The organism is Thermodesulfovibrio sp. 3462-1, from assembly GCF_040451425.1.
GTDB lineage: Bacteria > Nitrospirota > Thermodesulfovibrionia > Thermodesulfovibrionales > Thermodesulfovibrionaceae > Thermodesulfovibrio > Thermodesulfovibrio obliviosus.
Map to the genome: position 1 here is coordinate 1,547,259 of NZ_CP144374.1, position 110,698 is coordinate 1,657,956.

142 protein-coding genes, 1 tRNA gene and 1 riboswitch (2 of these 144 only partly in view) are annotated in these 110,698 nt (G+C 35.2%); of the genes, 45 read left to right on the plus strand and 98 right to left on the minus strand.

Going from position 1 to position 110,698, the window contains the following annotated elements; translation table 11 throughout:
• Both dtd and V4D31_RS08010 read left to right on the plus strand, forming a co-directional pair.
• Positions 1-201: the end of a D-aminoacyl-tRNA deacylase gene (gene dtd, locus V4D31_RS08005; RefSeq protein WP_353685917.1), read on the plus strand. 240 nt of this gene lie to the left of the window's left edge; the window shows 201 of its 441 coding nt (coding positions 241-441); its start codon lies off the left edge, out of view; it ends in the stop codon at positions 199-201.
• A 3-nt stretch (positions 202-204) separates the two neighbouring features.
• The gene (locus V4D31_RS08010) at positions 205-1,410 is read left to right on the plus strand and encodes a hypothetical protein (protein WP_353685918.1); all 1,206 of its coding nucleotides are present in this window, start codon (positions 205-207) and stop codon (positions 1,408-1,410) included.
• Here V4D31_RS08010 and V4D31_RS08015 read toward each other — a convergent pair.
• The 12 genes from V4D31_RS08015 to V4D31_RS08070 form a co-directional block, all read right to left on the minus strand.
• Positions 1,383-1,907, minus strand: coding sequence for a Fe-S-containing hydro-lyase (locus V4D31_RS08015; protein WP_353685919.1), 525 nt, complete (start codon positions 1,905-1,907; stop codon positions 1,383-1,385). The two genes, V4D31_RS08010 and V4D31_RS08015, sit on opposite strands and share 28 nt — an antisense overlap.
• On the minus strand, positions 1,904-2,746 hold the full coding sequence (locus V4D31_RS08020; RefSeq protein ID WP_353685920.1) for a fumarate hydratase: 843 nt from the start codon (positions 2,744-2,746) through the stop codon (positions 1,904-1,906). The genes V4D31_RS08015 and V4D31_RS08020 overlap by 4 nt, the downstream gene beginning before the upstream one ends.
• The gene (locus V4D31_RS08025; protein ID WP_353685921.1) at positions 2,743-3,750 is read right to left on the minus strand and encodes an alcohol dehydrogenase catalytic domain-containing protein; all 1,008 of its coding nucleotides are present in this window, start codon (positions 3,748-3,750) and stop codon (positions 2,743-2,745) included. Before V4D31_RS08025 ends, V4D31_RS08020 begins: the two co-directional genes overlap by 4 nt.
• Positions 3,747-4,580: a 16S rRNA (cytidine(1402)-2'-O)-methyltransferase gene (gene rsmI, locus V4D31_RS08030; protein WP_353685922.1), complete on the minus strand. Its 834-nt coding sequence runs from the start codon at positions 4,578-4,580 to the stop codon at positions 3,747-3,749. The genes V4D31_RS08025 and rsmI overlap by 4 nt, the downstream gene beginning before the upstream one ends.
• The gene (locus V4D31_RS08035) at positions 4,581-4,856 is read right to left on the minus strand and encodes a hypothetical protein (RefSeq protein ID WP_353685923.1); all 276 of its coding nucleotides are present in this window, start codon (positions 4,854-4,856) and stop codon (positions 4,581-4,583) included. It lies immediately after the preceding gene.
• A gap of 1 nt (position 4,857) precedes the next feature.
• Entirely contained in the window at positions 4,858-6,567 is a 1,710-nt protein-coding gene (locus tag V4D31_RS08040; protein WP_353685924.1) for an NAD+ synthase, read from the minus strand.
• Positions 6,564-7,118, minus strand: coding sequence for a type I restriction enzyme HsdR N-terminal domain-containing protein (locus V4D31_RS08045; RefSeq protein WP_353685925.1), 555 nt, complete (start codon positions 7,116-7,118; stop codon positions 6,564-6,566). The genes V4D31_RS08040 and V4D31_RS08045 overlap by 4 nt, the downstream gene beginning before the upstream one ends.
• A gap of 143 nt (positions 7,119-7,261) precedes the next feature.
• Positions 7,262-7,996, minus strand: coding sequence for a HesA/MoeB/ThiF family protein (locus V4D31_RS08050; RefSeq protein ID WP_353685926.1), 735 nt, complete (start codon positions 7,994-7,996; stop codon positions 7,262-7,264).
• Positions 7,984-8,970 carry a tryptophan--tRNA ligase gene (trpS, locus tag V4D31_RS08055; RefSeq protein ID WP_353685927.1) on the minus strand — a complete coding sequence of 329 codons (987 nt, stop codon included), beginning with the start codon at positions 8,968-8,970 and terminating at the stop codon, positions 7,984-7,986. Before trpS ends, V4D31_RS08050 begins: the two co-directional genes overlap by 13 nt.
• Positions 8,971-8,979: 9 nt before the next feature.
• The gene (locus V4D31_RS08060; RefSeq protein ID WP_353685928.1) at positions 8,980-9,636 is read right to left on the minus strand and encodes a site-2 protease family protein; all 657 of its coding nucleotides are present in this window, start codon (positions 9,634-9,636) and stop codon (positions 8,980-8,982) included.
• Entirely contained in the window at positions 9,636-11,462 is a 1,827-nt protein-coding gene (gene oadA, locus V4D31_RS08065) for a sodium-extruding oxaloacetate decarboxylase subunit alpha (protein WP_353685929.1), read from the minus strand. The genes V4D31_RS08060 and oadA overlap by 1 nt, the downstream gene beginning before the upstream one ends.
• A gap of 21 nt (positions 11,463-11,483) precedes the next feature.
• Positions 11,484-12,899, minus strand: a complete 1,416-nt coding sequence (locus tag V4D31_RS08070) for an acetyl-CoA carboxylase biotin carboxylase subunit (protein ID WP_353685930.1) — start codon at positions 12,897-12,899, stop codon at positions 11,484-11,486.
• A 79-nt stretch (positions 12,900-12,978) separates the two neighbouring features.
• On the opposite strand from V4D31_RS08070, the gene mqnE reads away from it, so the two are divergent.
• The 7 genes from mqnE to V4D31_RS08105 are packed head-to-tail and all read left to right on the plus strand — an operon-like array spanning position 12,979 to position 19,140.
• Entirely contained in the window at positions 12,979-14,052 is a 1,074-nt protein-coding gene (mqnE, locus tag V4D31_RS08075) for an aminofutalosine synthase MqnE (protein ID WP_353685931.1), read from the plus strand.
• Complete coding sequence (gene mqnC, locus V4D31_RS08080) at positions 14,046-15,098, plus strand: cyclic dehypoxanthinyl futalosine synthase (protein WP_353685932.1); 1,053 nt, start codon at positions 14,046-14,048, stop codon at positions 15,096-15,098. Before mqnE ends, mqnC begins: the two co-directional genes overlap by 7 nt.
• Positions 15,099-15,119: 21 nt before the next feature.
• Positions 15,120-16,061 (plus strand): FAD-dependent oxidoreductase, encoded by a 942-nt coding sequence (locus V4D31_RS08085; RefSeq protein WP_353685933.1) that lies wholly within the window; start codon positions 15,120-15,122, stop codon positions 16,059-16,061.
• Positions 16,062-16,065: 4 nt separating this feature from the next.
• The gene (locus tag V4D31_RS08090; RefSeq protein WP_353685934.1) at positions 16,066-16,482 is read left to right on the plus strand and encodes a HEAT repeat domain-containing protein; all 417 of its coding nucleotides are present in this window, start codon (positions 16,066-16,068) and stop codon (positions 16,480-16,482) included.
• Positions 16,479-16,889: an archease gene (locus tag V4D31_RS08095; protein WP_353685935.1), complete on the plus strand. Its 411-nt coding sequence runs from the start codon at positions 16,479-16,481 to the stop codon at positions 16,887-16,889. Before V4D31_RS08090 ends, V4D31_RS08095 begins: the two co-directional genes overlap by 4 nt.
• 20 nt (positions 16,890-16,909) lie before the next feature.
• The gene (locus V4D31_RS08100; RefSeq protein WP_353685936.1) at positions 16,910-18,358 is read left to right on the plus strand and encodes an RtcB family protein; all 1,449 of its coding nucleotides are present in this window, start codon (positions 16,910-16,912) and stop codon (positions 18,356-18,358) included.
• Positions 18,355-19,140 (plus strand): menaquinone biosynthesis protein, encoded by a 786-nt coding sequence (locus V4D31_RS08105; protein ID WP_353685937.1) that lies wholly within the window; start codon positions 18,355-18,357, stop codon positions 19,138-19,140. The genes V4D31_RS08100 and V4D31_RS08105 overlap by 4 nt, the downstream gene beginning before the upstream one ends.
• Here the strand turns inward: V4D31_RS08105 and V4D31_RS08110 are convergent.
• Positions 19,129-20,751, minus strand: a complete 1,623-nt coding sequence (locus V4D31_RS08110; protein ID WP_353685938.1) for an AAA family ATPase — start codon at positions 20,749-20,751, stop codon at positions 19,129-19,131. The two genes, V4D31_RS08105 and V4D31_RS08110, sit on opposite strands and share 12 nt — an antisense overlap.
• A complete protein-coding gene (locus V4D31_RS08115) occupies positions 20,711-22,318 on the minus strand; it encodes a phosphomannomutase (protein ID WP_353685939.1) in 1,608 nt (535 codons plus the stop codon). Before V4D31_RS08115 ends, V4D31_RS08110 begins: the two co-directional genes overlap by 41 nt.
• Positions 22,319-22,448: 130 nt before the next feature.
• Between V4D31_RS08115 and V4D31_RS08120 the strand changes: the two genes are divergently transcribed.
• Positions 22,449-22,586, plus strand: a complete 138-nt coding sequence (locus tag V4D31_RS08120) for a hypothetical protein (protein WP_353685940.1) — start codon at positions 22,449-22,451, stop codon at positions 22,584-22,586.
• 15 nt (positions 22,587-22,601) lie between these two features.
• Here the strand turns inward: V4D31_RS08120 and V4D31_RS08125 are convergent, their stop codons facing one another.
• From V4D31_RS08125 to V4D31_RS08420, 60 genes are all read right to left on the minus strand, one after another.
• Positions 22,602-23,336 (minus strand): hypothetical protein, encoded by a 735-nt coding sequence (locus V4D31_RS08125; protein ID WP_353685941.1) that lies wholly within the window; start codon positions 23,334-23,336, stop codon positions 22,602-22,604.
• 30 nt (positions 23,337-23,366) lie between these two features.
• A complete protein-coding gene (locus V4D31_RS08130) occupies positions 23,367-23,615 on the minus strand; it encodes a hypothetical protein (protein WP_353685942.1) in 249 nt (82 codons plus the stop codon).
• Between the two features lie 328 nt (positions 23,616-23,943).
• On the minus strand, positions 23,944-24,168 hold the full coding sequence (cas2, locus tag V4D31_RS08135) for a CRISPR-associated endonuclease Cas2 (protein WP_353685943.1): 225 nt from the start codon (positions 24,166-24,168) through the stop codon (positions 23,944-23,946).
• The gene (locus V4D31_RS08140; RefSeq protein WP_353685944.1) at positions 24,165-24,677 is read right to left on the minus strand and encodes a hypothetical protein; all 513 of its coding nucleotides are present in this window, start codon (positions 24,675-24,677) and stop codon (positions 24,165-24,167) included. The genes cas2 and V4D31_RS08140 overlap by 4 nt, the downstream gene beginning before the upstream one ends.
• 246 nt (positions 24,678-24,923) lie before the next feature.
• Positions 24,924-25,826, minus strand: a complete 903-nt coding sequence (gene cas6, locus V4D31_RS08145; protein ID WP_353685945.1) for a CRISPR system precrRNA processing endoribonuclease RAMP protein Cas6 — start codon at positions 25,824-25,826, stop codon at positions 24,924-24,926.
• Complete coding sequence (gene csm5 / locus V4D31_RS08150) at positions 25,810-26,910, minus strand: type III-A CRISPR-associated RAMP protein Csm5 (protein WP_353685946.1); 1,101 nt, start codon at positions 26,908-26,910, stop codon at positions 25,810-25,812. The genes cas6 and csm5 overlap by 17 nt, the downstream gene beginning before the upstream one ends.
• Entirely contained in the window at positions 26,900-27,826 is a 927-nt protein-coding gene (locus tag V4D31_RS08155; RefSeq protein ID WP_353685947.1) for an RAMP superfamily CRISPR-associated protein, read from the minus strand. The genes csm5 and V4D31_RS08155 overlap by 11 nt, the downstream gene beginning before the upstream one ends.
• A 2-nt stretch (positions 27,827-27,828) precedes the next feature.
• A complete protein-coding gene (csm3, locus tag V4D31_RS08160; protein WP_353685948.1) occupies positions 27,829-28,563 on the minus strand; it encodes a type III-A CRISPR-associated RAMP protein Csm3 in 735 nt (244 codons plus the stop codon).
• Between the two features lie 12 nt (positions 28,564-28,575).
• Positions 28,576-28,980 (minus strand): type III-A CRISPR-associated protein Csm2, encoded by a 405-nt coding sequence (gene csm2 / locus V4D31_RS08165; protein WP_353685949.1) that lies wholly within the window; start codon positions 28,978-28,980, stop codon positions 28,576-28,578.
• Positions 28,977-31,556: a type III-A CRISPR-associated protein Cas10/Csm1 gene (gene cas10 / locus V4D31_RS08170; RefSeq protein ID WP_353685950.1), complete on the minus strand. Its 2,580-nt coding sequence runs from the start codon at positions 31,554-31,556 to the stop codon at positions 28,977-28,979. Before cas10 ends, csm2 begins: the two co-directional genes overlap by 4 nt.
• 88 nt (positions 31,557-31,644) lie before the next feature.
• Positions 31,645-32,778, minus strand: a complete 1,134-nt coding sequence (csm6, locus tag V4D31_RS08175; RefSeq protein ID WP_353685951.1) for a CRISPR-associated ring nuclease Csm6 — start codon at positions 32,776-32,778, stop codon at positions 31,645-31,647.
• A gap of 113 nt (positions 32,779-32,891) precedes the next feature.
• Positions 32,892-33,704: a putative CRISPR-associated protein gene (locus V4D31_RS08180; RefSeq protein WP_353685952.1), complete on the minus strand. Its 813-nt coding sequence runs from the start codon at positions 33,702-33,704 to the stop codon at positions 32,892-32,894.
• A gap of 138 nt (positions 33,705-33,842) precedes the next feature.
• A complete protein-coding gene (locus tag V4D31_RS08185; protein ID WP_353685953.1) occupies positions 33,843-34,562 on the minus strand; it encodes an ABC transporter ATP-binding protein in 720 nt (239 codons plus the stop codon).
• The gene (locus V4D31_RS08190) at positions 34,559-35,812 is read right to left on the minus strand and encodes an ABC transporter permease (protein WP_353685954.1); all 1,254 of its coding nucleotides are present in this window, start codon (positions 35,810-35,812) and stop codon (positions 34,559-34,561) included. The genes V4D31_RS08185 and V4D31_RS08190 overlap by 4 nt, the downstream gene beginning before the upstream one ends.
• Entirely contained in the window at positions 35,809-36,813 is a 1,005-nt protein-coding gene (locus tag V4D31_RS08195; RefSeq protein WP_353685955.1) for an efflux RND transporter periplasmic adaptor subunit, read from the minus strand. The genes V4D31_RS08190 and V4D31_RS08195 overlap by 4 nt, the downstream gene beginning before the upstream one ends.
• Before the next feature lie 225 nt (positions 36,814-37,038).
• On the minus strand, positions 37,039-39,117 hold the full coding sequence (pheT, locus tag V4D31_RS08200; protein WP_353685956.1) for a phenylalanine--tRNA ligase subunit beta: 2,079 nt from the start codon (positions 39,115-39,117) through the stop codon (positions 37,039-37,041).
• Positions 39,117-40,121, minus strand: coding sequence for a phenylalanine--tRNA ligase subunit alpha (pheS, locus tag V4D31_RS08205; RefSeq protein WP_353685957.1), 1,005 nt, complete (start codon positions 40,119-40,121; stop codon positions 39,117-39,119). The genes pheT and pheS overlap by 1 nt, the downstream gene beginning before the upstream one ends.
• Positions 40,122-40,484, minus strand: a complete 363-nt coding sequence (rplT, locus tag V4D31_RS08210; RefSeq protein ID WP_353685958.1) for a 50S ribosomal protein L20 — start codon at positions 40,482-40,484, stop codon at positions 40,122-40,124.
• Between the two features lie 38 nt (positions 40,485-40,522).
• Positions 40,523-40,595 (minus strand) — tRNA-Asn (locus V4D31_RS08215).
• 53 nt (positions 40,596-40,648) lie between these two features.
• On the minus strand, positions 40,649-41,038 hold the full coding sequence (rplQ, locus tag V4D31_RS08220; RefSeq protein WP_353685959.1) for a 50S ribosomal protein L17: 390 nt from the start codon (positions 41,036-41,038) through the stop codon (positions 40,649-40,651).
• Positions 41,039-41,041: 3 nt separating this feature from the next.
• Positions 41,042-42,073 (minus strand): DNA-directed RNA polymerase subunit alpha, encoded by a 1,032-nt coding sequence (locus V4D31_RS08225; protein WP_353685960.1) that lies wholly within the window; start codon positions 42,071-42,073, stop codon positions 41,042-41,044.
• Positions 42,074-42,100: 27 nt separating this feature from the next.
• Entirely contained in the window at positions 42,101-42,727 is a 627-nt protein-coding gene (gene rpsD, locus V4D31_RS08230; protein WP_353685961.1) for a 30S ribosomal protein S4, read from the minus strand.
• Between the two features lie 2 nt (positions 42,728-42,729).
• The gene (gene rpsK, locus V4D31_RS08235) at positions 42,730-43,116 is read right to left on the minus strand and encodes a 30S ribosomal protein S11 (RefSeq protein ID WP_353685962.1); all 387 of its coding nucleotides are present in this window, start codon (positions 43,114-43,116) and stop codon (positions 42,730-42,732) included.
• A 33-nt stretch (positions 43,117-43,149) separates the two neighbouring features.
• Positions 43,150-43,515: a 30S ribosomal protein S13 gene (gene rpsM, locus V4D31_RS08240; protein WP_353685963.1), complete on the minus strand. Its 366-nt coding sequence runs from the start codon at positions 43,513-43,515 to the stop codon at positions 43,150-43,152.
• A gap of 14 nt (positions 43,516-43,529) precedes the next feature.
• Positions 43,530-43,643 carry a 50S ribosomal protein L36 gene (gene rpmJ, locus V4D31_RS08245; RefSeq protein WP_353684018.1) on the minus strand — a complete coding sequence of 38 codons (114 nt, stop codon included), beginning with the start codon at positions 43,641-43,643 and terminating at the stop codon, positions 43,530-43,532.
• Between the two features lie 10 nt (positions 43,644-43,653).
• Positions 43,654-43,872, minus strand: a complete 219-nt coding sequence (gene infA, locus V4D31_RS08250; protein ID WP_353684017.1) for a translation initiation factor IF-1 — start codon at positions 43,870-43,872, stop codon at positions 43,654-43,656.
• A 25-nt stretch (positions 43,873-43,897) separates the two neighbouring features.
• The gene (gene map / locus V4D31_RS08255) at positions 43,898-44,647 is read right to left on the minus strand and encodes a type I methionyl aminopeptidase (RefSeq protein WP_353685964.1); all 750 of its coding nucleotides are present in this window, start codon (positions 44,645-44,647) and stop codon (positions 43,898-43,900) included.
• 7 nt (positions 44,648-44,654) lie between these two features.
• Positions 44,655-45,962: a preprotein translocase subunit SecY gene (gene secY, locus V4D31_RS08260; protein ID WP_353685965.1), complete on the minus strand. Its 1,308-nt coding sequence runs from the start codon at positions 45,960-45,962 to the stop codon at positions 44,655-44,657.
• Entirely contained in the window at positions 45,962-46,408 is a 447-nt protein-coding gene (gene rplO / locus V4D31_RS08265) for a 50S ribosomal protein L15 (RefSeq protein ID WP_353685966.1), read from the minus strand. The genes secY and rplO overlap by 1 nt, the downstream gene beginning before the upstream one ends.
• Positions 46,405-46,938, minus strand: coding sequence for a 30S ribosomal protein S5 (gene rpsE / locus V4D31_RS08270; RefSeq protein ID WP_353685967.1), 534 nt, complete (start codon positions 46,936-46,938; stop codon positions 46,405-46,407). The genes rplO and rpsE overlap by 4 nt, the downstream gene beginning before the upstream one ends.
• 9 nt (positions 46,939-46,947) lie before the next feature.
• Positions 46,948-47,307 carry a 50S ribosomal protein L18 gene (gene rplR, locus V4D31_RS08275; RefSeq protein WP_353685968.1) on the minus strand — a complete coding sequence of 120 codons (360 nt, stop codon included), beginning with the start codon at positions 47,305-47,307 and terminating at the stop codon, positions 46,948-46,950.
• 12 nt (positions 47,308-47,319) lie between these two features.
• Positions 47,320-47,862: a 50S ribosomal protein L6 gene (gene rplF / locus V4D31_RS08280; RefSeq protein ID WP_353685969.1), complete on the minus strand. Its 543-nt coding sequence runs from the start codon at positions 47,860-47,862 to the stop codon at positions 47,320-47,322.
• 11 nt (positions 47,863-47,873) lie between these two features.
• Complete coding sequence (rpsH, locus tag V4D31_RS08285) at positions 47,874-48,269, minus strand: 30S ribosomal protein S8 (RefSeq protein ID WP_353685970.1); 396 nt, start codon at positions 48,267-48,269, stop codon at positions 47,874-47,876.
• A 12-nt stretch (positions 48,270-48,281) separates the two neighbouring features.
• Complete coding sequence (locus tag V4D31_RS08290; RefSeq protein WP_353685971.1) at positions 48,282-48,467, minus strand: type Z 30S ribosomal protein S14; 186 nt, start codon at positions 48,465-48,467, stop codon at positions 48,282-48,284.
• 9 nt (positions 48,468-48,476) lie between these two features.
• A complete protein-coding gene (rplE, locus tag V4D31_RS08295; protein WP_353685972.1) occupies positions 48,477-49,037 on the minus strand; it encodes a 50S ribosomal protein L5 in 561 nt (186 codons plus the stop codon).
• Positions 49,037-49,354, minus strand: a complete 318-nt coding sequence (gene rplX, locus V4D31_RS08300) for a 50S ribosomal protein L24 (protein ID WP_353685973.1) — start codon at positions 49,352-49,354, stop codon at positions 49,037-49,039. Before rplX ends, rplE begins: the two co-directional genes overlap by 1 nt.
• A gap of 13 nt (positions 49,355-49,367) precedes the next feature.
• Positions 49,368-49,736 (minus strand): 50S ribosomal protein L14, encoded by a 369-nt coding sequence (gene rplN, locus V4D31_RS08305; protein ID WP_353685974.1) that lies wholly within the window; start codon positions 49,734-49,736, stop codon positions 49,368-49,370.
• A complete protein-coding gene (rpsQ, locus tag V4D31_RS08310; protein ID WP_353685975.1) occupies positions 49,733-49,984 on the minus strand; it encodes a 30S ribosomal protein S17 in 252 nt (83 codons plus the stop codon). Before rpsQ ends, rplN begins: the two co-directional genes overlap by 4 nt.
• A 4-nt stretch (positions 49,985-49,988) precedes the next feature.
• Positions 49,989-50,189, minus strand: a complete 201-nt coding sequence (rpmC, locus tag V4D31_RS08315) for a 50S ribosomal protein L29 (protein WP_353685976.1) — start codon at positions 50,187-50,189, stop codon at positions 49,989-49,991.
• On the minus strand, positions 50,186-50,605 hold the full coding sequence (rplP, locus tag V4D31_RS08320; RefSeq protein WP_353685977.1) for a 50S ribosomal protein L16: 420 nt from the start codon (positions 50,603-50,605) through the stop codon (positions 50,186-50,188). The genes rpmC and rplP overlap by 4 nt, the downstream gene beginning before the upstream one ends.
• A 26-nt stretch (positions 50,606-50,631) precedes the next feature.
• Complete coding sequence (gene rpsC, locus V4D31_RS08325) at positions 50,632-51,276, minus strand: 30S ribosomal protein S3 (protein WP_353685978.1); 645 nt, start codon at positions 51,274-51,276, stop codon at positions 50,632-50,634.
• 15 nt (positions 51,277-51,291) lie between these two features.
• Positions 51,292-51,633 carry a 50S ribosomal protein L22 gene (gene rplV / locus V4D31_RS08330; protein ID WP_353685979.1) on the minus strand — a complete coding sequence of 114 codons (342 nt, stop codon included), beginning with the start codon at positions 51,631-51,633 and terminating at the stop codon, positions 51,292-51,294.
• Positions 51,634-51,635: 2 nt separating this feature from the next.
• Positions 51,636-51,923 carry a 30S ribosomal protein S19 gene (gene rpsS, locus V4D31_RS08335; RefSeq protein ID WP_353685980.1) on the minus strand — a complete coding sequence of 96 codons (288 nt, stop codon included), beginning with the start codon at positions 51,921-51,923 and terminating at the stop codon, positions 51,636-51,638.
• Positions 51,924-51,935: 12 nt separating this feature from the next.
• Complete coding sequence (gene rplB / locus V4D31_RS08340; RefSeq protein WP_353685981.1) at positions 51,936-52,754, minus strand: 50S ribosomal protein L2; 819 nt, start codon at positions 52,752-52,754, stop codon at positions 51,936-51,938.
• A complete protein-coding gene (rplW, locus tag V4D31_RS08345) occupies positions 52,755-53,042 on the minus strand; it encodes a 50S ribosomal protein L23 (protein WP_353685982.1) in 288 nt (95 codons plus the stop codon).
• Complete coding sequence (rplD, locus tag V4D31_RS08350) at positions 53,042-53,674, minus strand: 50S ribosomal protein L4 (protein ID WP_353685983.1); 633 nt, start codon at positions 53,672-53,674, stop codon at positions 53,042-53,044. Before rplD ends, rplW begins: the two co-directional genes overlap by 1 nt.
• The gene (rplC, locus tag V4D31_RS08355; RefSeq protein ID WP_353685984.1) at positions 53,671-54,288 is read right to left on the minus strand and encodes a 50S ribosomal protein L3; all 618 of its coding nucleotides are present in this window, start codon (positions 54,286-54,288) and stop codon (positions 53,671-53,673) included. The genes rplD and rplC overlap by 4 nt, the downstream gene beginning before the upstream one ends.
• Positions 54,285-54,590, minus strand: coding sequence for a 30S ribosomal protein S10 (rpsJ, locus tag V4D31_RS08360; RefSeq protein ID WP_353683997.1), 306 nt, complete (start codon positions 54,588-54,590; stop codon positions 54,285-54,287). Before rpsJ ends, rplC begins: the two co-directional genes overlap by 4 nt.
• A gap of 1 nt (position 54,591) precedes the next feature.
• Positions 54,592-55,791 (minus strand): elongation factor Tu, encoded by a 1,200-nt coding sequence (gene tuf / locus V4D31_RS08365; protein WP_353685803.1) that lies wholly within the window; start codon positions 55,789-55,791, stop codon positions 54,592-54,594.
• Between the two features lie 28 nt (positions 55,792-55,819).
• Positions 55,820-57,904, minus strand: a complete 2,085-nt coding sequence (gene fusA / locus V4D31_RS08370) for an elongation factor G (RefSeq protein ID WP_353685985.1) — start codon at positions 57,902-57,904, stop codon at positions 55,820-55,822.
• Between the two features lie 14 nt (positions 57,905-57,918).
• Positions 57,919-58,389 (minus strand): 30S ribosomal protein S7, encoded by a 471-nt coding sequence (rpsG, locus tag V4D31_RS08375; protein WP_353685986.1) that lies wholly within the window; start codon positions 58,387-58,389, stop codon positions 57,919-57,921.
• Positions 58,390-58,402: 13 nt separating this feature from the next.
• On the minus strand, positions 58,403-58,774 hold the full coding sequence (gene rpsL / locus V4D31_RS08380; RefSeq protein ID WP_353685987.1) for a 30S ribosomal protein S12: 372 nt from the start codon (positions 58,772-58,774) through the stop codon (positions 58,403-58,405).
• A gap of 171 nt (positions 58,775-58,945) precedes the next feature.
• Positions 58,946-59,290 (minus strand): peptide chain release factor-like protein, encoded by a 345-nt coding sequence (locus V4D31_RS08385; protein WP_353685988.1) that lies wholly within the window; start codon positions 59,288-59,290, stop codon positions 58,946-58,948.
• A gap of 1 nt (position 59,291) precedes the next feature.
• A complete protein-coding gene (locus V4D31_RS08390) occupies positions 59,292-59,966 on the minus strand; it encodes an HAD family hydrolase (protein ID WP_353685989.1) in 675 nt (224 codons plus the stop codon).
• Complete coding sequence (gene aat, locus V4D31_RS08395; protein ID WP_353685990.1) at positions 59,947-60,705, minus strand: leucyl/phenylalanyl-tRNA--protein transferase; 759 nt, start codon at positions 60,703-60,705, stop codon at positions 59,947-59,949. The genes V4D31_RS08390 and aat overlap by 20 nt, the downstream gene beginning before the upstream one ends.
• On the minus strand, positions 60,680-62,905 hold the full coding sequence (clpA, locus tag V4D31_RS08400) for an ATP-dependent Clp protease ATP-binding subunit ClpA (protein ID WP_353685991.1): 2,226 nt from the start codon (positions 62,903-62,905) through the stop codon (positions 60,680-60,682). Before clpA ends, aat begins: the two co-directional genes overlap by 26 nt.
• Positions 62,895-63,200, minus strand: a complete 306-nt coding sequence (gene clpS / locus V4D31_RS08405; protein ID WP_353685992.1) for an ATP-dependent Clp protease adapter ClpS — start codon at positions 63,198-63,200, stop codon at positions 62,895-62,897. Before clpS ends, clpA begins: the two co-directional genes overlap by 11 nt.
• 42 nt (positions 63,201-63,242) lie before the next feature.
• Positions 63,243-63,821, minus strand: coding sequence for a hypothetical protein (locus tag V4D31_RS08410; protein WP_353685993.1), 579 nt, complete (start codon positions 63,819-63,821; stop codon positions 63,243-63,245).
• A 19-nt stretch (positions 63,822-63,840) separates the two neighbouring features.
• Positions 63,841-65,019, minus strand: a complete 1,179-nt coding sequence (gene argJ, locus V4D31_RS08415) for a bifunctional glutamate N-acetyltransferase/amino-acid acetyltransferase ArgJ (protein WP_353685994.1) — start codon at positions 65,017-65,019, stop codon at positions 63,841-63,843.
• Positions 65,019-66,236 carry an aspartate kinase gene (locus V4D31_RS08420; protein WP_353685995.1) on the minus strand — a complete coding sequence of 406 codons (1,218 nt, stop codon included), beginning with the start codon at positions 66,234-66,236 and terminating at the stop codon, positions 65,019-65,021. The genes argJ and V4D31_RS08420 overlap by 1 nt, the downstream gene beginning before the upstream one ends.
• A gap of 128 nt (positions 66,237-66,364) precedes the next feature.
• Here V4D31_RS08420 and V4D31_RS08425 point away from each other — a divergent pair, with 128 nt between their 5' ends.
• Positions 66,365-66,487: a hypothetical protein gene (locus V4D31_RS08425; protein ID WP_353685996.1), complete on the plus strand. Its 123-nt coding sequence runs from the start codon at positions 66,365-66,367 to the stop codon at positions 66,485-66,487.
• A 41-nt stretch (positions 66,488-66,528) separates the two neighbouring features.
• On the opposite strand, the gene V4D31_RS08430 is transcribed toward V4D31_RS08425, so the two are convergent.
• Positions 66,529-66,897 (minus strand): response regulator, encoded by a 369-nt coding sequence (locus tag V4D31_RS08430; RefSeq protein ID WP_353685997.1) that lies wholly within the window; start codon positions 66,895-66,897, stop codon positions 66,529-66,531.
• 107 nt (positions 66,898-67,004) lie between these two features.
• Between V4D31_RS08430 and rplI the strand changes: the two genes are divergently transcribed.
• The 25 genes from rplI (at position 67,005) to V4D31_RS08555 (ending at position 83,729) form a co-directional block, all read left to right on the plus strand.
• A complete protein-coding gene (gene rplI, locus V4D31_RS08435) occupies positions 67,005-67,448 on the plus strand; it encodes a 50S ribosomal protein L9 (protein ID WP_353685998.1) in 444 nt (147 codons plus the stop codon).
• On the plus strand, positions 67,448-68,830 hold the full coding sequence (dnaB, locus tag V4D31_RS08440; RefSeq protein ID WP_353685999.1) for a replicative DNA helicase: 1,383 nt from the start codon (positions 67,448-67,450) through the stop codon (positions 68,828-68,830). The genes rplI and dnaB overlap by 1 nt, the downstream gene beginning before the upstream one ends.
• 1 nt (position 68,831) lies before the next feature.
• A complete protein-coding gene (amrB, locus tag V4D31_RS08445; protein ID WP_353686000.1) occupies positions 68,832-69,638 on the plus strand; it encodes an AmmeMemoRadiSam system protein B in 807 nt (268 codons plus the stop codon).
• Positions 69,628-70,230: a molybdenum cofactor guanylyltransferase gene (locus V4D31_RS08450; RefSeq protein WP_353686001.1), complete on the plus strand. Its 603-nt coding sequence runs from the start codon at positions 69,628-69,630 to the stop codon at positions 70,228-70,230. The genes amrB and V4D31_RS08450 overlap by 11 nt, the downstream gene beginning before the upstream one ends.
• Entirely contained in the window at positions 70,218-70,400 is a 183-nt protein-coding gene (locus V4D31_RS08455) for a twin-arginine translocase TatA/TatE family subunit (RefSeq protein WP_353683977.1), read from the plus strand. The genes V4D31_RS08450 and V4D31_RS08455 overlap by 13 nt, the downstream gene beginning before the upstream one ends.
• A gap of 2 nt (positions 70,401-70,402) precedes the next feature.
• Positions 70,403-71,497 (plus strand): alanine racemase, encoded by a 1,095-nt coding sequence (gene alr / locus V4D31_RS08460; RefSeq protein ID WP_353686002.1) that lies wholly within the window; start codon positions 70,403-70,405, stop codon positions 71,495-71,497.
• Positions 71,491-72,669, plus strand: a complete 1,179-nt coding sequence (locus V4D31_RS08465) for a pyridoxal phosphate-dependent aminotransferase (protein ID WP_353686003.1) — start codon at positions 71,491-71,493, stop codon at positions 72,667-72,669. The genes alr and V4D31_RS08465 overlap by 7 nt, the downstream gene beginning before the upstream one ends.
• A complete protein-coding gene (gene era, locus V4D31_RS08470; RefSeq protein ID WP_353686004.1) occupies positions 72,666-73,535 on the plus strand; it encodes a GTPase Era in 870 nt (289 codons plus the stop codon). Before V4D31_RS08465 ends, era begins: the two co-directional genes overlap by 4 nt.
• A 1-nt stretch (position 73,536) precedes the next feature.
• Complete coding sequence (locus tag V4D31_RS08475) at positions 73,537-73,989, plus strand: bifunctional nuclease family protein (RefSeq protein ID WP_353686005.1); 453 nt, start codon at positions 73,537-73,539, stop codon at positions 73,987-73,989.
• Positions 73,989-74,684 (plus strand): DNA repair protein RecO, encoded by a 696-nt coding sequence (recO, locus tag V4D31_RS08480; protein ID WP_353686006.1) that lies wholly within the window; start codon positions 73,989-73,991, stop codon positions 74,682-74,684. Before V4D31_RS08475 ends, recO begins: the two co-directional genes overlap by 1 nt.
• 6 nt (positions 74,685-74,690) lie before the next feature.
• Positions 74,691-75,188: a nucleotidyltransferase domain-containing protein gene (locus tag V4D31_RS08485; protein ID WP_353686007.1), complete on the plus strand. Its 498-nt coding sequence runs from the start codon at positions 74,691-74,693 to the stop codon at positions 75,186-75,188.
• On the plus strand, positions 75,178-75,309 hold the full coding sequence (locus V4D31_RS08490) for a hypothetical protein (RefSeq protein WP_353686008.1): 132 nt from the start codon (positions 75,178-75,180) through the stop codon (positions 75,307-75,309). Before V4D31_RS08485 ends, V4D31_RS08490 begins: the two co-directional genes overlap by 11 nt.
• Before the next feature lie 9 nt (positions 75,310-75,318).
• The gene (locus V4D31_RS08495; RefSeq protein WP_353686009.1) at positions 75,319-75,483 is read left to right on the plus strand and encodes a hypothetical protein; all 165 of its coding nucleotides are present in this window, start codon (positions 75,319-75,321) and stop codon (positions 75,481-75,483) included.
• On the plus strand, positions 75,484-76,077 hold the full coding sequence (locus tag V4D31_RS08500) for a MarC family protein (RefSeq protein ID WP_353686010.1): 594 nt from the start codon (positions 75,484-75,486) through the stop codon (positions 76,075-76,077).
• Entirely contained in the window at positions 76,074-76,574 is a 501-nt protein-coding gene (locus V4D31_RS08505) for a cob(I)yrinic acid a,c-diamide adenosyltransferase (protein WP_353686011.1), read from the plus strand. Before V4D31_RS08500 ends, V4D31_RS08505 begins: the two co-directional genes overlap by 4 nt.
• Entirely contained in the window at positions 76,574-77,212 is a 639-nt protein-coding gene (locus V4D31_RS08510) for a histidine phosphatase family protein (protein ID WP_353686012.1), read from the plus strand. Before V4D31_RS08505 ends, V4D31_RS08510 begins: the two co-directional genes overlap by 1 nt.
• On the plus strand, positions 77,199-78,200 hold the full coding sequence (lpxK, locus tag V4D31_RS08515) for a tetraacyldisaccharide 4'-kinase (protein ID WP_353686013.1): 1,002 nt from the start codon (positions 77,199-77,201) through the stop codon (positions 78,198-78,200). Before V4D31_RS08510 ends, lpxK begins: the two co-directional genes overlap by 14 nt.
• A gap of 264 nt (positions 78,201-78,464) precedes the next feature.
• Positions 78,465-79,085: a prepilin-type N-terminal cleavage/methylation domain-containing protein gene (locus V4D31_RS08520; protein WP_353686014.1), complete on the plus strand. Its 621-nt coding sequence runs from the start codon at positions 78,465-78,467 to the stop codon at positions 79,083-79,085.
• A gap of 67 nt (positions 79,086-79,152) precedes the next feature.
• Complete coding sequence (locus V4D31_RS08525) at positions 79,153-79,617, plus strand: hypothetical protein (RefSeq protein ID WP_353686015.1); 465 nt, start codon at positions 79,153-79,155, stop codon at positions 79,615-79,617.
• A 477-nt stretch (positions 79,618-80,094) separates the two neighbouring features.
• The gene (locus V4D31_RS08530; protein WP_353686016.1) at positions 80,095-80,298 is read left to right on the plus strand and encodes a hypothetical protein; all 204 of its coding nucleotides are present in this window, start codon (positions 80,095-80,097) and stop codon (positions 80,296-80,298) included.
• A gap of 360 nt (positions 80,299-80,658) precedes the next feature.
• The gene (locus V4D31_RS08535) at positions 80,659-80,844 is read left to right on the plus strand and encodes a hypothetical protein (RefSeq protein ID WP_353686017.1); all 186 of its coding nucleotides are present in this window, start codon (positions 80,659-80,661) and stop codon (positions 80,842-80,844) included.
• On the plus strand, positions 80,841-81,374 hold the full coding sequence (locus V4D31_RS08540) for a hypothetical protein (protein ID WP_353686018.1): 534 nt from the start codon (positions 80,841-80,843) through the stop codon (positions 81,372-81,374). Before V4D31_RS08535 ends, V4D31_RS08540 begins: the two co-directional genes overlap by 4 nt.
• Positions 81,375-81,533: 159 nt before the next feature.
• Complete coding sequence (locus V4D31_RS08545) at positions 81,534-82,313, plus strand: hypothetical protein (protein ID WP_353686019.1); 780 nt, start codon at positions 81,534-81,536, stop codon at positions 82,311-82,313.
• A gap of 72 nt (positions 82,314-82,385) precedes the next feature.
• Positions 82,386-83,138 (plus strand): complement resistance protein TraT, encoded by a 753-nt coding sequence (locus V4D31_RS08550; protein ID WP_353686020.1) that lies wholly within the window; start codon positions 82,386-82,388, stop codon positions 83,136-83,138.
• Positions 83,139-83,201: 63 nt separating this feature from the next.
• Positions 83,202-83,729: a hypothetical protein gene (locus tag V4D31_RS08555; RefSeq protein ID WP_353686021.1), complete on the plus strand. Its 528-nt coding sequence runs from the start codon at positions 83,202-83,204 to the stop codon at positions 83,727-83,729.
• A 120-nt stretch (positions 83,730-83,849) separates the two neighbouring features.
• Here V4D31_RS08555 and thiC read toward each other — a convergent pair whose 3' ends face one another.
• Genes thiC through thiS form a run of 4 tightly spaced genes read right to left on the minus strand, consistent with a single transcriptional unit; the run spans position 83,850 to position 86,710 of the window.
• On the minus strand, positions 83,850-85,133 hold the full coding sequence (thiC, locus tag V4D31_RS08560) for a phosphomethylpyrimidine synthase ThiC (RefSeq protein ID WP_353686022.1): 1,284 nt from the start codon (positions 85,131-85,133) through the stop codon (positions 83,850-83,852).
• Positions 85,130-85,741 carry a thiamine phosphate synthase gene (thiE, locus tag V4D31_RS08565; RefSeq protein WP_353686023.1) on the minus strand — a complete coding sequence of 204 codons (612 nt, stop codon included), beginning with the start codon at positions 85,739-85,741 and terminating at the stop codon, positions 85,130-85,132. The genes thiC and thiE overlap by 4 nt, the downstream gene beginning before the upstream one ends.
• On the minus strand, positions 85,738-86,511 hold the full coding sequence (locus V4D31_RS08570; RefSeq protein ID WP_353686024.1) for a thiazole synthase: 774 nt from the start codon (positions 86,509-86,511) through the stop codon (positions 85,738-85,740). Before V4D31_RS08570 ends, thiE begins: the two co-directional genes overlap by 4 nt.
• Before the next feature lies 1 nt (position 86,512).
• Positions 86,513-86,710: a sulfur carrier protein ThiS gene (gene thiS, locus V4D31_RS08575; RefSeq protein ID WP_353686025.1), complete on the minus strand. Its 198-nt coding sequence runs from the start codon at positions 86,708-86,710 to the stop codon at positions 86,513-86,515.
• A gap of 50 nt (positions 86,711-86,760) precedes the next feature.
• Positions 86,761-86,866, minus strand: a riboswitch (TPP riboswitch).
• 85 nt (positions 86,867-86,951) lie between these two features.
• Between thiS and V4D31_RS08580 the strand changes: the two genes are divergently transcribed.
• The 8 genes from V4D31_RS08580 to V4D31_RS08615 are packed head-to-tail and all read left to right on the plus strand — an operon-like array spanning position 86,952 to position 93,179.
• Positions 86,952-87,464, plus strand: a complete 513-nt coding sequence (locus V4D31_RS08580) for a transcriptional repressor (RefSeq protein WP_353686026.1) — start codon at positions 86,952-86,954, stop codon at positions 87,462-87,464.
• Positions 87,465-87,496: 32 nt separating this feature from the next.
• Positions 87,497-87,913, plus strand: coding sequence for a ferritin-like domain-containing protein (locus tag V4D31_RS08585; RefSeq protein WP_353686027.1), 417 nt, complete (start codon positions 87,497-87,499; stop codon positions 87,911-87,913).
• Positions 87,914-87,916: 3 nt separating this feature from the next.
• Positions 87,917-89,137 (plus strand): FprA family A-type flavoprotein, encoded by a 1,221-nt coding sequence (locus tag V4D31_RS08590; protein ID WP_353686028.1) that lies wholly within the window; start codon positions 87,917-87,919, stop codon positions 89,135-89,137.
• A gap of 2 nt (positions 89,138-89,139) precedes the next feature.
• The gene (locus tag V4D31_RS08595; protein ID WP_353686029.1) at positions 89,140-89,634 is read left to right on the plus strand and encodes a rubrerythrin family protein; all 495 of its coding nucleotides are present in this window, start codon (positions 89,140-89,142) and stop codon (positions 89,632-89,634) included.
• 42 nt (positions 89,635-89,676) lie between these two features.
• Entirely contained in the window at positions 89,677-90,252 is a 576-nt protein-coding gene (locus V4D31_RS08600) for a flavodoxin family protein (protein ID WP_353686030.1), read from the plus strand.
• Positions 90,245-91,168: a radical SAM/SPASM domain-containing protein gene (locus tag V4D31_RS08605; protein ID WP_353686031.1), complete on the plus strand. Its 924-nt coding sequence runs from the start codon at positions 90,245-90,247 to the stop codon at positions 91,166-91,168. The genes V4D31_RS08600 and V4D31_RS08605 overlap by 8 nt, the downstream gene beginning before the upstream one ends.
• Before the next feature lie 38 nt (positions 91,169-91,206).
• Entirely contained in the window at positions 91,207-91,938 is a 732-nt protein-coding gene (locus V4D31_RS08610) for an ABC transporter ATP-binding protein (protein ID WP_353687099.1), read from the plus strand.
• Positions 91,929-93,179 (plus strand): SufD family Fe-S cluster assembly protein, encoded by a 1,251-nt coding sequence (locus V4D31_RS08615; protein WP_353686032.1) that lies wholly within the window; start codon positions 91,929-91,931, stop codon positions 93,177-93,179. Before V4D31_RS08610 ends, V4D31_RS08615 begins: the two co-directional genes overlap by 10 nt.
• Here V4D31_RS08615 and V4D31_RS08620 read toward each other — a convergent pair.
• The 19 genes from V4D31_RS08620 to V4D31_RS08710 form a co-directional block, all read right to left on the minus strand.
• Positions 93,171-94,106 carry an ABC transporter ATP-binding protein gene (locus V4D31_RS08620; protein WP_353686033.1) on the minus strand — a complete coding sequence of 312 codons (936 nt, stop codon included), beginning with the start codon at positions 94,104-94,106 and terminating at the stop codon, positions 93,171-93,173. The two genes, V4D31_RS08615 and V4D31_RS08620, sit on opposite strands and share 9 nt — an antisense overlap.
• Before the next feature lie 30 nt (positions 94,107-94,136).
• A complete protein-coding gene (locus tag V4D31_RS08625; protein ID WP_353686034.1) occupies positions 94,137-94,415 on the minus strand; it encodes an HU family DNA-binding protein in 279 nt (92 codons plus the stop codon).
• A gap of 33 nt (positions 94,416-94,448) precedes the next feature.
• Positions 94,449-95,306, minus strand: coding sequence for a signal peptide peptidase SppA (gene sppA / locus V4D31_RS08630; protein ID WP_353686035.1), 858 nt, complete (start codon positions 95,304-95,306; stop codon positions 94,449-94,451).
• On the minus strand, positions 95,296-96,900 hold the full coding sequence (locus tag V4D31_RS08635) for a 30S ribosomal protein S1 (RefSeq protein ID WP_353686036.1): 1,605 nt from the start codon (positions 96,898-96,900) through the stop codon (positions 95,296-95,298). The genes sppA and V4D31_RS08635 overlap by 11 nt, the downstream gene beginning before the upstream one ends.
• Positions 96,901-96,912: 12 nt before the next feature.
• A complete protein-coding gene (gene ispH, locus V4D31_RS08640; RefSeq protein WP_353686037.1) occupies positions 96,913-97,758 on the minus strand; it encodes a 4-hydroxy-3-methylbut-2-enyl diphosphate reductase in 846 nt (281 codons plus the stop codon).
• A gap of 23 nt (positions 97,759-97,781) precedes the next feature.
• Positions 97,782-98,450: a (d)CMP kinase gene (gene cmk / locus V4D31_RS08645; protein WP_353686038.1), complete on the minus strand. Its 669-nt coding sequence runs from the start codon at positions 98,448-98,450 to the stop codon at positions 97,782-97,784.
• Positions 98,447-99,739, minus strand: coding sequence for a 3-phosphoshikimate 1-carboxyvinyltransferase (aroA, locus tag V4D31_RS08650; RefSeq protein WP_353686039.1), 1,293 nt, complete (start codon positions 99,737-99,739; stop codon positions 98,447-98,449). The genes cmk and aroA overlap by 4 nt, the downstream gene beginning before the upstream one ends.
• A gap of 440 nt (positions 99,740-100,179) precedes the next feature.
• Positions 100,180-100,470, minus strand: a complete 291-nt coding sequence (locus V4D31_RS08655; protein WP_353686040.1) for a hypothetical protein — start codon at positions 100,468-100,470, stop codon at positions 100,180-100,182.
• A gap of 6 nt (positions 100,471-100,476) precedes the next feature.
• Positions 100,477-101,610, minus strand: coding sequence for a hypothetical protein (locus tag V4D31_RS08660; RefSeq protein ID WP_353686041.1), 1,134 nt, complete (start codon positions 101,608-101,610; stop codon positions 100,477-100,479).
• A 246-nt stretch (positions 101,611-101,856) separates the two neighbouring features.
• Positions 101,857-102,702 (minus strand): hypothetical protein, encoded by an 846-nt coding sequence (locus V4D31_RS08665; protein ID WP_353686042.1) that lies wholly within the window; start codon positions 102,700-102,702, stop codon positions 101,857-101,859.
• Positions 102,703-102,706: 4 nt separating this feature from the next.
• Positions 102,707-102,928, minus strand: a complete 222-nt coding sequence (locus tag V4D31_RS08670) for a hypothetical protein (protein WP_353686043.1) — start codon at positions 102,926-102,928, stop codon at positions 102,707-102,709.
• Positions 102,903-103,469 (minus strand): winged helix-turn-helix domain-containing protein, encoded by a 567-nt coding sequence (locus V4D31_RS08675; protein ID WP_353686044.1) that lies wholly within the window; start codon positions 103,467-103,469, stop codon positions 102,903-102,905. The genes V4D31_RS08670 and V4D31_RS08675 overlap by 26 nt, the downstream gene beginning before the upstream one ends.
• Before the next feature lie 81 nt (positions 103,470-103,550).
• Positions 103,551-104,024 carry a hypothetical protein gene (locus V4D31_RS08680; RefSeq protein ID WP_353686045.1) on the minus strand — a complete coding sequence of 158 codons (474 nt, stop codon included), beginning with the start codon at positions 104,022-104,024 and terminating at the stop codon, positions 103,551-103,553.
• Positions 103,993-104,271, minus strand: coding sequence for a hypothetical protein (locus V4D31_RS08685; protein ID WP_353686046.1), 279 nt, complete (start codon positions 104,269-104,271; stop codon positions 103,993-103,995). Before V4D31_RS08685 ends, V4D31_RS08680 begins: the two co-directional genes overlap by 32 nt.
• A 40-nt stretch (positions 104,272-104,311) precedes the next feature.
• Positions 104,312-105,661: a helix-turn-helix domain-containing protein gene (locus V4D31_RS08690; RefSeq protein WP_353686047.1), complete on the minus strand. Its 1,350-nt coding sequence runs from the start codon at positions 105,659-105,661 to the stop codon at positions 104,312-104,314.
• A 93-nt stretch (positions 105,662-105,754) separates the two neighbouring features.
• Positions 105,755-107,263, minus strand: a complete 1,509-nt coding sequence (locus V4D31_RS08695; RefSeq protein WP_353686048.1) for a hypothetical protein — start codon at positions 107,261-107,263, stop codon at positions 105,755-105,757.
• 212 nt (positions 107,264-107,475) lie between these two features.
• Complete coding sequence (locus tag V4D31_RS08700) at positions 107,476-109,209, minus strand: hypothetical protein (protein ID WP_353686049.1); 1,734 nt, start codon at positions 109,207-109,209, stop codon at positions 107,476-107,478.
• A gap of 195 nt (positions 109,210-109,404) precedes the next feature.
• On the minus strand, positions 109,405-109,677 hold the full coding sequence (locus V4D31_RS08705; RefSeq protein WP_353686050.1) for a hypothetical protein: 273 nt from the start codon (positions 109,675-109,677) through the stop codon (positions 109,405-109,407).
• 130 nt (positions 109,678-109,807) lie between these two features.
• On the minus strand, positions 109,808-110,281 hold the full coding sequence (locus V4D31_RS08710) for a hypothetical protein (protein ID WP_353686051.1): 474 nt from the start codon (positions 110,279-110,281) through the stop codon (positions 109,808-109,810).
• Positions 110,282-110,648: 367 nt separating this feature from the next.
• On the opposite strand from V4D31_RS08710, the gene V4D31_RS08715 reads away from it, so the two are divergent.
• Positions 110,649-110,698 carry the start of a deoxyribodipyrimidine photo-lyase gene (locus tag V4D31_RS08715; protein ID WP_353686052.1) on the plus strand. It continues 1,318 nt past the right edge of the window, so only the first 50 of its 1,368 coding nucleotides appear in the window; the start codon lies at positions 110,649-110,651; its stop codon lies off the right edge, out of view.

Below are 110,698 nucleotides of genomic sequence, written 5' to 3' on the forward strand. Positions count from 1 at the left end.
CTTGCAGGTGATTGTAAAAAAGGGCTGAGACCTTCCTTTGACAGAGCAATGCCTCCTCTGCAGGCTCAGAAATTGTATAATCAATTTATTGACTTTTTGAAAAATACAGGAATCTCTGTAAAAACAGGAGTATTCAGAAGCTATATGCATGTATATCTGGTAAATGAAGGACCTGTCACATTTATATTAAATACGAGGTGAGCCATGTTTGAAAGATTAAGAGAAAATCAATATTTCAATGAAACTGTAAGTTTTTTAAAAGAAAAAAATCTTTATGAAAGCTCTTACCTCGTTGGTGGAAGTGTAAGAGATGTATTGCTTGAGCGTGAAATAAAAGATATTGATTTTGCAATACCCTCTGATACAATTGAGCTTGCACGGGAGTTTGCAAAAAAAATTAATGGAAGTTTTGTTTTACTTGATGAAGTTTTTTTAATTGGCAGAGTTGTAAAGGACAGTATAACAGTAGATTTTGCCCAATTAAGAGGTGGCTCAATTGAAGCAGATTTAGCAGAAAGAGACTTTACTGTAAATGCTATGGCAGTAACTCTTGATTGCAATAAATTGATTGATCCTTTTAATGGATTTCAGGACTTAAAAAACAAATTGATAAAAATGGTCAATGAAGAAAATTTAAAAGTAGACCCTCTGAGAGTGTTGAGAGCTTATAGATTCCATGCTACAATTGGTTTTGAAATAGAGGAAAATACCAGAGAAGCTTTAAAAAGAAATGCCCATTTAATGAAGATAACCGCACGAGAAAGAATAAAGGAAGAACTCTGGAAGACTTTTTCAACCTCTCATAGCTTTAAAACAATTAAATTAATGGCTGAAGACGAAATATTTAAAGCTATTTTTAAAACAAGTGAACCTCCTGACATTGAAGCATTAAAATTTGCTGAAGCTATTCTGTCTAATTCAAAAAGAGAGATCAAAAATTTAAGTTGTTTCAAATTTGCCTGCTTATTTGACTTTCACGCAATTGAATTAATAAAACAAATAAAACCTTCACGAAAAGAGCAAAAATTTGTTGAAGATTTAATTCAGGCTGGAGCAAAAATTAGAAAAATAGAGACATTGCTTGATAAAGTAAAATTTATAAGAGATTTTGAAAATATTCTTTATCCAGCTTTAATATTCGGAATGAGCAAGGATCCACTAAAAACAGCAAGAAAATGGTTTTATGATGAGATTGAAAATTTTTATAAAAAAGTTTATTTAAAAAACAAAAAAAAGCTTCCGCTTTTAAAAGGCGAAGATATACTTTCACTCGGATTTAAGCCATCTGCTGTTGTTGGAGAAATTCTCGAAAGAATAGAAATCCTTGTCCTGGCAGGTAAAATCTCAAATAAAGAGCAAGCAATTGAGGAAATAAAAAGGCGTTATCTTTTAAATATATCTGCTCCGTAACAGTCTATGGCAACAATCACAGGAAAATCTTTAAGTAAAAGTTTTTTCACTGATTCAGGACCAAGCTCAGGAAAAGCTATCTCCTGTGCTGAAACTATGTGTTTGCTTAGGAGTGCTCCAACTCCGCCTGTTGCAAGAAAATAAACAGCTTTGTATTTCTTTATAGCTTGCCTGACTTCTTCTGAACGTTGTCCCTTACCTATCATTCCTTTGAGTCCAAGGGAAAGAAGAAGGGGAGCATATGAATCCATCCTTGATGAAGTCGTTGGTCCTGCTGAACCTATAACCTTTCCTGGAGGCGCAGGTGTTGGTCCTACGTAGTATATTATCTGTCCTTTCAGGTCAAAGGGTAACGGTGCATCATTTTTTATTAATCCAACAATTTTTTTATGTGCCGCATCCCTTGCTGTATAGACATAGCCATTTATTAAAACAATATCTCCTGCTTTTAAATTTTCCACCACTTCATCTGTAAGCGGTGTTTCAATATTTATCATATTTCTGCCTCCTTGTGTCTTGCACAATGGCACTGAATATTTACTGCAACAGGAAGTGATGCAATATGACATGGGGCATACTCAATGTGAACAGCCAGTGCTGTAGTATTACCACCAATGCCCATAGGACCGATATTAAGAGAGTTTATTTCCTCCAACAATTCTCTCTCAAGCTGAGCATAGGCAGGATTCTTGTTAGGTTGTCCCAGCTTTCTTAAAAGAGCTTTCTTAGCGAGAATTGCTGATTTTTCAAAGTTTCCTCCAATGCCAACTCCAACTATTATTGGCGGACAGGGATTGCCTCCTGCATTTTTTACTGTTTCAATAACAAAATCTTTCACTCCCTGAAGTCCTTGAGCAGGTTTAAGCATCCGAAGAGCAGACATATTTTCACTACCTGCTCCTTTTGGTGCAAGTGTGATTTTTAGCTTGTCTCCAGGAGTTAATTCAAAATGAACAATGCAAGGGGTGTTGTCCTTTGTATTTTTTCTTTCAAAAACAGGATCATCCACTACCGAAGCCCTTAAATATCCATCTCTTACTGCAAGCCTTACACCTTCATTGAAAGCATCCATAGGATCACCATCTTCATAAATTACTTCAGTTCCCCATTCAACAAAAATAACAACAACGCCTGTGTCCTGACAAAGGGGGATTTTATCTTCAATAGCTATTTTTTGATTTTCTATAATCTGTCTGAGTATTTCTTTTGCTAATCCAGATTCAACCTGATAAGCCTCGTTCAATGCCTTTGAAACATCCTCAGGCAGACAGATCACTGTATCCATGTAAAGTTTTCTAACTGTTTCTATAATCTCTTCCTTGCTGATTTTCCTCATATCTCAATTAAATACTTAATACCCTCCCCTCTTGATAGTTTTTCAAATGCTTGAGAAATCTCAGAAAGAGAAAATTTTCCTGAGATAAGCTCTTTGAGCTTTAGCTTACCAGATTTAATTAAATTCACAGCATCTTTAACATCCTCTGGAGTATAATGAAACACACCTTTAAGTGTTATTTCGCCATAGTGAAGTCTGCCTGCATCATAGCATACCTCTGTGCCAGTCTTGAGTCCTCCAAAAAGCAAACTCATGCCACCTTTTCTCACATAATTTACTGATTTAACCCATATTTCCTTTTGTCCTGTGCATTCAATAACACTGTCAAAACCGAAACCATCAGTAAAATCAACTGGATTTTCTTGATAATTGTAAACTTTATCAGCACCAAGGCTTTCAGCCAGAGCAAGCTTATTCTTATTTCTTCCCATAACTACCACACTTATACCCATACTTTTTAAAACCTGAAGAAAAAGAAGACCAACCGGACCTGTTCCTATTATGAGAATTCGGTCTTCCTTTTTGGGATTAAGAGCCTTTACTCCGTGAACTATACAGGAAAGAGGTTCTAAAAAAGCAGCTTCTTCAAAATCTATATTTTCTGGCTTGTGAAACATGTTCTGCCTTACAACTCTTTCCTTTACAACAATATATTCAGCAAAAGCACCAAGCATCATTTCCTTTGTTAGAGTATCGCAGAGATTAAAAAGTCCTCTTTTACAATACACGCAATCTCCACATGGTGCTGTGTGAACAAGCATAACTGCATCTCCGGTTTTGAAGCCATTTACACCTTTACCAACATCCTCAATAACTCCGGAAAATTCATGGCCAAAAGGTCCTGGCATGGGAATGAGAGGATGTCCTCTTAAATAGGCTTTAAGATCAGTGCCACAGGTAAGTGCTGCTTTTATGCGGACAAGAACTTCTCCTTCATTTATTGTGGGAACAGGTTTTTCTACAACTTCAATTTTATTTGGGCATATGAGATAGGCTGATTTCATTGTATTTCATCCATTTTTAAGCTTTTTTCATAGAGTTCTTTTTTGCTCAATCCATAAAGCTCAGCTACTATTCTAACAGCTTCTTTTCTTCCTTTTCCTTTTTTCATAAGATCTTTTACTTCAATCAAAGCCTCTTCAAAGCTCTGAGTAGTCTCATGAGCACCTTCGATGATTATAACATATTCACCTGCTATCTTAGAATTTTCAAGTTTTTCAATTACTTCTGAAAGCCTACCTCTTAAAACCTCTTCAAACATCTTAGTAAGCTCTCTTGCAACACAGCAAACTCTGTCTCCGAAGACATCCAGCATGTCTTCAAGGGTTTGCAAAATCCTGTGCGGTGCTTCATAAAAAACAAGGGTTCTTTTTTCTATGCTCAGTTCAAGAAGTTTCTTTTTTCTCTGCGACTGTTTAACAGGAAGAAAGCCTATAAAAGTGAATTCTTCTGTAGGAAGTCCAGAAATACTCAATGCAGTTATCAAGGCTGTTACACCCGGGATTGGTATGAGTTCTATCCCTTCTTCAATAGCCCTTCCGATAACCACAGCACCAGGGTCTGATATTCCTGGAGTTCCAGCATCAGTAATAAGCGCAACTGAATGTCCTGAACGAATTTTTTCAATTATTTCTTCTGCACGCACTTTTTCTTTCTCTGACCAGTAACTTATAAGAGGTTTCTTTATTTCGTAATGGTTAAGAAGTTTTAGACTGTGCTCTGTATCTTCACAGGCAATATAGTCAACTTTTTTTAAAGTCTCAATTGCCCTTAAAGTTATGTCCTCAAGATTACCAATTGGCGTTGCTACTATATAAAGCCTTCCCTGAGACATTTATTCTTCCTTCAATAACTGTCTAAGGCGTTTGTCAGCTTTTATTATTTCATCTACATTCTCACCTGTGATATCCCAGCTGTATTCACCTTTTTTATCTCTGTGGAGTTTTATTTTAACAGGCTTTTTTGGCTTCGCATACTGAAGCGTTTTGTCTTTTTTAACCTGAACCTGCGGCTGACAAAAGGAATTATCTGGCAGAACAGTAAGCGCAAAAAATAAAAAGATTATAAAAATTACTCTCTTGAGAGACTTTAAATTATACAATTCAGGCATTCTATCCTCCAAACCTGTTTGTTATAGGAAAACGCCAGTCTTTACCAAGACAGACAGGGGATACCTTTATGCCCAAAGGTGCCTGTCGTCTTTTAAATTCTGCTCTTTTGACCATCTGTAGCACCTTTTTTACAGTGTCTCTGTCAAAATCTTTTTCAATTATTTCTTGCTGTCCCATACATTTTTCAATGTGAAGATATAAAATCCTGTCAAGCACTTCATAAGGTGGTAGTGTATCCTGATCAATCTGTCCTGGTTTAAGCTCTGCAGAAGGCGGCTTTTTAAATACTCTTTCAGGAATCCTTCCACGGGATGCCCATCTTGCAACTCTGTAAACCTGAGTTTTATAAACATCCTTAATTACTGCATATCCACCAGCCATGTCACCATACAGGGTTGCATAACCAACAGATAGTTCTGACTTATTTCCTGTTGTTATTACAAGCCATCCAAATTTGTTTGAAACTGCCATGAGAATGTTACCACGGATTCTGCTCTGGATGTTTTCTTCTGTAACATCCTGGGGAAGGTCCTTAAAGGTATCTGAAAGGGATTTAAGATATTCCTCAAAAAGTTCATCAATGGAAACTTCAATTAATTCAATTCCAAGATTTTTTACAAGCTCATATACATCTTGTCTGCTTTCCTTTGATGTGTATCTTGATGGCATAAAAACACCAATAACTCTATCTCTACCCAGTGCCTCTACTGCAATCAATGCAACAAAGGAAGAGTCAATTCCTCCACTTAATCCAAGACATACTTTTTTAAAGCCATTTTTGTTAACATAATCTCTCAATCCTGTGGTTAAAGCCTTGAAAATCTCCTCTTCTTCAGTCATTTCATATGCAGACTCTTTTCTGCTCAGAACGACTTTGCTTTTTGCTTTTCTTTTTAACGGAATTTTAATAATTTCTCTATCTCCAAAACAAATTTCCCATCTTATCTTTGGCTCACGCAGTCTTGTTCTTGTGACTTCCTCAATATCAAGATCTGCAATTATTAAATCTTCCTCAAAGGCTTTTCCCATAGCCATAATATCACCTGATGGTGAAATAATAAGACTTCTCCCATCAAAAACTATCTCATCCTGTCCACCAACCATGTTTAAGTAGCAGACATAAACTCCCATGTCATAGGCTCTTGTTGTAAGCATTCTTGTTTTTTTCTGATACTTCCCTGCATAAAATGGTGATGCACTTATATTTATTATTAATTCCGCACTGTTTGCTACCTGAATAAGCCCGGGAAGAGAGGGATGAAAGATGTCTTCACATATATTCACAGCAAAAAATACTCCATCATATTCATAAACAGGAATTCTGCTTCCAGGCTTAAAATATCTCATCTCATCAAAGACACTGTAATTGGGAAGATAAATTTTATGATAAACATCAATCAAGCTTTGATTTGCAATAATAGCAGCAGAGTTATAAAGATCATCCTTTTTCACTGGCAAACCAGCAATTACTATGAAATCTTTAACATTTTTAATTATCTCATTTAAAGCTTCCTCTGCTTTTTTTATAAAAGCTGGATAAAAAAGAAGGTCTTCAGGATTGTATCCGGTTATGGCAAGCTCTGGAAAAACAATAATTTCTGCTTGTTTAGTCACTGCTTTATCAATGTATGAAAGAATCTTCTCAAGATTCCCTTCAATATCTCCAACAACAAGATTTATCTGGCATAGTGCTAATCTCAGGGTTCTCATATATTACAGGTTGGACAGCATTTTATTGCATCAAAGGCATAAAGTATTCTTTTTTCCTTTGGTAGCTTTTCAGAAGGATATGGCATAAATTTCAGGGATGAAGCAAACAAATCCTCTTTTTTTGGAATATCCATTGTTTCTTTAACTTCTCCTGTAAGGATATTTATCAACCTTCCCTGTCTTCCATCTGTTACCATAGCAAATGGAATCTGATAGGGCTCAACAACTCTACAAAAAGCAAGCATAAATCTTTCCCATGACTCAATACTTGCAGGAGTGCATTTTATAGCATACAAAACCTTTTCCTGTAGCCTGATAAGTATATCTACACTGGTTATAAACCTTTCTTTCTCAGAAACAACAACTTCATAGCCTCTGTTAAGCTCAATGTTGTCCAATGTATAGCCACGCTCAATTAAATATTGAATCATTAACCTTTGAATGTATCCGATGCTTTGCGCAAAAAGTTCTTCCTGTTGCTTGAGAATATCTCCAATAAGTTCCTTCCTTTCTTCTGGAGAATCTGGCGTTTTATTAAGTGGTAAATACATTTAAGCCTCCTTTTTCCAAAAAATTCTTTATTTCAACACAAAAATAAAAGAAATTCAGTTTCATGCAAAAACTATCATCTTTCAATATTTTTAAACAATAAAGGCTAAAAAATCAAACTATAAAGAATGACAAATAATCATTTTTATTGAATAGCTTTATTTATTTTGCCACACACTGGGCAGGCGGGGTCTTTCTGGGCTTTGAAAGTTTTAAAGTCTTGGCTCATTCCATCCCAAACAAAAAGCTTGTTTTTAAGATTCTTGCCAATTCCTACCAGATACTTTATTGCTTCCAGTGCCTGAAGCGCTCCTATTACTCCAGGAGTTGCACCTACCACGGGAAATGTCTCTTTCGGTGGTGCTTCAGGAAAAAGACATTTAAGACATGGTGTTTCAGGAGGCTGAATAAAACTTAACATTCCCTGTGCTCCATAAATTGCACCAAAAACAAGAGGAATACCCTTGTTTATTGCAACTTCATTAAGAATATACCTTGTCTCAAGATTATCCATACAGTCCATGATTATCTGTGAATCTGCTACAAGAGCATGAGCATTTTCTGCTGTAATCTTTTCGGTAACAGGAATTACTTCCACATCAGGATTTATTGCACTAAGGGTAATCTTTGCTGAAAGAGCTTTATTAATCCCGATTCTTGTATGACTGTGCAGTATCTGCCTATTTAAATTAGTAATTTCTACACTGTCAAAGTCACATATGATTATTTTTCCCACTCCTGCAACAGCAAGATAAATTGAAACAGGGCTTCCAAGACCACCTGCACCAGCAATAAATACAGTGGAATTCTTAAGCTTTTTTTGACCTTCCTGTCCCCATCCATCTATTAGCATCTGACGGTTATATCTTAAGAAATCCATCCAATGACCTCTTTCATTTCTTTGAGAGTCTCTCCAGCTATTTTCTTTGCCTTTGTAGAGCCTTCACGGGCAATTTCAATCAGCAAAGAAGGATTATCAATTATATGCTGTCTTTTGTCCCATATGGGTTTTAAAGTATTAATTACATGTTTTATAAGAATTTTTTTACAGTCAACGCAGCCAATGCCTGCTGTACTGCAGCCTTCAATTATTTCCTTTTTTTCCTCCTCTGTGGAGAATATTTTGTGCAGATCAAAAACAGGGCATTTCTGAGGGTCTCCTTTGTCTGTTCTTCTTTTGCGTGCTGGGTCAGTAACCATTGTTCTTATTTTTTCTGTAACTGTTTTTTCATCATCACTTAGATAAATGGCATTTCCATAGCTCTTTGACATCTTTCTTCCATCAGTCCCGGGTACCTTCGGAAACTCTGTAAGCAAAGCCTCTGGCTCAGGGAAAAACTCTTTTCCATAAAGATAGTTAAATCTTCTTGCAATTTCACGAGAAATCTCAAGATGTGGAACTTGGTCAATTCCAACAGGTACATACTTTGCCCGATAAATTATTATGTCTGCTGTCTGAAGTACTGGATAACCAAGAAATCCATAGGTATCAAGGTCTTTATCTTTAATCTGCTCTTTCTTCTCTTTGTAAGTGGGGACTCTTTCAAGCCATCCAAGTGGTGTAATCATGCTTAAAAATATATGAAGTTCTGCATGTTCAGGGACCTGTGACTGAATGAATATGGTTGATTTTTCAGGGTCAAGCCCTGCTGCAATAAAATTCATAAGAAGATCAACTGTCCATTGTTTTATCTGCGAAGGATTTCCATATCCAGTTGTCAATGCATGCCAGTCTGCAACAAAAAAATAGCATTCATATTTGTCCTGAAGCCTCACCCAGTTTGAAAGAGCTCCAACAAGATTTCCAAGATGAAGTGGTCCGCTTGGCTGCATTCCACTTAGAACTCTGTCCATTTATCCCTCCTAAAAAAGTGAAAGTATACTGAAAAAAAATTTTACCAACGGCCATACAAAAACAGTTGTCAAACCTGTAATAATCATGAATATAACGATTAGAGAGCCAAATGGCTCGATTTTTTCCATCATCTGAGCATACTGTAAAGGTAGCACTCCCATTAAAATTCTTCCTCCATCAAGAGGTGGTATAGGAATTAGATTAAATGCCGCTAAAACTATGTTTATCATTATTGTGGATCTAAGAATTAAAATCAAAGGGTCAAAAATATAATCAGGAATTGCGCCCATTAAAGGTAAAACAATCAATTTGAGCATAATTGTGCAAATTATTGCTACCAGAAGATTTGCCGCAGGACCACCTGCTGCTGTAAGTGCCATACCTGCTCGGGGATTTCTGAAATTGTAAGGATTTACAGGAACAGGTCTGGCATACCCAAATACCCACTGTCCATTTGTAAGAATAAGAAGCATGAATGGCATAATTATCGTTCCAAAAGGGTCAATATGGGATAAAGGATTGAGAGTCAGCCTTCCTGAAAGCTTTGCTGTATTGTCACCAAGCCTGTAAGCTACCAAACCATGAGCAAGCTCATGAAAAACAATTGCAATAAGTATTGCAGGCGTCGAAATTATAATCTGTCTTAAAATTCCTGTAAAATCCATTATCTTATCCTTATCATTACTTCATCAGGGTTGACCATGTCACCCTCTTTAATATAAATCTCTTCAACTATGCCATCAATTGGTGAGTGAATCTCATTTTCCATCTTCATTGCCTCAACTATTACAATCGTGTCTCCAGCACTGACTTTGTCACCTTTTTTAACCTTAATTTTTACTACCGTACCAGGCATTGGGGAGGCTATGTCACCAGGTTCTGAAGGTCTTGGTCTAACTGATTCTTTTGGTCTGATTTCCACTTTTCCTTCCTCACTGGGAACAATCTCCTGAAGAGGTTCAACAATTACTTCAACAAGTTGATTGTTTATATAGAGAAAATAAGGTCTTTTACCATCAACCTTGTGTCCTTTACCACCAACCTTTACATGATAGGACTCTCCATAAAGATTTATGATAAACTCTGTTGGAGCAAGGCTTGGAGCAGGTTTTGCCTCTTCTTTCCTGGGCGCAGGGACTTCTTCTTTAATTCCTTTTTCCTTTGCATCGAGGAACTCAAGGAAAATCTTGGGGAAGAGGCAATAACTGAGCACATCTTCATCAGAGCGAGCCTTGTCTTTTAACTCTGCTTTTGCCTTTTCAAACTCTGGCTCAAGAAGGTCTGCGGGTCTGCAGGTTATAAATTCTTCATCGCCAAGAATTTTCTTTCTCACTTCCTCATTTACTGGCACAGGAGGCTTGCCATAAAGTCCTTTGAAGTAATTTTTCGTTTCTGTTGTGACCATTTTATATCTCTCACCTGTAAGAACATTCAAAGTTGCCTGCGTTCCCACAATCTGGCTTGAAGGAGTAACCAGAGGAGGATATCCAAAGTCTTCTCTTACACGAGGAATCTCTTCAAGGACTTCTTTTATTCTGTGCAAGGCATTCTGCTCTCTGAGTTGATTTACAAGATTGCTGAGCATTCCTCCAGGAACCTGATAAACAATGACTTTTGGATCAGGACCTATGTATTCACTTTCAAAGTGTTTATATTTTTTCCGTGTTTCATAAAAATAGTCAGCAATCTCATCAAGAAGCTCCATATTGAATTTTGGGTCTCTTTCAGTCCCTTTAAGTATGTGACATATTGTCTCAAGAGGGGGTTGAGATGTTCCACCAGCCATTGTTGAGATTGCTGTATCAACAATATCCACTCCTGCTTCTATTGCTTTTATTGTTGTTGCCACTGCCATTCCTGCTGTATCATGGGTATGAAGATGTATTGGTAGATTTATCTGTTCCTTTAGTTTTTTTACAAGTTCATAAGCAGTATAAGGATCAAGAAGCCCTGCCATGTCTTTTATGCAGATGATATGAGCTCCCATGTCTCTTAAATTTTTGGCAATTTCAACAAAGTAATCAATTGTATAAATTGGTCCGATAGTATAGCAAAAGGCTGCCTCAACAGTACCTCCATATTTTAATGTTGCTTCTATAGCCTTTTCCATGTTTCTTAAGTCATTTAAAGCATCAAAAATCCTGAAAATATCTATGCCATTTGCACAGGCTCTCTCAACAAATTTTTCAAGAACATCATCAGGATAGTGTCTATATCCAACAATATTCTGTCCTCTAAGAAGCATCTGAAGTTTTGTGTTTTTAACAAGCGCTCTTATTGTTCTCAGTCTTTCCCAGGGATCTTCTCTCAGAAATCTCAAACAGCTGTCAAAGGTTGCACCTCCCCATACTTCAAGAGAGTGAAACCCGACTCTGTCCATCTTCTCAGCAATAGGCACTATATCCTCAAGCTTCATTCTTGTGGCATGAAGACTTTGATGGGCATCCCTCAATGTAGTATCCATTATTTTAACAGGTGATGATTTTGACATCTCTACACCTCTTAATTTTATTTAAACTCTGCTATGAGCAATAATGGCAGCAGACAGTATCACTGCCATATCAAAAGGATCTTTTTCTTCAATGTAAAGCAGGCTCGGAAGCTTTTCTTCTATATATCTTGTGCTGAAGTTGCCTTTAAAGAAATCCTCATCTTCCATGATCTTTATGTAAAGAGGAATTGTTGTTTTAACCCCTCTTATAATGTATTCACTCAAAGCGCGATGCATTCTTCTGACTGTCTCTTCCCATGTTCTTCCTCTGGCAACAAGCTTTGCCAGAAGAGAGTCATAATATGGTGAAACATTATACCCCTCAGTTACATGTCCATCAATTCTAATTCCGAAGCCACCAGGAGAGTAATAGGCAGTAACAGTACCTGTAGAAGGAAGAAAATCGTTCAGAGGGTCTTCAGCATTTATTCTGCACTGAATGGCATATCCATTAAGAGTTACTTCATATTGCTTTATTTCAAGGGGCTCACCACAGGCAATTTTTATCATATTTTGCACGAGATCAATTCCTGTGATTTCCTCTGTAATTGTATGTTCCACCTGAATTCTCGTGTTCATCTCAAGAAAATAGTAGTTGAGATTTTCATCAACAAGAAACTCAACTGTGCCCACGTTATCGTAACCAACCTCATAGGCAAGTCTTTTTGCTGCTTCTCCCATCTGGCATCTTACTTTTTCTGTAAGTAAGAGAGATGGTGCAATCTCAATCAGTTTTTGATGTCTTCTCTGAATTGAACAATCCCTTTCTCCAAGATGAATAATTTTTCCGTATTTGTCAGCCACTATCTGTATTTCAATGTGATGGGGTCTTTCAAGATATTTTTCAATAAAAACTCTCTCATCACCAAAGGCTTTTTTTGCCTCTGACATAGCAATTGGTATCTGTCTCTTCAAGGATTCTTCATCATAACAGATTCTCAATCCTCTTCCACCACCTCCTGCAACAGCTTTAACCATTACTGGATAACCGATTTCTCTGGCTGCACTCAATGCTTCATCTATACTCTGCAGAGGAGGTGTGCCTGGCAACAGAGGGATACCAAGCTTTTGAGCAATTTTACGAGCTTCGTCTTTAAGCCCCATTTTTCTTATTGCCTGAGGATTTGGACCAATAAAGGTTATTCCAGCCTGTGCACAGGCTTCTGCAAACTGAGGATTTTCAGCAAGAAAACCATATCCTGGATGAATTGCATCCGCACCCACATTTTTTGCAAGCTCCACTATTCCGTAAATATTGAGGTAACCTCTTAAAGGGCCTGGAGTGACAAGATAGGCTTCATCGGCTTTTTTAACATATCTTGCTGTTGCATCGGGCTCACAGTATATGGCAACAGTGCGAATTCCCAGTTCTTTACAGGCACGGATTATTCTTAATGCAATCTCTCCTCTGTTTGCAATTAAAACTTTTTTAAACATAGCTTGCCTTTCAAAGGTAAATATAAAAATTTTAAATGAAAACTTAAAATAAATCAATTAGCAGTGATATAATAAGTTTATGTTTGCTGAAATTAAAAGAAAAATCAGGAATGCAGAGAGAATTAATAAAGATGAAGCATTAGAGCTTTTTAATACAGATGAAATTCATGAGCTTGGTGAACTTGCAGATGAGGTATCAAGAAGTTTTAATTCAAATAGGGTTTATTTTATCGTAAACCGACATATTAATCCTACCAACATATGCGTCAATCGTTGCAAATTCTGTGCTTTTTCCCGTTCAAAGGGAGAGGAAGGTGCCTATGAATTAAGCATTGATGATATAATCGCTCAGATTAAAGAAGCTCATAATACTATTGGTTATATAAGCGAAGTTCATATTGTATCAGGACTTCATCCTGAATGGCAGTTTGAATACTATCTTGAAATGATTTCAAAAATAAAAAGAGAGTTTCCTTCAATTGGAATTAAGGCATTTACAGCTGTTGAAATTGATTACTTTGCAAAAAAATCTGGTTTGACTATAGAGCAGACACTCATGAAACTGAAGGAAGCAGGACTTGATATAATGCCCGGAGGTGGAGCAGAAATTTTCAATCCTGAGGTAAGAAATAGAATATGTCCAGAAAAAATTTCTGGTAAAAGATGGCTTGAAATAATCAGAACTGCTCACAGGCTGGGGATAAAAACAAATGCTACGATGCTTTATGGTCATGTGGAAACATTTGAGGATAGGGTTGACCATTTGATGAAATTGAGAGAACTTCAGGATGAAACAGGAGGTTTTCTTGCTTTCATTCCTTTAAGTTATCAGCCTGAAAATACGGATATTAAAGTTCCCTATCCAAGTGGAATAGATGATTTAAAGACAATTGCTGTCTCAAGGATTGTGCTTGACAACATTCCACACATAAAGGCTTACTGGATAATGCTTGGAGAAAAGCTTGCACAACTTGCCCTGCTTTATGGTGCTGATTGTCTTGAAGGAACAGTAATTGAAGAAAAAATTGCCCATTCAGCCGGTGCCCGCTCAAAAAAGGGAAATACCATTGAGGAACTTATTCATCTGATAAGGGAGGCAGGCAAAATTCCTGTGGAAAGAGACAGTTTCTATAATGTGGTAAGATTATGGTAAGAATTGACAAAAAACAAGCTCTTGAGATGCTTAAAGAAGCCTCTATCTATGAGCTGGGCAGAATTGCTGATAGCATAAGAAAAAAGCTTCATCCAGAAGGCATTGTTACCTTTGTTGTTGACAGAAATATAAATTATACCAACATCTGTATTAACCGTTGTAAATTTTGCGCTTTCTGGAGACCAGCAGGACATCCAGAAGCATATATTCTTACAAAAGAAGAGCTTGCACAGAAAATTCAGGAAACCGTTGAAAAAGGCGGTACCCAGATACTTCTTCAGGGTGGAGTGCATCCCGAGCTCGGATTAGATTTTTACATTGATATGCTTAAATTTATAAAGAGTAATTTCAAGATTCATGTGCATGGATTTTCTCCTCCAGAGATTTCCTTTCTTGCAAAAAAACAGGGCATGTCAGTAAAAGAAGTGCTTGAAATACTGAAAGAATCAGGGCTTGATTCAATTCCTGGTGGTGGCGCAGAGATTTTAAGTGACAGGGTGAGACAGCTTCAGTCACCAAATAAAATAACAGCAGCAGAATGGTTGAATGTGATGAAAGAAGCTCACATGGTCGGGATAAAGAGCTCGGCAACAATGATGTTTGGAAGCATTGAAAAAGAGGAGGATATAATTGAGCATTTAGATGCATTAAGACAACTTCAGGATGAAACAGGTGGATTTACTGCCTTCATTCCATGGAGTTTTCAGCCTTCCAATACAGAGCTCAAAAGAGAATTTCCTGAGCTTCATGCAGCAGGCTCTGTAAAGTATCTTAAAGTTCTCGCATTAAGCAGGATTTATCTTGACAATTTCCATAATATTCAGGTCTCCTGGGTTACCCAGGGTATAAAAATTGCTCAGGCAGGACTCAGGTTTGGTGCTAATGATTTTGGTTCAACCATGCTTGAGGAAAATGTTGTAAGGGCAGCAGGAGTTTGCTATCGTGTTAGCATGGATGAGATAATACAAGCTATAAAAAGCGCAGGATTTAGACCAGCCCAGAGGGATACATATTATAGAATTCTGAGATTTTTTGATGACAATTAAGTGGAATTAAAGGGAGGCAAAATGAATGAAATTTACGATGTAATTATAATTGGTGGAGGACCTGCTGGACTCACAGCAGGGATATATGCAGCAAGGGCAAACCTTAAAACGCTAATTCTTGATAAATCTAAAACAGCAGGAGCTTTAGCCTATGCTTCTCTGATTGAAAACTATCCTGGACTTGAAAAACCACTGCCAGGCAAAGAACTTCTTGAAAGAATCAGAATGCAGGCGCTATCCTTTGGAGTTGAATACAAAGAGGAACAGGTTGTGGGAGTGGATTTAACATCAGAAATAAAGGAAGTTGTGACAATGAATGGTAGCTATAAGGGAAAAACTGTTATAATCGCAACAGGCTCCATGGGAAGAAAACCAACAATTAAGGGTGAAGGTGAGCTTCTTGGTAGAGGTGTGAGTTACTGTGCAGTATGCGATGCTCCTTTTTTCAGAGGAAAGACTGTAGCAGTGCTTGGTGACAGTGAAGAAGCCACGAAAGAGGCAATGTATTTAACAGAATTTGCTGATAAAGTCTATTTAATAACACCATCTTCAAAGTTAAAGGTGGAGCCAGAGCATCCAGTTTATCAGGCTGCAAAAATTGAGATACTCACATCCCATTCAGTAAAGGAAATCACAGGCACAGATTTTGTTACAGGAATTTTATTGAAGGATCAGGTGGGGAATGAAAAAACTCTTGAAGTTACAGGAGTTTTTGTCTATCTTCAGGGATCACAACCTGTGGTGGATTTTCTTGGAGAGGCTTTAAAGCTTGATGAAAAGAGTTTTATAGTGGTGGATGAGTTCATGCAAACAAATATCCAGGGCGTTTTTGCAGCAGGTGATGTGGCAAGCCCTCATGCAAGACAGGTTGTTATAGCCTGTGCTCAGGGAGCTATTGCAGCACTTTCTGCTGAAAAATATATAAGAGGAAGAAGCCGAATAAAATCTGATTGGCACGGGTGAAAATATGAATGGAAATGGCAATAATTTTAGCAACTGGGAAGGTGAAGCCTTTGAAGAGATGCTTTTTGACTACCTTGACAATGGATATCTTGAAAACATCATAACCTTTTTTGAGCACGAACCTGAGCAGATTAAGTTAATACCGAAGATGCTTGCTGATGAGAGATTAAGAGTTAAGGTTGGAGCCTTTGCAATAATTGAGGAGTTGAAGGTAAAAAATCCTGTAGCACTACAAGAAATTGTTCCAGACATTATTAAGCTTTTGAATTCAAAGGAAAAAAATGTTCGCGGTGATGCTGCCTATGCTCTTGAGATAATTGGTAATAAAGAAGCCAGACCAGCATTAATTGAAGCTTTAACAAAGGAAGAGGATCCTCAAGTAAAAGAATTCATTGAAGATGCCTTAAAAAGCATCCAATGAGTTACAGAGTTATTGATGTTCGGGGAGATGTAGGGTTAAGAGCAGAGGGAAAAACAATTGAAGAATGCTTTGTAAATGCAGGCTTGGGGCTTTATAGTCTTATCACTGACATAAACCTTGTGAGACCAGAAGAAAAAAAAGAGATTACCCTGTCTGAACAAACTTTTGAAGATATGCTTGTAAGCTTTCTCAATGAGCTTATTTTTCAGTTTGATGCTTATGGATTTATTGGCAGGACAATAAAAGTAGATATTAAAGAAAACACTCTCAGAGCAGAAGTTTATGGAGAAACCTTTAATCCAGAAAAACATGAAAGAAAGCTTCTTGTAAAGGCAGCTACATACCATAATCTTGTTCTTAAAAAAGAAAACAGCCATTGGACTGCAGAGATAATTTTTGACATTTAAAGATATTAAAGAGGTGCCCTATGCCAAAAATTGAAGGGACAGAAAGAATAGATCAATACAGAATCAGAGTGCCAAAAGGATTTGTGCAAGGAATGAGAACCGAAGGAATCATCTTCGTAGATGAAATCCTTGAACAGGAGCTTGAGCTTGACTCAGTCCGTCAAGTTGCAAATGTGGCAACACTGCCAGGAATTGTGGGTAAATCTCTTGCCATGCCTGATATTCACACAGGCTATGGTTTCCCTATTGGAGGAGTTGCAGCCTTTGATACAGAAGAAGGAATAATTTCACCAGGAGGTGTCGGCTACGACATCAACTGTGGTGTTAGACTCCTTAAAAGTAATCTAACACGGGATGAAATAGAACCCAGGATAAAAGAGCTTGTTGATTTGCTTTACATCCATATTCCCTCTGGAGTTGGTTCAACTGGAAAAATAAAGCTTAACTATGAAGAACTTAAAAAGGTTGCTCGTAAAGGTGCAATATGGGCAGTTGAGCAAGGTTATGGTGAGCCTGATGACCTTCAAAGAATTGAATCGCACGGATGTCTTGAAGGAGCAGACCCTGAAGTTATAAGTAAAAAAGCCTATGAGCGTGGTAAAGATCAATTAGGAACTCTTGGTTCAGGAAATCACTTTCTTGAAGTTCAGTATGTGGCAGAAATTTATGAACCAGAGATTGCCGAGGCTATGGGATTGTTTAAAAATCAAGTTACTGTGATGATACATACTGGTTCTCGTGGTTTTGGGCATCAGATATGCGATGACTATGTAAGGGAGATGATACAGGCAACAAAGAAATATGGGATAGAGCTTCCTGATAAAGAGCTTGCCTGTGCTCCTTTTCTCAGCAAAGAAGGACAGAGATATTTTGCAGCAATGAAGGCAGCAGCCAATTATGCATGGGCAAACAGGCAGTGTTTAATGCACTGGACAAGAGAGGTTTTTCTTAGAGTTTTTAAACTTTCACCAAAAGAGCTTGCAATGAGTGTTGTCTATGATGTTGCTCACAATATTGCAAAAGAAGAGATTCATATGGTAAATGGAAAAAAAATGCGAGTTGTTGTTCACAGAAAAGGTGCAACCCGTGCATTTCCAAAAGGGCATCCTGAACTTCCTCAGTGCTATACTCATATTGGACAGCCTGTAATTATTCCTGGAGATATGGGAAGAGTTTCCTTTGTTCTAATAGGGCAAGACAAAGCAATGCAAGAGACCTTTGGTTCAACATGTCATGGAGCTGGGAGACTTCTGAGTAGAACCCAAGCAATAAAAAAGGCAAAAGGAAGGTCGATTAAGCAGGAGCTTGCTAACAGAGGTATAATAGTTAAGTCTGCTGGAAAAGAAACTCTGGCAGAGGAGATGCCAGAAGCTTATAAAGATGTATCAAATGTTGTTGATGTTGTTCACAATGCAGGATTGGCTCACAAAGTTGTAAAATTAAAACCAATGGGAGTGATAAAAGGATGAAACTTAAAGTAGGATGGATTCAGTATGCTAATGTATATCCAATATTTTATGTTCTTGAAAAAGAAGGTTTGCTCACAGAAGATATCCACCTTGTAAAAGGCGTTCCTTCTCAGCTTAATTGGGCATTGAGAAATGACTTGATTGATTTGAGTCCTTCTTCCTCTGTGGAGTATCTACTCAATCAAGAAATTTATGACTATGTTGATGGAATATGTATAAGCTCAAAGGAATATGTCCAGAGCGTGCTTTTTTTTACTGATTATGATTTGAAAGCTCTTGATGGAAAAAAAATACTGCTTACAGCTGAATCAGCGACTTCTCACTTTTTATTGAGAATTATACTTGAAAAATTCTTAGGACTAAAACCAGAATACGACATTTCAGCAGCACCATGGACAGGACAATCCTTTTTATTGATAGGTGATGATGCTCTCAAATACAGAAAAATCTTAAATAACAAGAAAATTTACGATCTTGCCAATTTATGGTATAAGCATACAGGACTTCCCTTTGTTTTTGCTTTATGGATTGTAAGAAAAGAAATTACAGCGCCTGATAGTGAACTTTACGGAGTTTATACAAAATTTAAGGAAAAACTTCTTTATGCAAAGGATAAATGGATAGAATATGCTCATGAGATGTTGAAAGATTACTACTTAAAGAAATTTATGACTGAGGAAGAAATTTTATTTTACTGGAAAAAAAACATGGATTATAATCTTACAGAGATGCATAAAAAAAGTCTAACACTCTTTAGCTCATACATTAATTCACTGAAGTAGGAAATCAGAGTAAATCTTCTTAATCACTACTTCAGTTAAATCTTTAAACTCGGAAGTATCAACTTTTATTAATCTTCCCTCTTGTATTTCATCTGGAGGTTCAAATTTTTCCTTCTGCGCTAAATATATCTCCCAGCGGGCATCGGAGATATCTTCTGCTTCCTTTCTTTTCATAAACCTTTCCTTAACAACGCTGTCTTCTGCAGTGCACCATATAAAGTAGATCTCAGCAAAATTAAGCTCTCTCATTAGTGCCTGTCTTAAGACTCTTTCACGAAAGGTTGCATCTAAAATAACATCCCTGCCAAGGAGGAGATTTTCCCTTGCAATTTCTATCATTTTCATATAGGTTTTCTCTGTGAATTCTTTACTGTAAATACCCTTTTCAAAGGGCTCATAATGATGCTCTGTTGGAGCAATTCCAACAAGGCTTTTTCTTACAATGTCAGAGGGAATCCATTTTGCAAGGGTCTTCTTAGCAAGGGCTCTTGCGAGGGTTGACTTCCCAGTTCCAGAAAGTCCGAAAACAACAAAAACTTTTGGTTTCCCCTCAGCATAGAGATAGGCAAGGTCAAAGTATTTTTGCGCCTCCTGTAAAGCATCCTTTTTTCTTTCTTCGGATAAAGCAGTATCCTCTGAGGTAAAACATCCGATTTTCCCCCTCACATAGGCACGGTAACATTTATAAAAATTCAAAAGTTTCAATAAATCTCTATCGTTAGATTTTTCCACATAGGTTCTAACAAAGTATTCTGAAAGCTCTTTATAGCTATGAAAATCCAGATCCATGCTTAAAAAAGCTATGTCAGAGGCAACATCACCACATCTAAATCTTTCATTGAACTCAATGCAGTCAAATATGTAAACTTTTTTTAAATTATCAAAGCATATATTGGCTGAGTAAAGATCTCCATGACCTTCACGGATAAATTCTTCTTTAATGCGGGTTTCAAAGAGTGCTTTGTTTTCTTTTATAAAGTTTCTTGTCCAGCTAACAATCTCATTATATCTCCATTTATTCAGAGCAATGCCAACAAAGCTCTCTGTCTGATTGAAGTTTTCTTCAGTATTAAAAGAAACTGTATCAATACAGCCATACTCATTAACGCCTTTTCCTGTCCTGGCTGATTTATAAAAAGGGACGAGTAAATCCACAATTAAATCAATATGTTTTTCTGTTAATACTCTGTCTTTTAAAATTTTTTGCATCATTCCATCCTCTGGAAGCCTTTTCATTTTTACAGCATACTCAACAACATTTGAATTATCCTCAATTTTATAGCCATGCTCTGTTAAAGAAATAGGAACAACGCCAAGATAAATCTCTGGGCAAAGCCTTCTGTTAAGTTCAACTTCTTTTTCCGAGTAAAGTTTTCTTAGCTCAACAGTTGTGAAATCAAGAAAACCAAAGTTCACAGATTTTTTAATTTTGTACACAACATGATCGGCAATAAAAACATAGGAAATATGAGTCTGTAAAATTTTTAATTCCTGCGGATTATTTGGAAAAGACTCTTTTTTAAGCTCCTCTGCCCAGTTAATCATCTTTATTGTCTCCCTGAGGGTATAATCACTGCCATATTGTCTCTGCAAGTTTTTTAGCTTCTTCAATAAGATAATTTTTCTCTTCCAGATTCTTTGTTTCTACATATATGCGAATTTTTGGTTCTGTTCCTGATGGTCTTATCATAATCCATGATAGGTCATCAAAAACAATTTTAATACCATCAATGTCTGTTATGTTGAGAATCTTTTTCTTAAGCATTCCCGCTTTAAATAAATCACCAGCTTTATAGTAATCTTTCAATACATATACCCGCTTTTTTATGTGGGGACCGAACTTTTCCCGTGGTATCTCAATGCCCGTTCTGTCTGAATAATATCTCCCATAAGTGGATTCAATCTCTTCAAGATAATCACTCATGTTTTTATGGAGCGTAGCCATCATCTCAAGGGCGAGCAAACAACCAAAAATAGCATCTTTTTCAAGGATATGATTCTGGACTGAAATACCGTCAGATTCTTCAAATGCTACAATGGCTTTTTTTGTTGCTTCTGGCAGAAGATATGGTCTAAAATTCTTAAATCCCACTTTTGTTTCAATAACTTCAACACCTCGAGCTACTGCAATGGCATTTACAAAGTTACTTGTTCCAACACTTTTTACAACAACTCCACGCATCCCTTTGTAATTATAAAGATAATGGAAAGCCATTGCACCAAAATAATTCATTGGAATCTGTCTTTTCAGGTCTGCAAAACGAACTCTATCTGCATCAGGATCGATGATAGCTGCAAATCCTAAAGAGTCTTTATTTAAATACGATAGGGCAAGCTTTAAATTAGTCTCGCTTGGCTCTGGAGAAAGACCTTCAAAGAGGGGGTCATCCTCTTTTCTTAAACATACAAAAGTTCCTGGCTTTAATGAAAGAATTCTTGCCAGCTTGCCTCTACTTGTTCCATACATATGGTCAATTGCACATATAGGTTTTTCAGTTTCCATGAAATTTTTAATTTTTTCCAGGTCTAACACAGCTGTCTTTTTAATAAATTTTATGTAAAGCTCTGTCAGGTCTATTTTTTCAATGTTTTTTGGTTTTATGCTTTTTACATCCTGAGCTTTTTTCATTATTTCATTCGCAATAGCTTCAACTGGTTTTGTAAGCTCTTCTGGAGCTGGTCCTCCATCTGCAGGGTTTAATTTCAGTCCTCCATAGTTTGCTGGATTATGACTTGGAGTAAGATTAACTGAAGCTGCTGCTTTAAGTTCAATTATTCCCGCTGAAAACTCTGGAGTTGCTGCTTCGCCTGCATAGTAACATTTAACTCCTTCTGATTGAAATAATCCTATTACTTCATAGGCAAATTCTTTTCCGAAAATTCTATTATCATGTCCAACGATCACTCCTCTTTCTTTGAATTCATTGAAAGAGTTCACTCCCATAGCATTTAAAATCATGGAGTCCTCGCTTTTTACTGCCTCAATGATTGCTTTTGTTAGCACTCTTACATTCTGCATTGTAAAATCAGAACCAATCTCTCCACGCCATCCAGATGTGCCAAAATGAATTTCCGTAGGCTCAGTATTTTCCTTTGCCAGTTTTTCTATATCTTTTAAAAGTTCTTTTTTTTGTTTTGGAGCTTTTAAAATTTCCTTCCAGAGCTCTGATGCCTTCATAGGTATCCTCCAGATTTTTTTATTTCCATTATAAATTCAAAGACAGATTAAATGCAAAGAATCGAATTGCCTTATTTAAAATCTACTTGAAATACCATTCGTTACAGGTTCCTTTTCGCACCCACAAGGGATGCAAGGACAACACGGTGTCGAGAAAAAGGTAAAAACTCCTTTTGAGAGAGTTCTTGAACGAAAGGATGTAGCAGAAGAAATAAAAGAGGAATTAAATATGAATAGATTTTTATGTGAGGCAATAAGTCCCTTTTAAATGAGGTCAAGTTTCCTACTTCTCATCAGAGACCTCTTTGATAAACCCACGGGTCTTTGGTCCAAACTCTTTTTCAAACCAAGCTTTTATTTCAGGCTCAAGCTTGATCTCTGAAAAAATGAAACTTGCAAAAATTGCAGATAAAAAAGGATATTCATCAGAAATTTTAAAAGGATCAAGAGGAGCCTGCTCTTTACCACCTAAAGTTATACGATATTGGGTTATTGGCCAGTGTTTCTCAAGTGAAACAAATGGGCATCTAACAACAACTGTTTGATTAAACAGGTCGCCTTCACCTTCAAGAAAACACACTGGGGCAGTAGGAGGAACCTTTTTTACTAAGTCCGCCTGCTTTGGATTGCTAACTCTCCGAATGTTAAGTCCTTTTCCTAAGTAATGTAAAGCCCACGAATAACGTATTCCTTTTTCTTTTGAAGGATCGTAGATTACAAGTGTTAAGCCTGTTGTCTTTTTCACTTCGTCTAAGTCAAAAGCAGGCACAATGAAACATCCTAAAGCTGCCATTTGTTCTTCTTTTGCTCTTAGCTTGAAGAGATCAACAAAAAGAGCTTTGTCCTTTTCAAGATCAAAAGTGGTTCTCCCTGCTATCTGTTGTCTCATGGCATCTCTCATTAGCACTATCTCCTTAAACAGGGCATTACAATTAGTTTGCTCTTCAGTAGCAAAAGCAGTACAGGTAAAACTAAACAGAACTGCTAATAAGCATACAATTTTTACCACTGATTTCAACTGTTTTAACCTCCTTTCCTTAATTTTATGCTACTTTGACTCCTTTGATTGTAGTCCAGACAAAGCTTCCTGTATCCGAAGAATATCAGCTCCCTGGATAACTTTGCCTTCTATTATGAAGAATGGGGTGCCTCTAACTCCAAGATTTCTTGCTATTTCACTGCTTTTTTGAAGAATTTTGTCTACTTTGCTTTTACATTCCTGGGTAACCTTGATAGGTTTGGTATCAAGTTTTCCCGTGTAAGCATCATCCAGTGTCTTTGCTGGGTTTTGTCGCAATCCCTTTTAAATGAGGTCAAGTTTCCTACTTAAGTTAACAAAATTGATTCGGTTCCTCCTCCTCCACGAGTCGCAATCCCTTTTAAATGAGGTCAAGTTTCCTACGTAATTCTGGATCATGAGCATTTAGAAAATTCGTTCGGGTCGCAATCCCTTTTAAATGAGGTCAAGTTTCCTATTTTCAATATTTTCAGCTCTTGTTTAAATTTAATCCAGACTTGTCAAAGACCAAAATTTTTTATAAATTAAAGCACAAATTAATAAAAAAAGTCAATCTTTAGCATTATCGATAGGAGCTAAAACCATCTTTAACAACGAGAAAAGACAATTATTTAGAATTGCTCATATAAATTCCATTCCTTCTGAGTCTCTTTTCCAATACCCACGAATGAAAGAGAGATTCATCTTTCAAATTTTTAAGTTGTTGTGGTGTCAGAACGCAATAAAAAACAGAGTATTGAAGATGTAGTCCCTTGCCTTTCATAAATCTGTATATTCTGGCAAGCCTTTTTTCGTCTGCAATGTCATAACATACAAGATAAGCTGCTTTCATTTTCTTAAATCCTTCATAATTTCAAAAAACTCATCAATAACAGTTTCAACTAATTGAGAAATATTTTGCCTTCTTGATTCAAATCTGTCAATAATGCTTTTTATGTTTTCATTTGAAAGTTCGTTATCTTCAATCTTTACACTATTAGAGTGGAAAAACTTTATTGTTTGAAAATCTACTTCTGGTTCAAAAATCAATGAAAAATCAAGTAAAAAGCCAAAATTGACTCTCCGGTTGATTATTCCAAAATGAGGGTCTAATCCAGCATGAAGCATTCTTCCTAAAAGTATCGCTCTAATAAAGTTTTCAATTATGTCATGGATAATGTTCCAATGCGGGTGAGCCTGAATAAACTTATTTATGACAAATTGATAATTTCCTTCACCAATTTCATCGGGGATATTGAATCTCTGGAATATTTCTCTTAAAACTTGAATTTGCATCATGGTTCTTCTTGTCTGAAGCCATTTTTTATATCTCCTTAGAGTTCCTATGCTGTATGATTTCAAAAAATATCTAATCTGTGCAAGCCTTCGTTCATCAGTGATGTCATAAGCAATGATAAAAAGTTAATGTATTGAAATACAATATTGCAGAAATATTTCTTTTTGTTTTTCTATAAAGGAGCACTGAATATAAAGGAGCACTGAAGACAACATTTTAAAGCGATTTAAAGTTAGATTGCCAAAGTCGCATTTTGTGGTTATCCAGAGGAAGTGAATTTTAAACAGACTAAAGGATATTGAATGATAAAATTAAAGTTTTATTTGATGGTTAACTATTTCATATTTGCCTAAGCCAAAGCTCGTTCCTTTACCTACATGGAGAATTTCACAAGCTTTAAGAAATGGGATAAATGGAGTGATGTCTCCTTCATAGGTAATTTCTCCAACTACTCCACCAAGTTTCATTCTGGTGTCCTGCCTGCTTGAGTAACGCTCCCAGTCATACCAACGTGTGTTGTCATCTAATATTTTGACTTTTTCTGCTTTTTCAATCAATGAGTTTACATCAACCTGTAAAGGTTCTTTTTTACAATGAAAATAATACAATAATGAAATTCTTCTTAGAATTGACCGAATAAGAACATGAAAATCAAGTTGATTGACAAGTGAACGATTATATTTTATCCTGATAGGAGTAAGAATATTTAAAGACAATTTTGTAAAATTTTGCTCTAAATTGACAGAATTTAATGATATTGTCTCTAAATTAGATGATGATATGTTGGAAATGATAAATTTTCCCTTAGCTTTACCAATGCCTACCTTGCCAAGTTCTTTAATTGTAACAACAAAGTATGGTAAATACTCTATTGCTTTTCCAATAAGGATTATTTTAAATTTAAATTCTTCTGCTGGCTGGTATAATTTTTTCTTGTTTAAGGGTGGTTCAAAGACAAAGGGATGAGGCACTTTTTCATATTTATGCATGTTTAAAAAATTTGCTGTAGTATCAGAAACAGTTTCAAAAACATAGGCATAAATACACTTTGTTTTAATGGGGCAGTCTATACATTGCTGTCTTTTAAGAACGCATGTAATTTGTCTGAGAATATTTCCAAAACCTCCTCTAAAAGCAGAGCCTTTAAAATCTGGCAAATTTATTTCTGTCTCAGCTTTCAGTGTAAACTCAACAATTTTATAGTGTATCTGCATTTACTACCTCAAGCATAACCCATCCAAAAGGTATTGCTTGACTAAGATTAGCTGGTTTTTTGTTCTGAGAGGCAAGCCAGATGGTTGTCGGTGTTTTATCCCATATTGAGCCTTTTGCTGTTCTTATCTTTATCTTTCTTACACTTTCTATTGTAACAGCCTCTGCACCTGAGTGTTTCCCGATGCGAATTAGAAAATATTTGATTTTTAATTCATTTTTAAATTGCTCTATAAGAGGCCGTCTAAAACCTTTATTTTTTCTCAAATCAACTTCCCTATTAAAAATCTCGGCGTAATGGGCATGAACTTTGGTAAGAAGAGATTTAAAGTCAAAAGGCTTTTTTATATCAGAATTTTCTATCAAACTGTCTAATTTTACAGTGCCCTTAAATATACTTCCCTCAGGAATGACTTCTATAGGAATAGAAAGGGTTGAACGAATGTTGTCTTTCAATTTGTTCACATTTATTTGATATATCACTTTTGTTTTTACTTGTCCTTCAGGTTCCAAATCTGAAATTTTTAAGAGTCTAAAAGGATCTGTTGACATTTGACCTTCAAGAATTTTCGCCTCCAGTTGCTCAGGATTCCTGGGATCTGCATTTTTTATTAAATTCTCTTTATCTGGAGACTCTGCAAGCGTTTTATCAAGATAGCCAGTTCTTAAAGAGCCTTTTAAAGAACTTCCAGGAATTATGGGAGTTTGTGTGTAGGGATTGAAAAAAGTTCTTGGTATCTCAAACTCATTGAATTTTTTTAAAATTTCTTTTTCATCGTTCAGTTGCTTTACTTCTCTGTATCTTTCAGCTAATTCTTTAGGAATGGAAATAATTCGTCCTTTTACTTTTTCCTTAACTTTTGAATAAAATCTATACAATTGCACAAGACAGGCAACTGTGTCTTTTTCAGATATATTTTCAAATTCCTTCCATTCTTTATCATTAAGAGTTTTTATAAATTGCCATAAATCAAAATGAATCATTATGCTTTTGTCAACATCTATGACAAATTCTGTAGGAGTATAGCACTCATTACATCCAATGTGAACTGGACTTAAAATATGAAGCTTTATCTCATAAAGCATCTTGCACCTCCACAGGTAAAACTAAGGAGTATCCCTGTGTTACTGCTTCAGGGATAGCTTTTGAAAGATTCTGTATGCTCATTCCAATGTAAGGTTTTTTAATATCTTCGTTTGGAATTAATACTGCTGCTTCATCAGCAAATACAACAGGATTTTTAAATGGATTTTTTAATTTTGCAAAAATGCTTCCGAAACGACCAAATCTAATAAAAGGGGTGAAATAAATATCTTTTACTTCTTCTTTCTTTGGTACTGAAGGAGAAAGGGTATACAAAGCATTATAATTACCGGAGCTTGCCAAAAGTTGAATTTCTTTGATATCCTCTACTTCAAATTTACCATATCCAGCTGTTGCATCTTTGCCATACCCGTAATTTCCTACTCTTTTAAGTGCTTCTTTAAATGATTCAACTGCTATATCCTGTCTCAGCCCTATAAATATGGCAAGTTTTGTCTTGAAATAAATTTTATCAACTGTGTAAGGAGTAAATGGAGCTTCACCTGTTGTGCCTGTTAATCTGTTTATGGTGCATCTTATTTGGCTGTCTTCTTCAATAAAATTTATCTTCTCGTATGTAATCTCATTCAGGGGCTTAAGGGGAATTTCAAAGGCAAAGTAATTTTTGCTTTTTAATTCCTTCCTCTTTTGTATGAATTCTTTCTCTGAAATTTTAAATAGCTTATACAATGGCATTGATGGACGTTTCAGATAAATTTTTTCCTTCACTACAGGAAAAGCTGAAGAAACAACAATAAAAGGATTTTCTTCATAGTCTTTAAGAAGCTCCTGAAGAGATTTACCAAAAAGTTGAGAATCCTCAAAGGCTTGCCAGCAAAGGTGTCCAAAAAGAGTATCTCCCTTTATAGGACTTCCAAAACCTGTCAAAGGCTTTATCTTTACAATATAGGTTTTCAAAGTTACCCCCAGAGCTTTAAAGAGTTGAATTTATTTTTTAAGGCTTCATCATCAAATTGAAACTCAATTTTTCCATATCCACGACTTCCAGAGCCTCCAAGAGAGTCAAGCTCAAGGAGTTTAAGTCCTTTTAATAAATAGTCTTCAAAAAGTTTTTCATCTTCATCATCCAGAACTTTAAAATATACTTCAAAGTCAAATACAGTTCCTGCTGGAACTCTTTCAATAAATCTTGGATCCTTTGCTGTTCCTGTGATACGATTTATTCTGTTTTCAGATTTTACTTCAATATAGCTCCAATGATTTTGTTCAGCTTGTTTTTTGAAATCTTCATTTAATCTACAATCACTAAATGAGACTCTTGTTGGTCCAATTTCTATAATCAAGTTCTCATCAGTTTCTCCTGCACCTGCACCAAATACTTTTAGTATATTTTTGATGTGATTTTTTATCTCACCATCTGCATTTTTAAGCATCTTTGGAGTTGCCAGCCCACCTGAATTCTTAAAATCTTCTGATTTTGCTGCTTCTTGAACAATGCCATAGTAATACTCCAGAAGACTTCTTATTTTTCCTTTTAGAGATGAACCTGGAATATATGGCTCTTGTGTAAAGGGGTGTTTTATAACAGGGTTGTCTGTTCCACCTATTTGCATTTCCATGTTGCCTGAACCTATGTGCAATCCTGTTTTGATGATTATTTTACCTTTAATTGCTTTAATTTCTTTTAGTTTCATCAGTTGCCTCCTTTATTTCATTTTTTCGTCATAATACCTGTAAAAACCCATAAAAGCTTCAAAAAACTTAACAAAGACATCAAAATCTTTTTTACTCCGAATTTGATTTATACATTCCTTAAGAAACATTCTAAATTCTTCTGTAATAAGATTTCTGCCTTCAGCATAGTAGGCTTTTGCATTAAGAATTTTAATGTAGGGAAGCATTTTCTGAAATTCTTCATCATTTTTTATTCTTCCATGAAAAGTTAAAACTTCATCATAAAATTTCCTTAATTGAGAAATCTTGTTTTTATCTTTCTTTTTCTTACCACTTTCTTTTATGTCTTTTGCCCATTTATCAGCTATTTCAGAAAACAGCTCTGGATTTACAATTTCTCTGGCTTCATCTTCCCAGAATTTGATTTTGTTGTTCATGCTTTCCTCCTTATATAAATTGTATGCCATAAAGGAATCCTAAAGGATTCCTTGTATGTCTCTATCCAGTTTGCAAGTTTGGATAAAATTTCTTCTGTAATTTTGATTCTTTCTTCTTTGTTTTTTCCCTTTCCAATATTTCTTATAGCAAAGTAATAGAGTTTAGCTCTCCAGGTTAAAGGATTCAGATTTTTGTGAATTGACTGCTCCTTCAGTATTTTTTCTGCTTCCTCTGCAAGCTCTCTAATTTCATTCAATTTATATATGAATGAATTGGTTATAATTTCCTTGCTAAGCCAGCTGTCTAATTCTTTTATAATCTCGTTAAATTCTTTTAATTTATTCCACTCCACTGGACAATTAAAGATTGTTATTCTGTTTTTCCCGCTGTATTTTGATTGCTCTAATGCCTTTTCTGAAATCTCAGCCATTGTCATCACAGAAGTTTCAGGCTTTGTAATATATACTCCAGCTGAAAGCGTAATTTCGCTGTTTTCACAGCAGTATTTGTAAAAATCTTCAGAAATTCTCATAGAAAATCTGATTATTTCCTTCCATGGAGCAATAAGAAAAAGATCATCTCCACCTGCAAAAATTGTGTATATATTTTTAAACTCTGTTTTACATAGATAAGGCAAATAAAGAGTAAAAAAGAGATTAAGTTGCCGTGAAAGTGTGGCATATCTTGAAAAGGTTCTTTTCTCTGGTCTTAATCCTTTTGCAAATATTGTTCCAAGATTATCAATGTCTGCTTTGAAAACGCCAAGAGCATCAACTCCAGCAAATCCAGAGGGAGTCTCCTGCAATGAGAGTTTTGCAATATGATGAAAGCTAAGAATTGATTGTTTCTGAATAGCTTCCCTTGTTTCCTTGTTATCTTGCTCTGAGTCTTTATAAGTAAGTTTCTCAATCTCTTTTTCATACTCCGGTGTAAATTTTGGAACATAGCCATTTATCAGTTTGATCGAAGCAAAATTTTCAAGGATGCTACTGTCTTTCCAGAGAGAGTTAATATTCCAATAATGAACTATTTTATTTTGTCTTAAAAGTTCTGAAAGTTTACCTGATACAAAGCTTACCTGATATTTATCAAAAATTGGCACCTTAAGTTTTTCAGGAAGCGCTGCATCAGCTGTAGCTATTGTAACAATATCTTTTTTAACAAGATTTTCGCCAATTTTTACATGATCGTAACAAATATCACAGAGGTATTCTTCTTTTATTTTATTTTCATGATTTGCTGCTCTACGATTGCAAAGAGGGCATACCCCAGCATCTGAAAATTTATCAAGATATTTCTCTGTATATTTTGTTCCTCCGTATTGGATAAGATCTATTTTCTTGTATTTGCGTTCCTCTGAAGCTCTGCCTATCTCCCTTAAAAGTTTTTCAAGACTGTCTTTACTGCAAATAAAATCCTCTGGTGATGCTTCCACCCAGCTAAAACCAATACTTACCTCTCCATAAAAGTTTTCCATAAGCCAATGATTTATTTCATACTCTGTTGATTTTAATGCATCAATATGTTTTTTCGTGTTTGGAGCCAGAATTTTAAATTTTCCTGCTGCATTTGTAACAACTGATGTAAAAGGTAACCCGAGTCTGTCAAGTAAAAAATCTGCAGCAAGCTCACTGAGTAAAGAAACATAAAAGGATCTGCCTCTCAGCATTTTGGCTGCATATTTAGCTGTAGAACCACCTTCTGAAAATATAAAATCCTGAATGCCGTAAAAATTTCCTTCAATTAAAAGAAACTTCTTTTCATCCGTCTTTTCTATTGAATTTTTATCCATTGAATCTGTTAACAGATGATAAAGATACATTGAAACAGCAAATGCAGAGGTAAGTCTGCCATGGTCATAAAGAGAAATGTCTGATATAATTTCCTCAAATCTACCATCAGAGTGTTTTAGTGTTGCCGATGGGATTGAAGTGGTAAAAACAAAAAGTAATGAATCAAAATGTTCCATCCAGAGTTTAAGACATTCTTTATGAGGAAGACTTTTAAAGACTTGAATAAATTTTTGATAAAGCTCACCATAAGCCAGTTGCTGAGAATCCTGCTTTTTTACAGGAAAGATGTTTAATGGAGAAATTTCTTTCAGAGGATAGGAAAAAATAAAGTTTTCAGGTTTATTTTCCTTCCATTTTTCAGCAACTGATATATCTTCAAGTATCGGGAATAATGGAATTTCCTTTGCTTTTTTTGCAATCCATTTTTCTTCTTCAAATTCTTTTCTTTCAACTCCGCTGCTAAGGCAATCTGCTTCATGAATTATTAGTTGTTCAGGAGAGTCAGAGTCTGGTTTGTGATGTTTTGCAGCAAGATTTATAAAAGAATCCCTTGAAGAGGCATATTCTGTAATTTCTCGAGGAAAATATTTAACCATTTCATCAATAAAGTAAGCTGTGTAAAGGGCATGTTTGTGAGTGTATTGCCAATTAGTTTTTGGTTGATACAGGGATTGATTGCCATCTATGTATTCAGATGGGATATCTATTCCAGCTCTTTCCATAAATTTTCCAATATCATGAAGAAGTCCTGCCAATGCAATTTTTAAAACTTTAATATCCATTTTTCAGTCTCCCTTCATGATTTATTATTATTTTAATTTTATTTAAAAATTGTTAAATTATACTAAAAAACAATGTTGCTGCAATATTTCAATTGATTTTTATTTTTGTTTTGTCAACGGCAATTCCATAGATTGTTGCACCATATTTTCTGACAGACTTAATTTTACATGGTGTAGCCTCATCATTTAATGCCTTAGAGATTTCTCTATTTATCTTACTTATGTAAGTTCTTAAGGTATAGAGATTCAGTTTCTTTTTGACATACTCTATTATTTCCTCTTCTGCAATGTTTAAAGGATTATAAGTTTTTGAATAAAATTTGGCAAACTCTTTTGCAAAAGGCTCCTCAGTAATCTGCCCTAAGGATACATAGCAATCAGTGCAACTACCGCAAAGAGCATCCTTTGGACATAAAATTTTCTGTTGTAAAAATGTGGCATAAAGAGTAATTAAAATAGGACTCATGGTAAATGAAACTCCAGCAATTTCAATTTTTCTATCTTTTATATAAAGGATTATCTCAGGTTGAGTGAGGACAAGATCAATTTCTGATTGAGTCTCTTGTATAAGTTCTTTAAAGTTTTTTCCATGAAGCTGAATTTTTCCTGAAAATTTTATAAAAGGAAGTTCCATAATTTCAATTTTTGCTTTTTCTGTGCTTATTTCTTGCACTGTTCCATTAGCAAGCCTGCATTTTATAAATCTTTCCTGTTTTGGTTTATAGAAAAACTCAGGGTGTGATTCAAATTCAGGGCTTACCAAAACATGATAGAGTTTATCCCAGCTTCTACCAAAAAGTTGAAGTGCAGAGCCAAGATAAAAACTCATTGTTTTTCTTCCACCTGCAAGACAGCAGTGAAGCCTTACTGAATTATCTGTTGTAAGTTCTCTTATTAAAGAGATAATTGTATCCGCTGTTGCCTCACTCTGGGAAGAATCTCTTATGTCATCAATTTCATTGCCATCTTTATCTTTTATTACAATAATTGAGGAAGGCTTTATCTCAATTTGAGGAAGGTCATATTCAGTGAGAAACTGTTTTAGAATTCCTTTTTCAATCAATGCATTTTCAATCTGCTTTTTTCCTGTTGATGTGGTAATTATATACATTTCCTCAATGTTTACTGGCGGAGTGCTTTGTGATAAAGCATAAAGAGTCTCTGTAATAATTTGAGGAATTCCACCTATAACACAAACAAGGATTTCTTTAAATTTTTCCATATTTTAAAAATATTTTTTTAATGAAATTTCTTCCGTGAAAATCGCCTTCTCCAGGTAAAAATTCGGAATATTTAACATAGTTTTTCCGCAACATTCTTAAAATTTTTAATAAATCATGATTGTTCATGAATAAATAAAAGTCCTTTATTAGTTATCCACAGAGTCTTTTGGAACTCATCAGGGAGTCTTCCAATTAGGCCGTAAATTTCAAGTCTTTCAATTTCTTCAGAGTATTCCTTTTCTAAGATTTCATACTCTTCATATCGAACAACTCTTTTACTGGATAATTTTTTGAGAAGTTCCAGCTCCTTTCCTTTTGGAATATAAAATAGTTTTGGTAAAAATACTACTTCATGAAACTCTTCATTCATGTAATAGATTTCACAATCCGTAATAATTCCTACAAGAGCAGTAGCAATTACATGAGCCTTTAGTCCACCTGTGGGGTTGAAAAATACTTTATAGTTTTCTTTCTGTTTTTTCTTCGCAATATAAATTAATCTGTCAACAAGCTCTGATATACCAAGTTTAAATCTGTCAAGAGCATAGGATGGATCATAGTATTTTGCTTCCCAGAAGTATCCACTTATTTCATAGGGAGTATAAATTGAATATCCTGAGTCTTTTAAAAATTTTTCAATTGCAACCCTGCAAAGTTCATTTGATGCTGTCTTTGTGCCAAATAAATAAACTTCTATGAGCTCCTTCGGTTTACCTTGCGTAATTCTTAAAAATGTATTCATTTCTGCAGAATGCTTATAAGGCGCGCTTTTAAGAAACTCTACAAGGCGGTTAATTTCCTGAGGATTCTCAAGCAAACTCCTCCAGTAATCTTCTTCAGAAGTTTTTCTTTCAGGAAAAACTCCAGCCTTTTGAGCATTTGTTAAAAGAGAATTGCCTGTGCTTATGATGTGAAACTCTTTCAATGATTTCCTCCAGAATTTTTATTTTTAGATTAAAAACATAAAATTAATAAAAAAGTCAAGGTGCTAAATTAAAGTATATTTCTGCAATTCTGTTTAATTTTTTAAATTCTACTTCCCCGCATGTAAAAATAATAAAAATCAGTCTCCAACATTTTTATAATCATGCTTAAGCTTAACATTTTTTTTACTTAGCTCAATATCTTCTACAATTTTACCATCCAACATTTTAATAATTCTTTCTGCCTTTTCAGTCAGTTCTATCTCATGAGTTACCATGATTACTGTCCTGCCTTCAAGATATAACTTGCAGAAAATATCCATAACAATAGCCGTATTCTTTGAATCCAAATTACCAGTAGGCTCATCAGCTATTATTACAATTGGGTCATTTGCAAGAGCTCTTGCAATTGCTACTCTCTGCTGCTCTCCTCCTGAAATCTGAAAAGGCTTTCTTTTCTCCTTTCCATTGAGCCCTAACTTTTTAAGAAGCGAATAGGCTTTTTCCGTAGCTTCCTTTTTTGTCTTTCCTGCTTTTAACATGGGAACCATAACATTCTCAAGCAAAGTAAATTCTCCGACAAGATAATGAAATTGAAAGATGAATCCAAACTTCATATTTCTTAAATGAGCAATTTTATTTTTTTCTTCGAAATCTATTTTTTGTTTTTCAACGAATACTTCACCCTCGCTTGGTGTGTCTAAAAGTCCGATTATATACAGAAGAGAACTTTTACCTGATCCGGATGGTCCAACTATGCTTATGAATTCTCCTTTATTTACAGATAAATTGATATCTTTGAGTATTGTTTCATCTTTTATTTTTTTATTAACATTCTTAAGTTGAATAATGCTACTCAAACACTGCTCCTGAAAATATCAACAGGATTAAGTTTTGAAGCTTTATAGGAAGGATAAAATGCTGCTAAAGTTGAAAAAGTAAAAGCAAATAAAATTCCATAGAGAAAATACAGAGGGTTTCTGTCGAGGGCAAATCCTTTTGTTTTTACTAAGCCTTCTACACTAACATTCACAGAAGCAAGAAATTCCTGCAAAGCATAACCTAATAGACATCCAAGTATTGCTCCAAGAAAACCAATGATTATTCCATGAAAAACAAATATCTTTATTATATCAATATTTTCATAACCCAATGCCTTGAGTATTGCTATATCCCTTTTCTTTTCAAGGACTGTCATCATTATAATATTAAAAATTCCAAAAGCAGAGACCACAAGAATAGCAAAAACAATCATGTAGGTAATGTAGTTTTGGATTTTGAAAAGTTGTAAAAAATTCCTGAATGCTTTCTGCCAGCTTTCTGTATAATAACCAGTTTCCCTATTTATCCTGTCAGCAATTTCATTCGCACGATAAACATCCTTTATTTTAAAAATTATTTCATTGACTTCATTAGGTTTATTGAGAATGGTTTGTAGGGTTTTCAAATTCATATATATTCTTGTTTGGTCAAGCATGGTAATACCAGATTCAAAAAAATCAACAACCTTAAAAAGATGGGTAATTCCATAAGATGATGTTATAATCACCTTTTTACCTACTTCATCAACTCCAAGATCTCTTGCAAGGAGCTTGCCCATAATAATGCTGTCTTTGTCAGAGATTAGCATGTCAAGTTTTTTGTTTAAAACGAACTTATCAATAACAGAAGCTTTTCTTTCCATTACAGGATCTATCCCGATAAGAGATGCTGATTTATCAACAGTTCCATACTTTACAATTCCCTGTCCTGTAAGATGAGGTGCAATACCTATTATTTCTTTATCCTTTTTATATTTTTCTATTAAAAACTTATAATCTACAATTTTATCCTTCAACTCCTTGGGTTTTGCTCCATAAACTTTAAAGTATGAGTTATCTCCATAAACCTTCTTGAGTATTTTTTCTTTATCAAATTCATCTTTTGCTTTTAAGGTTATATGGGCATTTACATCTAAGGCCTGCTCAATAAAATATTTTTGAAAACCATTCATAAGTGAAGCCATTGCAATAAAAATTCCCACTCCAATAGAAACTCCTACTATAGCTACGATGGTTTGCCTTTTTCTTTCAAAAAGTAACTTTAAAGTAACAAAAACAATATGTTTCATCTTATTACTAACTCCTGGTTTTCTTCTAAACCTTCTATAACAAGAAGATAACCATTGTATTTTTCTGGAGAAACCTTTACTTTTATTTTTTTCACTCTATTGCCATCTAAAACCTCTACGTAACCGTTCTGGTAAGCTTTCTCTGGGATAAAAATTCCTTCAATTTCATCTATTATTATATTTGCCTCCACAGTTAAGCCAAAAAAAACTGGCTTTCCATAGTTAACATCAGCCTTTACCTTAACTGTCCTTGTAGCTCTATCAGATTGACTCTCAAGGCTCTTTATTCTACCTTCAAAAATCTCTCCGGGATAAGAATCAAGAGTAATATAAACTTTCATTCCAGTTTTAACCTTGGGAATATATTCCTCATCTACAAAAAGCACTGTTTCAAGATTTTTCTCGTTTCCCACAGAAAATAAAGCACTGTTCTGTTGCAGAGGATTGACATACTCGCCTTCATTAACAAATTTTCTTAAAATTTTACCACTAATTGGAGATTTAATGTAGTATTTATCAATCTCGGATTTAAGTGCTTTTCTCTTAGCGTTGAGACTTTCTAATTGATAATTTAAGTTTTTAATTGCATCGTTATATTGGTTAATCTGCCTTTCATAGTCCCTTTTTGCAACTTCATATTCTCTTTTAATTTCTTCAAATTTTTCTTTTGAAATTAGTTCTTCTTCATATAAAGCTTTTCTTCTTATAAAATTTTTCTCAACATTTTCAAAAATTGCTTTTTTTATCTCAATATTGTGAAGTAAATCTTTCTTAAAATCCGAATTTGGTGCCAATCTCTCTTTCACTAAGGCAATTTGAGCATCTAAATCTTTTAAATTTTCCATAAGTGTTTCATTTGATATAATTAAAAGTAGCTGCCCCTTTTTAACCTCCTGCCCTTCTTTAACCATTATTTTTTTAACATAACCTGAAACTTCAGTTTTGATAGCTAAACTGTCTGAAGAGTCGATAAAGCCTGAAGCATAAACAGACTTTACCATTTTTCTTTTCTCTATTTTGTATTTATCTTTGATGGAAGGTCTGGATAAAAAGACAATAAATAATGCGGCAATGAAAATTAAAAGTAATAAAAAAAAGAGTTTGAGTTTTTTTTAAAATTCATCTAAATTATTTTAACATATATTTAAATTTAACAATAAATTTCTAAATAATACCTCGAAAACAAATCACTGTAGCGCTTCATAAAGACAATAGCAAAAGGAGTTTTATCCATCTCTGAGGATCGCTCCTGTATGAGCAATAATTTTTTCAACCAATTTAGTGTGAAGTTCGTCAACTTCTTCTGCGGTTAGTGTTCTATCAAAGGCTCTATAGATAATTCGAAAAGCTATACTTTTATGACCTTCCGGAATGCCCTTCCCCTGATATACGTCAAAAATAAAAGCGTCTTCAATAAGTTCGCTATCAAAGGATTTTATAAGCTCAAATATTTTCTGAGATTCAAAATCAGCTGGCAGTATTAATGCTACATCTCTCTTAACTGGAGGATATGTGGAAAAAGGTTTATACTTTACTTCTGTTTTAACGAATGAGAACAACTTATCAAGATCAAGTTCTGTTATACATATGTAAGGCTTTGTCTTAAAATCAAGTTTTGATAAAACCCTTGGAGAAAGCACTCCAATGAATCCAATTTTTTCGTCCTTTACAAAAATATCCGCTGATTGTCCAGGATGTAAAAATGTTTCTTTAGACCTGATATATTGAACATTGTTTATTTTGAAATACCTGAAAACTCCGTCAATCAAACCCTTCAGAGCATAAAAATCATAAGGGTCGTCTTTAAAAGGAGATTTAAAATCCTCTTTCTTTGTTATTACGGCAAGATGGACAGGTTCTTCAGGAAGAGAAGCACTCTGCTGAGCTATAAATACTCTTCCTATTTCAAAAAGCTTTAAATTTTCTATACCACGGGCAGTGTTTTTTTCAGTATTCTTCAAAAGCCCTGGAAAAAGCATTGTTCGCATTACTGATTCTTCCTGCCTTAAAGGATTAAGAAGGCAGATAAATTTTCTTCTTCTGTCATTCTGTGGAATTTCAAATAAATCAAGATCATCGGCAGACATAAAGCTAAAATTAACAGCCTCGCTAAAGCCAAGAGAAATCATGTAATTTCTTATAAGATCTAAAAATTTTCTCTTTTTTGTAAGTTCATAATTTTCTTCAACATATTTAAATGCCTGAGGTAACTCTGCAGGGATTCTGTCATAACCGTAAATTCTTGCTACTTCCTCAGCAATGTCTTCTTCAATTGATATGTCCTGTCTGTGAGACGGAATTTTAGCAATATAAAAACTGTCTTTTTTTTCAAGTTGTATTTCAAGAAGTTCAAGAATTCTTAAAATTTCTTCCTCTGAAAGATTTACACCAATAAATTTACATATCTTTTCTGTATTGAAAGCAATATTTTTATATGGAATTTTTTTGGGATATACATCTATTGCTTCGTAAATTTCACCGCCTGCAAACTGCTGAATTAAAAAAGCTGCCCTGTCAAGAGCTTCTTTAAGAGCTTCAATGTCAGTACCCCTTTCAAATCTATAAGAGGCTTCTGTTGAAAGTCCGAGTTTTTTTGATGTCTTTCTTATTCTTTCAGGTTTAAAATAAGCGCTCTCAAGAAGAACATTGACTGTTTTATCAGTAACCTCAGTATTTGCACCACCCATAATTCCTGCAATCGCAACGGGTTTTACTGCATCCCATATTAAAAGGTCATGACAGTCAAGTTTTCTTTTTACTCCATCAAGAGTGGTAATCTCTACTTCAGTCATACCAAAATCTCGTGGAGTTCCTACTCTGATTTGCGCACCTTCAATGAGATCAAGATCAAAGGCATGAAGGGGATGCCCATACTCAAGCAAAACATAGTTAGTTACATCAACCACATTATTTATTGAGCGTATGCCTGAGGCTTCAAGCCTTTTTTTAAGCCATTCTGGAGATGAAGAAACTTTAACCCCCTTTACAATTCTTCCTGCATATCTATAGCAGAGTTCTGAATTTGCAATCGAAATCTTAAAATTTGTCTCTTTTAATTCTTTTTGAATTTTAAACGATGGCTTTTTGAGTTTTAATCCGAGTATTGCTTTAATCTCTCTTGCTATTCCAATAAGGCTGAGACAGTCTGCTCTATTTGGTGTTATTTCTAAATCAACAACTGCATCGCCTTGAAAATCCTCAATTGCTCCTACTTCAAGCCCTGCCATTGTAAGGGACTCAGCAACTCTCTTTAATTCTATCTCTCCTTCAATGTATTCTTTTAACCAGCTAAATAAAACTTTCATCAGAATTGCCTCAAAAATCTTATGTCATTTTCAAAGAATAATCTTATATCATCTATCCCGTATTTAAGCATTGTAAGTCTTTCCACGCCCATTCCAAAGGCAAAACCTGTGTATTTTCCTTCAGGATATCCTGCAAATCTGAATACATTTGGATGAACCATTCCAGCACCAAGAACTTCAAGCCATCCTGTTGCTTTACAAACTCTGCATCCACTTCCACCACAAATAATACAGCCAATGTCTACTTCAGTTGATGGTTCTGTAAAAGGAAAAAAGCTTGGTCTAAATCTCACAGGAATGTTTCCAAAAAGTCTTCTTAAAAAATAAACAAGAACACCTTTTAAATGGGAAAAAGAAATATTCTCATCAACCATCAGACCCTCAACCTGATGAAACATTGGAGTATGCGTTACATCAGAGTCACAGCGATAAACCTTTCCAGGAGAAATAAATCTAAGTGGTGGATTTTTCTTCTCCATTACCCTCACCTGAACAGGTGAAGTGTGAGTTCTTAAAACAACATCTTCGCTTATATAAAAGGTATCCTGCATGTCTCTGGCAGGATGCTCTTTTGGAATGTTTAATGCTTCAAAGTTATAGTAATCAAGCTCTACTTCAGGACCTTCTTCAACAGTAAATCCGAGTTCTTTGAAAATATCTATGATTTCAATAAGAGTTTGGTTTACAGGATGACTTCCACCAAAATAAAAATCCTTGCCTGGAAGGGTAATGTCAATGAATTCTTTTTTTAAAGCTTCTGATATTTCTTTTTGTCTGATTTCTTCTTCTTTATTTTTAATGGTTTGTTCAATAAAATTTTTAAGTTCATTAAGAGTCTTTCCCTGTAATTTCCTTTCTTCAGGAGGAAGTTTGCCTAAATTTTTAATTTTTTCTGTAATTATACCTTTTTTACCAATGTATTTTGCTTTTAGATTAACAAGTTCAACAGCAGAGCTAATCTCATTTATTTCTTTAACAAAGGCTTGCGCTAAAGGGTCTTGCATTTATGCTGCTTTTACAAAAGGTTTTACTTTTTCAACTAATGCTCCAAAGGCATTTATATCATTGTAAGCAATCTGAGCAAGAGCTTTTCTGTTAAGTGAAATATTAGCTTTTTTCAATCCATTGATGAATTGACTGTAAGTTAATCCAAACATTCTCGCTGCAGCATTTATTCTTGTAATCCAGAGTGCTCTGAAGTCTCTTTTTTTAAGTCTCCTGTCTTTATATGCGTGCTCTAATGCCTTTTCTACTGCTTTGGCAGCCACTTTATATGAACGATGTCTGGCACTGTAGTAGCCTTTAGCCATTGAAAGAATTTTCTTATGATACCTTCTTGTTTTAAATCCACCTTTTGCTCTTGGCATCTATTCCTCCATTGATTTCTTTTTTATAAAAATTTAAACTCCTGGGGAGGGATTCGAACCCCCGACCAAGTGGTTAACAGCCACCCGCTCTGCCTGCTGAGCTACCCAGGAATTATTTTAAAAATATCAGATTTTGCTAAGTTATGTCAAATTTTCAAGCTCTACTATTCTGATTTTTTCTCTTGCTTTTCAGGTTTCTTATAATCTACAAATTCCAGAATAGCCATTGGCGCGCTGTCTTTTATTCTAAATCCTGTTCTTACAACTCTTACATATCCACCGTTTCGGTCTCGAAAACGAGGAGCAATTTCTGTAAAAAGCTTTCTTATTAACTCTTTATCTGGTAAATAACTAAGTGCAAGCCTTCTTGAGTGCAGATCTCCCTTTTTCCCAAAGGTAACAAGTCTATCAGCAAGCTCTTTAACAGCTTTTGCTTTTGCTACAGTGGTTTCAATTCTTTCATACTTAATAAGAGAGGCTAACAATCCCCTTAAAAGAGCCTTCCGCTGATTGGCAGTTCTTCCAAAATGTCTTCCATCAACTCTATGCCTCATCCATTACCCCCTCTGAACTTTTTCCTTAAATTTTTCAAGTAATTCTTGATTTATTCTCATTCCAAGCTTTAAACCCAATGTGTTCAATACTTCCTTTATTTCCTCAAGTGAACGTTTACCAAAATTTTTAGTTTTCAGTAGTTCATTTTCATTTTTCTGAACAAGTTCAGCAATTGTATTGATTCCTGCACTCTTTAAACAATTATATGCTCTAACAGATAATTCAAGATCTTCAATTGGCTTAAAAATATTTTCATTTAATGTATCAAAGGTTAAATCTTCTTCTATGTTAGTAACACCCTCTTCTGACTTGTTATTTTGAACTTCAGATTCTTTGAAAAACCTTAGATATTCAAAATGATTGATGAGTATATTAGAAGCCTCGCTGATTGCTCTCTCAGGCGTCATACTTCCATCAGTCCAGATCTCTAAAATCAATCTATCATAATCTGTGAGTTCTCCAACTCTGGTCTTTTCCACTCTAAAATTGACCTTTTTAATAGGACTGAATATAGCATCAATAGTAATCGCATCTACGGGCAAATCCTCATCTTTAATTGCCTCTGAAGGAACATATCCCCTACCTTTTGTTAAATAAAGCGTCATTTCCAGTGAAGCATCCTGATCAAGAGAGCAAATATACTGAGATTTATTCAAAATTTCATATGTTCCATCTGTTTGAATAGCTTCTGCAGTAACTTCAGCCGGACCTTTTACATTAATAGTAGCTATTTTTTTATCAGCACTCTGAGAATAGTATTTAAATCTTAATTTTTTAACATTCAAAACAATATCCAGTATGTCTTCCTTTACTCCTTTTATTGAACTGAATTCATGTAAAACACCATTTATTTTTATGGCATAAACTGCTGCTCCTTCAAGAGAAGAAAGCAATACCCTTCTTAATGAATTCCCAAGTGTTATTCCATATCCTCTCTCAAGAGGCTCTATTATAAGCTTTCCATATGTATCAGTTAAACTTTCCTGTTCAAACTCAACTTTTTTTGGCATTTGAAATTCTTTATATAAACTCATTTACTGCCTCCCAATTTTCACTATAAATTATTTTGAATAAAACTCAACAATTAATTGTTCTTGCACTGGAAGCTGTATTTCATCTCTTTCGGGAAGTCTCAAAAATTTACCCTTCATTTCTTCAGTATTCACTTCTACCCATTCAGGGAATCCTCTTTGCTCAGCCAAAGTAAAACTTTCTTTAATGATTTCTAATTCTTTACCTGATGGGATAATTTCAATTATATCTCCAGGTCTTACCAGATAAGATGGAATATCAACTTTTCTGCCATTAACCAAAAAATATCCATGCTTTACTAACTGCCTTGCCTGTCTTCTGTTCTGAGCAAATCCCATCCTGTAAACCACATTGTCAAGCCTTCTTTCAAGAAGTTTCAATAGATTTTCACCAGTTACACCCTTCATTTTTGTGGCTTTTTCAAAGTAGTTCTTAAACTGCCTTTCCATAACACCATAAATTCTCTTGACTTTCTGTTTTTCTCTTAACTGTAAGCCATAATCTGAGAGTTTCCCCCTGTTATGTCCATGCTGTCCAGGAGGATATTTCCTTCTTTCAAAAGCACATTTTTCTGTATAGCATCTTGTACCTTTTAGAAACAGTTTCATACCTTCTCTTCTGCAAAGCCTACAAAGCGGACCTGTATATCTTGCCATTTTTAAACCCTCCTTCTTTTTGGAGGTCTGCACCCGTTATGGGGCACAGGTGTTACATCTTTAATTAAATTAATTTCAAGCCCTGCTGCCTGTAGAGCTCTTATTGCAGTTTCTCTTCCTGCTCCAGGACCTTTAATAAAAACATCTATCTGTTTCATTCCCATATCTATAACTCTCTTTGCAACTGTCTCTGCTGCTATCTGAGCTGCATAAGGAGTTCCTTTTCTTGAACCCTTAAAGCCGCAACTTCCTGCAGAAGCCCATGCTACTACATTGCCATTCTGATCTGTAATAGTTATTATTGTATTGTTAAATGTTGTTTGCACATGTGCTATGCCATGTGGGATATTTTTTTTAACTTTTTTTATGCCCTTTCTTTTCTGTGCCATTAATTTATATAACCTCCTTTATATTTTTATTTTTTATTTTTTCTTCATGAGCTTTCTTCTTGGACCTTTACGAGTTCTTGCATTTGTTCTTGTTCTCTGTCCTCTTACAGGTAAATTAGCCATGTGTCTTAATCCTCTATAACAGCCTATATCCATCAGTCTTTTGATATTCATGGATATTTCTTTTCTGAGCTCACCTTCAACCTTGTAATTTCTCTCTATTTCACTTCTTATCTTTACTATTTCTTCATCTGTAAGGTCTTTTACTCTTTTGTCGGGATCCACTCCTGTTTCTTTCAATATTCTATTTGACAAGCTTCTACCTATGCCGAAAATTCTTGTCAGTCCTATTTCAACTCTTTCATTTTTTGGTATATCAACGCCTGCTATTCTTGCCATACTTTACTCCTTTCTTATCCCTGTCTTTGTTTATGCTTTGGATTTTCACAAATAACTCTAATAACTCCTTTTCTCTTAATTATCTTACACTTTGAGCAAATCTTTTTTACTGAGGCTCTTACTTTCAATTAACACCTCCTATTTAAATCTATAAATTATTCTACCTTTGGTAAGGTCATAGGGAGATATTTCAACCAGAACTTTATCTCCTGGTAAAATTTTTATAAAATGCATTCTCATCTTTCCAGACACATATGCGAGTATAACATGCCCATTTTCAAGCCTTACTCTAAACATGGCATTGGGTAAGGCCTCCTCAATGGTTCCTTGCATTTCTATATGTTCTTCTTTCGGCATATAACTTGTTAATATATCTATATTTTTATAATTTAGTCAAGATTTCTGGTTCATTATCAGTAACTGCAATAGTATGCTCAAAGTGAGCTGAAAGAGAACCATCCTCAGTAACAGTTGTCCATCCATCTGAGAGAATTTTTACTCCATAGGTTCCTGCATTCACCATGGGTTCAATAGCAAGGGTCATGCCTTTTTTTAGTTTTGGACCAACTCCCCTTGTACCAAAATTTGGAATTTGAGGTTCTTCATGAAGAGACCTCCCTATCCCATGACCTACAAATGCTCGCACAACAGAAAATCCATTGGATTCAACATGTCTTTGAATTGCACTTGATATATCACCAATTCTATTGCCAACCCTTGCTTCCGCAATTCCTTTATATAAAGCTTCTTCAGTAACCTTTAGTAACCTCTGAGCTTCATCTGAAATTTTACCAACAGGATAGGTATATGCAGCATCCCCGTAAAAGCTTTCATACAAAACTCCTACATCAACGCTCACAATATCTCCTTCTTTAACAAAAACTTTTTCTGATGGTATTCCATGAACAACCTGCTCATTTATTGAAATACATGCACTAGCAGGATAACCTCTGTAACCTTTAAATGCAGGAATTCCTCCCATTTTAATTATCAAATTTTCAATAAATTGCTCTATCTGTTTTGTTGTTAATCCTTCTTTTATATATGTTTTAAGCTCTTCAAGAACTTTTGCCACTATCCGACAGGACTGTCGCATTTTTTTTATCTCTTCAGGACTTTTTAATATGATCACTACTTGATTAGTCCTTCCTACCTTTTATTCTGAATTTTTTGAAGAATCCCTCGTAAGATCTGCTTATCATGTGAGTTTCAATTTGAGAAACTGTATCAAGAGCCACGCCAACTGCTATAAGAAGGGAAGTTCCACCAAAATAAAATGGGACTTTAAATTTGGCAATAAGAATTTCTGGCAGGACACAAACAGCACTTAAATAAAGAGCACCGATGAATGTAAGGCGTGAAAGAACACGATAAATATATTCAGATGTTTTCTGACCAGGTCTTACTCCTGTAATATATCCTCCATTTTTCTGAAGATTTTCAGCAATTTCAACTGGATTGTAAATTACAGCTGTGTAAAAATATGTAAAAAAGATTATCAAACCAATGTAAAGTATGATATGAAGAAGGCTTCCTGGAGAAAGCTGTTTTGCCAGTGCCTGAACCCATGGAACAGCTATAAATCCTGCTACGGTAGCTGGAAACATCAATACTGATGAAGCAAAAATCGGTGGAATAACTCCTGCCGAATTAATCTTCAATGGAAGATATGTGGTATATCCACCATACATCTTTCTTCCAACAACTCTTTTTGCATATTGAATCGGAATCCTTCTCTGTCCTCTTTCAATAAATATTATTCCTGCTACTACACCAACCATAACAGCAACCAGAATTAAAAGGAAAAATATTGATAGTTCTCCTGTCCTAACAAGATTGTATGTATAAAAACAGGCATTTGGAAATCTTGCAACAATTCCTGCAAATATTATCAATGAAATGCCATTACCAATACCCCTTTCAGTTATTTGTTCTCCAAGCCACATGAGAAAAGCTGTTCCTGCAGTGAGAGTTATCATTGTTATTATTCTGAATGACCACCCAGGCTCCTGAATAAATTGTCCACCACCCATGCCTTCAAGACCTATAGCTATTCCAAACCCTTGAATTGCAGCAATCAGCACTGTTGCATACCGAGTGTATCTTGTTATCTTTTTTCTACCTTCTTCTCCTTCCTTTGCAAGTCTCTGTAAAGAAGGAATAACAACAGTCAAAAGCTGAAAAATAATTGATGCACTTATATAAGGCATTACCCCAAGTGCAAAGATAGTAACCTTTGAGAGAGCTCCACCTGTGAAAATGTCAAAAAATCCCATAACCGCTCCACCACGCTCAAGCAAAAACTTGCTCAACGCTTCACCATCTATGCCTGGTGTTGGTATATGAGCTCCAATTCTAAATACAGCAAGCATAGCAAGAGTAAATAAAACTCTTGCCCTTAATTCTGGTATTTTGAGAATATTTCTAAAGGCTGTTACAAGTCCCACTATATAACCTCTACCTTACCACCTATTGATTCAATTTTTTGAAGGGCTGCTTTGCTTATTGCATGAGTTTTAATTGTGACAGGCTTTTTTATTTCGCCATTTGCAAGAATTTTTATGCCATCTTTTAATTTTTTCACAATGCCTTTCTGTAAAAGAATTTCTGGAGTAATAACATCAACTTCATCAATAATTTTATTTAAATCTTTGAGATTTACTACTGCATATTCTTTCCGGAAAGGAGCATTTGAAAAACCTCTTTTGGGAACTCTTCTCTGAAGCGGCATCTGCCCACCTTCAAATCCTGCTCCTTTAGCACCTCCTGAACGGGATTTCTGCCCTTTAAGTCCCTTTGTTGAATATCTACCATGTCCAGAACCCAGTCCTCTCCCAATTCTTTTAACTCTTTTCTTGCTTCCTGGAGCTGGTTTCAATTCATTTATTTTCATAAAACTTTTTCCTCCTCAACTACTTGATTTTCTTCTGTATCAGAAGGCTTTACTCTGAGTTTTGCTACTGAAGTAGGTTCCTTTAGGCTATTTAATGCTCCTATTGTTGCCTTAACTGAATTAAAAGGATTATGGCTTCCAAGAACCTTTGCAACAACATCCTGAACTCCCGCAACTTCAAAAACTGCTCTTGCAGGACCGCCAGCTATTATACCAGTTCCTTTTGGAGCAGGGTTTATTACTATCTTTGTAGCACCATATTTGTACTCCACACGATGCGGGATTGTGGTATCTTTCAAAGGAAAACTTATGAGATTTTTTTTCGCCTTATCTATTGCCTTTCTTATTGCATCAGGAACTTCTGCTGCTTTTCCTTTACCAACTCCAACAATACCTGCTTCATTTCCTACTACAACGAGAGCACTGAAGGAAAAGCGCCTTCCACCCTTTACAACCTTGGCAACTCTATTTATGTAGACTACTTTATCTTTTAAATTCAGCTCCTGAGCATTTATTCTCCCCTGCTTCATTACTCCTCCCTAAAATTGTAATCCCTTCTGCCTTGCAGCATCTGCAAGAGCTTTAACACATCCATGATATTTATAACCTGCCCTGTCAAAAACAACCTTTGTTATTCCAGCCTTAATGGCTCTTTCTGCAATCAGTTCTCCTACCTTTGCAGCAAATTCTTTATTACCCTTATGACCTGGCAAGTCTCTTAATTCTTTATCTAATGTGGAGGCTGATACAAGTGTATGACCACGCGTATCATCAATAATCTGCGCATATATATGATTGAGACTTCTGAATACACAGAGTCTTGGTCTGTCAGGAGTTCCAAAAACCTTCTTTCTGATTCTTCTGCGCCTTCTTTCTCTTAATTCAGTTTTATCTCGCAATGCTGAACCTCCTTATTTCTTTCCAGTTTTTCCAGGTTTTAGTTTTAAAACTTCATCAGCATATCTAATTCCTTTACCCTTGTAGGGATCTGGAGGTCTAATAGCCCTCAGGTTAGCAGCTACCTGACCAACAAGCTGTTTGTCTATCCCATACAGAGTAATAGTTGTCTGTTTCTCATCCACAGTAGCTTTAATACCTTCTGGAAGAGGAAATTCCACTGGGTGAGAATATCCAACATTGAGTATGAGTTTATTTCCACTTAATTGAGCCCTATAACCAACACCATAAATTTGAAGAGTTTTTGAAAACCCCTGAGAAACACCGGTAACCATATTTGATATCAAGCTCCTTACAAGCCCGTGCATGGCTTTTTGCTTAGTAATATCGGAATCTCTTGTAACAATTATAGCTTTACTATCTAAGGTTACCCCTATGCCATCAGGTAGTTCATAACTTAACTGACCCTTTGGACCTTTAACAATGACCTTTCTATTTTCTACTGCTATGTTCACTCCTTCTGGTATCTGAATTGGTTTTCTTCCTATTTTTGACATCCCTTCACCTCTTACCATACATAACATATTACTTCTCCACCGACTCCTTTATGTCGGCACTCTTTATCAGTCATAACACCCTGAGATGTGGTCAATATGGCTATACCAAGTCCTCCCATTACACGAGGAATTTCATCTTTACTAACATATACTCTTCTTCCAGGTTTACTGATTCTCTGCAGATTTGAAATCACTGAATCGCCCTCCGGCGTATATTTCAAATTTATTCTTATTATGCCTTGCTTTTTATCCTTGATAATCTTGTAAGATTTGATAAACCCTTCTTCCTTAAGTATCTTTGAGATTTCAATCTTCATCCTTGAAGCAGGGATATCTACCTTGTCTGCTTTTACTTTTATTGCATTTCTAATACGAGTTAACATGTCAGCAATTGGATCTGTCATCATAATTACCACCTCTTACCAGCTTGCTTTTACAACTCCAGGGATTTTCCCTGAGTTGGCTAAAAATCTAAAGCAAATTCTACAAAGCCCAAAATCCCTCAGATATCCTCTGGGTCTGCCGCAAATTTTACAACGATTTCTCGCTCTTACCTTAAATTTTGGTGGATACTTTGCTCTTTCTATTTTACTCTTTCTTGCCACAGCTCCTCCTTATCTTATTGGCATTCCAAAGGCTTTCAATAATGCTAAAGCCTCTTCATCAGACTTAGCTGTTGTGCATATGGTTATATCAAGTCCGTGTATCATCTCCACTTTATCATAATCTATTTCAGGAAATATAAACTGTTCTTTAATTCCAAAAGAGTAGTTTCCTCTTCCATCAAAGGATTTTGGTGAAATTCCTCTAAAATCCCTTATTCTTGGTAAAGCAAGAGAAATTAATCTATCTAAAAATTCATACATTCTGTCTTTTCTTAATGTAACCTTGCAGCCTATAGGCATTCCTTTTTTAAGTTTAAAAGCTGCCAGCGCTCTTTTAGCCTTTGTTATAACAGGTTTCTGTCCTGTTATTAAAGCAAGCTGTTTTTCAGCAGCATCAAGAAGCTTTATATTCTGAATTGCCTCTCCCAAAGTAACATGGACAATTATTTTATCAAGGCGAGGCGCCTGCATCACATTTTTATAGTTAAACTTTTTCATTAATGCTGGAATTATTTCTTTGTAATATTTTTCTTTAAGACGAGGCACATATTTTTTAGCTTCAGCATTCATCAGTCAATAACCTCCATGCATTTCTTACAAATCCTCAGTTTTCTACCATCTTCTAAAATTCTTGTACCTATCCGAGTAGGTTTATCACATTTTGGGCACATGAGCATTACCTTTGATATGTGAATTGGATGCTCTCTTTCAATAATTCCACCCTGTGGATACTTACGCGAAGGTTTCTGATGCTTTTTTACAATATTAACTCCCTCTACCACTACTTTTTCGTCCTTAGGTATAACCCTAAGGACTCTTCCCTTTTTATCCTTATCTTTTCCTGATAAAACTAAAACTGTATCCCCTTTCTTAATCCTTAAACTCACTTTATTCCTCCACCTAAATAACTTCTGGAGCAAGAGAAACTATTTTTGTAAATTCTTTCCATCTCAGTTCCCTTGCAACAGGACCAAATATTCTTGTGCCAATTGGTTCAAGCTGATTATTTACCAGCACAACCGCGTTCTGATCAAATCTTATATAAGAACCATCAGGTCTCCTGACAGATCTACGCAATCTAACAATAACAGCCTTTACAACAGAACCTTTTTTTATATTGCTATCTGGCAAAGCTTCTTTAACACTTACAACAATAATATCGCCCAGAGTTGCATACTTTCTATTTGAACCTCCAAGAACTCTTATGCACTGCACTCTTTTTGCACCAGAATTATCAGCAACCTCAAGAATACTTCTTGGTTGAATCATTGAGCATCACCCTCCTTCAGAATTCTTAAAACCTTCCATCTTTTTGTTTTGCTTATTGGCCTAAATTCAATTATCTCCACCATATCTCCAAGTTTGCACTTGTTTTCTTCATCATGGGCTTTATACTTCTTTCGTGTTTTAATAGTTTTTTTGTAAAGAGGATGCTGAAAAATTCTTTCCACAGAAACCACCACTGTTTTATCCATTTTATCGCTTACAACTGTGCCTTTTAATATCTTTTTTGGCATATTACTAACTCCTTATTCCTCTTTGTTTCTCTGTAATAATCGTTAAAATCCTTGCAATATCTTTTTTTACTGCCCTGATTCTTTTTACATTCTGAAGTTCACCTTTTGCAAGTTGAAATCTTAAATTAAACAACTCCTTGCGTAACTCCTGCTCTTTTTTCTTTAACTCTTCTATTGAAAAATTTCTAAGTTCTACAGTCTTCATACAAAACTCTCCTGCCTTTTTACGAATTTGGTCTTCACTGGAAGTTTATGCGATGCCAATTCAAAGGCTTCCTTTGCAACTTCTTCTGGAACTCCAGATATTTCAAAGAGAATTCTACCTGGTTTAACCACCGCAACCCAAAATTCAGGATTACCTTTTCCTTTACCCATTCTTGTTTCAGCAGGTTTACGAGTAATTGGCTTGTCAGGAAAAATTCTTATCCAGAGCTTGCAGCCCTTTTTAGCATGCCTCATTATAGCAACTCTTGCTGCTTCAATCTGCCTTGCTGTAATCCATGCTGGCTCTAAAGCCTTAAGACCATATTCACCAAAAGAGATTGTGCTGCCTCTGTAAGCAATACCTTTCATTCTGCCTTTTTGCATTTTACGAAATTTAACTTTCTTTGGAGCTAACATAATTTATTCCTCTCCGTTTCTAATAGTTATGGCTTTATATATTGCCCTGGTTGAACTTCACCCTTAAAAATCCATACCTTGACACCAATCACTCCATAGGTAGTCCTTGCCTCTGCAAAACCGTAATCAATGTCTGCCCTGAAAGTGCTCAAAGGAACTCTTCCTTCTCTATACCATTCAGTTCTTGCTATTTCTGCTCCAGCCAGTCTTCCAGCACACGATACCTTGATGCCTTTAGCACCAAACCTCATTGAAGAGGCTACGGCTCTTTTCATTGCCCTCCTATAGGCAACTCTTTTTTCTATCTGAAGAGCTATGTTTTCCGCAACAAGCTGTGCATCAAGCTCTGGACGCCTTACCTCCTGAACATCAACATTTGCCTGTTTATTTGTTATTGCTTCAACTTCCTTTTTTAGTTTTTCAACTTCTGCACCTTTTTTACCTATGATTATTCCAGGTCTTGCCGCAAATATTAAAACCTTTATTTTTTCTCCAACTCTTTCTATCTCAATTCTGGATACTCCAGCATGATAAAGCTTTTCTTTTAGCATTTTTCTAAGTTTTAGATCCTCTATGAGCTGCTGTCCATATTCTTTTTTAGCAAACCATCTGCTTTCCCATGTTCTTATTATTCCTAATCTGTTACCTATTGGATTTGTTTTTTGACCCAAAGAAACACCTCCGCTTTAGTTTTCTTCAATACCCACATATATTGTAATATGCGAAGTTTTCTTTTTAATAATATTTGCTCTTCCCATAGCTCTATGCTCAATTCTCTTCATCATAGGACCCTGATCAACGTATGCCTTCAGTATTCTCAATGCATCTATATCTATTCTGGGATTTTTCTGTTCAGCATTTGCCAATGCAGATCTTAAAACCTTTTCAATTATTCTGGCACCTCTGTGAGGCATATATTTCAACATCAACAGAGCCTCACCTGCTTTTCTACCACGAATTAAATTTATAACTCTTCTTGCTTTAGTTGGAGTTATACGAGCATATCTTAATATAGCCCTTGCTTCCATCTTTATTTCCCCTTAGCCTTTTTCTTTTCTTCAGAGCCTGCATGGCCTTTAAAAGTTCTTGTTGGAGCAAATTCTCCGAGTTTATGTCCAATCATATTTTCAGTAACATATACAGGAATAAACTTTTTGCCATTGTGAACCGCAAATGTAAGACCAATAAACTCAGGAATAATTGTAGACCTTCTTGACCATGTCTTTATGGGCTTTTTATCTCCTGTCTGCAGTGCTTTTTTTACCTTTTCCATCAGTTTGGCATCAACAAATGGACCTTTTTTAAGCGATCTTGGCACCTTTAACCCCCTTTACTTCCGCCTCTTTATTATAAACTTATCAGTTCTTTTATTTTTCCTCGTTTTAACTCCCTCAGGTTTACCCCATGGTGTGCATGCAGGCCTTCCTCCAGAAGATTTACCCTCTCCACCTCCAAGAGGATGATCAACAGGATTCATTGCAACACCCCTGACTGATGGACGTCTTCCCATGTGCCTCATCCTTCCTGCTTTTCCGATTATTACATTTTCATGATCAATATTACTTACCTGCCCTATTGTTGCAAAACAATTGATATTTATCAATCTTACCTCTCCAGATGGTAACTTAATGTGCGCATATTTACCTTCTTTAGCCATAAGCTGTGCTGCTGTGCCTGCGCTTCTTACAAGTTTTCCCCCTCCACCAGGATAAAGCTCAATATTATGTATCATTGTTCCAAGTGGTATTTCTTTAAGAGGCAAACTATTACCAACTTTTACATCAACGCCTGAGCCACTTATTATTTTATCTCCGACATTTAATCCATCTGGTGCAAGAATATATCTGTATTCACCATCCACATACTTCAAAAGAGCTATTCTGGCTGATCTATTGGGATCATATTCAATGCTTACAACTGTTGCTGGAACACCGTGTTTGTCTCTTTTAAAATCTATAATTCTATAAAGCTTTCTGTTGCCTCCACCTTTAAGCCATGAGGTGATTCTGCCCTGATTGTTTCTTCCTCTTGTCTTTTTAATGCATATTGTCAGTGGTTTATAGGGCTCTTGACTGGTTATCTCACTAAAATCAGGATATGTTACAAATCTTCTACCTGCTGATGTTGGTTTACATCTTCTTATAGCCATTTATACACCCTCTATCAGATCTAATTTTTCCCCTGGTTTCAGGGTAACTATCGCTTTTTTTATCTTCTTAGTTCTTGTAAAATGAAGTCCAACTCTTTTTAACTTGGGTTTAACATTAATAACATCAACGCTATCAACTTTTACCTTAAATATTTCTTCAAAAGCCCTCTTAATTTGAACCTTGTTCGCATCGGTATGAACTTCCACAATGATTTTATTCTGTCCTTCTTTAAGATTTAAAGCTTTTTCTGTAAAAATAGGTTTTTTTATTACATCATAAATGTTCATTAGCAAACCCCCTTAATTCTAAGCAACTTATCAAGTCCCTCAACAGTAAATATCACCCTGTCAAACATTGCCACATGGTAAGCATTGAGATCTTCTGCCCTTACTACGCCTACATATGGAATATTCCTTGCTGAAAGAAGTATTTTTTCATCTTTTTCTGGAAGAGCTATAAGAACAGAATGCCCATCCAGTTGCAAATTCTTTAAAATTTTTACCATATCCCTGGTTTTTATTTTATCAATAGTTAAGTTGTCAAGTAACAAAATCTCATTGTCTTTATATTTCATTGTTAAAGCTTTAAATAAAGCCGTATCTTTCATTTGTTTTGGAAGCTGAACATAGTAATCCCTTGGCTTAGGACCAAAAACTATTCCACCTTTTCTCCATAAAGGTGATCTTATACTACCATGCCTTGCTCTTCCTGTGTGTTTTTGCCTCCATGGCTTTCTTCCTCCACCAGAGACTTCAGCTCTTGTTTTAGTAGAGTGCGTACCCTGTCTTTGATTTGCCATATAGGCAACTACTGCTGTATGAACAACAGATTCATCTGAAGTATTATTAAAAACAATCTCTGGAACTTCCTTTTTTCCAACTATGTTGTTATTGATATCTCTTACCTCAATCTCCATCATGCCTCTACCTTCCATATTTCTAATATTCCGTTTTCACCACCCGGAACAGCACCTTTCACAAGAAGTAAATTCTGCTCCGGAATGACATCAACAATTTTTAAATTTTTCACAGTAACTCTTTCATTTCCCATATGACCAGCCATTCTTTTGCCTTTCCATACTCTTGAAGGAAAAGAACTTGCACCAATAGAGCCAGGAGCCCTGTTAAACATAGAACCATGACTGTCAGGACCACCTGCAAAGTTATGCCTTTTCATAACACCTTGAAATCCTTTTCCTTTTGAAATTCCTCTCACACTTACCACATCACCTTTTGAAAATATCTCTACAGTAACTTTATCTCCCACATTAAATCCTGCCATTTTAAATTCCTTTAAAACTCTGCAAGGAGGAACTCCTGCTTTTTTAAAAATTCCAAGCAAAGGTTTTGGTATATTTTTCTCTTTCTTTACTTCCTTAAAACCAAGCTGAACTGCCTCATAACCGTCCTTGTCCTTGCTTCTTACCTGAACAACCCAGCAAGGTCCTGCTTCTATTACAGTTACAGGAACAATCCTGCCTTCTTCATCAAATATTTGAGTCATTCCTACTTTTCTACCTAAGATTCCTCTCATAGCTTTATCTCCACATCTACCCCTGCTGAAAGCTCCAACTTCATAAGAGCTTCCACTGTCTCGGGGGTGGGATCATGTATATCTATTAATCTTTTATGCACTCTTATTTCAAATTGTTCTCTTGATTTTTTATCCTGATTCGTTGACCTTAAAACCGTGTATCTGCTTATCTTTGTTGGTAAAGGCACAGGACCTGAAATCCTTGCACCTGTCCTCTTTACCGTATCCACTATTTCTTTAACAGACTGATCCAGAACTCTGTGATCATAAGCTCTTAATTTTATTCTGATCTTTTGGTCCATTTTACTCCAGCACCTCTGTAACTACACCTGCACCTACTGTTCTTCCACCTTCTCTTATGGCAAACCTCAATCCCTCTTCCATTGCTATAGGTGCTATCAACTCTACTGTGAGATTTACGTTGTCACCAGGCATTACCATCTCCACTCCCTCAGGTAACTTTATCACTCCTGTTACATCTGTGGTCCTGAAATAAAACTGCGGCCTGTATCCATTGAAAAAGGGTGTGTGCCTACCACCTTCTTCCTTCGTCAATACATAAACCTCTGCCTTAAATTTAGTATGTGGCGTAATACTCCCTGGCTTAGCCAATACCATCCCACGCTCTACTTCATCCTTGCCTATACCCCTAAGCAAAACTCCTATGTTGTCACCTGCTCTTCCTTCGTCAAGTATCTTACGAAACATCTCTATCCCTGTGGCTACTGTCTTGCGTGTCTCCCTTAGTCCCACTATCTCTACTTCATCTCCTACCTTTATTATCCCTCTTTCTACTCTCCCTGTAACTACTGTCCCACGACCAGAGATGCTAAATACATCCTCTATGGGCATTAAAAATGGCTTGTCTATCGGTCTCTCAGGCTCAGGAATGTAGTTATCCAACGCATCAAGTAATTCCTGTATGGGTTTATACTCAGGTGCATTCGGATCTCTACTGGAACTCTCCAGTGCTTTCAGCGCACTACCCCTCACTACAGGTATCTCATCACCAGGAAATCCATACTTGCTCAGTAGCTCCCTTACTTCAAGTTCTACTAAGTCCAACAGTTCAGGATCATCTACCATGTCTGTCTTGTTCATAAATACTACTATGTATGGCACCCCTACTTGCCTGGCAAGCAGTATGTGCTCCCTGGTCTGCGGCATTGGTCCATCATTTGCAGCTACTACAAGTATTGAACCATCCATCTGTGCCGCTCCAGTTATCATGTTCTTTATATAGTCTGCATGCCCAGGACAGTCTACATGCGCATAATGACGCTTTTCTGTCTCATATTCTACATGCGCTGTGTTTATCGTTATCCCCCTTGCTTTCTCCTCAGGTGCATTGTCTATCTGATCATAACTCCTGTACTGCGCCATCCCCTTGAGCTCCAGATACTTCGTTATCGCTGCTGTCAAAGTGGTCTTGCCATGGTCAATATGCCCAATTGTCCCTACATTTACATGCGGCTTCTTCCTCTCAAACTTTGCCTTTCCCATTACCTTCCTCCTTAAAATCTTTAAAACTTTATTTGTTATTTCCCTTTATCTTAGCAATTATCTGCTCTGTAAGATTTTTAGGAACCTCATCATAATGCGAAAACTGCATTGTATATGTGCCTCTACCCTGTGTTTTTGACCTCAAATCAGTTGCATACCCGAACATTTCTGCCAGAGGAACCATTGCTCTTATAACCTGTGCTTTTCCTCTTTTTTCCATAGACTGAATTTTACCACGTCTTGAATTTAAATCTCCTATCACCTCACCCATATAATCTTCTGGAACTACCACTTCTACATCCATAATTGGTTCCAATAAAACAAGTCCAGCTTTTTTACAAGCATCTTTAAATGCCATTGAAGCAGCAATTTTAAATGCAAGCTCTGAAGAGTCAACCTCATGATAGGAGCCATCAAAAAGAGTCACCCTTACATCAACAACAGGATATCCAGCAAGAACTCCTCCCTCCATAGCTTCAACAATACCTTTTTCAACAGCAGGAATGAATTCTCTGGGAATAGTTCCTCCAACAATATTATTCACAAACTCAAAGCCCTTTCCTCTCTCTAAGGGCTCCACTTCAATCCACACATGTCCATACTGACCACGTCCACCAGTTTGCCTTATAAACTTTCCTTCAGCCTTAGCTGGCATTTTAATCGTTTCTTTATAGGCAACCTGAGGTTTTCCAACATTTGCTCCAACTTTAAATTCTCGTGTGAGCCTGTCAACAATTATTTCAAGATGAAGCTCTCCCATTCCAGAAATAATTGTCTGACCAGTTTCTTCATTAAAGCTTACCCTGAAAGAAGGATCTTCCTGAGAAATTTTCTGCAATGAAAGAGATAATTTTTCTTGATCTGCTTTTGTTTTTGGTTCTATAGCAACAGAGATAACAGGCTCGGGAAACTCTATGGATTCAAGAACAATAGGATTATTTTCATCGCAAAGAGTATCTCCTGTTAAAGTATTCTTTAAACCTACGACAGCTGCGATATCTCCTGCACAGATTTCTTTTATTTCTTCTCTTCTATTTGAATGCATTCTAAAAATTCGTGCAACTCTTTCCTTTATATTTCTTGTGGAATTGTATACATAGCTACCAGATGTTAAAACTCCTGAGTAAACACGCACATAAGTAAGACTACCCATGTAAGGGTCTGCCATTATCTTGAATGCAAGAGCTGTCAATGGTTCATCTACACTTGGTTTTCTTGATATTTCTGCCCCATCAAGAGGATTTATTCCTTTTACAGGAGGAATATCAAGAGGAGAAGGTAAATAATAAACAATTGCATCAAGAAGCATTTGAACTCCCTTATTTTTGAAGGCAGAACCACATAAAACAGGAGTGAGCTTCATCTGGATTGTTCCTTTTCTTAAGGCAGCCCTTATTTCTTCTGCAGTAATCTCCTCCCCAGAAAGATATTTTTCCATAATTCTGTCATCTATGTCACAAAGGGCTTCTATCATTTTTTCTCTATATTTTTTTGCCCCCTCAAGATACTCAGAGGGAATTTCATCTTCTACAAATTTGGCACCGAGAGTTTCATCGTCGAAATAATAAGCTTTCATTTCAATCAGGTCTATAGGCCCTCTAAAGGTATCTTCTCTGCCAATAGGAATCTGAACAGCAACAGGATTAGCACCGAGTTTTTCTACCATGCTTTCTATTGACATAAAAAAATCTGCTCCTATTTTATCCATCTTATTCATAAAAGCAATTCTCGGCACTTTATATTTATCAGCCTGTCTCCAAACAGTCTCACTCTGAGGCTCCACTCCTGCTGAAGCATCAAAAACAGCAATAGCTCCATCAAGCACTCTTAAAGATCTCTCTACTTCAATTGTAAAGTCCACATGTCCAGGAGTGTCTATTATGTTGATTTTGTGATCTTTCCACATACAGCTTGTAGATGCTGCAGTAATAGTTATTCCACGCTCCTGTTCCTGAGGCATCCAGTCCATTACTGCTGTGCCTTCGTGGACCTCGCCTATTTTATATGTAACGCCGGTATAATACAGAATTCGCTCAGTAGTAGTTGTTTTACCAGCGTCAATATGAGCCATAATACCAATATTTCTCGTCTTCTCAAGTGGGAATCTTTCCATAATACTCCTCTAAATTACCACCTATAATGCGCAAAGGCTCTATTGGCTTCTGCCATTTTGTGGGTTTCTTCTTTTTTCTTTATTGAAGCACCTACATTATTGTAGGCATCTAATATTTCTGCAGCAAGTCTTTCTTTCATTGTCTTTTCTTTTCTTTGACTTGCATATGTTTTAAGCCATCTTAATGCAAGACTTAATCTTCTGTTGGGTCTTACTTCCATTGGAACCTGATAGGTAGCACCTCCAACTCTACGAGGCCTTACTTCAAGAACAGGTTTAATATTTTCAATTGCCTGTTTAAACACTCTTAATGGATCCTGACCTGTTTTTTCCCTGATAATTTCAAAAGCACCATAGCATATTTTTTCACTTATTGATTTTTTACCATCTTCCATAATTACATTTATCAATTTTGATACAAGTTTACTCTGATATTTTGGATCAGGTAAAACTTCTCTTTTTGGAACATAACCTCTTCTTGGCATCTTCTACTCCTGCTTATTTTGGTCTTTTAGTTCCATATTTTGAACGACTCTGTCTTCTATTATTAACACCTGCACAATCCAGCGTTCCTCTTACAATATGATATCTAACACCTGGTAAATCCTTTACTCTACCGCCTCTTACAAGAACTATTGAATGCTCCTGTAAATTGTGCCCTTCTCCAGGTATATAAGCTATTACCTCAACTCCGTTAGTAAGCCTTACTTTTGCTACTTTTCTTAAAGCAGAATTAGGCTTTTTTGGAGTTGTTGTATATACCCTTACGCAAACCCCTCTTTTCTGAGGGCATGATTGCAAAGCAGGTGATTTGGTTTTCTTTTCAACCTTCTGCCTGCCTTTTTTTACTAATTGTGCAATTGTTGGCACCTTTTCACCTCATAATAAAATTACTTTAACAAAACTTTAACATTCGTAGACAAGACTTTTTAGTTTATCAAAAAATAAAAAGTCTGTCAAGTAAGTTAGCAGCAAAATTTGAAATATATAAAAAGTAATTTAACCAATTTCATATAAAAAAAGCAACAAGAATCAATAATCTTAGTCAGGAGAATTTCTGTGATACTTGCTTTTTCTCTTCCTTATTTTTTCAATTTCTTTCTGTTTTTCTGTAGGAATGCCTAAATATTCTTTTAATTTTTCCACAAGCATTCTGCGTGCAAAAAAGCGATTTAATCCCTGGGATCTTTCCTTTGTGCATTTTACCTCAATCCCTGTAGGTTTATGCTTTAAATAAACTCCTGTAGAAGCTTTATTTAGCTTCTGTCCTCCATGTCCCGAGCATCTGATAAACTTCTCATCAATATCTGATTCCTTTATTCCCAGCTTTTGCATTTCACTTAAAAGCTCTTTTTCTTTCTTTTCAGTTACTGGAAATTTTCCCATTTTAGGAAAGAAGTGGCAAAATTTTATTGATTTCTCCAAGAGTTTTAATAACTATGTCTGCCTCTGTCTTTTGTAATGTTTCAAAACTGTAAGGGCCTGTAGCCACAGCTATTACCTTTGCTCCATAGGGCTTTGCACAGGCTACATCTCTTGGAGTATCGCCAATAACAATACAATGATGGAAATCTAAATAATTATTGAATGTCTTTGAAAATCTCTTAACAGCTATGGGCAAAAGCTTGTTTCTGTCTTCATGGTCACTTCCAAAAGCACCAGTAGGGAAAAAAGAATTTAAGCCAAAGGGGTCTAACTTAATTCTTGCGCCTTTTTCAAGATTTCCTGTAAGAAGTCCTATTGGATATTTTAATTCATAATAAATGAGTTTTATAAATTCATCAACCCCTGGTTTCAAATGCTTTGAATTGTTATTGATTTCAATTTTTAGATTTTCAAGATAACTTTCAATTAAATCATTAACTAACCACGAAGAGGGCTCAATCCCATTAAGCAGAAGTCCTTCTTTTATTATCTGGATATCGGTTTTACCAGCCATTTCAAAGTTTTTAAAGGCCTCTTTAATTCCAAGAACCTTTTCAAAAGCTTTATTGAGAGAGCGGGTTCCCGCTCCTCCAGCACTGATTAAAGTTCCATCAATATCAAAAAGAATTAGCTTCATAAATCCTCCGTGAAATTAACTTTTCTTTCAGAAATTTTGCAGTTTTTGATGTAGGCTCTGGCTCTTTATTCCATTCTATTGAATCTTTTTTCTTTAAAGCTTCATCAAGTAAGACAAGAAAGACTCTTCGTGGTAATTCATAGGCTCCAAGGCTTAATAAATGTCTGTTTGTAATCTGGCAGTCAATAAAATAAAAACTATTTTTAATCAGATGCTCAACAAGGCAGGCAAGAGCCACCTTTGATGCATCTTTCATAAGTGTAAACATTGACTCACCAAAAAAAGCTCTACCAATTGAGACTCCATACAGTCCTCCTACTATTTTACCTTCAAACCAGACTTCCACTGAATGAGCATATCCAAGTTTATGAAGCTTTATATAAGCCTCCATCATTTCTGGAGTAATCCAGGTTCCTACAGAATCCCTTCTTGGAGCTGTGGCACATCCCTTAATAACAGAGATAAAATTTCTATCAAAACTAACTTTATAAATGTCTTTTTTCAAACTCTGATAAAGACTTCTTGACATTTTAAAAAGCATGGGAAATATCAGAGGTCTCTGAGGAGGTGACCACCACAGAATTGGTTCATTATTGTACCATGGGAATATTCCTGACCTGTAGGCAAGTATAAGTCTTTCAGTGCTAAGATCTCCACCAATTGCAAGTAATCCATCAGGATCTGCAAATTCTGGATGAGGAAAGAATAATTCATCACGACGAAGCAAATACACCGTCATCTATTTCAAAAGAAAGGCTTCCTTCATGTAGAGTTACGATAACTTTTCCACCTTGTTTAAGTCTTCCAAATAAGATTTCTTCAACAAGCGGCACTTTTATTTCTCTTTGAATAATTCTTTGAAGGGGTCTTGCTCCAAATTTTGGATCAAAACCCTTTTGAGCAATCCATTTTCGCGTTTTCTCTGTAATTTCAACGAAAATATTTTTTGATGCAAGCTGTTCATTAAGTTCCTTTATAAATTTGTCCACAATCTTTAAAACAATATCTTCAGGTAAAGGATTGAAGGTAACTATTCCATCAAGTCTGTTACGAAATTCAGGGCTAAAAAGTCTTTCAACTGCTTCTTTACTTTTTCTGAGTTGATCAGAACTTCTATCACCAAAACCAATTACTGGTCTTTCCATTTCTCTTACACCAATGTTTGATGTCATAATAAGAATGACATTCCTCATATCTGCCTTTCTTCCTGTGTTGTCCGTGAGAGTTCCATAGTCCATTACTTGAAGCAGCACATTAAATATATCTTCATGAGCTTTTTCTATCTCATCAAGCAAAAGCACGCAGTGAGGATTTTTTCTTATCTGCTCAGTAAGAAGTCCACCCTGTTCAAATCCAATATATCCTGGAGGAGCTCCAATAAGCTTTGCAACAGAATGTTTCTCCATATATTCAGACATATCAAATCTTATAAAACTAATTCCCAGTATGTTTGCCAGCTGTCTTGCAAGTTCTGTCTTTCCAACTCCAGTAGGACCGGTAAACAGAAAGCAACCTATTGGTCTCTGAGGCTCTTTAAGACCCGCCTTAGCAAGTTTTATTACTCTTGAAACTACTTCTATTGCTTCATCCTGCCCAAAAATTACAGATTTTAATCCTGATTCAAGATTTTTAAGTCTGTCAGCCTCACTTGATGTTATCTCCTGAGAAGGTATTCTTGCTATTTTTGCCACTGTCTGCTCAATTACTTTTTCAGTAACAACAGGATTATCGCTGTGGTAAAGTCTCACAACAGCACCTGCCTCATCAATAACATCAATGGCTTTATCTGGTAAAAATCTCTCTGTTATATATTTCGCTGAAAGATGAACTGCTGCACACAGAGCCTCTTCAGTATAGATAACTCCATGATAGTCTTCATAATGGGATTTAAGTCCTTTAAGAATTTCAATTGTCTCTTCCTCAGAAGGCTCGGAGATGTCTATTTTCTGAAATCTTCTTGAAAGTGCCCTGTCTTTTTCAAAATAGTTTCTATATTCTTCATAAGTTGTAGCACCAATACAGCGGATTTTCCCTTCAATTAAAACAGGCTTTAAAAGATTTGATGCATCAACAGTGCTTCCACTTGCAGATCCAGCACCAACAACAGTATGAATCTCGTCTATAAAAAGTATGCAGTCTTTGATTTTATAAAGAGAGTTTATTAAAGTCTTCATCCTTGCTTCAAAATCTCCCCTATATTTAGTCCCTGCAAGCAATGAACCCATGTCAAGAGCAAAAATTTTAACATCTTTAAGATGCTCTGGAACTTTATCATGAGCAATCTTTAACGCCAGTCCTTCAACAATTGCTGTTTTTCCAACCCCTGGTTCGCCTACCAGAATTACATTATTTTTTCTTCTCCTGCTTAAAACCTGGATAACCCTTTCAAGTTCACTGTCCCTACCAATTATTGGGTCAATTTCTCCTCTTCGTGCCTTTTCAACCAGTTCTATTGTAAAGGTCTTAAGAGGATCTCCCCGTTTTTCCTCTTTTGTTACAGTTTCTCCAAAGCGTGTCTTAGGACTACCATGAGAAATATAATTCAAAATATCAATTCTTGTAATTCCATATGACTTAAGAAGGTTTACTGCGTAGGTTTCCTCCTCAAGAAAAAGGGAGGCAAGGAAATCTCCTGCATCAGCTTCTTTTTTTTCTGCACTTTTTATATGATTGAGAGTTCTTTCCATCACTCTCTGGAAACTCACTGTTGGATATGTCTGACCCTTATTTTTTCTTTTTGGAACCTGTTCTTCAAAAAATCTTTCAATATTTCTTTTAATCTGTTCAGGATCGCCGCCACAGTTTTTAATTATCTCCATACCAAACTCATCATGAAGAATAGCATAAAGAAGATGTTCAACTGTAAGATATTGATGGCCTCTCTCAATGGCATCTTCAACAGTGGCTGATATAATAATCTGTAAATCCTTATTGATCATCTCTTTCTATAGTGCATTTTAATGGAAAACCATTAGCTCTTGCAAGGCTTTCCACCTGAGCCACCTTTGTTTCAGCAATCTCCTTTGGATAAATTCCTGCAAGACCTTTTCCGTGTCTGTGAACATAAAGCATAATTTGGGTGGCTTCTACTTTTGATTTGTCAAAAATTGTCATTAACACATGAACAACAAAATCCATTGTTGTGTAATCATCATTCAGCAGATAAACTCTGTAACGGTCAGGAGCATCAATTGAGATTTCCTCTTGTTCTTCGAGGAAAATTTTTTCTTCCATAATTTTATGATAAAAGAACAGGTATCAAAAGTTCAATAAAATTTAATGTCTGAGTAATCCGAAAATTCCTATGAGAATAGTTATAAATGTGAAGCCTGCCCCCATAAACCATTGCAAAAATTGAATTCTTTTATCAATTGCCTCAAAACGCTTATCAATTGCTTCAAAACGCTTCTCAGTTGCTTCATGATAAACTTTCATCTCATTGCGCACTGCCTCAAAACGCTTATCCATTGCCTCAAACCGCTTCTCAGTTGCTTCATGATAAGCTTTCATCTCATTGCGCACTGCCTCAAAACGTTTATCCATTGCTTCAAACCGCTTCTCAGTTGCTTCATGATAAGCTTTCATCTCATTGCGCACTGCCTCAAAACGATTATCGCTCGCTTCACGATATGCTTTCATCTCACTGAGAATTGCCTCAAAGCGTTTCTCACTTGCTTCAAATCTGGCATTTTCAATTTCTCTTAATGCCTTAAGTTCTTCTTCAACTCGGATTATCCTTTCAATAAGAGAAAATTCTTTTACCCGTTGTTCATTCTGACGGACAAAGTTTTCAACAATCTCTTTTACAAGGGCTTCCAATTCTTGTTTTGATATTTTTTCTATAACTTCAGGCATAACTTAATTATATCACAATTTATGTTCTATAGGCAGAGTTTATTCGCACATATTCCTCAGATAAATCTGTTGTAAAAATCTTTGCCTGTCCTTTACCAAGATTCAGATTTATCAAAATCTCAATCTCACTCTGCTTTAAAGATTCTTTTAAATCTTCTTCTTTAATCGTTGGCATTCCTTTAGCAAAAAGGCATATGTCATTTATATAAATCTCAATTTTTTCTTCCTTTAAAGAAACTCCAGAGTACCCCGCAGCAGCAATCACTCTACCCCAGTTGGGATCACATCCATAAAAGGCTGTTTTAACCAGAAGGGAATTTGCCACAGCTCTGGCAACTCTTTTTGCATCCTGAGCTGTCTTAGCTCCTTTAACATTAACTGTTATGAATTTTGTTGCTCCTTCCCCATCCTTCACTATCATTTTTGAAAGCTCAATGCACAAATCAGTAAGGGCTCCTTTAAACTGCTTCCATAAAGTGGTTTTTCTTTCAATCTTTATATCAGATTCTCCATTTGCAAGCATTAAAACCGTATCATTTGTTGACATGTCTCCGTCAACTGTAATTGAGTTAAAGCTCTGTGCCACAGCATCTCTTAAAGCCTCTTTCATCAAATCCGAACTTATCTTTGCATCCGTAAGTATTGCGCACAGCATTGTTGCCATATTCGGAGAGATCATTCCAGCACCCTTACATATTCCAAGAATTGTCAATGCAGTATCCTCTTTAATTTGCCTGTATGTAAGCTTTGGAAAAGTATCTGTTGTCATTATTGCTTCTGCAACCTGTGCTGGCTGAGCATTGCCAAGACTGCTTACAAGTTCATCAACTGCTTTAATGATTTTTTCAACAGGTAAAGGCACTCCTATAACTCCTGTTGAAAGCGGTAGAACATGTTCTTTATTGATATTAAGCCTGTCTGCCAGATAATTAGTTATTTTTAATGCATTGTCTATCCCGTTCTGCCCTGTACAGGCATTTGCATTTCCACTGTTTAAAATCAATGCCTGAGCCTGTCCTGAGCGTATTCTTCTCATACATATTTTTACTGGCGCTGCTTTAATTTGATTTGTAGTAAAGACTCCTGCAACCTGTGCTGGTTTCTTAGAATAAATTAATGCAATATCATACCTGTCTGGGTACTTAATCCCTGCCTTTGCAACAGAATAGAGAAATCCTCTTGGTGAAACAATGTCCATTACTGCTCACCTAACTTAAATGTATCATGAAGAACTCTTACAGCAAGCTCAGTATATTTAGCATCAATAAGGCATGAAATCTTTATCTCTGATGTGCTTATTGCCATTATGTTTATTCCATGATTGGCAAGGGCTTCAAACATCTGAGCTGCTACTCCCGAATGTGTTCTCATGCCAACGCCTACAATGGAAATTTTCGCTATCCCCTCATTTAAAATAACTCCCTCAGCTCCAAGTTCTTTTGAAATTTTTTCTGTAAGTTCAAGAGCTTTTTTAGCATCTGTTTTAGGAACAGTAAAAGAAATGTCAGTTGCTTTACCATCACTGCTTATGTTCTGAACAATCATGTCAACAACAATATTGGCATCTGCCACTGCTTTAAACAGTTTTGCTGCTATTCCAGGTCTGTCAGGAACTTTAAGAATTGTAATCTTTGCCTGATTTTTGTCATGGGCAATGCCTGATACTACAACTTTTTCCATATCTTTATCCTCCTTTGTAACTAATGTTCCTGGATTCCAGTTAAAGCTTGAACGAACTATTACAGGGACATTGTATTTCATTGCAAACTCCACAGAACGAGTTTGCAAAACCTTTGCTCCCAGTGAAGCAAGTTCAAGCATTTCTTCATAAGAAATCTTATCAAGCTTACGGGCATTGGGCACAATATTTGGATCAGCAGTAAATACACCATCAACATCTGTATAAATCTCACATAAATCAGCATTCAATGCAGCTGCTATGGCAACAGCTGTAAGATCAGAGCCACCTCTACCAAGTGTTGTCACATCCTCTGTTTCTGTAATTCCCTGAAATCCTGCAACTACTACAACATAACCATCTTCCAGAGCTTTCAATGCTCTTGTTGCGATAATTTTCTCAATTCTTGCCTTTGTATGTACTGCATCGGTAATGATTCCCATTTGCCTTCCAGTAAGAGCAATTGCCTTATGTCCCAGTTCACATAAAGCCATTGCTGTAAGTGCGGCAGTAACTCTTTCTCCAGAGGAAAGAAGCAAATCCATCTCCCTTTCTGGTGGGTTTGAACATACCTGATGAGCGAGTCCAATGAGTTTGTCTGTCTCTCCAGCCATTGCAGAAACAACAACCACCACTTTGTTGCCTTCTTTAACAGTTTTTGAAATCCTTTCTGCAACAGCTTTTATTCTTTCAATGTTTGCAACAGAAGTTCCACCATATTTTTGAACAATAAGCATAGGCGCCTCCATCTCGGAAATTTGAGTTTTTCTATTATGTAAAAATTCTTCAGTTTTTTACAATTACTTAGATTTATCCCTCCTGGCTTGAGCTTAATCCAGAAAATATTATTGTTCTTCCTTGAGGAATGTCTTCAGATACAGCAGAAATTCTCGAAGTTGCTATCAAAGCAAAGATAACTGTAACTTTCGGATTCCCAAAAAGAGGACATCTACTTTTTCCCGGAAAAGAATATACAGCTTTTTATTAAAGATGTCGGTAAAAAAGAAAGCCTGAATATTGCCATGCGTGCTACTGTGCTGCTTTATGAAATTCTTCATCAATGCTCCTTAAAGCCTCTTTAAACTCTTGAAGATAAAAAGGTTTGGTAAGACAGAGAGCATTATATTTGAAAATTTCTTCTTCAGGGCAGTTCAAGGTAGATAAAATTATCACAGGTTTATGAAAAATTATGCTCTCTATTTCTTTTAGAAGATTCCATTCCTTTATTGTTGTATAATCAGCTATAATAAATTTGTAGTCTGAAAATGATTTTACAGTTGATGTAGCAATTTCACCTTCATAGCCGAAGAACCGTAGATACTCCATTAAGACTTCTCTTACAAGTCGGTTATTTTCAATAATCAGAACTTTTTTCTGACACTGAATTAAAAAAATCATTATTGAAAATCATTAAAGAACTGAGCTCAAAATAGTCAGGCTTCCTATACTTGTTTGTGCATATGGTATGATATATTTAAGTGAAAAATTTTTGTGGGGAGGCAGTAATGAAGGTAATTCTCAAAGAAGATGTTCATGGATTGGGTAAAGCAGGACAGATTATCAATGTAAAAGATGGATATGCAAGAAACTATCTTCTGCCAAGAGGACTTGCATTAATTGCTGATGAGAAAAACTTAAAAGCCCTTGAGTATCAAAAGAAAAAATTTGAAGAAGAAGCAAAGAAAAAGCGTCAGGATGCAGAATCAGTTGCAGAAAGACTCAGTGTTCTTGAACTTATAATTAAAGCAAGGGCTGGAGAAGACCAGAAACTTTTTGGTTCCATTACAGCAAAAGATGTAGCAGAAGCTTTACAAAATCAAGGTTTTTCCATTGACAAAAGACAGATCAACATCTTAGAGCCCATAAAAAGATTGGGAGAGCATGAAGTAGAGGTTAAACTCCATTCAAATGTCAGTGCAAAATTAAAGATTAATGTTGTAGGAGAATAATGGCTTATTTAAAGGAAATAGATGCTACTGCCCTCAGACTACCACCTCAGAGTCTTGAGGCTGAACAGGCTGTGCTGGGAGCAATAATTCTTGAAGGAGAATCAATAACTAAAGTAATTGAAATACTTTCACCAGAAGATTTCTACAGCGAAAGACACAGAAAAATTTATCAGGCAATGCTTGAACTTTTTGATAAAAATGAGCCAATTGACCTCATCACTCTTACAGAACATTTAAAGGACAAGGGTGAGCTTGAAGAGGCTGGTGGAGTTGGCTATTTAGGAAATCTTACCACAGTAGTTCCTACAGCAGCAAATATAAAATATCATGCCAGAGTTGTCAGACAAAAGGCTTTATTGAGGGCACTTATTCGTGCCTGCACAGAGATTGTTACAAAGGTTTATGAAGAGCCTGAGGATGCTGAGGAAATGATTGATTATGCTGAAAGATTAATCTTTGAAATTTCAGAAAAACGAACAAATACAAGCTTTTATCATATGAAAGATGTTGTGAAACATACTTTCAAGATAATAGAGAGCATGTATGAGAAAAAGGCAGTAATAACAGGTATTCCTTCAGGTTTCAAGGACCTTGACGAGTTAACCTCAGGTTTTCAGCCAGGGGATTTGATAATTATTGGTGGCAGACCAGGAATGGGAAAAACAGCTTTTTCATTGAACATTGCCCAGCATGTGGGAGTAGAACTTGGGCAGCCTGTCGCCTTTTTCAGCCTTGAGATGTCAAAAGAGCAGATTGCGATGAGACTTCTCAGTAGCATTGCAATGGTAAATTCCACAAGCTTGAGGAAAGGATTTATCAGTAAAAAAGACTGGGAAAGGATTACTGATGCTGCTGTAAGACTCAGTGAAGCTCCAATTTACATAGATGATTCTTCTCAGATGAGCGTTCTTGAGATAAGGGCAAAAGCAAGAAGGCTCAAAATGGAAAAAGGTAGCCTTGGATTGGTTATCATAGACTATCTTCAGCTTATGCGAAGTAGAAACTCATATGATGTAAGAGAGCAGGAAATAGCTGATATATCCCGTTCACTTAAAGCTATGGCAAAGGAGTTAAAAGTTCCTGTCATTGCACTCTCTCAGCTTAACCGTTCAGTGGAAAAAACTTCTGATAGAAGACCTACTCTGGCAAATTTAAGAGAATCAGGTGCAATTGAACAGGATGCAGATGTAATAATTTTCCTTTACAGGGATGAGGTATACAACAGGAAAAACACTGCCAACAAAGGGAAAGCTGAAATAATAGTAGCAAAGCAGAGAAATGGTCCTACTGACACTGTGTATCTTACTTTTCTGGATGATTATACAAGATTCCTTGATTATACAGACATGTACACAGGCACAGAAATACAAGAGGAAGTGTAAAATGCTCAGAAGAAAGCCAGCAGTTGCAGGGTATTTTTATCCATCAAATCCTAAAGAACTTTTATATGAAATGGAAGAATACATGCCCTCACAGGCAAAAGTAAATGCTCGTGGTGCCATATGTCCTCATGCAGGATATGTTTATTCAGGTCATGTAGCAGGTTCAGTATACTCAAGAATTTCTCCTCGGGAAACCTTTATTCTTCTTGGACCAAATCATACTGGTTATGGAGCAGAGATTTCTTTGATGACCGAGGGGCAATGGGATATTCCTCTTGGAAGTTTAAAAATAAATGAAGAACTTGCAAAAAAAATCATGGAAAAATCTTCTGCTACAGAAGACACGGAGGCTCATCTTTATGAACACTCTCTGGAAGTGCAGCTTCCTTTTATTTATAAACTCAATCCTCAGGCTCAGATTGTGCCGATAACATTAAAAATGCTTTCACTTAAAGACTGTCTCAGTTTAGCACAGGGCATTGCTAAAGCAGTGGAAGAACTCACTCTTAAAGATAAAGTTATTGTTATTGCAAGCACAGATATGAGCCATTATTTACCAGATGATCTTGCAAGAAAGGTTGATGCTCTGGTAATTGAAAAAATTAAAGCCTTTGATCCAGAGGGAGTTTACAACACTGTATTAGAGCATGGAATATCAATGTGTGGAGTAATTCCCACCACAGTAATGCTTCAGGCAACAAAACTTCTTGGTGCAAAGGAAGTTCAAATTATTAAATATGCAACCTCTGCTGAAGTTAGCAGAGACTATGATAAAGTTGTAGGATATCTCGGTGCAATTGTCATCTAAGCTGCCTCTGACAGGTGTGATACTTGCTGGTGGAAAATCTTCACGAATGAAAATTAATAAATGTTTACTCTCTTTTAATAACCGCAGGCTTATTGAAATTCTTCTCATAAACTTAAAAGAAATATTTGAAGATCTTTTCATCGTTACAAACTTTCCTGAAGCATATTTTTATACTGGAGTACCTCTCATTGGAGATATTTATCCTTTTAAAGGACCAATGGCAGGAATTCATGTTGCATTGAAAAACTCAAAATACGATGTCTTTGCCTTTGCCTGCGATATGCCTTTTGTTAAAAAAGAAATCATCTATTTTCTTGGTGGAAAACATATTTCTCAAAAAAACAACATAACTGTTGGCTGTTATAATGAAAAAATTTATCCTTTACCAGGGATTTATTCAAAAGAGATGCTGAATGAATTAGAAAATTTACTTAAAGAAGACAAGCTCAGCATGATTAGACTTATTAAAGATGTGCATGCTCAGACAGTTGATGTTGCAAATTTAGATGAAGAAGGGTTATCTTTTATTAATGTAAACACAGAAGAAGATTTAAAATTTCTTGAAAAAGGAGGCAAAAAATGTTTGGATTAGGAACACAGGAATTAATGCTTATTCTCATAATAGTGGTTATTCTTTTCGGAGCAACAAGACTACCACAGATTGGCAAAGGAATTGGAGAGGCTATAAGGAACTTTAAAAAAGCAACCTCTGAAAAGGACGAGATTGATGTAACTCCAAAAAAGGATGAAGAGAAAAAATAAATGTGAGACTTCTTGAAGCAGAGATAGATTTAAAAGCATTAATTCACAACTTTCATACAGTTAAAGCTATTGTCAAGCCAATTAATCCATCCTGCAGGATAATAGCAATTGTAAAAGCAGATGCCTATGGACATGGAGCAGTAGAGGTTACCCGTGCTCTTGAAAAAAAATGCTTTGCCTTTGGAGTGGCTTTTTTTGAAGAAGCTGCCATATTACGAGAAGCAGGAATAAAATCAAAAATTATTGTTCTCTTTGACAGAGAAGTGGAAGGTATATTTAAATACAATCTTACTCCAGTGGTCTTTGATTTTAAACAGGCTCAGCTGCTTTCAAAACAGGCTCACAAAAAAGCAGTTAATCTCTCTGTTCATGTTAAAGTTGAGACAGGTATGGGAAGACTTGGAATTTATAATGCACCATGCGAAACAATTAAAAAAATTGCTCAATTACCAAATATAAAAATTGAAGGTGTCATGAGTCATCTTTCAGAGGCAGAAAACAAAGAATGGACAACAGAACAGATAAGAAAATTTAAAGAGATTCAAAGATGCATTGTTAATCTTGGAATTAGCCCTGTTTTCCACATTGCAAACTCTCAAGGAATCAAATATCCTGAGGCTTTATTTGATGCAGTAAGGCCAGGACTCATGCTTTATGGATACGGTCAAAACTTTGAAAAAGAATTAAAACCATGCATGAAAGTTAAAACAAAAATTATTGACATAAGAAGGCTTCCGAAGGGTTCACCAATAAGTTATGGAAGAACTTTTATAACCAAAAAAAATAGCGTTATTGGAGTTATTCCAGTGGGATATGCTGATGGATATTTCAGAAAATTAACTAATAGAGCAAAGGTTATTGTCAGAGGGAAAAAAGTGCCAGTTGTGGGCACAGTTTGCATGGACCTTACAATGATAGACCTTACAGATATCCGAGAGGTAAAAGTGGATGATGAGGTGATTTTGCTCGGAGACTTAGGAAATGAAAAAATTACAGCTCAGGATATAGCAGAATGGGCAGAGACAATACCATATGAAGTGTTAACTTCCTTAGGAAGCCATGCAAAAAGAAAATATATTAGGGAGGAAGTATGTTAGCAGAGAGAACAAAAAAAATTAAACCTTCAGCAACTCTTGCTGTTGACAGCCGAGCCAAGGAATTAAAAGCAAAGGGAATGGATGTTATAAATTTTGGAGTTGGAGAGCCAGATTTTGACACACCTGAACATATTAAGGAAGCTGCAATAAAGGCAATCAAAGATGGTTTTACAAAGTATACTCCTGTTGGCGGGATTGATGAGCTTAAAGAGGCAATAATTGAAAAACTTGAGCGAGACAATGGATTAAAGTATGAAAAAGCAAATATTTTAGTGTCCTGTGGAGCAAAGCATTCTTTGTATAACATTGCTCAGGCATTATTTGGTCCAGGGGATGAAGTAATAATTCCAGCTCCATACTGGGTTTCTTATCCTGATCAGGTTCTTCTCAATGATGCAAAACCAGTGATTGTTGAAACAACTGAAGACAATGATTTTATGCTTTCTGTAGAGATTTTAAAAGAAAATATTACTTCCAGAACAAAGGCAATTATTCTTAACTCACCATCAAATCCTACTGGTTTCATTTACACAAAAAAAGCACTGGAAGAGATCGCAGAAATTGCTTTAAAACACAACCTTTACATTATTTCTGACGAGATATATGAAAAATTGATTTATGATGGCGGAAAACACATAAGTATTGCATCTTTAAGTGAAGAAGTTAAAAATAAAACCATCGTTGTAAATGGATTGAGTAAATCCCATGCAATGACTGGCTGGAGAATTGGATATGCAGCAGGACCAGAAGAGATTATAAAAACCATGACAAAAATACAGAGTCAGTCCACATCAAATCCAACCTCCATTGCCCAGAAAGCAGCAGTTGCAGCATTGAGAGGACCTCAGAATTGTGTGGCTGAGATGCGTCAGGAGTTTGAAAAAAGAAGAGACCATCTTGTGAAAGAGTTAAACAGCATTCCAGGCATTTCCTGCAAAATGCCAAAAGGTGCCTTTTATGCTTTTCCGAATATAGAAAAAATTCTTGGAAAAAACGGAATAAATTCATCAATGGATTTAAGCATCTATCTACTTGAAAAAGCCCTTGTAGCAGTTGTGCCAGGTTCTGCCTTTGGTGCTGAAGGATATATAAGAATATCCTATGCAACGAGCATGGAAAATCTGTCAAAAGGCATTAATAGAATACGCAAAGCATTGGAAGAACTTAGATGAAATGTGGATATGTTGCATTAATTGGAAGACCTAATGTTGGTAAATCAACACTTCTGAATACAGTTGTTGGAGAGAAAATTGCCATTGTCACGGAAAAGCCCCAGACAACAAGAAATAGAATTATTGGAATAAAAAATCTTGCCCATGCTCAGATTATCTTTGTTGACACACCAGGAATTCACAGACCAAGACATAAACTTGGTGAATTCATGGTTAAAGAAGCTCATCAGGCAATGGATATGGTTGACTTAATAGTTTTTATGGTAGACCCAGTGAACCCTTCTGAAACTGAATTTTCAATTATTGAAAAACTAAAAAAACTCAATAAGCCTGTTATTCTTGCAATTAACAAAATAGACACAATCTCAAAGCAGAGCCTTCTTCCATTAATAGATCTGTACAAAGATTTACATTCATTCAAAGAAATAATTCCAATTTCTGCCCTTAAAAACGATGGAGTTGAACGCCTGCTTGAAAGAATTATTTCTTATCTTCCAGACTCTGCGAAGCTTTATCCAGAGGATATGCTTACTGATCAGGCAGAAAGATTCATGGTTGGTGAGTTCATAAGAGAAAAAATCATGAAATACACTTATGATGAAATTCCTTACTCAGTGGCTGTTGAAATAGAAAAATGGGATGAGAAAGAAAAACTGATCCACATTGGAGCAAATATTTATGTTGAAAGAGAAGGTCAGAAAATTATTATAATAGGGAAAAAGGGTGAGAGGTTAAAAAAGATTGCACAAGAGGCAAGGCTTGATATTGAGAGATTTTTGGGAACAAAGGTTTTTCTTGAGGTCTGGGTAAAGGTTAGAAAAAAGTGGAGGCAAAGAGATATAATATTAAAATCACTGGGGTATTGAGATGTTAATTGAGATGAAAGTAGAAGGATTGCTTTTTGATCCAAGAAGTGGAATGTATATTATGTTACTGCAGCAGATAGATGGGAATGAAACACTTCCAATATGGATTGGTAAACCAGAGGCAGACTCAATAGCACTTGCATTAGGGAAAGTTCTTACTCCAAGGCCTTTAACGCACGATTTGATAAAAAATATTCTTGATGAGCTTGAAGTTCGCATTACAAAGGTTGTGATAACTGATTTAATTGATAATACTTATTATGCTCTTATTTATGCTCACGATGGAGTAAGAGAAAGAGCAATTGACTCTCGTCCTTCTGATGCTGTTGCAATTGCTTTAAGGGTTCAAGCACCAATATTTGTTGAGGAAGGAATCTTTGAGTTGAGAAAAGCTGATGAGCTTGAAGAGTGGCTCAAAAATCTTAAACCAGAAGATTTTGGCAATATAATGTAGTGATTTATTCCACTGAAGGAATTGTCCTCAAAAATACAGACTACGCAGAAGCAGATCTAATCGTTGCCTATTTTAGTAAAGATTTTGGATTAATAAATCTTTTTGCAAAAAGCCCTCGCAAAATAAAAAGTCGCTGGGGAAGTTCTTTTGAACCTTTAACCTATGCAAGAATCTCTTTTATTGGAAAAGAAGACAAACTTCAGAAAATAATTCAATCAGACATAATACAGCCTTTTCAGAAAATCAGAGAAAATTACAAGCTCTTTTTAAAGCTGTCAGAGGTTTTAAGACTCTTTTTAGACATTCTTCCAAAAAGAGAGCCAAATCATGAACTTTTTTCTCTTTTTTTAGAAAGTCTTTTTTTTATGGAAAAGACTCAAAGCGCAGAAATTTACATAGTTTTTCTTAAAGTAAAAACATTAAAAATTCTCGGCTATCTTCCTGATTTCAGGCATTGTGGAGTCTGCGGTGTTTCTTTAGATGGAGAATCCTTTTATTCAGATGGTTTTGTAATCTGTAAAAAATGCTCCTCTAACCGACAATCTCATGTGCTGTCTCAGGGAGTTTTAAAGCTTCTCAATACAATCTCCCAATGGAAATTGTCATATCTTGAGAGAGTTAAAATTGCAGAAAAATTGATGAATGAGATGAAAGATTTTTTAAAAAATCATATTTCAAACACTATTAAGGTATAATAAAGTATGGTATACAGGCAAAAATACTACAATTTTATTGAAAAGCTCTCAAAAGAAATAATAAATTTTTACGGTGACAGACTTATTAGCATGGTTATTTTTGGGTCTGTTGCTTCTGATACTTTCAGACCTGATAGCGATATTGATATTTTAATCGTTGCAGAAAACTTACCAGAAGGAAGAGTAAAAAGAGTTGAAGAATTTATAAAAAACATAGAGAGTCACCTTGAGGAAGATATGATAAAACTTTCAAAAGAAGGGATTTATATAACGCTTTCCCCAGTTTTTAAAACTCCAGAAGAAGTGTATACTGGAAGTCCTCTATTTCTTGACATGACAGAAAATGTAAAAATCTTGTATGACAAAAATGATTTTTTCAAAAAATATCTGGAAACACTTAAAATAAAACTAAAAACTCTTGGTGCAAGGAAAATTTACACTAAAGGCGGATATTATTGGGAATTAAAGCCTGATTATAAATTTGGAGAAATAATTGAATTATGACAACTCATCAGCTCGCAAAAGAATATATGAAAAAAGCTATTTTACCCGGGCTGATGCATTAAAAGCCATAGAAGGTGCAAGAAAGGTAGTTGAAGTTGCTAAAAAAGTAATAAAACCTTAGGAGGTAGCAATGGCAGAGCAAAAACCAATGTGTATTATCTGTGCATGGAGGGCAACATGCCAGAAACAGTTTTCCCTTAAAGCAGGGCAAAAATGCCCGGATTTTGTAAAAGATGTTACAGTGAAAACTGAAGAAGACGAAGAAAAACAAAAGGAAAAAGAAGAAAAGGAATAAGTGGATATCGTAAAAACATTTTTACTTACATTTATACCTCTTTTTGTTGCAATTGATGCTCCTGGAATTTTACCTCTTTATATTTCTCTGGTTGAAGGTCTCCCGGATGCTCAAAGAAAACACATTGCAAGGCAGTCTGTAATTACAGCCTTTTTAGTGGCAACTTCTTTTCTTTTTCTTGGGAATTTTATATTTTCTCTGCTTGGAATAAAGCTTGAAGACTTCATGATTGCAGGTGGAATTCTTTTATTAATTCTTTCAATCTCAGATATTTTAAGAGTAAAGGAAAAGGAGCTTACAATAAGTGATACCCTCGGAGTTGTTCCGATTGGTACACCTCTGCTTGCTGGTCCTGCAACTCTTACCACTCTAATTATTCTGGCAGGAAACTATGGATATTCAGTGGTAATTTTTTCGCTTTTGCTGAATCTTTTAATAGCATGGATAATCCTTGAAAAGGCAGAGTTTGTAATAAAAATTATGGGAATTTACGGAATAAAAGCTTTTGCAAAGGTAATGGCACTTCTGTTGAGTGCTATTGCTGTAAGTCTTATTAAAAAGGGATTGACAAAAATCTTAGGGGCAAGCCTATGATTCATGTATACACAGGTGATGGAAAGGGTAAAACGACAGCAGCAGTAGGAGCTACCATAAGAGCAATTGGAAATAGTTTAAAAGTTTTTTTTGTCCAATTCATAAAAGGTGCTCACACTGGAGAGCTTGAGATATTTAAAAATTTTCCAGAACTTATTGAAGTTTACCGCTGTAGCACAGGATTTGTTTATGGAAAGCCAGAACCTTCTCAAATAAATGTTGTAATGAAATGTATCCAAGAGATTGAAATTCTTATTAAAAAACAACATTACGATTTGATAGTTTTTGATGAACTCACTGTGGGATTAAATACAGGTTTAGTCTCAAAAGAGCAGGCACAAAAGCTTATTGACCTTGCCAGAGATGCAGAGCTTATAATCACAGGAAGAGAAGCTCCAGAATGGCTTATTGAAAGAGCAGACCTTGTTACAGAGATGAAAAAAATCAAACACTACTTTGACATTGGGATAAAAGCAAGAAGAGGTATTGAATACTGATGAATCCAACATTGGTTATTTATCTTCTGAGACATGGGCAGACAGAGGGAGCAAAAAAAGTTTATAAAGGTCACATCGATGTTCCATTAAGCAAAGAAGGAGAAGCTCAGGTTGAAAAAGTTGCACATTTTTTAAAGGAGCATGTAAAAAAATACGAACTCAAACCAGAGATTGTTTATTCCTCCCCTCTTAAAAGAGCTCTTACATCAGGAGAAATTTTAAGCAGAACTCTTTCATTAAAGTTAAAAGCTGAAGAGATTTTAAAAGAACGTAGCTTTGGGAAATGGGAAGGCTTAGGCATAAATGAAATAATATCCCTTTATCCTGAGGATTTTGAAAGATGGAGACAAAATCCTGTGCGATTTTCACCTCCAGAAGGGGAATCCACCTTAGAGGTAAGTAAAAGGGCAAAGGAAGCTTTAAAAAAGATTATAAAAACACATAAAAACAGCCAGATTTTTATCACAGCTCATGGAGGAATAAACAGAGTAATTTTGTGTAATCTTCTTGGAATGCCTCTTGAGAACATTTTCAGAATTGAGCAGGATTTTGCCTGCGTTAACATAATTGAATTTTACGAAAGTGAGCCTGTTATTAAACTCATAAATGGTGTTTTCTGGAAAAATGAATATTTTTGAAAGGCTTTATCTATTTTTTTATCTTCGCAAAAAAAGGAAAGAGTTAACCTACCAAAAAAAACTTCCCTTTCCTCTAATAAGTGTTGGAAATCTGACATTTGGCGGAACAGGAAAAACACCTTTTACAGTAGCCCTTGCAAAGGAAATAAAAAAGGCAGGCTATGAACCCATTATTCTTACTCGCGGATACAGGGGAAAACTTAAAGGTCCTACAGTTGTATCTAAAGATATGAATGCAGATGATGTGGGAGACGAACCTTTAATGATGGCTATGGATGGATTGAAAGTTGTAAAAAGCATTGATAGACACACTGGAGGCATTTATGCGATTGAAAAATTCGGTCTTAATGAGCAAGACAAAGTTGTTTTTATTCTTGATGATGGATTTCAACACTGGAGGCTCTACAGGGATTTGAATATTTTACTTATTGATGGAATCAGGATTTTTGGAAATGCTCGCTTGATTCCTTTTGGAGCTTTAAGATCTCCAATCAATGAAATCTCTGAGGCAGACATGATATTTATAACAAAAAAAGAAAATGAAAAACTTAAACAAGCTCTCACTGAAATTGGATTTAAGGAAATACATTTTGCACCATTAAAAATTGAAGGGATAAAAGACTCTGAAGGCAGAGACATCAAACCATACGGTAAAAAAGCTTTTGCCTTTGCAGGAATTGCTGATTTTCAGGGTTTTATAAACTGTCTTAAAGAGCTTAATTTAAAAATTATCGGGCAGAAAAAATTTATCGACCATAAAAAATATACTGAAAAAACACTTAAAAAAATTGAAAAACTCGCCAAAGACGCTGAACTTCTTATCACAACAAAAAAAGATTTTGTAAAAATAAAGGAAAAAGCAACGATACTAAAACAAAGGATTTGTTATCTCGAAATATCCTTGAAAATCAACGAAAAATCTGTTGCCAATGTAATTGATTTTTTATTAAAATTGAAATATAATAGAACAAAAAGTTTCAAGGCTTGATGCAACCCATTGAAAAGTTTATCAGAAAGGGGGTGGGGAGAAACTCTGGAGGAAGGGTGCCATGACTGCCAATATGGGCGCCATGGTGGTTATGGCTTTCCCAAGTGGCGCAACCGACCTCCTGTCAACGAAATGACATTTTTACTACCTGTGACAGGCAAGCTCTTAGCCTTGGTAAGCGTATGGGCTTGCAATTTCCTGTAAGAGGAGAAGTGGCATTGAATTTGCAGAAGCAAAATGAAAAAACAAAAAGGAGGTCAGGTTATGAAGAGTTTAAGAAACAGCAAAGGCTTTACATTGGTTGAACTTGCAATTGTATTGGTAATTATTGGAATTATTATTGGTGCTGTGCTTAAAGGACAGGAGCTGATTAATAATGCAAAGATAAAAAGAGCTTACAATCAGTATCGCGAAATTTTAGCAGCTGTTTATACTTATTATGACAAGTACAACTATTATCCAGGAGATGATCCTAATGCTAAGGGAAGATGGCCATCTGTAACGAATGGAGATGGTAATGGATTAATAGCAGTGGGAATTGGTTCTACTGCTCCAAATTTTGCCTGCACTGGTACAGGAACAGAGCAATGTGACCTCTGGGCGGAATTGAGGTTAGCTAATATATTAACAGGATCAGGTTTTTCAAATCCTCGTCATGCATATGGAGGAGCTATTGCTGTGTCCTATTATACGATGCCTGCTGTAGCTGGTGGAACACCCTTACTTGCTCATTGGATACATTTTCAAAATGTACCATACGATGTTTGTCAGGCAATTGACAGAACATACGATGATGGGAATGCGGGTGCAGGAAGTATAAGAGGAACAGCAGATTATATGGCAGCTACTTCAGGTGTATTTCAGCTAAGTTTTAAACTTGATTAATACGTACGGGAGGCTTATGCCTCCCTTAAGGCATCAATCCATTGGAATGACACTTTTGGAGAAAGTTATGGAATGGGAAAAAATAGCAGAAAAACTAAGGGACATGATAATGGGAGAAATAAAGGAAGAATTCAAGGAATTCAGAGCTTCTGTTACAGGTGAGTTGAGTGGATTTAGAATTGCTTTAGAAGCTCTTATTGCAAGACAGAACAGCATGGAAAACGAAATTAAAGAACTTAGAAAAGCAATTGATGAAACCAACAAGAGAATTGATGAACTCAGGATAGAGCTTAAAACAGAAATAATGAAGAATACTGAGCGTATTGATGAGACTAACAAAAGAATTGATGAGACTAACAAGCGTATTGACGATACGAACAAAAGAATTGATGACACTAACCAGAGGATTGATGAGCTTTATTTAATAAGCTCTCACATAAGAACTGATTTAAACAAAGCTCTTTCAGAGAAGAAAGTTATTGATGATATGCTTACCCGAATTCAAAGACTTGAAGAAAAAGTAGCAATATAACCCTGAACTGATAAAGTCAGGAAAATTTCTTAGGAAGCGAAATTGATTTTTCTATTGTCTCAGGAAGATTTATATCTTGATGGACCGATGACAGATGACCTTAGGAAAGAAGTTCAGCTAAGTATTGATGAATTAATAAGTCTTCGAAGATATTTATGATAGCCACCTTAAAAATGAAATGTTTTCAAAGAATATTATAAGACTTGGCAAAAAGAGCCTGATAGAATTCTGGAATTTATAAAACAATGGACATTGCGATTGCTTATTCATATACCCGGGATAATCCCTGCCAGTGCTATTGGATAACTTGAAAGAATTAAACCTTTTTGAAAAAAGTATCAGATGGAAAGCCTGTAACTGTGCCTGTGTCAGGAAGTCTTGAACAGATAAGAAAAATACATTATTTCAAAGAGAATCAAAGTTGAAAGACCTGGAAGTGAAAACCCAGCCCCACTTTATTTTTCAACTGGAGGTCTTATGCAAGCAATAAAATATTGCATAACAACACTCTCCCCACTCCTTCTTGCCTCAAATACAGGTGATCCAAACATGGTGTCAACCCTTGACTACATTCCTGAAACATGTCTGAGAGGCATGTTTGCAAATGAATATATTAAAAAAAGAAAGCTTGGTGAAAATGCCCATAAAGATGAAACCTTTTACAGATGGTTTTTGAAATGAGAGTTAAAGATTACAAATGCCTATATCATTTATGGAAACTATCATTATTACCCTGTTCCTCTTTCAGTTCAGGAAGACAAAAATGAAAAGGGAAATACCTATGACCTTCTGTTGGAGATGTTGAAGAAGAAAAGAAAACTGCAAAAAAGGTAGGATTCTTATTGAAGAGACAGTCCCTGAGGGTTATCCTGAAGAGGTTCAGACAAGGATCAAGATAGACCGTTTCACAGGTGGAGTAATTGAATCAGCCCTTCTTGAAACAAAGGAAGTTTGGGTTTTTTGAGGATGCAAGGTTGTATTATAGGGGACTTGCAGATATTAGTAGTTTACGCAAAGAATATCAGAGACATATGAGTTCTTTTGATAAAAGTAGTAAAAAAAACTCAATATAAAATGTCTGCTGGAATTTTAACCAAAAAAGGCTTTGATTATTTCATTACACCAGCAAAAGGATTCAGACAGATACTCAAATGTGAGGCACGCCAAATGATTGAAAAAACAGGCAAGAGATATGAAGACTTCAAATTTTATAAAGTATGGGAATGAAAAAACACGCCTCAAGGGTATTTTTTGAAGATGCCTATCTTGCTGGAAATCCAGAGGATGCCCTTATGCCAACTTCAATCCCACAGATACTTTCAGGACCAAAACCAACATCTTTTCAGAACTATCTTGAGCAAAGACCTGAAAATCTTAAGGACCATCCTAAAAGCCTTGCCCATTATAATTCTGACAATCCAATCCGCGGCTACAAACTCTACTGGCACAAAGATGGCACAGGATGGGAAGAGGTGGAAATATCTTATGATGAAAAAGAATTCAACGAACTACTGAAAAAGCATCTGATTAGAAAAGATAACACTTCAAAGATAAAAGAATTTAAAGAGGCTTTTGAAAAATACATTATAAGCAATGCAGGCGAAGAGATTTCATCCCTTTGGGAGACTCCCAGACTTAAAGAACTCAAAAAGATGCTTGATTTTACGAATAAACCAGAAAATAACGCAACTGAATATCTTGAACTTTCTGAATTCAGAAAAAGAAAAGTTTTGCCGAAGCTAACAAAAGTCGAATAAATTAAACTTAATTTGTGCTGACACCTTTTGGCAATATTTTGGCAATATTTTTTTACTTGTTTCTGCTAATTAAATTATGTTAATTTTAAAATTATATGTTAATTCTAAAATTAAAAAATAAAAAAGAAAGGAGGTGAAAAGGAGTGAAAAAAACTTTCATTGCTGGTTGTAGCACTTCTTATGCTTGTAGGTGTTAATGCTTACGCAGTGGATTTTGAAGCACAGGTTGGACCTGAAATAAGCCACATTACTTACAAAGAGCCTGGTGTTATGACAGAAAAAGGTTGGTTTTATGGAATGGCAGGCAGAGCAGAAGTAAAGTTTGATGTTGCAAAGGATTTGAAACTTACTGTGGGTCCAGAGCTTAAACTTGCAAAAGGTAGAGTTGATTACTCTTCACCTATAAGTGGTGACATGAACGGAATCGATGACACACTTTTTGAGGCAAGAGCTTTGGTAGGACTTCAATATCAGCTTACACCAGAAGCGAAAATTAAACCTTACACAGGATTTGGCTACCGCAGTTTGGTTGATGACTCCTCTGGGAAGCAAACTTCTACTGGTGCTTGGGGTTATGAACGTTGGATAAGATACTACTACATACCAGTTGGAGTTGCATTTTCTTATGACTTTACAAAGGACTGGACAGCAAAGGCTTACGCAGAATACGACATCTTCTTAAGAGGTAAAGTAAAAACCTATCTTAGTTCTGTTCCAGGATATGAAGACATCACAAACACTCAGAAGTCTGGTTACGGATTAAGAGCTGGTGCTCAAGTTGAAAAGAAATTTACAGGATGGGCAGTTTCATTTGGTCCTTATGTAAAATACTGGAAGATCAAGGATTCTGAGGTAACATATGATTCTTTAGGTCGGGGTTGGATAGAACCACGTAATCACTCAACTGAGATTGGTAGTGCTTTAACACTTAATTTTTAGGCTACAAAATGGGAAGGCTAAGGCCTTACCCATCAAAACATTAAGTTTAAGATTTAACTCGAGGGGGAAGTTATGAGAAATAATTTAGCTTTAAAAGCTTTATCAGTCATTCTGGTAATGTTTTTTATGCTGCAGCTTACAGGCTGTGGACAGATGATTAATGCTATTGAGCATAGTGATATGCAAGTAAAGCTTAAGATGACTGATACCATATTTCTTGACCCTATAGCAAAAGCCAAAAACAAATCAGTATTTGTAGCAGTTAACAACACTTCTGATATGCAGGAAGTTGACACAGGAATGTTACAAAATCTTATATCAAGTAGACTTACTGCAAAAGGTTACCAGGTGGTAAGTAACCCTGAACAAGCAGGCTATATCATTCAGGTTAATGTGCTTTACATGGATTACTACAGGGAGACTGGAACCCGTGAGGGGGCAGTTGAAGGAGCTCTGACAGGAGCTGGAGCAGGAGCTTGGTTAGGCCAGTCAAGGGATACATCAATTGCACTGGGACTTATTGGTGGAGTAGTTGGCGGGATTGGTGGAGCACTTATAGGGAAAGCACTAAAGGTTGAAACCTATGCTGGAGTTGTTGATGTTGAACTAAGGGAGAAAACAGATAAGCCAGTGACAGGGCAAATGGTAACAAATGCACAGACAGGCTCAGCTACAACAATAAAAACCACTCAGGAGATAAACACCAACTGGCAGATTTATAGAACTAAAATTGTATGCACAGCACAACAGACAAACATTGACAAAAATGAGGCTGCAAGAGTAATTGCAGAAAGCATCGCAAGTAAGATTGGGGGAATGTTCTAAGATAAGCTATAAAACAGATAAAGTGCTGGGATACTCTCCCAGCACAAAGAAAAAGGAGGGAAAATGAAATCGTATTTCAATTTATGTATTCTTTTCTTTTTATTGCTTATTTATGGCTGTGCACCTTCAACTACCAAAGTACAATGGGAAACAGGACGCGTTATCAATCCCCAATTTGCAGAAAAGGTAATCATTGTTGAGAAATTTGAGTTTACAGCCCCACTTAAGAAAGGAATTAGAACTGAGGTATTAGTGAGTGGCGATATTTCGACATGTATTGTTAAATCTTTAAGAAATAATCTTATTGGTTATGCTGTTTTAAGAGAAGATGAAGCAAACAATATATCTCCTAATGCGATAGTTATTAAATTAACACCCACAAAAGTGACAACAGGGTATAATTTTTGGGGAACAAAGATTGTGGGAAATGTTTATGCTAAGGTTCAAGTTAATGACAGTCCAGTAGAGCTTGAAGGAGAAGGAAAAGCAAATGCTGAAATGCCGCCCACTAACTATGCATTTGAAACAGCTTTTAGTGAAGCCTGTGATGATCTTGCAGTAAAGGTAGATAAATTGTTGAATAAAAAATAAAACTCAAGCAACAGAGTAAAACAGTCATCGGAGAGGAATTATTCCTGACTTTATCAGTTTAGGGCTGATCTTTATCGTTTTAAAATCGTAAAACCTTGAAAAATCTATATCAAATTAGGTTCAAAGTTCAACAGCCCTTCGTGAAATCTTAATTGCACAAAACTCACCGCACATGCTGCAGACTTTTTCATCCTGAAGAGGTGGTCTTTCAGCTCGCATGGAGCTTACTTTTTCAGGGTCAAAAGACAGAGCAATCTGAGCCTGCCAGTCAAAGTTTCTTCTTGCTTCTGCCATTTTATTGTCTCTCTGCCATGCCTGAGGTAAACCCTTTGCAAGATCTGCTGCATGGGCAGCGATTTTTGAGGCAATTACACCCTCCTTTACATCTTCCTTATTAGGAAGCCTTATATGCTCTGAAGGGGTAACATAACACAGAAAATCAGCACCATACATCCCTGCAAGAGCGCCACCAATTGCTGCTGCAATGTGATCATAACCCATTGCACAGTCTGTTACAAGAGGACCAAGAACATAAAAAGGTGCTTCTTTGCATATGCTTTTCTGGAGTTTAATGTTTGTCTCCACATGATTCAAAGGAAGATGCCCCGGTCCTTCAATTATGCACTGAACTCCTTCTGATACAGCTATTTCTTTTAGTTTACCAATGGTTATTAGTTCAAGCAACTGATATTTATCTGTTGCATCAGCAAGACATCCGGGTCTTAATCCATCTCCAAGACTGAGTGTGAGGTCATATTTTTTTGCAATCTCAAGAAGTCTATCAAACTGCTCATAAAGAGGGTTTTCTTTTCCATGATAGCACATCCAGTTTGCAAGGATTGAGCCTCCCCTGCTTACAATTGGTAAAACTCTTTCGCCAGATTTAAGCATCTCCACAATCTTCATGGTGACACCGCAGTGAACTGTTACAAAATCAACGCCATCCTTTGCATGCTCTTCAATTACATCAAATATATCGTCAACGGTTATCTTTACTATACTTCCATATTTTTCAATCGCTCTTATAGCAACCTCATAAACTGGAACAGTACCAACGCTTAAAGGAGAATGCTTTATGACTGCCCTTCTCATCTCTGTGAGAGGACCTCCTGTTGAAAGGTCCATTACAGCATCAGCACCGTACTGGACAGCTATATCAAGCTTTTCAAGCTCTTCCTTTAGGTCTGTTTTATCTTTGGATGTTCCAATGTTGGCATTTATCTTAGTTTTCAACCCTTTTCCTATTCCAAGAGGCTTTATATGACGAAGAACATTCCTTGTTATAACTGCCTTTCCTTCTGCTATATTCTGAGAAAGCATTTCAGGAGAGATACCTTCCTCTTTTGCAACTTCCTTTACTTCATCGGTAATTATTCCCTTTTTTGCTAACTCAATTCTTGTCATGGCTTTTCTCCTAAAATTTCATTGAATTTTTTCACTGTTCCTTCAATGTCTTTCTGCCCTAAAATTCCAGTTATCATGGCAACTCCATCACAGTAAGGCATTACTTCATGGACATTATCAAGCTTAATTCCTCCAAGAGCAAAAACTTTGCATTTAACAGCCTCTTTTACCTCTTTTAATTTCTCTATGCCCTGCGGCTTTCCTTTCATGGGAGTATAAAAAACAGGGCTAAAGGTTATAAAATCAGCCCACTCTGAAGCTTCCCTTGCCTCCTGAACTGAATGGGTTGATACACCTATGATGAATCTATCCTTCCATACCTTTCTTACAACATGAGCAGAAAATCCGCCCTGAGGAAGGTGAACTCCATCAGCATCAACAGCCATAGCTACATCAATTCTGTCATTTATGAATAGCAAAGCGTCATTTCTTTTTGTTATCTCACGCATTTTGTTTGCAAGAAAATAAAGCTCCTTTGCAGTCAAATCCTTTTCCCTTAACTGAAAAGCCTTAACACCTGCTTTAAGTGCCATTTCCACTGCCTCTAAAAAGGCTTCTTCCCGTGCAAAAAGCTTTCTGTTACCTATGAGATAAAGCTTATGCTTCATGTAAGCATTCCCTCAATTGGTGAACTTGCAGAGGCATAAAGCCTCTTAGGAATTCTTCCTGCCTTGTATGCAAGTCTTCCAGCAATACAGGCATGCTTCAGTGCTTGAGCCATCATAATTGGGTCTTTAGCACCTGCAATTGCAGTGTTTACAAGAACCGCATCACAGCCAAGCTCCATTGCTTGTGATACATCAGAGGCTGTTCCCACTCCTGCATCAACAATTACGGGAACATTTACAGTCTCAAGAATTATCTTTATGTTGTAGGGATTTCTTATCCCAAGCCCTGAGCCAATGGGTGCACCAAGAGGCATAACTGCTGCAGCACCCGCATCAACAAGTCTTTTTGCTGTAATGGGATCGTCATTTGTGTATGGAAAAACAATAAAGCCTTCCTTTGCAAGAATCTCCGTTGCCTTAAGAAGTCCGCATACATCAGGGAAAAGTGTTTTTTCATCACCAATTACTTCAAGTTTAATCATATCTGAAACACCTGCTTCTCTTGCCAGTCTTGCATATCTCAAAGCATCTTCTACTGTGTAACAACCTGCAGTATTGGGAAGAATTTTGTATTTTTTTGGGTCAATGTAGTCAAGAAGATTTTCCTTTGAACGATCTATGATGTTTACTCTTCTTACTGCCACTGTTACCACATCTGTTCCAGAAGCTTCAATTGCACGGGCAGTTTCCTCAAAATCTCTGTATTTGCCTGTTCCAACCCATAGCCTTGACTTAAACTCAATTCCCCTGATAATTAATGGATCACTCATTTTATCCTCCTCCAACAAAGTTGACGATCTCAATTGAGTCGCCTTCTTTTATTTTATACTCATTAAATCTATCTCTTTTAATTATTTCAAGGTTGACCTCAACAACAACCCTCTGAGGATTTATTTCAAGCTCTTGTAAAAGCTCTGCTATGGTAGTTGCTCTTACATCCATCTCGTTTCCATTTACTCTTACCTTCATAAAACCTCCAAAATAAAAAACCTCTATCCCTGAAGGATAGAGGCTGGTTTTAACTCAGTCTCTCCCTTTCCCTACGCCGGTATTACCCGGATCAGGTTCAAGGGGTCTTCCCTTATCGGGAACTCTCAGGTCCTTTGACCTCCCCCAGGGATTAATTAATTGTATAAATTTATAACTGACTCTGTCAAATATGTGTTCGTTAATTTGACAAATAAATCATTTTTTATTTAGAATTATTTTAATGATGCCAAAAATAAAATGGACACCGCAAAGGCTTGCTATTTTGAAATATCTTGATGGAAATAAGCAGCATCCATCAGCAGAGGAGATTTATGAAGCCTTATCAAAGGATTTTCCCACAATGTCAGTTGCTACAGTTTACAATGTGTTAGAGTTTTTAAAAAGAACTGGCAGAGTTAAAGAGATTCATGTGGATCCTGAAAAAAGAAGATTTGACCCTGATACAACAGAACACCATCATGCAATATGCGTAAAATGTAAAAAAGTTTTTGACATTTATCAAAAAGTTGAGCTTCCTGATTTGCATAAGTATCTTACTCAGTTTGATATTCTTGATGCTAAATTAACAGTAGATGTTTTATGTCCTGAATGTAAAAAGAAAAAGGACTTTAAATTAGGCCTAAAAGAATATAAATGCTCTCAATGTGGTTCAATTAGAACAGCAAAACACAAACCTCAAAAATGTCCTTCCTGCGGAAGCAGAGGCTCCTTAAAAGAAATTAAACAACATTAAAAAATTAAAGTATCAAAAAGGGAGGTGTTTTTATGATAAGTAATGAGCTTATGAATAAGTTGCAAAAAGCAGTTGCAAGAGAGCTCCAGGTAAGCATTCAGTACATGTGGCAACATGTTCTGGCAAAAGGAATTAAAGCAGAGCCTGTTGGTGCGCTTTTTAAACAGTTTGCGATTAATGAAATGCTTCATGCTGAAAAGATTGCAGAAAGAATAGCTTTTTACGGAGGCATTCCTACAACACAACCAGACCCGATAACAATTGGTAAGAACCTCACGGAAATGCTTCAGATTGATAAAAAAGCAGAGGAAGAAGCTGTTGCGCTTTACAAAGAAATTATCAAAATGGCTGAGAAAGAAGAAGACTATGTAACAAGGAAGCTCTTTGAACAGATACTTGAAGAAGAAGAGATTCATCTTGATAAATTCAGCTCACTTCTTGAGGAATAAAAAATGAAGCCAGTGGAATTAAAAAATCAGATTTACTGGGTTGGTGTTGTTGACTGGGCAATAAGGGATTTTCATGGTTATGAGACACCTCATGGAACAAGCTATAATAACTACCTTGTAGTTGATGACGAACCAGCACTGCTTGATGCAGTTCATCATGATTTTGTGAATATTTCAATTGAGAACATATCAAAAATCATTGATTCTAAAAAAATAAGACACATCGTAATAAATCACATTGAAAACGACCATGCCTCGGGTCTTGAAAAAATTCTTGAGATACTGCCAGAGGTAAATCTTTACATGACAGAAAAAGGTAAAAAGGGCTTAAGCAGATTTATGAATTTATCCAGATACAAAGTCAATATCGTAAAATCAGGAGATAGCCTTAAGATTGGCAAAAGAACCCTTCATTTCATTGAAACACCCATGATGCACTGGCCTGACTCCATGTTTACCTATATCAAAGAAGAAAAAATTCTCATAAGTCAGGATGCCTTTGGTCAGCATATGGCAACTATTGAAAGATTTGATGATGAGTTTGTTCAGAACCATTCAATGGAAGAGCTGGAAGATGCAGTGATTGATTATTATGCAAACATTCTGATGCCCTATGGAAATGTTATTAAGGCAAAAATTGAGGAAATAAAAAAGCTTGGCATTGAAATTGAAATGATAGCTCCAGATCATGGCGTTATCTGGCGTTCCCATATAGACAGGGTATTAAATCTTTATTCTGATATGGTTGAGGCAAAAGCAAAATTGAGCACCACGATTGTCTATGATACCATGTGGCACAGCACAGAACAGATGGTATTTCCAATTGCAAAAGGGCTTGAAGATGAAGGGATTCCTGTAAAAATAATTAAACTCAGGGCAACCCCAAAATCAGTGGCAGTAAAGGAAGTATGGAAGTCAAGAGGAGTTATTGTTGGTTGTCCTACATTAAATAATGGAGTTTTTCCATCAGTTGCTGAGTTTTTATCTTATCTTAAAGGTCTTAGGCTTAAAAACAGGTTATTTGCTGCATTTGGAAGTTATGGCTGGTCTGGTGAGGCAGTAAAGGACATGTATGAAACAGCTAAATCAATGAAACTTGATGTTTTTGAACCGGGTATAAGAGTTTTATACAAACCATCAGAGGAGGATCTGGCTAAATGCTATGAATTTGGCATAGCCTTTGGAAAGGCTTTAAAAAAATATCATGCAAAAATGGAGGTGTAAAAATGGAAAAAACACTTAAGAATTTGATGGAAGCCTTTGCAGGAGAGTCTCAGGCAAACAGAAAATATCTTGCCTTTGCTAAAAAAGCAGAGGAAGAAGGATATCCCGCAGTTGCAAAGCTTTTTAAAGCTGCTGCTGATGCTGAAACAATTCATGCAATGAACCATCTTAAAGCTGCAAATGGAATTAAAAGCACAAGAGAAAATCTTGAAGCTGCCATCAATGGAGAAACCTACGAATTTGAAAAAATGTATCCACCAATGATTAAAGATGCAGAAGCAGAAGGTGCTACTCAGGCAAAAAGAAGCTTTTACTATGCTAATGAAGTAGAAAAAGTACATGCTGAGTTATTCAAAAAAGCCCTTGAAAATCTTGATAAAAAATTAGATGCTGATTATTATGTCTGTCAGGGATGTGGGCATACAGTAGAAGGTGAACCACCAGATAAATGTCCTGTTTGTGGTGCTCCAAAGAAGATGTATAAAAAAATTGAATAAAACTAAAGCTCCCTCCATAATGGAGGGAGCTTTTACAGAAAGATGAAAATTCTTGCCATATTAGGCTCACCAAGAAAAGGAAACTCTGCAATACTTCTTAATGAAGCAGTGAAGCTGTGTAGTGAAAAAAATCATGCAATAAATCTCATAAAAGCCTGTGATTTAAACATCACAGGGTGTACTGCCTGTGATGGATGTAAAGATACTGGTGAGTGCATTATTCATGATGATATGGATAAAATTTATCCTTTACTCAGAGATGCAAACAGAATCATAATTGCATCACCCATATTTTTTTTTGGTGTTCCAGCTCAGTTAAAGCTTATTATTGATCGATGTCAGTGCTTCTGGTATGAAAAATATGTTTTAAAAAGACCGATTCCAGAAAAAGAGTTTAAAAGAAAAGCTCTCATTATGCTTGTTGGTGGAATGAAAAAAGGACAAATTGGAGTTACCTGTGCAGAGGCAACACTGAAAGCCTTTCTCAGAACGATCAATGTAAATGAGCACAGAACAATCTCTTACCTCGGATATGAAGAACCAGGGTCTTTATTGAAAAATTCCGAAGTAATCAATGATTTAAAAAATGCTATGATAGAACTACTGACAAATGATTGAATATGTCCAGTTTTTTCCCACACTAAGATGCAATAAAAACTGCGAATTCTGTTTTAATAGAGTAAATCGCTCTTTTGAATCTATAGAATTTCCTCCAGATAAAATTGAAGATTTTGTAGATATTTTAAAAAGAAATAATATTCTGCACCTTGATATCCTTGGTGGTGAGCCTTTTCTTTATAAAGCTCTTGAAAAGTTGGTGAAATCAGCCATTGAACATGAAATAAAAGTAACCATCAGCACAAATGGAAGTTTTGAGAAAAAAATAGAAAGACTGTTAAAACTTAATAAAAATGCCAGAGTACAAATAGGAATATCCATCAATGATGGAATAAATCAAAGTCTTCTTGATTTAATAAGAAAACATAAGTTATGGATTAAAAGCGTTATATCAAGAAAACAGACTCCTCACAGAGAAATCGTAAAATTTGCAAAAAGCAATGGGATTGATTATTATTTACTCTACATGGATGCTGTAACAGAAAAAGATTTAGAGCTATCAATGCCTTTTTATGAATTTATGAAATTAATTAAAGAATTAAGAAATCAGTATTCGGGTATAAAGCCTGTTTACTGCAAGGGATTTACAGGTGGAGATAAGAAATATCGTTGTCCAGCAGGAACGGAAAAAATAACCGTTATGCCAAATGGAGCAGTTTATCCCTGTTATCTTTTATCAGGATTTGATGAGTTCTGCATTGGTAATGTTTTTCAAAATTCTCTTCAGGAGATTGTCATGTCTCACAAACTTAAAATTTTTAAAACTCCCTTTAACAATTCATGCAATAATACATCATGTAACATAAAAGAAAAATGCAGAGGAGGTTGTGTTGCTCACAGTATTATTCACTATAATAATTTCAGTAAATCAGATCCAAGATGCAATACTAAAAATCACGAGGAATGTGAACTGTGATACAATATTTAAAACAAAGGAGGGCATTTATGGGAGAGATGTTAAAAGTAAAAAATCTCCATGTTTCTGTTGAAGGCAGAAAGGTTCTTGAGGATATTAATTTTTCCCTTGAGTATGGAGAAATAGCAGTTCTTTTCGGACCAAATGGTGCTGGCAAGACAACATTTATAATGACATTAATGGGATTTCCAAAATATAAAATTGAGAAAGGTAAAATAATCTTTAAAGGTGTGGACATTACATACATGGATATTTCTGAAAGAGCAAAGCTTGGAATGGGAATATCCTTTCAAAGGCCTCCTGTTGTAAGAGGTGTAAGTCTGAGAAAACTTCTTAAAATTGTGAGCAATGGCAAAAACACAGAAGATGAAATTCTAAAATATGCTGAAAAACTTAATCTTACAAATCATTTGGACAGAGACGTAAATGATGGTTTTTCAGGTGGTGAGGTAAAAAGAGCAGAGTTATTGCAATTACTGATGCAGAAGCCAGAACTTGTTTTTATTGATGAACCAGAAAGTGGAGTTGATCTTGAAAACATTGTATTAATTGGCGAGATAACTAATCATCTTCTTGGAAGAGACCAGAGAGTTAAAGATGTAAAAAGAAGCGCAATTGTAATAACTCACACTGGATATATTCTTGATTACATTAATGCTGACAGAGGGTATATACTTTTTAATGGGAAACTCATGTGCAGGGGTAACCCGAGAGACATACTCTCTGAAATAAAGAAAAATGGCTACAGGAGGTGCGCCACATGCCAGTAAGCAAGAAATACTTGGAGGAAATCCGAAAAAGAGCCGAAAAAGCCTTAAACAAAACAGCAATTTATGGAGAGGATATAGATTTAACAAAATTTCAAAAACATATTGAAAGAGGAAAAATAGAGTCTCTTGAGCTTCTTCCAGAGCTTGCAAAAGAAGCTGCTTTAATGGCAGGTGTGGATGTTGAGGAAAAAGAACGTTCAGGCTCTTATCTGCAGATAGACCACTCAGTAGTATATAAAAGGCTGAGCAAACTTTATGAAGGCAAGATTGAACTGATGAGCACAAATGAAGCAGTTGAAACTTATGAATGGCTTGAGGAATATTTCTGGAGAATTGTTCAGCCTGATACTGATAAATACACTGCCCAGGTTGCTCTAAATCCAACGCATGGATATTTTATAAGAATACTGCCAGGGCAGAAGCTTGAATATCCACTTCAAACCTGTCTGATGATTGCAGAGGGCTATATAAGTCAGAATGTTCACAATATAATCATCGTTGAAGAAGGAGCTGAGCTTCATGTAATTACAGGTTGCACTCTTTCAAGGTCTGATGCTACGGGAATACATCTTGGAATTTCAGAGTTTTATGTTAAAAAAGGTGGAAAGCTTTTTTTTACAATGATACATAACTGGGCTGAAAACTTTTATGTAAGACCAAGAACAGCAGTTCTGGTTGAAGAGGATGGAGTATATGTAAATAATTATGCTTTGCTTAAACCTGTTAAATCCATTCAATCATTTCCTACAGTTTATCTAAAAGGAGACAGAGCCTCAGCAAGATTTAATACAGTAATTTACGGACTTAAAGATTCCTACATTGACCTGGGCTCTAAAATAATTTTTGAGGGAAAAGATACAAAGGGAGAGTCTTTGGCAAGAACAATTGCTGATCATAAAAGTGTAATTTACTCTCGTGGTGACCTTATTGCAAAAACAGGTCAATACTGTATGGGGAGGCTTGACTGTAGAGGTATAATATTCTCAAAAGATGCATCAATATATGCAATTCCTCAACTTATTTCATATGGAGCAGACAAAGCAGACCTCTCTCATGAAGCATCAATTGGACCTATATCAGAAGAACAGGTTGAGTATCTTATGTCAAGAGGAATGACAAAGGATGAGGCAACAAGCCTTATTACAAGCGGATTTTTAAATCTTGATATACCTTTCCTACCCGAGATAATAGACAAACACATAAAGGAGGTAATACAAATAACATCTAAGGAATCAATGTAAAAAACATCTGATTAAATGTCCAGGACTTACTTCACGAAGACAAGGAGGCTCAAGTGAGCACTCCTTGCTTTTGTATTTACATCTTGGATAAAATACGCATCCATGAGGCAGGTTTTTAATGTTTGGAACATGACCCGGAATTCCTTCTATTTTTTTGCCTTCTGCCGGCAAGCAATCTAAAAGAGCTTTGGTGTAAGGATGCAATGGATGTTTAAAAATTTCTTCCACATGTCCCATCTCCATAATTCTTCCTGCATACATAACCATTACTCTGTCTGCATATTCACCAAGAATGTTCATATCATGAGTTATTAAAATCATAGCTCTTCCCTTTTCTTTAACTAAATAATAGAGAAGATCAAGAATTTCTTCCTGCACAGTTACATCAAGGGCTGTTGTAGGTTCATCAGCTATGATTAGTTCTGGCTCACATGCTATTGCCATTGCTATCATAACTCTCTGACGCATTCCACCTGAAAGCTGATGGGGATAGTTATTGATTATATGGGCTATTTTAAGTTCGTTGAAAATTTTATTAGTTTTTTCCATAGCTTCTTTTTTAGGCAATTTATAATGATAGATAAACATCTCTGCAACTTGATATCCTACTTTTATAACAGGATTTAAGGAAACCATAGGATCCTGAAATATGCAAGAAATATGTTTTCCTCGTATTTTTTGAATTTGAGACAGAGAAAAATTAAGAATATTTTCACCTTTAAATATTAACTTGCCATCAATACTGAAATAATCTGGCAAAAGATTTATTATTGAAAGCCCAGTAAGAGTTTTACCACTGCCACTTTCTCCAACAATAGAGAATATTTCACCTTTGTCAACATAAAAATTGATATCATCTATGATTGTAGAATTTTTATAAACTATTCTTAGATTTTGAGCCTGAAGTAGCACTTCATTGCCTAACAAAACCGCTCCAAATGATAAAATAAAACCATCTCACTTATTTAAAGCGTCTTTGAGAGCTTTACTCATTTTAAAATGTATTGCTCTCTGCGGTGGAACTTTAATCTTCTCACCTGTTTTTGGATTTCTTGCAGTTCTTTCAGGTCTTTGTTTTATTTTAAAATTGGCAAATCCTCTCATTTCAATTTTTTCACCCTTTGAAAGCGCCTCTTTCATACAGTCAAAAATCATATCTATTATTGTCTCAATCTGTTTTTTTGTTAAAATTTCAATTTTTTGAGAAACCCTTTCAATTAGTTCTGATTTTTTCATATCTGTCCTCCCTGTATGTTTAAATAGTTTTAATTAGTTTTGCAATGCCGGTGAATATAAATAATACACCTGTATGTAAGGTAAAATCTTTTTTATTAATGACTCAGTATCACTTTTTAAAAGTTCAATAAAAAGTGTTGATTTTTTTGTCACTATCTCTGGCTCTCCTTTTATTTTTCCAAGCTGTGCAGCTACCTTAATAGCATAATCAAGATCGCCTACCTCATCTACAAGCCCGAGTTCTTTTGCTTTTATCCCGGTGAATACTCTTCCATCTGCTATCTTTTTAACTTTTTCTAAAGGAATTTTTCTCCCTTCACTAACAGCTTTGATAAATTGTGCATGAACATCATCTATCAGTCTTTGTAATATCTCTTTTTCATCGCTCTGAAGAGTTTTAAAGGGAGATGTAATATCTTTGTATTTGCCACTTTTTATCACTTCTGCCTTAACTCCAATTTTGTCAAGTAAGCCTTTTATATTTGGTATTTCTATTAATACACCAATTGAACCTGTAAGAGTTCCAGGATTTGCAATGATTTTTGTAGCAGGGCAGGAGATATAATATCCTCCTGAAGCAGCCACAGAACCCATAGAAACGACAACAGGTTTCACAGAAATTGTTCTTTTTATTTCTTCATATATTTCCTGTGAAGGAACAACAGCACCTCCAGGGCTATCTACCCTTAAAACAATTGCTCTTATTGAAGGGTCTTTTCTGTATTGTTTTATTTCATCAATAACGGTTTTTGATTCAACAATAACTCCTTTAACATTAATCAATGCAATTTTACCACGGGCAACGCTGCTTTCCATCAGAGTAATGAAAAAACTTAGCAAAATTATAATTCCTATAACAATTAAAACAATTTTGAGTTTTTTATTTTTCATCTTCATTCGCTTTTTTCATGCTTAATCCGATTTTTCTTTTATCTCTGTCTACTTTTACAACTACAACCTTTATTTCATCTCCTTCTTTAACAGGTTTATTTTTATCGACTTCAGAATTATACACAAGTCCCTCAACAATTCCTTCAATATCAACAAATAATCCGTGTTCTGTTTTTTTAATCACCTTAGCATTGTAAACTTCCCCCACTTTAAATTTCTCTGGAATTTCTCTAAGCCATGGGTCTTCAGTAAGCTGTTTTACTCCTAATGAAAGTTTTTCCTTTTCAGGTTCTAAATTTAAAATTACAGCTTCAACTTTTTGCCCTTTTTTAAAGAACTCTGAAGGATGTTCCACATGTTTTGTCCAAGAAATGTCAGATATGTGAATAAGTCCGTCAACTCCCTCTGATAATCGGACAAATACTCCAAAATCTGTTATTGTTTTTACTCTTCCTGTAATCCTATCACCCACTTTGTATTTTTTAGCAACTAATTCCCATGGTTTGGGCTTAAGTTGTTTAAGGCTCAGAGAGAGCTTTCTTTTTTCCTTGTCAATATCAAGAACTTTTGCATTTATCCATTCATCAACTTCTGCATAATATGTAGGATGTTTTGGAGTTGTCCAGTCAAGTTCACTTATGTGAATCAATCCTTCAACTCCCTCTTCAAGTTCAACAAAAAGGCCAAAATCTTCAATTCTTGTTACTTTTCCTCTAACTTTCATGCCTGGCGTGTATTTTTTATCAATATTTTCCCATGGATCAGGCTTTTTCTGCTTATATCCAAGTGTTACTCTTTCACTGTCAGAGTCAAATTTCAATACAATAAACTCATATTCTTTACCTATTTCAAAAAATTGAGAAGGATGTTTAACTTTTCCCCATGATATATCTGAAATATGCAAGAAGCCGTCTATTCCTCCTAAATCAACAAAAACTCCATAATTTGTTATGTTTTTTACAATGCCTTTTATTTTTAAGCCTTCTTTGATTTTTTCAGATACTTCCTTTTTAAGATTTTCCCTTTCTTCCTCTAAGTAAGCTTTTCTTGAAAATATTAAAGAAGTTTTAATATTCCTCCATTGTCCATAAAGATTTTTTGGAGGCTCAATTTTTTCTATTTTTACCTTAAGAGTTTTTCCTATGTATTCATCAAGGTTTTTGGGCTTTCTAAGTTCAAGCAATGAAGCAGGAATAAATCCATTTATGCCGTAAAAACTTGTTAAAACTCCTCCTTTTGTTTTACCTGTAATTGTTACCTCAACAGGAATGCCTTTCTCATGGGCATCGATCAGAATCTCCCAACCCTTTATTTTCAATGCTCTTTCTTTTGATAGAGATATTATTCCCTGAGCATCATCTATTTTTTCAATAAAAACTTCTATTTCATCTGTGGCTTTAATGTTTTTCAATTCTTCTTCTGAAAATTCCTGAAGTGGAATAATTCCTTCAAATTTATATCCTACATCTACTATTACACCATCATTTCTTACTCCCATTATTTTTCCTTTTACAATTTCTCCTCTTTCTATATGAGAAAGTGATCCCTCGTAGAGACTTTCCAATTCTTGTTTTTCGCTAATCTCACTCTGCATGCTCCTTCCTCCTTAATTTGTAAACTTTTTAATTTTATCAATAACTTCATCAATTATCCATTGTGGAGTAGATGCTCCTGCAGTTACACCAATTTTTTTAGCAGATTTAACCCAGTCTTTGTCAATTTCCTGAGCATCTTCTATATGATATGTCATTACACCAATTTTTTTGCAAAGATTGGCAAGTTGAGTTGTATTTGCACTGTTTTTTCCACCTACAACAATCATTACATCTACTTCTCGGGCAACTTTCTCTGTTGCCTGAAGTCTTTTATGTGTAAAATTACAAAGTGTGTTAAAAATTCTTATTTCTTCAAATTCATTGAGAGAATTAATTATATTGTTCATTATCTCTTTTACCTTTGAAAGTGGCTGGGTTGTCTGCTGGATTATTCCAATTTTTTTATTTAAAACAGGAATTTCATCAGAGCTTATTACAGCAGCTTTTTCGCCCGCATAACTAAAAATTCCTTTAACCTCTGGATGTTCTTTGTCTCCGATAATGAGAACCTGATAACCTTCAGAGGCTAATTTTTCAGCAAGCCTCTGAGCTTTTTTTACAAATGGGCAGGTAGCATCAATGATTTCAATCCCAAGTTTTTTAAGCTCTTCAAATTTTTCTTTAGGGATTCCATGAGCTCTGATTATTAATGTTTTTATATTTTTTTCATTGATATTATCTATGGGATAAACTCCTAACTCCTTTAGTTTTTCTACAACTTGAGGATTGTGAATTATAGGACCAAGTGTAAAAACGCCCTGTTTATGTTTTTGAGCAATATCAAAGGCTATATCAATTGCTCTTTTTACACCAAAACAAAATCCTGCATTTTCCACAAGAACAATATTTTTTAACATACTGTTTTTGATAATACAAGATATCAGCCAGACTCTGCAACTTTTTTTAAAATAATTGAAATAACTTCTTGAGCTGTAAGCTCTGATGTATCAATGTAAAAGGCATCTTCACTGATTCTTAAAGGAGCATCTTTTCGGGATGAGTCTCTTTTATCTCTCTCAATAACATCTCTTAATGCTTCATTAAAGGTTATTTTTTTGCCTGATTGTATGAGTTGCTCAAATCTTCTGCGAGCTCTTACTTCTGCAGACGCATCAAGATAAAATTTTCTCCATGCATCAGGAAAAACAACTGTTGTCATGTCTCTGCCTTCAGCAACAGTATCCATTTTCTCTGCGAAACTTCTTTGTAGGGGTAGTAAAAAATCTCTAATTATTTTTTTAGCAGAAAGCTCTGATGTAGCAGCACCAACTTTGGGGTCTCTTATTAATTCTGAGACATCTTCATCATATAAAAAAACTCTGCCATTTTCATAGTAAATTTTTATATTTAAAAGTTCTTTTTCTATTTCATGCTCTGTTAACAGTGAAAAATTATCAATGTGCTGAAAATTCCTGAAAAAATAATATGCCACAGCCCTGTATAAAGCACCAGTATCAAGATATTGAAAGCCCAGTGCTTTAGCTACCTGTCTTGAAACAGTGCTTTTACCAGCACCTGAAGGTCCATCAATTGCTATAACCCGTTTCATCTCTGAAGCGTTTCAAGCAGATGATAAAATTCAGGAAATGATATGTCCACACAATCTGCATCTTTTATCACGGTTTCACCCTCTGCAATAAGTGCTGCTATGCTCAGTGCCATTGCAATTCTGTGGTCTTTATAGGAGTAAACTTGAGCTCCCATGAGTTTACATGGACCAGTAATTTCTACTCCATCATCCAATTCTTTTATATCAGCACCCATTTTACTGAGTTCTATGGTCATTGCTCTTATTCTGTCTGATTCCTTTGCTCTTAAATCTTTGGCATCCCTTATAACTGTAGTTCCTTCAGCCTGAGTTGCAACAACACACAAAATTGGAAATTCATCAATAAGTTTTGGAATAATCTCACCCTGAACAGTAACAGCTTTAAGAGCACTGGCGGTTTTCACTAAGATATCTCCCACAGGCTCACCTGCCTGTTGTTTTAAGTTAAAAATTTCAATTTTTGCTCCCATTAATTTTAAAACTTCAAGAAAGCCTGTTCTTGTCTCATTCAGGCAAACATTTTTAATCACCACTTCAGAGTCTGCAACAAGACAGGCTCCTGCAATAAAAAAAGCTGCTGATGAGAAATCATTTGGTATGGTTATATCAAAGGGATTAAGAGGATACTTTGGTGGGGTTATTTTTATTGTGTTATTGTTTATTTCAAGCTTAACCCCCATGCTTTTAAGCATCTTCTCAGTGTGATCTCTGCTTTTATGTGGTTCTGTGACAGAAGTTTCACCCTCTGCAAAAAGAGCTGCAAGCAAAATTGCACTTTTTACCTGGGCAGAAGCAATGGGCATATTATAGTTTATTCCTTTTAGACAACCTCCTTTTATCACAAGAGGTGGGAATTTGTTAGAATCTCTACCTAAAATGTGCGCTCCCATAAGATTTAATGGCTCGATAATTCGCCTCATTGGTCTTTGTCTTAATGATTCATCACCTGTGAGAATGCTTAGAAATGGCTGCCCTGCAAGTATTCCGCTAAGTAGTCTTATCGTTGTTCCAGAATTTCCACAATCAATGACATTGTCAGGCTCTTTCAGGGAGTGTAAACCCGTTGCATTAACTATGATTTCTTTTGTCTCTGTTATCTGAATATCCACTCCGAGTAATCTCATTGCATTAAGACTGCTGAGAGGGTCTTTTGCCCATAAAAAGTTTTTTATCCTTGAGGCTCCCTCTGCCAGAGAGGCAAACATAACTGCTCTGTGAGATATGGATTTATCTGCAGGTGGAGTTATCTGTCCTTTAAGTGCTTTCGCTTTTCTAATTACTTTCTCCATAAAGTTTTATTATAGCAGAAAAATTCTTTGTTTTTTGAGTTCAAGATTATGCGCCAAGAATACTTAAATCTGCAATCATTTTAGTTAAGCAGATTTTAAATCTTCCACTCCTTTGCCTTAAAAATCTCTTCTCTACTTATTATTTTACCCTTAATAGATATATTTCTTTTTTCATTTTCTAGGCTTTATTTTATATCTAAGGTTCAATATAAAACAGAGTGGCTATACCACCTCCTATAGCATAATCTGTGATAAACCCCTTTTTGTTTAAGTTCATTTATTACCTCAAGGGTTTTTCTCATTGTTTATATTACCTTCAATTATTTTAATTTCTTCCTCTGTTAAATCATAAAATTTATACACAAATTGGTCAATTTGAGCTTCAAGTTATTTTTTTTATTTTTTGATTGCTTTCTTAGTTGCTATTAGGGAAAGATTAGTTAACTTTGTTCTTTTTTATCAGGAGTTAACCATGAAGTTTCCTTCAATCCTTTCTTCAACCCTTCCCCTTTTTCCGTTAAAAGCGCAGCTTTTGCCCATTGTTTCTTAGAAAAATTGCATATTATATAACAAAAATCAGGCTTATCATAGTTATAACTTCGAAATATCGCTACTTCATCACCAGATTCCCAATTAGAAATAGATTTTTCGTCTTGGAGGAAAAATGTAGTATCATCTTCTAATGTTATGGAAAAATGCCACCAACGCCAACCTTTTTCTTTAATTTTCATTAATATTTACTTTTCGGGATATGCAGGTGGTAACCACGGAACTTTAAAAATTGATAAATAATCTCTTCCTTGATATACAGGTGTAAGTGATACTAAGTAACCTCCTTCGATTAAAGCGAAAGCCTCTTTAATTACTTCTTCTACTGCATTACGAATTTCTTCAAGAGAGATTGAAACGGATATGTCAAAACTCTCACGAGAAGGATGAGCAATATATTTGTCACAAATAATCCATAATTTACCAAATATTAGCTTCAAACAAATTAATTCAATAGATTTATTTATTGTATTTAAATTTGTTAATATGTTGTTATCGATTTCATCAAGTTTTTTCTTAATATCTGGATAATATTTATATAAACAAAGATCTAATGAGGTTTTATAATAAGCATCTCTCTCATTTTCAGGTAAATTTTCAGGCAAGATAACTTCTTCGGGATGTTCCTTTTCGACTCGCTCATAAAGATGTGTTTCTATAGAATTAAATAATCTTATCCTCTTTTCAATAATCTCTTGATATTCCTTTTTAGCGTTCTCAATTTTTTGTTTCAGCCCATCTATTTCTTCCAACTTCTCATTTAAATCTTTCCTATTTAAGTTCTCAAGTGACTCTATCACTTCTTTTAGTTTTTCTTTAAGATCATTCACACTTTTTCGAAAGTTGTCTATTTCATTTTTAAAAATTTTAGCAGTCTCAGGAGCGAAAATGTCAAAAATAAAATTCTCAATGTTTTCATGAGTTCGGCATTCTTCTAATATTTTAATTATATTCTCAATAAATTTTTTAATTGTGAATTCTCTTATTTCTTTAAATCCACACATCACATGTATTAAATTGTTAATTTCTTTATTATTGTTAATTTCTTTTTCTTTCTCCATTAATTTCTCCATTAATAAGATGGGTAAGTTTATATCACCATGTCTAAGGGATATTGCGGAGGGTTGTAGATATTTTCTTAATCTCATCAAAGCAGCTTCTATGTAGAATCTACGAATATGTTCAATAGGAGTAAGATCCATTGAGTGTAGGTTAGGATTATTTTTAAACATCCAAATAATATCATCTAAAATTTGCCAGCTAAAAAATGTATAAAATATGTCATTCCACATAATTTTCCATTTATCCAGCTTCTCATTCATGTTCTTCTCCTTCAATTATCTTTATCTCTTCCTCTGTTAAATCGTAAAGTTTATAAACCAATTGGTCAATCTGTCGTTATATAGATCTTCTTTTGAATCAGGAGCCGCATCATTTATAGATAAATTAAAAAGATCCAATCTTTCAAGTCTGGTATCGATATTAATATTATTTTTTCTTTCTTCTTTATAGGGCTCATATTTTTTATTATCGCCTTGCTCTCTTATTCAATTCTCCTCAAATTTGATTTATCGTACCATAATTTTTAACAGTTGAAAAATTGCGGCCTGTAAAACTTGCCAACATATTTTAGCTGTATGCTCATCGGGTTTAAATTTTGATACCTGTTGTTGATATGGATGAATATAATTCCTAAAATCTCTTAATACGTGACTAAACTTTTTAACATCTTCACCGAGTAAACCAATAGAGTGTGCAACATCAATAAAGTTTGCAAGTGTCCAATCTTGAAATTGCAAAACTTTGCCGTCTTTTTTGGGACTAGATGTTGATGAATTAAACTCTTTAGGCATTTTTTTAGCAATCCCTAGCAGAATCCCTTCAAGAGTGCTACCACATAAAAAAATTACTGCTAATGATGCTTTTGCATTTAAACATTTTTTTATTTCATCAATCCGTTGACTTAAAATTTCTGTAATTGAACTATCAAGGCCGAGTTTATTAAGCTGTATCTCCTCAAATTCTTGATTTAAAAAGACATCTTCGGTTATAATCCGTTGATTTATTTGTGGTATACCTAATAATCTGTTAGCAATTTTTTTGCATTCTTCGTAAAGTTTATTTTTTCCTTCTTCTATTCTTTCATTATTCAGTAGTGTCTTCGTCTTCCAATATTCCAATAAATCACTAATTAATTTCCCGACAATAGAATCTGATTCCTGTTCCCAAAAAGCGCGAAGTCTATTTGCCTTAGATCCACCCCTATAAGAGTATTTTTTATGGTATATATCTTTTTGAACACTGCTGAATACAAACTCTTGAAAAGTACGATTAGAAAAATCAAGCACATAACCGCTTTCCATCCGAAAAAGCCTTTCTAATTTTAGTTTATCAGAATAATTTAATGTTGCCATAAAGTTATCTGTTATTTTTTTTATTATAACTTGCTACAATTTTTATTTCTTCCTCAGTCAAGCCGTATAATTTATAAACCAGCTGGTCAATTTGGGCTTCAAGTTCTTTTACTTTTGCTTGCTTTGTTTGGTCTGTTTCATAGTCAGATGATTGGGTGAGGGAGAGGATTTGGGAGACAAGGGATTCTATCTGCTTGGCTTCAGGTTGTGCTTTTGTTTTCGTCATAAAATCTTCTTCCCTTTTCAGTTAATTCCCAGATACCCCGTGGAGAATCAGATCGCAACAAACCTTCATTAACCATAGTGTTCCTTGCCCATTGAGCAGTATTTTCCCATCGCTTCTGTTTCGAATTAGAAGGAAGGGGTTCATAATCATATTTATTTAAAATATTCTTCATTTTATCATGCACAAGTTTTAAAACATCTTTCATTTCTGCTTTTCCACCGAGTTCAATAAGCGATTCTAAAATGGGTATTACAAATTTATCCTCAGGGGTTCTCAAACCGTGTTTTAACTTACTTTTTACTCCCCTTTTTTGAACCTTCACAGACACTCTTTCACTAAAAATTGTCTGCCATTCCTTTTGAAGGGATTTAACCTTTTCCCTGAAAGATTTAAGACGCTCGCCATATTCAATAAGTGATTTTGCTTTATCAAAAGCTTGGGCTTTAAAAGCCTCTTCCCCTTCCTTGCTTATGACATTAAAGACCTCTTCAATCTCCTCAAGCAAGATTTCAAAAGCAGTGTTTACTTCGTTTTTATTCATAAAATACCTCCTCCTTCAATTATCTTTATCTCTTCTTCTGTTAAATTATAAAGTTTATAAACCAATTGGTCAATTTGGGCTTCAAGTTATTTTATCTTTTTGAAACATTATAACACCCATATATGTTTTAACATTTTCAATCTTAATATCTAGATAATTGAGTTTGAAAGATTTGATAAGTTTGTTTTCATTTAATGGTGGATGTTCTTCAAAAATGAAATTCAGAAAATTTCTGATTTCATCGCCGTCCGAATAAACCATAAAGAAAGGCATTATTATATTGAAAAACATCTCCATCTTTCTCTGAACACCAATACCATCAAAATTCATTATTCTCTTTACTGCATCTTTTGGTTCTTTATTATTTAGTTCCATTTTAATACGCTCTAAAAAGAAATGAACAATACCTTCTTCAATTGTTTCTGATAGAAGCATTGATATTCCTTTAATCCTTTTCTCAGGAAAGTTTGCTGGTCTTATAGCCTTATAGTTCCAGACGGATTTATCCATCTTTAAAGAAAAATCAAAATCCTCTGGCAATCCTTTTTTTATCATCTGTAAATCCTGCTCTATATAAAAGGGCTTTTTCTATAATTTGCCTTTCCTTTAATTTCTTTATTTCAGCATAAGGAGTAATGAGTGCAAGTTCTAAAAAATTTACCTTATTACTAGGATATCCAAGAGAGAGCATAATTTCTCTGTATAATGCTTCATCAGGCAGGGCAATTTTTAACAAGTTCTGCATCCTCTGTTTTTTCCGTTCAAGCCAGCGGTTGCCAAGTTGTGAAATATCCATCTTCATAATGTGCAATTATTGTGCAATTGATGTGCAATATGTGCAATCAATGTGCAATTTCATAGAACGCTCCCGCACCTTTTTTACCACTTTCTTTTAATATTCCTTTGACTACTAATTCTGATAGATCCTTATTTGCAGTGTTTCTATGGCAATCATTTATTTTCTGATATTCCTTATTTGTAATCTTTCCTTTTTGTTTTACATACATAACTGCCTTTATCTGTCTTTCATTCAAGCCCATTTTTCTTAAATTCTCTTCGGTGTAAATATCTTTATAGAAGATTACAGAAAAAGCTCCTATGCCTTGCTCATAATTGATGAAATCTGGTTCTGGCAATCCGCTTTCTTTACATAGTTCTACCATCTTTATAGTTCCTGAACCCCATGATTCTATCAAACCAGCGTAATAAAAAACAGTTGCTATTTGAGGGTTTCTTTGATTTGCCTGATGCTGTCTTTTTAAATCATCAGGAGTCAAAGGAGGCATCAGTTTTCCTAAATTCCAAAATTCAATTTTATCGTCAAAAATTTTGATTTGTATCGGAGCAGTTCCGAGGTAATCTTTATGAATTAAAGCGTTGATCACAGCTTCTCTTAATGCATCAAGAGGATATTCCCATATATCGCGTCTTGCAAGACCTTCAAGTGAAAAATCTTTGACAGAGGTATCAAATTTTACACTTATATGTTTTTTAATTGCTTCTACTGTGTGGTCAAGTTGCTCAAATAGGTTTCCTTCAATAATTATTGTGTCCAAAATATCTATTGGGGTTTTAAAACGACCAACCTTTGTGTAAGCAGATGGAAAATAAAACTGGGGATTTTTACCAAACAGTAATACTGCTCCACGGGTTAGCTTACCATCTTTTGTATATAAATTGAGTTTTTTGAGTAGTTCTTCTTTTGACTTGATACTTTTTATCAAGGGTAAGCGAACTTCTGCAAGAGAGATGAATTTTTCTATGGTTTCGTCATCTAAATCTTTCTCTTCTGCGTCAGAAGGGAGTTTATCCCATGTTTGCCCCGATTTTTCAAGCAGAAAGGAAGAAAGTTCCAAACCTGTGAGCTCTTGCGTTGTGGAGCCACTTCTTACAAATATTTTCCCTTCATAAAAAACAGGAAAGGTGGAAGGCAAAACTTCTATGACGATAACATCTTTCCCTTCTTGATTTTCAACACTTACAAAAGGTGTAATAAAGAGCTTGCTTTTTATTTTGTTTGGTATATCTTCAAGCAACTTTTTCGCATCGTTTACCCCAACAATTTTTCCTTTATCGTCTATCCCTATGTAGAGTTTCCCTCCCGATGAATTCGCAAAAGCACAAACTGTTTTCAAATTTTCATCAGACCATCTGGATTTCAGTTCTACATTTTGATTTTCTTTCTCAATCATTTCATCACACGCTCTTTGCTTGCTCTAATTTTGTTTTTACAAGTATGAAAACTGTCAATCGGGCTTCTTTTGTTCTCTTACTTTATTTAATACTTAAACAAAAATTGTAAAAATATTTCTGGATACAGCTAACGCTTTAACTTGATTATCTGCAGTAATTAAAATAGCGTTGTATTCAATACAGGTATTTATAATTAAATCATCCTTCTCTTGTGAAGTAAGCTTTTTAAATTTATCTGCTCTAAATTCTCCAACCTCTTTAAGTTTAATCCTGCCTATTGAAGCAAATTTCCCAAGTCTTTTAAATTCTTCTTTACCACCAGATGTATCACATTCAAATCTAACAATGCCAGGGATTAATATTGTAAAATCCTCAAAAAAACTTTTTTTATTCAAAGCTTTTGAAATCAAACCTCTATTAATTATATTGCTATCGGGGATAATGAAACCACAATAATATCTTAATGTAAAATCCAAATTTTCTATTGTATTATTACAACTATGACATTTAGGAATAAATCTATCATCTTTATTAATAAGTTGAACAGATCTTGAAGCCGTTCCACAATGAGGACAAACTACGGATAAAGCTCTAATATCTAATTTACCTAAATTAAATTGTTGCTTAAAACATTCAGTGAGAAGATCTTCATTAAGGGGGGGAATTTCTTTTCTTATTTCTTCTTTTTTTCCTTCAATTTCTCTGACTGATGAATATGAGCGCCTGATAAACCATAGCCAATCTTTACCAGATTTATACCATTTTTCAAGCCATTCAATAGTTTGCCCATCCCCAGCATTCCCAGAACCTATTGATAAATTTTCTATCTTAAACTCCTCTTTTTCATTTATGGTTTTAATTACCATTTCTCTATTCCTTTTTGCGATTAATGAAGCGATTCGTGCTTCTAAATATTTATCATCTGCTTTTTGAGAAACTACAATTTCCGCCCCTTTCTGTGCTAAAAAGTTTAGGAATCTTCTTAGAGTTTCACCTATGCCATAATCATCGATCACTATTCTACACTCTTCTATAAGAATATCTCTAAAAAATGTATTGAGTATCCTTTGATAAACTACATCCATAATTTTGTTAATATTATATCTATCTATATCCCATGGAGGTATTTTTTCCTCTATAAATTTCAATCCCTTGTTTTGAAAATTAGCAATTTGCCTGAAAATTGTATCCCAGTAGTCAAAATTGTGTTTTTTCTTTGTATCAGCAGTGGATATGATTCTTTCTAATTCTGAAAAGAGAATACTTGGAATAATTGCGCCAACCAAATGCATATGTCCGATAATTTCGCCTTTCCCAGTTTCATCAAAACCTATAAGAAATTTTTTTGTAGGTTGTGTAAAGAGAGAACCAACTATAGAGTCAATGTAATTCCAAACATTTTCCACTGCAGGATCACGGGAGTTTGAAGGGGTACTATAAAGAGTTCCTGTTGAATAAAAAGTAAAAGTACTATCCGAAAATCTTACTCTCCATTTTTCAGAGATATTCTTTACTTTTTCTTCTTCGCCACCCATTTTTAAGAGGTATTCTCTTATGTTTTCAGCTTTTTGGTTATCTAATTTCCATTTTCTACCATTCATTTTTCTTCTCCTTCAATTATCCTTACCTCTTCTTCTGTTAAATTATAAAGTTTATAAACTAATTGGTCAACGGCTTGTTTGAGTTCTTTGACTCCTTCCTTTTTTGTGGAATCTGTTTTGAGTTGACTATAAGGCTTTTAACTAAGTCATTAAGCTGAGTCTTTAAGTTATTTTATCGCCTGTTTTCTGAAAAAGCAGGGTTTTCATGTAGATTAGATTTCTAATTTTTTAGAAAGCTTCCTAGGAACTTCTGGGCTTTGAAGTTCTATTTCAAAATGAGATAGCCTAATCTTATTAATTAATGGATATAATAGCACTATTATAAAGGGTATTGTTATTAGTATTATAAGCAGTTGAAAATCTTTTAAATAACTGACCTTCCCCAAAAAATATATGCCTCCCCAAAATATGAGAGTCACAACTCCAATAGGAATTATTTCTCTCCAGTGTTCTTTCCCTAAAAACCTTTTACTTTCCTTTGGAATACACGCTTGTGCTATTAACTTTAAAGCTGTTTCATTTTTAGGATCCAACTCTAAGGCTTTTGTAATGTTTTCTATGTATTTTTCAGTATCTTCTAACTTGTAATAAAAATAAGCTAATCTAGATTTTAAATCTGATTTCTGTTTGTTAGATAGATAATTTTCTTCTGTGGTTAAGCAGCTTTCTATAACTTCTCTTGCTTTTTCATAGTTTTTCTTTAAATTATAATACTTAGACTCTAATAAAGCTAAATCATATCTTAAACTTGCTCTTTCATCCTTGAAATTATTGCGGTCTATAATATCTACTATGTTCCAAAGCAGATTTAAGGATTTTTTAATATCTGAATTTTTAGATATATCTCCTTTTAACAGATCTATATCACAAAGTTCATATAAATAGTCCTGGAAATCATCTAAAAAGTATATCACATTATCAAAATCTTTATCCTCTAACTTCACCCCTGTTGCATTTTGAAGTATTTCATATGCTTCAAGTAAATATTTTCTGGCACAATCGTATTCTTTTAAATCCTTTTTCAGAATCGCCAAATTGTAATAAGGATAACTTGCATTTATTGTTTTGTATCTATTGCATTCGATAATTTTTATATCTTTGATATAGTATTCCTCGGCTTTTTTCTTATTTTCACTTTCGTAAATCATCGCCCCTATTGTATTGAAAAAAGTCCAGTATTCAGTTTTTTCTATTTCCTTCTTAAATTTGTCTTGTACACTAAAAAGATAGCTTTTAGCTTCGTCTAAAGTATCTTCATTCTCAGCTTTTATGTCTATTATAGCTTCTAAAGCAAAAATATTTACCTTATAAAACAACGACTTTTCATAATACTGAAGAGCTTTACTTTCTAAATCTAAAGAGGAATAAACTGTTCCTATTAAATAAAAAATTAAAGATTTCCAAATTGCCATTTCATCATGGTCTTCTTTCTTATCCAAGTACTTATCTGCAATTTCCTGAACATCCTTTAATAAATCTTTTTTCAATGACAAATAAGATGAGCATTCTTGATCAAAAGCATATAACTTTTTTAATGTCAAGAAAGATGGAACATTATAAAAAAGCAGACAATAAGCATTTAATCTAAGAAAATCACAGAAAGGTTCATCAGGTATTTTATTAAAAAAATGAACAATATCTTTACATAGGCTCAAAAATTCTTCAAAATAATCATTTTTTTCATGCTGTGCAAATTTTAAGTAATATAAGCTTGGAATAAAGTTAAATATATATAACTTAAGGTTAAAATGTAAAAGCCTTTTTTCTAAGTCGTCTTGGAGTTTGTTCAATTCTTCTTGAAATTCATCAAATTTACATAGCTCTAATAAGCTTATAAAATAACAGATCTTTAGTAGGTCAGATTTTTGGAAATCTCTAACTTCCTTAATAAAATCACTAAATAAGCCCAACAAGAACTTATCATAATTTACTTCATTTTTTATCATATCGCAACTCCTTATATCAAAGCATTCAAGCTGCTTGCATTCTCATTTATAGCACCCAATTGAATAACTATCTTTTTAGCTCCCATATCATTATCTGCTCAAGTTTCCTTCAATTATTTTGATTTCTTCCTCTGTTAAATCATAAAATTTATAAACTAATTTATCTATTTCTTTTTCAAGTTCTTTTTAATATTCTTAAAATAACCTTCTTTGTCCTAACTTTTGTTCTTCATAATAAATTTCTCTTTTAGTATAAAACTGATTCATTAATCTTTTCACATCATTAGGTTTTGTTTTTTCTCTTGGGAAAAATCTAATCATAACTCTTTCTGAATGTTTATATCTACTATTTATATTTTCTGGTTGTTTTATCATTCTTTGGAATAGTGGTAAAAATAAATCAAGCAATTCTCTCTTGTGCTGTGAATTTTTGCTTTCATTTATGCCGTGAAGTAAACTAACACACATACCTAAAATTAAATCACACAATTGTATTAGATTTGATCTTTTATCTCCACCTTCACTTTCTCTATGAGATTTAGGAAGAAATGTTATTTCGCTACATTTAAAAGTAATATTCGGCTCTGTAGTTTCAATCTTATATATGCAATGCCAAGGAAAATATCTGTGATATTTCTGCTGTCCTATTTCGTGATATATATTTTTTACAATAATTTGCTTGTCTGAAAAAAAAAGTTTTCAAAGCATAAAGTAAGGCACTTCGGAAAAAGCGATTATAAATACTATTGAATTCATCTTCTGTGTCAAATTCCTCAATGTTTAACTTTGAAATATTTATCCCTAAAGCATAAAAGTAAAATTTATCCCCACTTTTTGATGGATCTAAGATGTAATTAATCCATCGTTTAGCAATATTCTTGCTATCAGCATCATTAATCTCTACCCAACTCATCTCTTTCTTATAATCTACACCTAATAATCTATAAATTAGAGATTCTCCTGGTAGCAAATCAGAACTAAAAATTCTAGCTATATAATTACCTAGAAGAGGAGTGGTTAAAAGTAAAAGACCAACAAAAACAAAAAACACAATTAAGTCATAAATAAGCATACGACACCACCAATCTTCATATAGAAAATAGAAAAACTACAAAGATTAAAAACCTACAACCCATTATTAGCCACTTATTAATGATAACAAAAATTTTATATCACAAAGTATTATATTTTCAAACTATCACTGCCAATACCATAAACTACTCATTAGCACAAGGAAAAATTGGTAAATATGTATTATCAAATGAAAATTTGGAATAAAAGGCAAACTAGTATCTTAGATAAAATTGTAAGTTTATAATTAAAAAATACAATCAAAACTATTCATAGAATAGGCATACAACAGATTTTATTGTATATACTCAAATATAATACTAAGTAAATTTTGAAAATTTTAAAACGAATATCAATAATATTGAAGTATGTTTAGAGAAAGAACAAAAAAGCTTAATAACATGATGGAAAATACAAA

What these genes read in the sequence shown, in the direction of transcription:
- V4D31_RS08010 (WP_353685918.1), top strand. Translation starts at nt 205, where the DNA reads ATGTTTGAAAGATTAAGAGAAAATCAATATTTCAATGAAACTGTAAGT.
- V4D31_RS08015 (WP_353685919.1), bottom strand. Translation starts at nt 1,907, where the DNA reads ATGATAAATATTGAAACACCGCTTACAGATGAAGTGGTGGAAAATTTA.
- V4D31_RS08020 (WP_353685920.1), bottom strand. Translation starts at nt 2,746, where the DNA reads ATGAGGAAAATCAGCAAGGAAGAGATTATAGAAACAGTTAGAAAACTT.
- V4D31_RS08025 (WP_353685921.1), bottom strand. Translation starts at nt 3,750, where the DNA reads ATGAAATCAGCCTATCTCATATGCCCAAATAAAATTGAAGTTGTAGAA.
- rsmI (WP_353685922.1), bottom strand. Translation starts at nt 4,580, where the DNA reads ATGTCTCAGGGAAGGCTTTATATAGTAGCAACGCCAATTGGTAATCTT.
- V4D31_RS08035 (WP_353685923.1), bottom strand. Translation starts at nt 4,856, where the DNA reads ATGCCTGAATTGTATAATTTAAAGTCTCTCAAGAGAGTAATTTTTATA.
- V4D31_RS08040 (WP_353685924.1), bottom strand. Translation starts at nt 6,567, where the DNA reads ATGAGAACCCTGAGATTAGCACTATGCCAGATAAATCTTGTTGTTGGA.
- V4D31_RS08045 (WP_353685925.1), bottom strand. Translation starts at nt 7,118, where the DNA reads ATGTATTTACCACTTAATAAAACGCCAGATTCTCCAGAAGAAAGGAAG.
- V4D31_RS08050 (WP_353685926.1), bottom strand. Translation starts at nt 7,996, where the DNA reads ATGGATTTCTTAAGATATAACCGTCAGATGCTAATAGATGGATGGGGA.
- trpS (WP_353685927.1), bottom strand. Translation starts at nt 8,970, where the DNA reads ATGGACAGAGTTCTAAGTGGAATGCAGCCAAGCGGACCACTTCATCTT.
- V4D31_RS08060 (WP_353685928.1), bottom strand. Translation starts at nt 9,636, where the DNA reads ATGGATTTTACAGGAATTTTAAGACAGATTATAATTTCGACGCCTGCA.
- oadA (WP_353685929.1), bottom strand. Translation starts at nt 11,462, where the DNA reads ATGTCAAAATCATCACCTGTTAAAATAATGGATACTACATTGAGGGAT.
- V4D31_RS08070 (WP_353685930.1), bottom strand. Translation starts at nt 12,899, where the DNA reads ATGTTTAAAAAAGTTTTAATTGCAAACAGAGGAGAGATTGCATTAAGA.
- mqnE (WP_353685931.1), top strand. Translation starts at nt 12,979, where the DNA reads ATGTTTGCTGAAATTAAAAGAAAAATCAGGAATGCAGAGAGAATTAAT.
- mqnC (WP_353685932.1), top strand. Translation starts at nt 14,046, where the DNA reads ATGGTAAGAATTGACAAAAAACAAGCTCTTGAGATGCTTAAAGAAGCC.
- V4D31_RS08085 (WP_353685933.1), top strand. Translation starts at nt 15,120, where the DNA reads ATGAATGAAATTTACGATGTAATTATAATTGGTGGAGGACCTGCTGGA.
- V4D31_RS08090 (WP_353685934.1), top strand. Translation starts at nt 16,066, where the DNA reads ATGAATGGAAATGGCAATAATTTTAGCAACTGGGAAGGTGAAGCCTTT.
- V4D31_RS08095 (WP_353685935.1), top strand. Translation starts at nt 16,479, where the DNA reads ATGAGTTACAGAGTTATTGATGTTCGGGGAGATGTAGGGTTAAGAGCA.
- V4D31_RS08100 (WP_353685936.1), top strand. Translation starts at nt 16,910, where the DNA reads ATGCCAAAAATTGAAGGGACAGAAAGAATAGATCAATACAGAATCAGA.
- V4D31_RS08105 (WP_353685937.1), top strand. Translation starts at nt 18,355, where the DNA reads ATGAAACTTAAAGTAGGATGGATTCAGTATGCTAATGTATATCCAATA.
- V4D31_RS08115 (WP_353685939.1), bottom strand. Translation starts at nt 22,318, where the DNA reads ATGAAGGCATCAGAGCTCTGGAAGGAAATTTTAAAAGCTCCAAAACAA.
- V4D31_RS08120 (WP_353685940.1), top strand. Translation starts at nt 22,449, where the DNA reads ATGCAAGGACAACACGGTGTCGAGAAAAAGGTAAAAACTCCTTTTGAG.
- cas2 (WP_353685943.1), bottom strand. Translation starts at nt 24,168, where the DNA reads ATGAAAGCAGCTTATCTTGTATGTTATGACATTGCAGACGAAAAAAGG.
- cas6 (WP_353685945.1), bottom strand. Translation starts at nt 25,826, where the DNA reads ATGCAGATACACTATAAAATTGTTGAGTTTACACTGAAAGCTGAGACA.
- csm5 (WP_353685946.1), bottom strand. Translation starts at nt 26,910, where the DNA reads ATGCTTTATGAGATAAAGCTTCATATTTTAAGTCCAGTTCACATTGGA.
- csm3 (WP_353685948.1), bottom strand. Translation starts at nt 28,563, where the DNA reads ATGAAACTAAAAGAAATTAAAGCAATTAAAGGTAAAATAATCATCAAA.
- csm2 (WP_353685949.1), bottom strand. Translation starts at nt 28,980, where the DNA reads ATGAACAACAAAATCAAATTCTGGGAAGATGAAGCCAGAGAAATTGTA.
- cas10 (WP_353685950.1), bottom strand. Translation starts at nt 31,556, where the DNA reads ATGGATATTAAAGTTTTAAAAATTGCATTGGCAGGACTTCTTCATGAT.
- csm6 (WP_353685951.1), bottom strand. Translation starts at nt 32,778, where the DNA reads ATGGAAAAATTTAAAGAAATCCTTGTTTGTGTTATAGGTGGAATTCCT.
- V4D31_RS08190 (WP_353685954.1), bottom strand. Translation starts at nt 35,812, where the DNA reads ATGAAACATATTGTTTTTGTTACTTTAAAGTTACTTTTTGAAAGAAAA.
- V4D31_RS08195 (WP_353685955.1), bottom strand. Translation starts at nt 36,813, where the DNA reads ATGGTAAAGTCTGTTTATGCTTCAGGCTTTATCGACTCTTCAGACAGT.
- pheT (WP_353685956.1), bottom strand. Translation starts at nt 39,117, where the DNA reads ATGAAAGTTTTATTTAGCTGGTTAAAAGAATACATTGAAGGAGAGATA.
- pheS (WP_353685957.1), bottom strand. Translation starts at nt 40,121, where the DNA reads ATGCAAGACCCTTTAGCGCAAGCCTTTGTTAAAGAAATAAATGAGATT.
- rplT (WP_353685958.1), bottom strand. Translation starts at nt 40,484, where the DNA reads ATGCCAAGAGCAAAAGGTGGATTTAAAACAAGAAGGTATCATAAGAAA.
- rplQ (WP_353685959.1), bottom strand. Translation starts at nt 41,038, where the DNA reads ATGAGGCATAGAGTTGATGGAAGACATTTTGGAAGAACTGCCAATCAG.
- V4D31_RS08225 (WP_353685960.1), bottom strand. Translation starts at nt 42,073, where the DNA reads ATGAGTTTATATAAAGAATTTCAAATGCCAAAAAAAGTTGAGTTTGAA.
- rpsD (WP_353685961.1), bottom strand. Translation starts at nt 42,727, where the DNA reads ATGGCAAGATATACAGGTCCGCTTTGTAGGCTTTGCAGAAGAGAAGGT.
- rpsK (WP_353685962.1), bottom strand. Translation starts at nt 43,116, where the DNA reads ATGGCACAGAAAAGAAAGGGCATAAAAAAAGTTAAAAAAAATATCCCA.
- rpsM (WP_353685963.1), bottom strand. Translation starts at nt 43,515, where the DNA reads ATGGCAAGAATAGCAGGCGTTGATATACCAAAAAATGAAAGAGTTGAA.
- infA (WP_353684017.1), bottom strand. Translation starts at nt 43,872, where the DNA reads ATGCCGAAAGAAGAACATATAGAAATGCAAGGAACCATTGAGGAGGCC.
- rplO (WP_353685966.1), bottom strand. Translation starts at nt 46,408, where the DNA reads ATGAAAATAAATGAATTGAAACCAGCTCCAGGAAGCAAGAAAAGAGTT.
- rpsE (WP_353685967.1), bottom strand. Translation starts at nt 46,938, where the DNA reads ATGAAGCAGGGGAGAATAAATGCTCAGGAGCTGAATTTAAAAGATAAA.
- rplF (WP_353685969.1), bottom strand. Translation starts at nt 47,862, where the DNA reads ATGTCAAAAATAGGAAGAAAACCAATTCAGATACCAGAAGGAGTGAAC.
- rpsH (WP_353685970.1), bottom strand. Translation starts at nt 48,269, where the DNA reads ATGATGACAGATCCAATTGCTGACATGTTAACTCGTATTAGAAATGCA.
- rplE (WP_353685972.1), bottom strand. Translation starts at nt 49,037, where the DNA reads ATGAATGCTGAAGCTAAAAAATATGTGCCTCGTCTTAAAGAAAAATAT.
- rplN (WP_353685974.1), bottom strand. Translation starts at nt 49,736, where the DNA reads ATGATTCAACCAAGAAGTATTCTTGAGGTTGCTGATAATTCTGGTGCA.
- rpsQ (WP_353685975.1), bottom strand. Translation starts at nt 49,984, where the DNA reads ATGCCAAAAAAGATATTAAAAGGCACAGTTGTAAGCGATAAAATGGAT.
- rpmC (WP_353685976.1), bottom strand. Translation starts at nt 50,189, where the DNA reads ATGAAGACTGTAGAACTTAGAAATTTTTCAATAGAAGAGTTAAAGAAA.
- rplP (WP_353685977.1), bottom strand. Translation starts at nt 50,605, where the DNA reads ATGTTAGCTCCAAAGAAAGTTAAATTTCGTAAAATGCAAAAAGGCAGA.
- rplV (WP_353685979.1), bottom strand. Translation starts at nt 51,633, where the DNA reads ATGGAAGCAAGGGCTATATTAAGATATGCTCGTATAACTCCAACTAAA.
- rplB (WP_353685981.1), bottom strand. Translation starts at nt 52,754, where the DNA reads ATGGCTATAAGAAGATGTAAACCAACATCAGCAGGTAGAAGATTTGTA.
- rplW (WP_353685982.1), bottom strand. Translation starts at nt 53,042, where the DNA reads ATGAACATTTATGATGTAATAAAAAAACCTATTTTTACAGAAAAAGCT.
- rplD (WP_353685983.1), bottom strand. Translation starts at nt 53,674, where the DNA reads ATGATGGAGATTGAGGTAAGAGATATCAATAACAACATAGTTGGAAAA.
- rplC (WP_353685984.1), bottom strand. Translation starts at nt 54,288, where the DNA reads ATGAGAGGAATCTTAGGTAGAAAAGTAGGAATGACTCAAATATTTGAT.
- rpsJ (WP_353683997.1), bottom strand. Translation starts at nt 54,590, where the DNA reads ATGGACCAAAAGATCAGAATAAAATTAAGAGCTTATGATCACAGAGTT.
- tuf (WP_353685803.1), bottom strand. Translation starts at nt 55,791, where the DNA reads ATGGGAAAGGCAAAGTTTGAGAGGAAGAAGCCGCATGTAAATGTAGGG.
- fusA (WP_353685985.1), bottom strand. Translation starts at nt 57,904, where the DNA reads ATGGAAAGATTCCCACTTGAGAAGACGAGAAATATTGGTATTATGGCT.
- rpsG (WP_353685986.1), bottom strand. Translation starts at nt 58,389, where the DNA reads ATGCCAAGAAGAGGTTATGTTCCAAAAAGAGAAGTTTTACCTGATCCA.
- V4D31_RS08385 (WP_353685988.1), bottom strand. Translation starts at nt 59,290, where the DNA reads ATGGGAAAATTTCCAGTAACTGAAAAGAAAGAAAAAGAGCTTTTAAGT.
- V4D31_RS08390 (WP_353685989.1), bottom strand. Translation starts at nt 59,966, where the DNA reads ATGAAGCTAATTCTTTTTGATATTGATGGAACTTTAATCAGTGCTGGA.
- aat (WP_353685990.1), bottom strand. Translation starts at nt 60,705, where the DNA reads ATGACGGTGTATTTGCTTCGTCGTGATGAATTATTCTTTCCTCATCCA.
- clpA (WP_353685991.1), bottom strand. Translation starts at nt 62,905, where the DNA reads ATGATCAATAAGGATTTACAGATTATTATATCAGCCACTGTTGAAGAT.
- clpS (WP_353685992.1), bottom strand. Translation starts at nt 63,200, where the DNA reads ATGGAAGAAAAAATTTTCCTCGAAGAACAAGAGGAAATCTCAATTGAT.
- V4D31_RS08410 (WP_353685993.1), bottom strand. Translation starts at nt 63,821, where the DNA reads ATGCCTGAAGTTATAGAAAAAATATCAAAACAAGAATTGGAAGCCCTT.
- argJ (WP_353685994.1), bottom strand. Translation starts at nt 65,019, where the DNA reads ATGGACATTGTTTCACCAAGAGGATTTCTCTATTCTGTTGCAAAGGCA.
- V4D31_RS08420 (WP_353685995.1), bottom strand. Translation starts at nt 66,236, where the DNA reads ATGCTTATTGTTCAAAAATATGGTGGAACTTCTGTTGCAAACATTGAA.
- V4D31_RS08425 (WP_353685996.1), top strand. Translation starts at nt 66,365, where the DNA reads ATGTCTTCAGATACAGCAGAAATTCTCGAAGTTGCTATCAAAGCAAAG.
- V4D31_RS08430 (WP_353685997.1), bottom strand. Translation starts at nt 66,897, where the DNA reads ATGATTTTTTTAATTCAGTGTCAGAAAAAAGTTCTGATTATTGAAAAT.
- rplI (WP_353685998.1), top strand. Translation starts at nt 67,005, where the DNA reads ATGAAGGTAATTCTCAAAGAAGATGTTCATGGATTGGGTAAAGCAGGA.
- dnaB (WP_353685999.1), top strand. Translation starts at nt 67,448, where the DNA reads ATGGCTTATTTAAAGGAAATAGATGCTACTGCCCTCAGACTACCACCT.
- amrB (WP_353686000.1), top strand. Translation starts at nt 68,832, where the DNA reads ATGCTCAGAAGAAAGCCAGCAGTTGCAGGGTATTTTTATCCATCAAAT.
- V4D31_RS08455 (WP_353683977.1), top strand. Translation starts at nt 70,218, where the DNA reads ATGTTTGGATTAGGAACACAGGAATTAATGCTTATTCTCATAATAGTG.
- V4D31_RS08465 (WP_353686003.1), top strand. Translation starts at nt 71,491, where the DNA reads ATGTTAGCAGAGAGAACAAAAAAAATTAAACCTTCAGCAACTCTTGCT.
- era (WP_353686004.1), top strand. Translation starts at nt 72,666, where the DNA reads ATGAAATGTGGATATGTTGCATTAATTGGAAGACCTAATGTTGGTAAA.
- V4D31_RS08475 (WP_353686005.1), top strand. Translation starts at nt 73,537, where the DNA reads ATGTTAATTGAGATGAAAGTAGAAGGATTGCTTTTTGATCCAAGAAGT.
- V4D31_RS08485 (WP_353686007.1), top strand. Translation starts at nt 74,691, where the DNA reads ATGGTATACAGGCAAAAATACTACAATTTTATTGAAAAGCTCTCAAAA.
- V4D31_RS08495 (WP_353686009.1), top strand. Translation starts at nt 75,319, where the DNA reads ATGGCAGAGCAAAAACCAATGTGTATTATCTGTGCATGGAGGGCAACA.
- V4D31_RS08505 (WP_353686011.1), top strand. Translation starts at nt 76,074, where the DNA reads ATGATTCATGTATACACAGGTGATGGAAAGGGTAAAACGACAGCAGCA.
- V4D31_RS08510 (WP_353686012.1), top strand. Translation starts at nt 76,574, where the DNA reads ATGAATCCAACATTGGTTATTTATCTTCTGAGACATGGGCAGACAGAG.
- lpxK (WP_353686013.1), top strand. Translation starts at nt 77,199, where the DNA reads ATGAATATTTTTGAAAGGCTTTATCTATTTTTTTATCTTCGCAAAAAA.
- V4D31_RS08520 (WP_353686014.1), top strand. Translation starts at nt 78,465, where the DNA reads ATGAAGAGTTTAAGAAACAGCAAAGGCTTTACATTGGTTGAACTTGCA.
- V4D31_RS08525 (WP_353686015.1), top strand. Translation starts at nt 79,153, where the DNA reads ATGGAATGGGAAAAAATAGCAGAAAAACTAAGGGACATGATAATGGGA.
- V4D31_RS08530 (WP_353686016.1), top strand. Translation starts at nt 80,095, where the DNA reads ATGCAAGCAATAAAATATTGCATAACAACACTCTCCCCACTCCTTCTT.
- V4D31_RS08540 (WP_353686018.1), top strand. Translation starts at nt 80,841, where the DNA reads ATGAAAAAACACGCCTCAAGGGTATTTTTTGAAGATGCCTATCTTGCT.
- V4D31_RS08550 (WP_353686020.1), top strand. Translation starts at nt 82,386, where the DNA reads ATGAGAAATAATTTAGCTTTAAAAGCTTTATCAGTCATTCTGGTAATG.
- V4D31_RS08555 (WP_353686021.1), top strand. Translation starts at nt 83,202, where the DNA reads ATGAAATCGTATTTCAATTTATGTATTCTTTTCTTTTTATTGCTTATT.
- thiC (WP_353686022.1), bottom strand. Translation starts at nt 85,133, where the DNA reads ATGACAAGAATTGAGTTAGCAAAAAAGGGAATAATTACCGATGAAGTA.
- thiE (WP_353686023.1), bottom strand. Translation starts at nt 85,741, where the DNA reads ATGAAGCATAAGCTTTATCTCATAGGTAACAGAAAGCTTTTTGCACGG.
- V4D31_RS08570 (WP_353686024.1), bottom strand. Translation starts at nt 86,511, where the DNA reads ATGAGTGATCCATTAATTATCAGGGGAATTGAGTTTAAGTCAAGGCTA.
- thiS (WP_353686025.1), bottom strand. Translation starts at nt 86,710, where the DNA reads ATGAAGGTAAGAGTAAATGGAAACGAGATGGATGTAAGAGCAACTACC.
- V4D31_RS08580 (WP_353686026.1), top strand. Translation starts at nt 86,952, where the DNA reads ATGATGCCAAAAATAAAATGGACACCGCAAAGGCTTGCTATTTTGAAA.
- V4D31_RS08585 (WP_353686027.1), top strand. Translation starts at nt 87,497, where the DNA reads ATGATAAGTAATGAGCTTATGAATAAGTTGCAAAAAGCAGTTGCAAGA.
- V4D31_RS08590 (WP_353686028.1), top strand. Translation starts at nt 87,917, where the DNA reads ATGAAGCCAGTGGAATTAAAAAATCAGATTTACTGGGTTGGTGTTGTT.
- V4D31_RS08595 (WP_353686029.1), top strand. Translation starts at nt 89,140, where the DNA reads ATGGAAAAAACACTTAAGAATTTGATGGAAGCCTTTGCAGGAGAGTCT.
- V4D31_RS08600 (WP_353686030.1), top strand. Translation starts at nt 89,677, where the DNA reads ATGAAAATTCTTGCCATATTAGGCTCACCAAGAAAAGGAAACTCTGCA.
- V4D31_RS08605 (WP_353686031.1), top strand. Translation starts at nt 90,245, where the DNA reads ATGATTGAATATGTCCAGTTTTTTCCCACACTAAGATGCAATAAAAAC.
- V4D31_RS08610 (WP_353687099.1), top strand. Translation starts at nt 91,207, where the DNA reads ATGTTAAAAGTAAAAAATCTCCATGTTTCTGTTGAAGGCAGAAAGGTT.
- V4D31_RS08615 (WP_353686032.1), top strand. Translation starts at nt 91,929, where the DNA reads ATGCCAGTAAGCAAGAAATACTTGGAGGAAATCCGAAAAAGAGCCGAA.
- V4D31_RS08625 (WP_353686034.1), bottom strand. Translation starts at nt 94,415, where the DNA reads ATGAAAAAATCAGAACTAATTGAAAGGGTTTCTCAAAAAATTGAAATT.
- sppA (WP_353686035.1), bottom strand. Translation starts at nt 95,306, where the DNA reads ATGAAAAATAAAAAACTCAAAATTGTTTTAATTGTTATAGGAATTATA.
- V4D31_RS08635 (WP_353686036.1), bottom strand. Translation starts at nt 96,900, where the DNA reads ATGCAGAGTGAGATTAGCGAAAAACAAGAATTGGAAAGTCTCTACGAG.
- ispH (WP_353686037.1), bottom strand. Translation starts at nt 97,758, where the DNA reads ATGTTAAAAAATATTGTTCTTGTGGAAAATGCAGGATTTTGTTTTGGT.
- cmk (WP_353686038.1), bottom strand. Translation starts at nt 98,450, where the DNA reads ATGAAACGGGTTATAGCAATTGATGGACCTTCAGGTGCTGGTAAAAGC.
- aroA (WP_353686039.1), bottom strand. Translation starts at nt 99,739, where the DNA reads ATGGAGAAAGTAATTAGAAAAGCGAAAGCACTTAAAGGACAGATAACT.
- V4D31_RS08655 (WP_353686040.1), bottom strand. Translation starts at nt 100,470, where the DNA reads ATGAAAATTAAAGAAAAAGGTTGGCGTTGGTGGCATTTTTCCATAACA.
- V4D31_RS08660 (WP_353686041.1), bottom strand. Translation starts at nt 101,610, where the DNA reads ATGAATGAGAAGCTGGATAAATGGAAAATTATGTGGAATGACATATTT.
- V4D31_RS08665 (WP_353686042.1), bottom strand. Translation starts at nt 102,702, where the DNA reads ATGGCAACATTAAATTATTCTGATAAACTAAAATTAGAAAGGCTTTTT.
- V4D31_RS08670 (WP_353686043.1), bottom strand. Translation starts at nt 102,928, where the DNA reads ATGACGAAAACAAAAGCACAACCTGAAGCCAAGCAGATAGAATCCCTT.
- V4D31_RS08675 (WP_353686044.1), bottom strand. Translation starts at nt 103,469, where the DNA reads ATGAATAAAAACGAAGTAAACACTGCTTTTGAAATCTTGCTTGAGGAG.
- V4D31_RS08680 (WP_353686045.1), bottom strand. Translation starts at nt 104,024, where the DNA reads ATGATAAAAAAAGGATTGCCAGAGGATTTTGATTTTTCTTTAAAGATG.
- V4D31_RS08685 (WP_353686046.1), bottom strand. Translation starts at nt 104,271, where the DNA reads ATGAAGATGGATATTTCACAACTTGGCAACCGCTGGCTTGAACGGAAA.
- V4D31_RS08690 (WP_353686047.1), bottom strand. Translation starts at nt 105,661, where the DNA reads ATGATTGAGAAAGAAAATCAAAATGTAGAACTGAAATCCAGATGGTCT.
- V4D31_RS08695 (WP_353686048.1), bottom strand. Translation starts at nt 107,263, where the DNA reads ATGAATGGTAGAAAATGGAAATTAGATAACCAAAAAGCTGAAAACATA.
- V4D31_RS08700 (WP_353686049.1), bottom strand. Translation starts at nt 109,209, where the DNA reads ATGATAAAAAATGAAGTAAATTATGATAAGTTCTTGTTGGGCTTATTT.
- V4D31_RS08705 (WP_353686050.1), bottom strand. Translation starts at nt 109,677, where the DNA reads ATGTGTGTTAGTTTACTTCACGGCATAAATGAAAGCAAAAATTCACAG.
- V4D31_RS08710 (WP_353686051.1), bottom strand. Translation starts at nt 110,281, where the DNA reads ATGCTTATTTATGACTTAATTGTGTTTTTTGTTTTTGTTGGTCTTTTA.